Annotated in this window: 120 protein-coding genes, 1 tRNA gene and 2 pseudogenes (2 of these 123 only partly in view); 54 read left to right on the top strand and 69 right to left on the bottom strand. The window is 62.2% G+C overall.

Annotation, left to right across the window (positions count from 1 at the left end; all coding sequences use genetic code 11):
• Window positions 1–264: the start of an argininosuccinate lyase gene (gene argH / locus LVY71_RS21500; RefSeq protein ID WP_235101964.1), read on the bottom strand. 1134 nt of this gene lie to the left of the window's left edge; the window shows 264 of its 1398 coding nt (coding positions 1–264); its start codon is at window positions 262–264; the stop codon falls past the left edge of the window.
• A gap of 78 nt (window positions 265–342) precedes the next feature.
• Here argH and tlpA point away from each other — a divergent pair, with 78 nt between their 5' ends.
• The 6 genes and pseudogenes from tlpA to LVY71_RS21470 all read left to right on the top strand — a co-directional run bounded on the left by tlpA (window position 343) and on the right by LVY71_RS21470 (window position 3262).
• On the top strand, window positions 343–1017 hold the full coding sequence (gene tlpA, locus LVY71_RS21495) for a thiol:disulfide interchange protein TlpA (protein WP_235102201.1): 675 nt from the start codon (window positions 343–345) through the stop codon (window positions 1015–1017).
• A 61-nt stretch (window positions 1018–1078) separates the two neighbouring features.
• Window positions 1079–1270, top strand: a pseudogene (locus LVY71_RS21490) (ArsR/SmtB family transcription factor); the annotation flags it as partial.
• Between the two features lie 137 nt (window positions 1271–1407).
• A complete protein-coding gene (locus tag LVY71_RS21485) occupies window positions 1408–1842 on the top strand; it encodes an SRPBCC family protein (protein ID WP_235101963.1) in 435 nt (144 codons plus the stop codon).
• Between the two features lie 60 nt (window positions 1843–1902).
• A complete protein-coding gene (locus LVY71_RS21480; RefSeq protein ID WP_235101962.1) occupies window positions 1903–2262 on the top strand; it encodes a DUF1428 domain-containing protein in 360 nt (119 codons plus the stop codon).
• Between the two features lie 45 nt (window positions 2263–2307).
• On the top strand, window positions 2308–2784 hold the full coding sequence (locus tag LVY71_RS21475) for a VOC family protein (protein WP_235101961.1): 477 nt from the start codon (window positions 2308–2310) through the stop codon (window positions 2782–2784).
• The gene (locus LVY71_RS21470) at window positions 2768–3262 is read left to right on the top strand and encodes a VOC family protein (RefSeq protein ID WP_349629919.1); all 495 of its coding nucleotides are present in this window, start codon (window positions 2768–2770) and stop codon (window positions 3260–3262) included. Before LVY71_RS21475 ends, LVY71_RS21470 begins: the two co-directional genes overlap by 17 nt.
• Before the next feature lie 6 nt (window positions 3263–3268).
• Here the strand turns inward: LVY71_RS21470 and LVY71_RS21465 are convergent, their stop codons facing one another.
• From LVY71_RS21465 to LVY71_RS21440, 6 genes are all read right to left on the bottom strand, one after another.
• Window positions 3269–3454: a putative motility protein gene (locus tag LVY71_RS21465; protein ID WP_235101960.1), complete on the bottom strand. Its 186-nt coding sequence runs from the start codon at window positions 3452–3454 to the stop codon at window positions 3269–3271.
• Window positions 3455–3533: 79 nt separating this feature from the next.
• On the bottom strand, window positions 3534–4412 hold the full coding sequence (locus tag LVY71_RS21460; RefSeq protein WP_235101959.1) for a 3-hydroxybutyryl-CoA dehydrogenase: 879 nt from the start codon (window positions 4410–4412) through the stop codon (window positions 3534–3536).
• Between the two features lie 163 nt (window positions 4413–4575).
• Window positions 4576–5511: an electron transfer flavoprotein subunit alpha/FixB family protein gene (locus LVY71_RS21455; RefSeq protein ID WP_235101958.1), complete on the bottom strand. Its 936-nt coding sequence runs from the start codon at window positions 5509–5511 to the stop codon at window positions 4576–4578.
• Window positions 5511–6257 carry an electron transfer flavoprotein subunit beta/FixA family protein gene (locus LVY71_RS21450; protein ID WP_235101957.1) on the bottom strand — a complete coding sequence of 249 codons (747 nt, stop codon included), beginning with the start codon at window positions 6255–6257 and terminating at the stop codon, window positions 5511–5513. Before LVY71_RS21450 ends, LVY71_RS21455 begins: the two co-directional genes overlap by 1 nt.
• Window positions 6258–6388: 131 nt before the next feature.
• Window positions 6389–6961 carry a cob(I)yrinic acid a,c-diamide adenosyltransferase gene (locus LVY71_RS21445; RefSeq protein WP_235101956.1) on the bottom strand — a complete coding sequence of 191 codons (573 nt, stop codon included), beginning with the start codon at window positions 6959–6961 and terminating at the stop codon, window positions 6389–6391.
• A 55-nt stretch (window positions 6962–7016) separates the two neighbouring features.
• Window positions 7017–7214: a twin transmembrane helix small protein gene (locus LVY71_RS21440; RefSeq protein ID WP_235101955.1), complete on the bottom strand. Its 198-nt coding sequence runs from the start codon at window positions 7212–7214 to the stop codon at window positions 7017–7019.
• A 141-nt stretch (window positions 7215–7355) separates the two neighbouring features.
• Between LVY71_RS21440 and LVY71_RS21435 the strand changes: the two genes are divergently transcribed.
• Window positions 7356–8237: a YihY/virulence factor BrkB family protein gene (locus tag LVY71_RS21435; RefSeq protein WP_235101954.1), complete on the top strand. Its 882-nt coding sequence runs from the start codon at window positions 7356–7358 to the stop codon at window positions 8235–8237.
• Here the strand turns inward: LVY71_RS21435 and LVY71_RS21430 are convergent.
• Both LVY71_RS21430 and gluQRS read right to left on the bottom strand, forming a co-directional pair.
• Window positions 8176–9459: an ATP-binding protein gene (locus LVY71_RS21430; protein WP_235101953.1), complete on the bottom strand. Its 1284-nt coding sequence runs from the start codon at window positions 9457–9459 to the stop codon at window positions 8176–8178. The two genes, LVY71_RS21435 and LVY71_RS21430, sit on opposite strands and share 62 nt — an antisense overlap.
• 223 nt (window positions 9460–9682) lie before the next feature.
• The gene (gene gluQRS / locus LVY71_RS21425) at window positions 9683–10561 is read right to left on the bottom strand and encodes a tRNA glutamyl-Q(34) synthetase GluQRS (RefSeq protein WP_235101952.1); all 879 of its coding nucleotides are present in this window, start codon (window positions 10559–10561) and stop codon (window positions 9683–9685) included.
• A 72-nt stretch (window positions 10562–10633) separates the two neighbouring features.
• Between gluQRS and LVY71_RS21420 the strand changes: the two genes are divergently transcribed.
• The 3 genes from LVY71_RS21420 to LVY71_RS21410 all read left to right on the top strand — a co-directional run bounded on the left by LVY71_RS21420 (window position 10634) and on the right by LVY71_RS21410 (window position 13195).
• Window positions 10634–11431 carry a DNA-3-methyladenine glycosylase family protein gene (locus LVY71_RS21420; protein ID WP_235101951.1) on the top strand — a complete coding sequence of 266 codons (798 nt, stop codon included), beginning with the start codon at window positions 10634–10636 and terminating at the stop codon, window positions 11429–11431.
• Entirely contained in the window at window positions 11428–12519 is a 1092-nt protein-coding gene (locus LVY71_RS21415; protein WP_235101950.1) for a DUF2855 family protein, read from the top strand. The genes LVY71_RS21420 and LVY71_RS21415 overlap by 4 nt, the downstream gene beginning before the upstream one ends.
• Before the next feature lie 118 nt (window positions 12520–12637).
• On the top strand, window positions 12638–13195 hold the full coding sequence (locus tag LVY71_RS21410; protein WP_235101949.1) for an HNH endonuclease: 558 nt from the start codon (window positions 12638–12640) through the stop codon (window positions 13193–13195).
• On the opposite strand, the pseudogene LVY71_RS21405 reads toward LVY71_RS21410, so the two are convergent.
• From LVY71_RS21405 to LVY71_RS21380, 6 genes and pseudogenes are all read right to left on the bottom strand, one after another.
• Window positions 13168–13572: pseudogene (locus LVY71_RS21405) on the bottom strand (helix-turn-helix domain-containing protein); the annotation flags it as partial. The gene LVY71_RS21410 and the pseudogene LVY71_RS21405 sit on opposite strands and share 28 nt — an antisense overlap.
• Window positions 13573–13793: 221 nt before the next feature.
• Complete coding sequence (locus LVY71_RS21400; protein WP_235101948.1) at window positions 13794–14732, bottom strand: cyclase family protein; 939 nt, start codon at window positions 14730–14732, stop codon at window positions 13794–13796.
• Window positions 14733–14871: 139 nt separating this feature from the next.
• The gene (locus tag LVY71_RS21395; protein ID WP_235101947.1) at window positions 14872–15594 is read right to left on the bottom strand and encodes an LrgB family protein; all 723 of its coding nucleotides are present in this window, start codon (window positions 15592–15594) and stop codon (window positions 14872–14874) included.
• Window positions 15591–15977, bottom strand: a complete 387-nt coding sequence (locus tag LVY71_RS21390) for a CidA/LrgA family protein (protein ID WP_235101946.1) — start codon at window positions 15975–15977, stop codon at window positions 15591–15593. The genes LVY71_RS21395 and LVY71_RS21390 overlap by 4 nt, the downstream gene beginning before the upstream one ends.
• A gap of 105 nt (window positions 15978–16082) precedes the next feature.
• On the bottom strand, window positions 16083–16907 hold the full coding sequence (locus LVY71_RS21385) for an LssY C-terminal domain-containing protein (RefSeq protein ID WP_235101945.1): 825 nt from the start codon (window positions 16905–16907) through the stop codon (window positions 16083–16085).
• A 112-nt stretch (window positions 16908–17019) separates the two neighbouring features.
• Entirely contained in the window at window positions 17020–17496 is a 477-nt protein-coding gene (locus LVY71_RS21380; RefSeq protein ID WP_235101944.1) for a hypothetical protein, read from the bottom strand.
• Between the two features lie 189 nt (window positions 17497–17685).
• Between LVY71_RS21380 and LVY71_RS21375 the strand changes: the two genes are divergently transcribed.
• Together LVY71_RS21375 and LVY71_RS21370 are read left to right on the top strand one after the other, a co-directional pair.
• Window positions 17686–17946: a PsiF family protein gene (locus LVY71_RS21375; RefSeq protein ID WP_235101943.1), complete on the top strand. Its 261-nt coding sequence runs from the start codon at window positions 17686–17688 to the stop codon at window positions 17944–17946.
• A gap of 166 nt (window positions 17947–18112) precedes the next feature.
• Window positions 18113–19201 (top strand): AbrB family transcriptional regulator, encoded by a 1089-nt coding sequence (locus LVY71_RS21370; protein WP_235101942.1) that lies wholly within the window; start codon window positions 18113–18115, stop codon window positions 19199–19201.
• Here LVY71_RS21370 and LVY71_RS21365 read toward each other — a convergent pair.
• A complete protein-coding gene (locus LVY71_RS21365) occupies window positions 19198–19713 on the bottom strand; it encodes a disulfide bond formation protein B (RefSeq protein WP_235102199.1) in 516 nt (171 codons plus the stop codon). The two genes, LVY71_RS21370 and LVY71_RS21365, sit on opposite strands and share 4 nt — an antisense overlap.
• A 161-nt stretch (window positions 19714–19874) precedes the next feature.
• Between LVY71_RS21365 and LVY71_RS21360 the strand changes: the two genes are divergently transcribed.
• Together LVY71_RS21360 and LVY71_RS21355 are read left to right on the top strand one after the other, a co-directional pair.
• Window positions 19875–19959: transfer RNA gene (locus LVY71_RS21360), tRNA-Leu, on the top strand.
• A gap of 1016 nt (window positions 19960–20975) precedes the next feature.
• Complete coding sequence (locus LVY71_RS21355; protein WP_235101941.1) at window positions 20976–21302, top strand: hypothetical protein; 327 nt, start codon at window positions 20976–20978, stop codon at window positions 21300–21302.
• 97 nt (window positions 21303–21399) lie between these two features.
• Here LVY71_RS21355 and LVY71_RS21350 read toward each other — a convergent pair whose 3' ends face one another.
• The 7 genes from LVY71_RS21350 to LVY71_RS21320 form a co-directional block, all read right to left on the bottom strand.
• Window positions 21400–21837 (bottom strand): hypothetical protein, encoded by a 438-nt coding sequence (locus LVY71_RS21350; RefSeq protein ID WP_235101940.1) that lies wholly within the window; start codon window positions 21835–21837, stop codon window positions 21400–21402.
• Between the two features lie 34 nt (window positions 21838–21871).
• Window positions 21872–22645 (bottom strand): thioesterase family protein, encoded by a 774-nt coding sequence (locus LVY71_RS21345; protein WP_235101939.1) that lies wholly within the window; start codon window positions 22643–22645, stop codon window positions 21872–21874.
• A gap of 26 nt (window positions 22646–22671) precedes the next feature.
• Window positions 22672–23640, bottom strand: coding sequence for an NAD(P)H-dependent flavin oxidoreductase (locus tag LVY71_RS21340; protein ID WP_235101938.1), 969 nt, complete (start codon window positions 23638–23640; stop codon window positions 22672–22674).
• 105 nt (window positions 23641–23745) lie between these two features.
• A complete protein-coding gene (locus tag LVY71_RS21335; RefSeq protein WP_235101937.1) occupies window positions 23746–24300 on the bottom strand; it encodes a hypothetical protein in 555 nt (184 codons plus the stop codon).
• Window positions 24301–24345: 45 nt separating this feature from the next.
• Window positions 24346–24927 carry a YqaA family protein gene (locus tag LVY71_RS21330; RefSeq protein WP_235101936.1) on the bottom strand — a complete coding sequence of 194 codons (582 nt, stop codon included), beginning with the start codon at window positions 24925–24927 and terminating at the stop codon, window positions 24346–24348.
• Between the two features lie 63 nt (window positions 24928–24990).
• Complete coding sequence (gene hisE, locus LVY71_RS21325) at window positions 24991–25434, bottom strand: phosphoribosyl-ATP diphosphatase (RefSeq protein WP_235101935.1); 444 nt, start codon at window positions 25432–25434, stop codon at window positions 24991–24993.
• A 128-nt stretch (window positions 25435–25562) separates the two neighbouring features.
• Window positions 25563–25961: a hypothetical protein gene (locus LVY71_RS21320; protein WP_235101934.1), complete on the bottom strand. Its 399-nt coding sequence runs from the start codon at window positions 25959–25961 to the stop codon at window positions 25563–25565.
• A gap of 247 nt (window positions 25962–26208) precedes the next feature.
• On the opposite strand from LVY71_RS21320, the gene LVY71_RS21315 reads away from it, so the two are divergent.
• On the top strand, window positions 26209–27249 hold the full coding sequence (locus tag LVY71_RS21315; RefSeq protein WP_235101933.1) for an ABC transporter substrate-binding protein: 1041 nt from the start codon (window positions 26209–26211) through the stop codon (window positions 27247–27249).
• Between the two features lie 71 nt (window positions 27250–27320).
• Here the strand turns inward: LVY71_RS21315 and LVY71_RS21310 are convergent, their stop codons facing one another.
• Window positions 27321–28328 carry a quinone oxidoreductase family protein gene (locus LVY71_RS21310; protein WP_235101932.1) on the bottom strand — a complete coding sequence of 336 codons (1008 nt, stop codon included), beginning with the start codon at window positions 28326–28328 and terminating at the stop codon, window positions 27321–27323.
• Window positions 28329–28330: 2 nt separating this feature from the next.
• A complete protein-coding gene (locus tag LVY71_RS21305; RefSeq protein ID WP_235101931.1) occupies window positions 28331–29440 on the bottom strand; it encodes an alkene reductase in 1110 nt (369 codons plus the stop codon).
• Between the two features lie 156 nt (window positions 29441–29596).
• Between LVY71_RS21305 and LVY71_RS21300 the strand changes: the two genes are divergently transcribed.
• The 6 genes from LVY71_RS21300 to LVY71_RS21275 all read left to right on the top strand — a co-directional run bounded on the left by LVY71_RS21300 (window position 29597) and on the right by LVY71_RS21275 (window position 38112).
• Entirely contained in the window at window positions 29597–30082 is a 486-nt protein-coding gene (locus LVY71_RS21300) for a winged helix-turn-helix transcriptional regulator (RefSeq protein WP_235101930.1), read from the top strand.
• A gap of 200 nt (window positions 30083–30282) precedes the next feature.
• Window positions 30283–32076, top strand: a complete 1794-nt coding sequence (locus LVY71_RS21295) for a glucan ABC transporter ATP-binding protein/ permease (protein ID WP_235101929.1) — start codon at window positions 30283–30285, stop codon at window positions 32074–32076.
• Between the two features lie 576 nt (window positions 32077–32652).
• Window positions 32653–34128: a D-alanyl-D-alanine carboxypeptidase family protein gene (locus tag LVY71_RS21290; protein ID WP_235102198.1), complete on the top strand. Its 1476-nt coding sequence runs from the start codon at window positions 32653–32655 to the stop codon at window positions 34126–34128.
• Between the two features lie 195 nt (window positions 34129–34323).
• Window positions 34324–36021 (top strand): long-chain fatty acid--CoA ligase, encoded by a 1698-nt coding sequence (locus LVY71_RS21285; protein WP_235101928.1) that lies wholly within the window; start codon window positions 34324–34326, stop codon window positions 36019–36021.
• Between the two features lie 53 nt (window positions 36022–36074).
• A complete protein-coding gene (locus tag LVY71_RS21280) occupies window positions 36075–36626 on the top strand; it encodes a DUF924 family protein (RefSeq protein ID WP_235101927.1) in 552 nt (183 codons plus the stop codon).
• Window positions 36627–36738: 112 nt separating this feature from the next.
• Complete coding sequence (locus tag LVY71_RS21275; RefSeq protein WP_235102197.1) at window positions 36739–38112, top strand: flippase; 1374 nt, start codon at window positions 36739–36741, stop codon at window positions 38110–38112.
• A 118-nt stretch (window positions 38113–38230) separates the two neighbouring features.
• Here LVY71_RS21275 and LVY71_RS21270 read toward each other — a convergent pair whose 3' ends face one another.
• The 12 genes from LVY71_RS21270 to cysG all read right to left on the bottom strand — a co-directional run bounded on the left by LVY71_RS21270 (window position 38231) and on the right by cysG (window position 49668).
• Window positions 38231–39019 (bottom strand): 3-hydroxybutyrate dehydrogenase, encoded by a 789-nt coding sequence (locus tag LVY71_RS21270; RefSeq protein WP_235101926.1) that lies wholly within the window; start codon window positions 39017–39019, stop codon window positions 38231–38233.
• Window positions 39020–39032: 13 nt separating this feature from the next.
• Window positions 39033–40196 carry a DUF3734 domain-containing protein gene (locus LVY71_RS21265; RefSeq protein ID WP_235101925.1) on the bottom strand — a complete coding sequence of 388 codons (1164 nt, stop codon included), beginning with the start codon at window positions 40194–40196 and terminating at the stop codon, window positions 39033–39035.
• A gap of 115 nt (window positions 40197–40311) precedes the next feature.
• Window positions 40312–40821 carry a CAP domain-containing protein gene (locus LVY71_RS21260; RefSeq protein WP_235101924.1) on the bottom strand — a complete coding sequence of 170 codons (510 nt, stop codon included), beginning with the start codon at window positions 40819–40821 and terminating at the stop codon, window positions 40312–40314.
• Window positions 40822–41039: 218 nt separating this feature from the next.
• Window positions 41040–42089: a sulfate/molybdate ABC transporter ATP-binding protein gene (locus LVY71_RS21255; protein ID WP_235101923.1), complete on the bottom strand. Its 1050-nt coding sequence runs from the start codon at window positions 42087–42089 to the stop codon at window positions 41040–41042.
• Window positions 42079–42945 (bottom strand): sulfate ABC transporter permease subunit CysW, encoded by an 867-nt coding sequence (cysW, locus tag LVY71_RS21250; protein ID WP_235101922.1) that lies wholly within the window; start codon window positions 42943–42945, stop codon window positions 42079–42081. Before cysW (LVY71_RS21250) ends, LVY71_RS21255 begins: the two co-directional genes overlap by 11 nt.
• Before the next feature lie 9 nt (window positions 42946–42954).
• On the bottom strand, window positions 42955–43797 hold the full coding sequence (gene cysT, locus LVY71_RS21245) for a sulfate ABC transporter permease subunit CysT (protein ID WP_349629918.1): 843 nt from the start codon (window positions 43795–43797) through the stop codon (window positions 42955–42957).
• Window positions 43798–43823: 26 nt separating this feature from the next.
• The gene (locus LVY71_RS21240) at window positions 43824–44813 is read right to left on the bottom strand and encodes a sulfate ABC transporter substrate-binding protein (RefSeq protein ID WP_235101921.1); all 990 of its coding nucleotides are present in this window, start codon (window positions 44811–44813) and stop codon (window positions 43824–43826) included.
• A 166-nt stretch (window positions 44814–44979) separates the two neighbouring features.
• Entirely contained in the window at window positions 44980–45720 is a 741-nt protein-coding gene (locus LVY71_RS21235) for a phosphoadenylyl-sulfate reductase (RefSeq protein WP_235101920.1), read from the bottom strand.
• Complete coding sequence (locus LVY71_RS21230; RefSeq protein ID WP_235101919.1) at window positions 45717–46241, bottom strand: DUF934 domain-containing protein; 525 nt, start codon at window positions 46239–46241, stop codon at window positions 45717–45719. Before LVY71_RS21230 ends, LVY71_RS21235 begins: the two co-directional genes overlap by 4 nt.
• Complete coding sequence (locus LVY71_RS21225; protein ID WP_235101918.1) at window positions 46228–47883, bottom strand: nitrite/sulfite reductase; 1656 nt, start codon at window positions 47881–47883, stop codon at window positions 46228–46230. The genes LVY71_RS21230 and LVY71_RS21225 overlap by 14 nt, the downstream gene beginning before the upstream one ends.
• Window positions 47884–47923: 40 nt before the next feature.
• Entirely contained in the window at window positions 47924–48235 is a 312-nt protein-coding gene (locus LVY71_RS21220; RefSeq protein WP_235101917.1) for a DUF2849 domain-containing protein, read from the bottom strand.
• Window positions 48232–49668, bottom strand: coding sequence for a siroheme synthase CysG (gene cysG / locus LVY71_RS21215; protein ID WP_235101916.1), 1437 nt, complete (start codon window positions 49666–49668; stop codon window positions 48232–48234). The genes LVY71_RS21220 and cysG overlap by 4 nt, the downstream gene beginning before the upstream one ends.
• Window positions 49669–49929: 261 nt before the next feature.
• Here cysG and cysD point away from each other — a divergent pair, with 261 nt between their 5' ends.
• The 7 genes from cysD to LVY71_RS21180 all read left to right on the top strand — a co-directional run bounded on the left by cysD (window position 49930) and on the right by LVY71_RS21180 (window position 58441).
• On the top strand, window positions 49930–50784 hold the full coding sequence (gene cysD, locus LVY71_RS21210) for a sulfate adenylyltransferase subunit CysD (RefSeq protein ID WP_235101915.1): 855 nt from the start codon (window positions 49930–49932) through the stop codon (window positions 50782–50784).
• Window positions 50785–50816: 32 nt separating this feature from the next.
• The gene (gene cysC, locus LVY71_RS21205) at window positions 50817–52733 is read left to right on the top strand and encodes an adenylyl-sulfate kinase (RefSeq protein WP_235101914.1); all 1917 of its coding nucleotides are present in this window, start codon (window positions 50817–50819) and stop codon (window positions 52731–52733) included.
• Window positions 52734–52764: 31 nt separating this feature from the next.
• The gene (cysP, locus tag LVY71_RS21200) at window positions 52765–53769 is read left to right on the top strand and encodes a thiosulfate ABC transporter substrate-binding protein CysP (protein ID WP_235101913.1); all 1005 of its coding nucleotides are present in this window, start codon (window positions 52765–52767) and stop codon (window positions 53767–53769) included.
• Window positions 53770–54019: 250 nt separating this feature from the next.
• A complete protein-coding gene (gene cysT / locus LVY71_RS21195; protein WP_235102195.1) occupies window positions 54020–54847 on the top strand; it encodes a sulfate ABC transporter permease subunit CysT in 828 nt (275 codons plus the stop codon).
• Window positions 54847–55725, top strand: coding sequence for a sulfate ABC transporter permease subunit CysW (cysW, locus tag LVY71_RS21190; protein WP_235101912.1), 879 nt, complete (start codon window positions 54847–54849; stop codon window positions 55723–55725). Before cysT (LVY71_RS21195) ends, cysW (LVY71_RS21190) begins: the two co-directional genes overlap by 1 nt.
• 196 nt (window positions 55726–55921) lie before the next feature.
• The gene (locus LVY71_RS21185; RefSeq protein WP_235101911.1) at window positions 55922–58084 is read left to right on the top strand and encodes a malate synthase G; all 2163 of its coding nucleotides are present in this window, start codon (window positions 55922–55924) and stop codon (window positions 58082–58084) included.
• 156 nt (window positions 58085–58240) lie between these two features.
• The gene (locus LVY71_RS21180; RefSeq protein WP_235101910.1) at window positions 58241–58441 is read left to right on the top strand and encodes a CsbD family protein; all 201 of its coding nucleotides are present in this window, start codon (window positions 58241–58243) and stop codon (window positions 58439–58441) included.
• Between the two features lie 183 nt (window positions 58442–58624).
• Here the strand turns inward: LVY71_RS21180 and LVY71_RS21175 are convergent, their stop codons facing one another.
• From LVY71_RS21175 to LVY71_RS21165, 3 genes are all read right to left on the bottom strand, one after another.
• Window positions 58625–58786: a Thivi_2564 family membrane protein gene (locus LVY71_RS21175; RefSeq protein ID WP_002714461.1), complete on the bottom strand. Its 162-nt coding sequence runs from the start codon at window positions 58784–58786 to the stop codon at window positions 58625–58627.
• A gap of 101 nt (window positions 58787–58887) precedes the next feature.
• Entirely contained in the window at window positions 58888–59547 is a 660-nt protein-coding gene (locus LVY71_RS21170) for a DUF2865 domain-containing protein (RefSeq protein ID WP_235101909.1), read from the bottom strand.
• Window positions 59548–59594: 47 nt separating this feature from the next.
• On the bottom strand, window positions 59595–60401 hold the full coding sequence (locus LVY71_RS21165; RefSeq protein ID WP_235101908.1) for a L,D-transpeptidase: 807 nt from the start codon (window positions 60399–60401) through the stop codon (window positions 59595–59597).
• Between the two features lie 220 nt (window positions 60402–60621).
• Between LVY71_RS21165 and LVY71_RS21160 the strand changes: the two genes are divergently transcribed.
• From LVY71_RS21160 to LVY71_RS21145, 4 genes are all read left to right on the top strand, one after another.
• Window positions 60622–60780 carry a DUF3309 family protein gene (locus LVY71_RS21160; RefSeq protein ID WP_235101907.1) on the top strand — a complete coding sequence of 53 codons (159 nt, stop codon included), beginning with the start codon at window positions 60622–60624 and terminating at the stop codon, window positions 60778–60780.
• A 2-nt stretch (window positions 60781–60782) separates the two neighbouring features.
• On the top strand, window positions 60783–61904 hold the full coding sequence (locus LVY71_RS21155) for an AI-2E family transporter (protein ID WP_235101906.1): 1122 nt from the start codon (window positions 60783–60785) through the stop codon (window positions 61902–61904).
• A gap of 58 nt (window positions 61905–61962) precedes the next feature.
• The gene (locus LVY71_RS21150; protein WP_235101905.1) at window positions 61963–62334 is read left to right on the top strand and encodes an ElaB/YgaM/YqjD family protein; all 372 of its coding nucleotides are present in this window, start codon (window positions 61963–61965) and stop codon (window positions 62332–62334) included.
• Between the two features lie 87 nt (window positions 62335–62421).
• On the top strand, window positions 62422–62865 hold the full coding sequence (locus tag LVY71_RS21145; protein WP_235101904.1) for a hypothetical protein: 444 nt from the start codon (window positions 62422–62424) through the stop codon (window positions 62863–62865).
• A 91-nt stretch (window positions 62866–62956) separates the two neighbouring features.
• Here LVY71_RS21145 and LVY71_RS21140 read toward each other — a convergent pair whose 3' ends face one another.
• Together LVY71_RS21140 and LVY71_RS21135 are read right to left on the bottom strand one after the other, a co-directional pair.
• A complete protein-coding gene (locus tag LVY71_RS21140; protein ID WP_235101903.1) occupies window positions 62957–63391 on the bottom strand; it encodes a hypothetical protein in 435 nt (144 codons plus the stop codon).
• 318 nt (window positions 63392–63709) lie between these two features.
• Window positions 63710–64513 (bottom strand): response regulator, encoded by an 804-nt coding sequence (locus LVY71_RS21135; protein ID WP_235101902.1) that lies wholly within the window; start codon window positions 64511–64513, stop codon window positions 63710–63712.
• 241 nt (window positions 64514–64754) lie between these two features.
• On the opposite strand from LVY71_RS21135, the gene LVY71_RS21130 reads away from it, so the two are divergent.
• Window positions 64755–64964 (top strand): NepR family anti-sigma factor, encoded by a 210-nt coding sequence (locus LVY71_RS21130; protein ID WP_235101901.1) that lies wholly within the window; start codon window positions 64755–64757, stop codon window positions 64962–64964.
• Window positions 64964–65512: a sigma-70 family RNA polymerase sigma factor gene (locus LVY71_RS21125; protein WP_235101900.1), complete on the top strand. Its 549-nt coding sequence runs from the start codon at window positions 64964–64966 to the stop codon at window positions 65510–65512. The genes LVY71_RS21130 and LVY71_RS21125 overlap by 1 nt, the downstream gene beginning before the upstream one ends.
• Before the next feature lie 235 nt (window positions 65513–65747).
• Here the strand turns inward: LVY71_RS21125 and LVY71_RS21120 are convergent, their stop codons facing one another.
• The 15 genes from LVY71_RS21120 to urtA all read right to left on the bottom strand — a co-directional run bounded on the left by LVY71_RS21120 (window position 65748) and on the right by urtA (window position 79510).
• Window positions 65748–67400 carry a CHASE domain-containing protein gene (locus LVY71_RS21120; protein WP_235101899.1) on the bottom strand — a complete coding sequence of 551 codons (1653 nt, stop codon included), beginning with the start codon at window positions 67398–67400 and terminating at the stop codon, window positions 65748–65750.
• Between the two features lie 492 nt (window positions 67401–67892).
• Complete coding sequence (gene ureG, locus LVY71_RS21115; protein WP_235101898.1) at window positions 67893–68534, bottom strand: urease accessory protein UreG; 642 nt, start codon at window positions 68532–68534, stop codon at window positions 67893–67895.
• 27 nt (window positions 68535–68561) lie between these two features.
• Complete coding sequence (locus tag LVY71_RS21110) at window positions 68562–69320, bottom strand: urease accessory protein UreF (protein WP_235101897.1); 759 nt, start codon at window positions 69318–69320, stop codon at window positions 68562–68564.
• Window positions 69271–69891, bottom strand: coding sequence for an urease accessory protein UreE (ureE, locus tag LVY71_RS21105; protein WP_235101896.1), 621 nt, complete (start codon window positions 69889–69891; stop codon window positions 69271–69273). Before ureE ends, LVY71_RS21110 begins: the two co-directional genes overlap by 50 nt.
• A 10-nt stretch (window positions 69892–69901) precedes the next feature.
• Complete coding sequence (locus tag LVY71_RS21100) at window positions 69902–70201, bottom strand: putative quinol monooxygenase (protein WP_235101895.1); 300 nt, start codon at window positions 70199–70201, stop codon at window positions 69902–69904.
• On the bottom strand, window positions 70198–70497 hold the full coding sequence (locus LVY71_RS21095; protein ID WP_235101894.1) for a putative quinol monooxygenase: 300 nt from the start codon (window positions 70495–70497) through the stop codon (window positions 70198–70200). Before LVY71_RS21095 ends, LVY71_RS21100 begins: the two co-directional genes overlap by 4 nt.
• A gap of 34 nt (window positions 70498–70531) precedes the next feature.
• Window positions 70532–72247 (bottom strand): urease subunit alpha, encoded by a 1716-nt coding sequence (ureC, locus tag LVY71_RS21090; RefSeq protein ID WP_235101893.1) that lies wholly within the window; start codon window positions 72245–72247, stop codon window positions 70532–70534.
• Window positions 72248–72280: 33 nt separating this feature from the next.
• The gene (locus LVY71_RS21085; RefSeq protein ID WP_235101892.1) at window positions 72281–72586 is read right to left on the bottom strand and encodes an urease subunit beta; all 306 of its coding nucleotides are present in this window, start codon (window positions 72584–72586) and stop codon (window positions 72281–72283) included.
• Window positions 72587–72652: 66 nt separating this feature from the next.
• The gene (locus LVY71_RS21080) at window positions 72653–72955 is read right to left on the bottom strand and encodes an urease subunit gamma (protein WP_235101891.1); all 303 of its coding nucleotides are present in this window, start codon (window positions 72953–72955) and stop codon (window positions 72653–72655) included.
• A gap of 28 nt (window positions 72956–72983) precedes the next feature.
• A complete protein-coding gene (locus LVY71_RS21075) occupies window positions 72984–73820 on the bottom strand; it encodes an urease accessory protein UreD (RefSeq protein WP_235101890.1) in 837 nt (278 codons plus the stop codon).
• Window positions 73821–73850: 30 nt separating this feature from the next.
• Window positions 73851–74546, bottom strand: coding sequence for an urea ABC transporter ATP-binding subunit UrtE (urtE, locus tag LVY71_RS21070; RefSeq protein ID WP_235101889.1), 696 nt, complete (start codon window positions 74544–74546; stop codon window positions 73851–73853).
• Window positions 74547–74548: 2 nt separating this feature from the next.
• Window positions 74549–75310, bottom strand: coding sequence for an urea ABC transporter ATP-binding protein UrtD (gene urtD / locus LVY71_RS21065; RefSeq protein WP_235101888.1), 762 nt, complete (start codon window positions 75308–75310; stop codon window positions 74549–74551).
• 4 nt (window positions 75311–75314) lie between these two features.
• Window positions 75315–76496, bottom strand: coding sequence for an urea ABC transporter permease subunit UrtC (gene urtC, locus LVY71_RS21060; protein ID WP_235101887.1), 1182 nt, complete (start codon window positions 76494–76496; stop codon window positions 75315–75317).
• Window positions 76493–78058 carry an urea ABC transporter permease subunit UrtB gene (urtB, locus tag LVY71_RS21055; protein WP_235101886.1) on the bottom strand — a complete coding sequence of 522 codons (1566 nt, stop codon included), beginning with the start codon at window positions 78056–78058 and terminating at the stop codon, window positions 76493–76495. Before urtB ends, urtC begins: the two co-directional genes overlap by 4 nt.
• Window positions 78059–78181: 123 nt before the next feature.
• Entirely contained in the window at window positions 78182–79510 is a 1329-nt protein-coding gene (gene urtA / locus LVY71_RS21050; RefSeq protein WP_235101885.1) for an urea ABC transporter substrate-binding protein, read from the bottom strand.
• Between the two features lie 526 nt (window positions 79511–80036).
• Between urtA and LVY71_RS21045 the strand changes: the two genes are divergently transcribed.
• The 3 genes from LVY71_RS21045 to LVY71_RS21035 all read left to right on the top strand — a co-directional run bounded on the left by LVY71_RS21045 (window position 80037) and on the right by LVY71_RS21035 (window position 82306).
• A complete protein-coding gene (locus LVY71_RS21045) occupies window positions 80037–81497 on the top strand; it encodes a DEAD/DEAH box helicase (protein ID WP_235101884.1) in 1461 nt (486 codons plus the stop codon).
• 30 nt (window positions 81498–81527) lie between these two features.
• Window positions 81528–81815, top strand: a complete 288-nt coding sequence (gene infA, locus LVY71_RS21040) for a translation initiation factor IF-1 (protein WP_006022729.1) — start codon at window positions 81528–81530, stop codon at window positions 81813–81815.
• A gap of 278 nt (window positions 81816–82093) precedes the next feature.
• Window positions 82094–82306 (top strand): cold-shock protein, encoded by a 213-nt coding sequence (locus tag LVY71_RS21035; RefSeq protein ID WP_056299463.1) that lies wholly within the window; start codon window positions 82094–82096, stop codon window positions 82304–82306.
• 150 nt (window positions 82307–82456) lie between these two features.
• Here the strand turns inward: LVY71_RS21035 and LVY71_RS21030 are convergent, their stop codons facing one another.
• From LVY71_RS21030 to LVY71_RS21020, 3 genes are all read right to left on the bottom strand, one after another.
• Window positions 82457–83062, bottom strand: a complete 606-nt coding sequence (locus tag LVY71_RS21030) for a TadE/TadG family type IV pilus assembly protein (protein WP_235101883.1) — start codon at window positions 83060–83062, stop codon at window positions 82457–82459.
• Between the two features lies 1 nt (window position 83063).
• Window positions 83064–83648: a TadE family protein gene (locus LVY71_RS21025; RefSeq protein ID WP_235101882.1), complete on the bottom strand. Its 585-nt coding sequence runs from the start codon at window positions 83646–83648 to the stop codon at window positions 83064–83066.
• A 145-nt stretch (window positions 83649–83793) separates the two neighbouring features.
• A complete protein-coding gene (locus LVY71_RS21020) occupies window positions 83794–84288 on the bottom strand; it encodes a pilus assembly protein N-terminal domain-containing protein (RefSeq protein WP_502797610.1) in 495 nt (164 codons plus the stop codon).
• A 363-nt stretch (window positions 84289–84651) separates the two neighbouring features.
• Here LVY71_RS21020 and LVY71_RS21015 point away from each other — a divergent pair, with 363 nt between their 5' ends.
• From LVY71_RS21015 to LVY71_RS20965, 11 genes are all read left to right on the top strand, one after another.
• Complete coding sequence (locus tag LVY71_RS21015) at window positions 84652–84816, top strand: Flp family type IVb pilin (RefSeq protein WP_235101881.1); 165 nt, start codon at window positions 84652–84654, stop codon at window positions 84814–84816.
• A gap of 244 nt (window positions 84817–85060) precedes the next feature.
• On the top strand, window positions 85061–85225 hold the full coding sequence (locus LVY71_RS21010) for a Flp family type IVb pilin (RefSeq protein WP_235101880.1): 165 nt from the start codon (window positions 85061–85063) through the stop codon (window positions 85223–85225).
• A gap of 86 nt (window positions 85226–85311) precedes the next feature.
• The gene (locus LVY71_RS21005) at window positions 85312–85455 is read left to right on the top strand and encodes a hypothetical protein (RefSeq protein ID WP_235101879.1); all 144 of its coding nucleotides are present in this window, start codon (window positions 85312–85314) and stop codon (window positions 85453–85455) included.
• 101 nt (window positions 85456–85556) lie between these two features.
• On the top strand, window positions 85557–86081 hold the full coding sequence (locus LVY71_RS21000; protein ID WP_235101878.1) for an A24 family peptidase: 525 nt from the start codon (window positions 85557–85559) through the stop codon (window positions 86079–86081).
• A gap of 199 nt (window positions 86082–86280) precedes the next feature.
• Window positions 86281–87069 (top strand): Flp pilus assembly protein CpaB, encoded by a 789-nt coding sequence (gene cpaB, locus LVY71_RS20995; protein ID WP_235101877.1) that lies wholly within the window; start codon window positions 86281–86283, stop codon window positions 87067–87069.
• Between the two features lie 17 nt (window positions 87070–87086).
• Window positions 87087–88574, top strand: a complete 1488-nt coding sequence (locus LVY71_RS20990; protein ID WP_235101876.1) for a type II and III secretion system protein family protein — start codon at window positions 87087–87089, stop codon at window positions 88572–88574.
• Between the two features lie 21 nt (window positions 88575–88595).
• Entirely contained in the window at window positions 88596–89333 is a 738-nt protein-coding gene (locus LVY71_RS20985; RefSeq protein ID WP_235101875.1) for a CpaD family pilus assembly protein, read from the top strand.
• Window positions 89330–90592, top strand: coding sequence for a CpaE/TadZ family protein (locus LVY71_RS20980; protein WP_235101874.1), 1263 nt, complete (start codon window positions 89330–89332; stop codon window positions 90590–90592). Before LVY71_RS20985 ends, LVY71_RS20980 begins: the two co-directional genes overlap by 4 nt.
• A 21-nt stretch (window positions 90593–90613) precedes the next feature.
• Window positions 90614–92086 carry a TadA family conjugal transfer-associated ATPase gene (locus LVY71_RS20975; RefSeq protein WP_235101873.1) on the top strand — a complete coding sequence of 491 codons (1473 nt, stop codon included), beginning with the start codon at window positions 90614–90616 and terminating at the stop codon, window positions 92084–92086.
• 10 nt (window positions 92087–92096) lie between these two features.
• Window positions 92097–93074: a type II secretion system F family protein gene (locus tag LVY71_RS20970; protein WP_235101872.1), complete on the top strand. Its 978-nt coding sequence runs from the start codon at window positions 92097–92099 to the stop codon at window positions 93072–93074.
• A 9-nt stretch (window positions 93075–93083) separates the two neighbouring features.
• Window positions 93084–94061 carry a type II secretion system F family protein gene (locus tag LVY71_RS20965; protein WP_235101871.1) on the top strand — a complete coding sequence of 326 codons (978 nt, stop codon included), beginning with the start codon at window positions 93084–93086 and terminating at the stop codon, window positions 94059–94061.
• Between the two features lie 99 nt (window positions 94062–94160).
• Here the strand turns inward: LVY71_RS20965 and LVY71_RS20960 are convergent, their stop codons facing one another.
• Complete coding sequence (locus tag LVY71_RS20960; protein WP_235101870.1) at window positions 94161–94961, bottom strand: tetratricopeptide repeat protein; 801 nt, start codon at window positions 94959–94961, stop codon at window positions 94161–94163.
• 214 nt (window positions 94962–95175) lie between these two features.
• Between LVY71_RS20960 and LVY71_RS20955 the strand changes: the two genes are divergently transcribed.
• On the top strand, window positions 95176–96552 hold the full coding sequence (locus LVY71_RS20955) for a leucyl aminopeptidase family protein (RefSeq protein ID WP_235101869.1): 1377 nt from the start codon (window positions 95176–95178) through the stop codon (window positions 96550–96552).
• Window positions 96545–97399 (top strand): C40 family peptidase, encoded by an 855-nt coding sequence (locus tag LVY71_RS20950; RefSeq protein WP_235101868.1) that lies wholly within the window; start codon window positions 96545–96547, stop codon window positions 97397–97399. The genes LVY71_RS20955 and LVY71_RS20950 overlap by 8 nt, the downstream gene beginning before the upstream one ends.
• A 135-nt stretch (window positions 97400–97534) precedes the next feature.
• Here LVY71_RS20950 and LVY71_RS20945 read toward each other — a convergent pair whose 3' ends face one another.
• From LVY71_RS20945 to LVY71_RS20920, 6 genes are all read right to left on the bottom strand, one after another.
• The gene (locus LVY71_RS20945) at window positions 97535–99172 is read right to left on the bottom strand and encodes an ABC transporter ATP-binding protein (RefSeq protein WP_235102193.1); all 1638 of its coding nucleotides are present in this window, start codon (window positions 99170–99172) and stop codon (window positions 97535–97537) included.
• 11 nt (window positions 99173–99183) lie between these two features.
• Window positions 99184–100362: an ABC transporter permease gene (locus LVY71_RS20940; RefSeq protein ID WP_235101867.1), complete on the bottom strand. Its 1179-nt coding sequence runs from the start codon at window positions 100360–100362 to the stop codon at window positions 99184–99186.
• The gene (locus tag LVY71_RS20935) at window positions 100359–101468 is read right to left on the bottom strand and encodes a microcin C ABC transporter permease YejB (RefSeq protein WP_235101866.1); all 1110 of its coding nucleotides are present in this window, start codon (window positions 101466–101468) and stop codon (window positions 100359–100361) included. The genes LVY71_RS20940 and LVY71_RS20935 overlap by 4 nt, the downstream gene beginning before the upstream one ends.
• Window positions 101469–101471: 3 nt before the next feature.
• On the bottom strand, window positions 101472–103382 hold the full coding sequence (locus tag LVY71_RS20930) for an extracellular solute-binding protein (protein WP_235101865.1): 1911 nt from the start codon (window positions 103380–103382) through the stop codon (window positions 101472–101474).
• Window positions 103379–105205, bottom strand: a complete 1827-nt coding sequence (locus LVY71_RS20925) for an extracellular solute-binding protein (protein WP_502797614.1) — start codon at window positions 105203–105205, stop codon at window positions 103379–103381. Before LVY71_RS20925 ends, LVY71_RS20930 begins: the two co-directional genes overlap by 4 nt.
• 260 nt (window positions 105206–105465) lie before the next feature.
• Window positions 105466–106017, bottom strand: coding sequence for a c-type cytochrome (locus LVY71_RS20920; RefSeq protein ID WP_235101863.1), 552 nt, complete (start codon window positions 106015–106017; stop codon window positions 105466–105468).
• A 208-nt stretch (window positions 106018–106225) separates the two neighbouring features.
• On the opposite strand from LVY71_RS20920, the gene LVY71_RS20915 reads away from it, so the two are divergent.
• Window positions 106226–106972, top strand: coding sequence for a 3-deoxy-manno-octulosonate cytidylyltransferase (locus LVY71_RS20915; RefSeq protein ID WP_235101862.1), 747 nt, complete (start codon window positions 106226–106228; stop codon window positions 106970–106972).
• Window positions 106969–107829 carry a prephenate dehydratase gene (locus LVY71_RS20910; RefSeq protein ID WP_235101861.1) on the top strand — a complete coding sequence of 287 codons (861 nt, stop codon included), beginning with the start codon at window positions 106969–106971 and terminating at the stop codon, window positions 107827–107829. The genes LVY71_RS20915 and LVY71_RS20910 overlap by 4 nt, the downstream gene beginning before the upstream one ends.
• Before the next feature lie 33 nt (window positions 107830–107862).
• Here the strand turns inward: LVY71_RS20910 and LVY71_RS20905 are convergent, their stop codons facing one another.
• Window positions 107863–108558, bottom strand: a complete 696-nt coding sequence (locus tag LVY71_RS20905; RefSeq protein ID WP_235101860.1) for a VIT1/CCC1 transporter family protein — start codon at window positions 108556–108558, stop codon at window positions 107863–107865.
• 121 nt (window positions 108559–108679) lie between these two features.
• Here LVY71_RS20905 and LVY71_RS20900 point away from each other — a divergent pair, with 121 nt between their 5' ends.
• A complete protein-coding gene (locus LVY71_RS20900) occupies window positions 108680–109246 on the top strand; it encodes a cytochrome b (RefSeq protein ID WP_235101859.1) in 567 nt (188 codons plus the stop codon).
• Window positions 109247–109289: 43 nt separating this feature from the next.
• Here LVY71_RS20900 and LVY71_RS20895 read toward each other — a convergent pair whose 3' ends face one another.
• Window positions 109290–110309, bottom strand: a complete 1020-nt coding sequence (locus tag LVY71_RS20895; RefSeq protein WP_235101858.1) for an LLM class flavin-dependent oxidoreductase — start codon at window positions 110307–110309, stop codon at window positions 109290–109292.
• Between the two features lie 434 nt (window positions 110310–110743).
• Here LVY71_RS20895 and metF point away from each other — a divergent pair, with 434 nt between their 5' ends.
• Window positions 110744–111135, top strand: partial view of a methylenetetrahydrofolate reductase [NAD(P)H] gene (metF, locus tag LVY71_RS20890; RefSeq protein ID WP_235101857.1) — the 5' end (the start) only. The gene runs 496 nt beyond the window's last position; the window shows 392 of its 888 coding nt (coding positions 1–392); the start codon lies at window positions 110744–110746; its stop codon lies off the right edge, out of view.

The raw sequence follows: 111135 nt of genomic DNA, 5'->3' as shown, positions 1-111135 counted from the left end.
ATTCATGTGGATGTCTTCGAGCGCCCGCTTGAACGTGAAAGACCCCTTGCCAATCTCTGACAAAATCGTGTCTAGACCGCCCGCAATGTTTTTTGCATCGTTCGCCGTAATGATGCCTTGAGCGGCAAGCATGGCTGCATGGGCCTTGGACGCGGCAATGTCCTGGGCGTAAAGGTGCTGATCGACGTCGATGGAGACGTTGATCTCCTCCATGATCGCATCGGGGCTTTCACCGAAGCGGCCGCCCCACATCTTGTTACTCATCTTTGTCCCGCCAAACGTCTTCGCAAATTTTCACTCGCCATCATCGCAGCCGATCTGTCCCAGAGTATGACAAGCAAGATGCCTGACGCCGCCCAGCCACAAACCGGCCAGCCCCGAAAACCCTTCCGCCGCATTCCGATGGTGATCGCCGCCATCCTTATAGGCGCGGCGATCGGATATGTCGGGGTATACGGGATCGGTGGGTTAACAGGCAATCCGCCCGGCGACCCGGCGTGCCGTCCGGCAGTCGATCTGGCCAAAAAAATCGCCCCCTTGGCGCGCGGCGAGGTCGCGGCATTAACCATGGCGACCGGCCCCCTGCGCGTGCCGGACCTTGCCTTCGACGATGCCGGTGGCAAGCCGCGCAAACTGTCCGACTGGCGAGGCAAGACGGTGCTCGTCAATTTGTGGGCGACATGGTGTGTCCCGTGCCGAAAGGAAATGCCCGCGTTGGATGAGTTGCAGGCTAAACTCGGCGGGCCGAATTTCGAGGTCATCGCGATCAACATCGATACCCGCGACCTCGACAAGCCGAAGACCTTCCTGAAAGAGGCGACCCTCATCCGCCTCGGCTATTTCGCCGACCCCAAGGCCAAGGTGTTTCAGGAGTTGAAAGCGGTCGGCCGCGCGCTCGGCATGCCAACCTCGGTTCTGGTCGATGGCGCGGGCTGCGAGATCGCCACCATCGCCGGTCCCGCCGAATGGGCGAGCGATGACGCCGTGAAGCTCATCAAGGCCGCCTCGGGGCAATAAGCCGCGGTTCCATCAGACGCTCTCACTTGACGCAGAGCTGCGCACGTCTATACTTAACCAAATGGTTTACTATTCGACCGACAGCTTGAACCGCGTTTTCGCAGCCGTCGCAGATCCGACGCGGCGCGCGCTGCTGGCCGAATTGGAAGGGCGCGAAAGCGTCACGATCAGCGAACTGGCGAAGCCTTTCGCCATGTCGCTGCCCGCCGTCATGAAGCATCTCGATGTGCTCTCGGACGCCGGACTGATCACCAGGACAAAGGCAGGACGCACGGTGACGTGCCGCCTGAACGCGGCCCCGATGGAGCAGGCCATGGAATGGCTCAGCCGCTACCAGCGTTTCTGGACCGCGCAACTCGAGCGTCTCGCCGCCTTTGTGGAGAAAGACTCATGCTCACCCAGCCAAGCCTCACCCTCGCCCGACGACTCAACGCCCCCACAGAAAGAGTCTTCGAGGCGTGGACGGACCCCAAAAAAATCATCCAGTGGTTCGGACCCGGACACACCATAGCCGACAGCGTCAAGGCCGACATGGATGTGCGTGTCGGCGGACAGTATCGCATCAGCTTCAAGACCGACGACGGCGCGTATCACGAGGTCGGCGGCAAATATCTCGAAGTGGCGCCGCCGCAGCGGCTTGTCTTCAGTTGGGCGTGGCACTCGACGCCGGAACGTATCTCTCAGGTAACCGTCGTGCTGCGTGCCGAAGGCGATGTCACCCTGCTGACCCTCACCCACGACAAGTTCTTCAACGAGGAAGCCCGCGACGGTCACATCCGCGGCTGGACCGGAACTCTCGACAAGCTCGAAAAGTTCTTTGCCTAAGCCGGAGCCGCAGCCGTTGCCACCTGCAATGCACCGCGTTCGACAACGAAAGGAAACGAGATGCAGTACGTCGATGGATTTGTTTTACCGGTCCCGAAGAAGAAGCTGAAAGCCTACAAGGCCATGGCCAAAACAGCGTGCAAGGTCTGGCTCGACCACGGCGCGCTGGACTATCGCGAATGCGTCGCCGAGGACGTGAAGCCCGGCAAGCTGACATCGTTTCCACAGAGCGTGAAACTGAAGACCGGCGAGACCGTGGTGTTCTCATGGATCACCTACAAGTCGCGCAAGCATCGCGACGCCGTGATGGCCAAGGTGATGAAAGATCCGCGGATCGCAAAAATGATGGACCCGAAGAAGCTGCCGTTCGACGGCAAACGCATGTTCTTCGGCGGATTCGACACCATCGTTTCCGCCTGATGCTGCTTTCAATCAACATCACATCTCGAAAGTAAGGAGTCCGCCATGCAGACCATCGTCCCGTGCCTGTTCTTCGATGGCAAGGCTGAGGAAGCCGTCAATTTCTACAAATCCGTCTTCAAGAGCGCAAAGGTCGGACACATCTCCCGCTACGGCGACAACATGCCGATGCCGAAGGGGTCGGTGATGACGGCGGAACTGGAGATCGAGGGACAGAAATTTCTGGCGCTGAACGGTCCGCCGATGTTTACCTTCTCGCCCGCTATCTCATTCATGGTGAATTGTGAAACGCAGCAAGACATCGATCATTATTGGGACAAGCTCTCTGACGGCGGCGAGACTCAACAGTGCGGCTGGCTGAAGGACAAATTCGGCCTATCGTGGCAGGTGGTTCCGAATGAGATGCCCCACCTGATGGGACGTGCGACGCCGGCACAATCGCAGAAGATGATGGAAGCGGTCATGACGATGACCAAGCTCGACATCGCGACCCTGAAACAGGCCTATGAACGCGCTGCCTGAGATCACCTGTACTAGGCATGGCGCGGGCAATTTTTATGCCCGCGTCTTGGGTATCGCATGGCGCCATGCCGAGCAGATCACGCAAGCAATGGAGATCACCATGACGTCTCATGGCCATTTTCACTGGAATGAACTGGTGACGCCTGATCCGGAGCGCGCCAAGCAATTCTACCAAAACGCGATCGGATGGACATTTGCCGCCACGCCCATGAGTGATGGAGCGATCTACTGGACTGCCCATGCCGACAATAGGCCTGTTGCCGGAATCTTCCCGACCAACCGTCCGGCCTTTGAAGGCATAATCGAAAGCTGGATGCCATATCTGGCAGTGGACGATGTGGATGCGCGCGTGGAAAAAGCCGTCGCCAGCGGCGCGCAACTGATGCGGCCGCTATTCGATGTGCCAGGCGTTGGCCGCATTGCGATCCTCACCGAACCCGGCGGCGCCGGCATCGGCTGGATCACACCGGTTGGGTGACTAGCGTCACACTGAAATATCGAGATTGCCGCCGACGCCAGGTGCGTTGTTCGCCGCGGGTGACGGCTGGAGCAATTGCAGCACCGATTGTTCCGAATTGATATTCTGCTTCAGGACACTGGTCGCGATTTGCTGCTGGGTATTGGCCGCCTGCATGGCCATCATGCTGCTGACAATGCTCATCAAGTCCATGACAATCATACCCGTTTCAATCGACGTGGCAGGACGCTAGACGAAAACGGTTAACGAATCTTGGAGAGCGCGCGCCGGCCTAGCGCGTCGGCACTGGCTTGTCGCCACGGTAATCATAGAAACCGCGCTGCGACTTGCGGCCGAGCCAGCCGGCCTCGACATATTTCACCAGCAACGGACAAGGACGGTACTTCGAATCCGCCAGGCCTTCGTGCAGCACCTGCATGATGGACAGACAGGTGTCGAGGCCGATGAAGTCCGCCAGTTCAAGCGGTCCCATCGGATGATGTGCGCCGAGTTTCATCGCCGCGTCGATGGCCTCGACGTTGCCGACACCTTCGTACAATGTGTAGATCGCCTCATTAATCATCGGCAACAGAATGCGGTTAACGATGAAGGCCGGGAAATCCTCGGAGACAGCGATCTGCTTGCCGAGCTTGGTGACAAAATCACGCGCAGTGTCAAACGTCGCGTCGTCAGTGGCGATGCCGCGGATCAGTTCGACCAATTCCATGACCGGAACCGGATTCATGAAATGGATGCCGATGAAGCGCTCCGGCCGGTCGGTCGAGGCTGCAAGCCGGGTGATCGAGATCGACGAGGTATTGGACGCGATGATCGCCTCGGGCCGCAACACAGCGCAAACGTCGTGGAAAATCTTGCGCTTGATCTCTTCCTTCTCGACTGCGGTCTCGATCACGAGATCGCAGGCTGCCAGACCTTCGATGCTGTCCGATGGCGTGATCTTGTCGAGCGCGCGCTTGTGCGCGTCCTCGGTGATGGTCTTGCGTGCGACCTGACGCGACAGATTGCCATTGATGGTGGCCATCGCCGACTTGAGACGCTCGGCGGATACGTCATTAAGGATCACATCGAAGCCGGCCAGCGCGGCAACATGGGCGATGCCGTTGCCCATCTGACCCGACCCAATCACACCAACCGTCTTGATCGCTGCCATTTGCTTCCGGTCTCTGAGGCTTTTCGGTCTTGCAGGATGAAGCAATCGCGTTGCCGCATCCTTATCAATTACGCCAAACCCCGGCGGGCGTTTCAAAATTCCCGCCGGGTCCAGCGTGCAGCATAACACGATCCCGGCGCACGGCGCGCCGGGATGCCATCTGTTAAAGGGCGGCGGTCAGTTCCGGAACCGCCTGATAGAGGTCGGCTACCAGGCCGAAATCTGCGACCTGGAAGATCGGCGCATCTTCGTCCTTGTTGATCGCGACGATCACCTTGGAGTCCTTCATGCCGGCGAGATGCTGGATCGCGCCGGAGATACCGATGGCGATGTACAACTCGGGCGCTACCACCTTGCCGGTCTGGCCGACCTGCCAGTCGTTCGGCGCGTAACCCGCATCCACCGCGGCGCGCGAGGCGCCGACACCGGCACCGAGCTTGTCGGCCAGCGGCTCGATGTACTTGGTGAAGTTCTCCCGGCTCTGCATGGCGCGTCCACCGGACACGATGATCTTGGCCGAGGTCAGTTCCGGACGATCGCTCTTGGCGACTTCCTCGCCGACAAAGCTCGACAGCGCGGGATCGGCCGCGGCCGCAGCGTTTTCCACGGACGCGCTGCCGCCATCGCCCGCCGCGCCGAATGTGGAGGTGCGCACGGTGATGACCTTCTTGGCATCCTTCGACTTCACGGTCTGGATCGCGTTGCCCGCATAGATCGGCCGCTCGAACGTATCGGGCGAAACGACCTTGATGATCTCGGAGATCTGCATCACATCGAGCAGGGCTGCGACGCGCGGCATCACGTTCTTGAAGCGCGAGGTCGCAGGCGCGACGAAAGCATCATACGAACCGCCCAGCGAGACGATCAGTGCGGCCAACGGCTCGGCCAGATCGTGCTCATAGATCGCGTTTTCCGCAAGCAGCACCTTGGTGACGCCCTTGAGCTTGGCAGCCGCTTCCGCAGCGCCCTTGGTGCCCCCGCCTCCACCGGCGACGAGAACATGGACCTCGGCGCCGAGCGCGGCAGCCGCGGTCAGCGCCTTGTTGGTGGAATCCTTCAGGTTGGCGTGGTCGTGTTCAGCAATCAGCAACGTAGCCATCAGAGCGCCCCCGCTTCCTTAAGTTTCGACACCAGTTCGGCGACGTCCTTGACCTTGACGCCGGCCTTGCGGCCCGGCGGTTCGGATGTCTTGAGAACTTCGAGACGCGGCGTCAGATCGACGCCGAACGTGTCGGCGGTCTTCTCATCGATCGGCTTCTTCTTCGCCTTCATGATGTTGGGAAGGCTGGCGTAGCGCGGCTCGTTGAGACGCAGGTCGGTGGTAACGATCGCCGGTCCCTTGACCTTGACGGTCTGGAGACCGCCGTCGACTTCACGTGTGACCTTAAAGTCCGATCCTTCTACTTCGAGCTTGGAGGCGAAGGTCGCCTGCGACCAGCCGAGCAACGCCGCCAGCATCTGGCCAGTCTGGTTGCTGTCGTCGTCGATCGCCTGCTTGCCGAGGATAACCAGACCCGGCTTTTCCTCTTCAACGACGGCTTTCAGAATCTTGGCGACCGCGAGCGGCTCAACAGTACCCTCGGCCTTCACGAGGATGCCGCGGTCGGCACCCATGGCGAGGCCGGTGCGGATGGTCTCCGACGCCTGCGCAGGCCCGATCGACACCACCACGATCTCGGTCGCCTTGCCGGCCTCTTTCAGGCGCAGGGCTTCCTCGACGGCGATCTCGTCGAACGGATTCATCGACATCTTGACGTTGGCGAGCTCGACGCCCGTCCCGTCGCTCTTGACGCGAATTTTGACATTGTAGTCAACGACGCGCTTAACCGGCACCAGAACCTTCATCGGTTCCCTTTCGTCCTGAACTGGTTGATGACTTCCACTTAAAACAGCGGTTGGCGGCGGAACCTAATGGTCCCGCCAACCCGGGTCAACGCGCGAAAACTGGAAATCAAGGAAGGTATACCTAATATCTTTCACCGGTTCTGGCCGGGGACCCAGAGCACATCGCGGGCGCCATTGTCGTTAACCGCGCGGCTGGCGACGAACAGAAAATCCGACAGCCGGTTCAGATACTGGATGGCCGCATCGCTCACCGGCTCGTTCGGCTGGGATGCCAGTTCCACCACCATGCGTTCCGCCCGGCGGCAGATGGTGCGCGCCAGATGCAGGTGGGCGGCGGCCGGCGTTCCGCCAGGCAAAATGAACGAGTTCAGCGGCGCGAGATCAGCGTTGAGCGCGTCGATGTCCTGCTCGAGGCGCTCGACCTGCGTCGCCAGTACGCGCAGCCGCTCCGCCTTGCCCTCACGCTGCGGCACCGCCAGGTCGGCGCCGAGATCGAACAGGTCGTTCTGCACCCGCCCGAGCATGGCATCGATGGGCTGCGCCTCCCCCAGATGCAGACGGGCGACGCCGATGGCGGCGTTGGTCTCGTCCACGGTTCCATAGGCGCTGACGCGAAGATCGTATTTCGGGCGGCGCTCGCCGCTGCCCAGCGCCGTGGTGCCGTCGTCACCGGTGCGGGTATAAATCCGATTGAGAATGACCATCGCATCGATCCGTTTTGGCAGTGGGGTAACGGCTGAACCAGTCCGCCTTCGTCAATCAGCTCTTGCCGAGCAGCCAGACGGCAAGCATCGCGATGACGACGGCGATGAACTGAAACAACACACGCAGCCGCATCAGCTTCTGCGAGGTATTTGGAGAGCCGCCGCGCATCATGTTGAACAGACCGAGCAGAAGCACGATCGTGACCGCGGCGAGGGCAATGGGAAGGACGACAGTTGAGAGAAAGGATGACATGACGGGTACATAACACCGGCGGCGGCGTTGCGCCATTCCCTCCCAAAAAATCGACTGGAGAGAACCTTTTGCCTGCTCAACCGTACATGACTTTAAGCCTCCGGCGCGTTAAATCATGGCTGTGATGGATCAGGGTGGAATGTGAGGCAACTCCTCAAGGCCTTCAACGTCGCGCTCGATGCGTTTTACACGTTCCTGGCCGATGACGGCTGGGCGATCGCCAGTCACATTGCACTGTCAGCGCTGATGGCGCTGTTTCCCTTCCTGATCGTGATCACGTCGCTCGCCGGATTCTTCGGCTCCGAGGATCTTGCCGACCAGGCCGCCCAGCTCATGCTGGATACTTGGCCCTCGCAAGTCGCCAGCGCACTGTCCGGCGAAATTCACGATGTGCTGACCCAGTCACACGGCGGGACGCTGACCATAGGCCTCGTGCTTGCAATATATTTTGCCTCGAACGGCGTCGAGAGCCTTCGCGTCGGACTCAACCGGGCCTACAGCGTGGTCGAGCCGCGGCGCTGGTACTGGCTCCGCCTCGAGTCGATCGGCTACACCATGGTTGCGGCGGTGATGTCGCTGGCGATGGCGTTTCTCATCGTGCTCGGTCCGCTCATTCTGGCCTTCGCGCGACGCTATGTTCCGCTGCGCGTCGAGCCCAACGAAAATCTTTTCAATTTTTTGCGTTACGGTCTCACCATCGCCGCGATGATCGTCGCGCTGATTATCCTGCACAAGTGGCTGCCGGCGGGCACACGCAGAATGCGCGACATCATGCCGGGCATCGTCGTCACCATGATTGCATCGCTGATTTCCGGCATGGTGTTCGGCCAGTATCTCGCGCGCTTCGCGAGCAACTATGTCACGACCTATGCCGGCCTCGCGTCGGTGATGATCGCGCTGGTGTTCCTGTATTTCATCGCCGCGATTTTCGTTTACGGCGGCGAACTCAATGCCAGCATCGTCAAGGCGCGCGAGAACGCGCGGTCGCCTCAAGAAGCGCCGTCGCCAGCGCGCGCGGGCTGACCGGCTTGGTCAGGAAAGCATCGGCACCGGCAGCCTTTGAGGCTTGCTCGTCTTCGGCGCGGCCCGATACACCGATGATGGCGATGCGCCCCGGCATCCCTTCGAGTGCGCGGATGCGCCGGATCGCTTCAACGCCGTCGATACCCGGCAGCACCATATCCATCAGCACCGCATCGAAATCACCCTGCGCAATCCGCTCCGGCGCCGCCTCACCGCGCCCGATGAAATCCGCCTGATGGCCGAGCTCGGTCAGAATGGCATTGAGCACGACGCGGCCGAACGGATTGTCCTCGATACTCAGGATGCGAAGCCCCTGCGGAAATTCCAGCGCGTCCGACGCTGGCGCTTCGCTCTTCAGTTCCCTGGCGCGCTTGAGCGCAACGGTGAGCGTAAACGTCATTCCGCCACCGCGCTGCTGGGACGCGGTGACATCGCCACCCATCGCGCGCGCCAGTTGCTTGACCGAGGACAAACCGAGACCCGCGCCGCCGAAACGGGATGCGATGCTGACATTCGCTTGTGAGAACGGCTTGAACAGCCGCTTGATCTCCGCCAGCGACAACCCGATGCCGCTGTCGGACACCGCGAACACGACGCTGAACTTCCTGCCGGCGCCAGCCCGGGCGGACACGCTTAGCGCGACCTTGCCCTGCGGCGTGAACTTGACGGCGTTGTCGATCAGGTTTTCCAGCGCGGCCCGCAGACGAACCGGATCGCCGATCACGAAGCCCGGCAGTTTCGCAGCGATCTCGACCTGCGACTGCAAGCCCTTGGCGGCAGCACGGCCCGCCAGTGAATCTCCGATCGCCAGCGCCAGCGCCCGGAGATCGAAAAAATCCTGTCTCACAGCGAGCCCGGCGTTGCCGCTGCGCGCGGCATCAACGAACAGCGTGGCGAGCGCCGCCAGATGCTCCGCGCCGACCTTGATTGTATCCACCCAGCGCCGTTCCCGCTCGCCGAGTTCGGATGTCGCGAGCAGCGAACTGATCGCAAGAATGCCGGTCAGCGGGGTGCGGACCTCGTGGGCGAAAGCGGCCAGCGCCGCCTCGACGATGCGGGCTTCGAACGGCGCACGTTGCAGCCGGGATTTTTTTTCGGCTGGTTTAGGGGCCTTCTTGCTCGGTAGACGTTTTTTCGGCGCGCGTTTCTTCGGTGCAGCCGACTTCGCCGCACGCTGAGCGCGCGCCTTCAGGCTGCGTTTTGCGGGCAATTTCGCCGCCATGATTCCCCAACCCATCCAGTGTGGCGGTTCGCAAACCCGCATTGTTTCTGCAGCACGTTCTTTTGCGGACTTGAGAACCAACACCACACTGAAGTTATAAATTTCCAGTGTCCTGAATCCGAAGTTCGCCTCCTTTGCAGCACGTTCCGGAGCGAACTTCGGATTCAGGACACTGGCGGCCAACATGGCATGTCGGAGGCTGCCGAGTCACGCCGCCACAGGTTTAGAGCAGGTTAATACCGACAAGACGCCGCACGTCCGCCGGTGTCGCCCCGCCCGCCCGCAACTCCCGAAGCGCGGTGGATTGCGTCGATTTCGACAGTTTCCGCCCCGTCTCATCCAGCACCAAGGCATGATGACGATAGAGGGGCTGGGGAAGACCGAGCAAGGACTGAAGCAGGCGGTGCACGCCGGTCGCCCAGAACAGGTCATGTCCGCGCACCACATGGGTCACGCCCTGCAAGGCGTCATCAATCGCCACCGACAAATGATAGCTCGTCGGCGTATCCTTCCGCGCCAGGATCACGTCGCCCCACTGCTCGGGGCGCGCCGGCACCGTGCCCGTTTCTCCTTGTGGACCTGCGCCCAATTCCGTCCACGACAGGGGGCCAGCGCGCGCGATGGCCGCATCCATATCCAGTCGCAAGGCATAGGGCGTGGCTGCCTGTAGATTCCGGTCACGCTCATCGTCCGGCAACGTTCTGCCAGTCCCTGGATAGAGCGGCGCGCCATCGGGATCGCGCGGCCACGCGCCCGCCCGCTCCTTCTCCCCCACCAGCCGAGCGATCTCCCCACGGCTTTCGAATGCCGGATAGAGCAGACCGTCGCGCGTCAGGCGCTCGACCGCTTCACTGTAGAGCGGCAGATGCTCGGACTGCCGCCGTACCGGCTGTTCCCAAACGATATCGAGCCATGCGAGGTCGTCATAAATCGCCTGTTCGTATTCCGGCCGGCAGCGGGTCGCATCGATGTCCTCGATGCGCAGCAGCAATCGTCCGCCACTCTGCCGCGCCAGATCGAAATTCAGCAACGCCGAGCGCGCGTGACCGAGATGGAGAAATCCATTCGGGCTCGGAGCAAACCGGAAAACGGGTGGCGGCATGATTCAAACTTATCTGATGCAGTGCGGTGGCATTTGCACCCTCGCCTTTTTCCCTTCATGCTTGTTAATTCAATGACAGTCCACCTCGACACACAAGCCGACCTCGAAGACGCGATCAATGCGCTGGTCCGGTTCGATCCCCGGCTCGGGCCCGTGCTCGAGGTTGCGGGGATGCCGGCCCTGCGGCGGCGCGAACCCGGCTTCGCAGGTCTCGCGGCGATCGTCTGCGGGCAGCAACTATCGACCAAGGCCGCTGCGGCAATCTGGGGCCGCGTCAGCACATCGTTCAATCCATTTCATCACGATGCGCTGAAGACCGCGCGCGCGGACCGGCTCGGGCGTCTCGGCCTCTCGGCGGCGAAAATCAAGACGCTGAAATTCATCGCCCGTGAGCTGAGCGCGGAGCGAATCAATCTCGATGTGCTCGCGGAAGAAGATGCGGACGTGGCACACGCGACGCTGACCAAGCTGCATGGCATCGGACCTTGGACCGCCGACATCTATCTTCTGTTCTGCCTCGGCCACGGCGATGCATGGCCGGCGGGCGATCTCGCCGTGCAGGAGGCGATGCGGATCGGCCTCGGGCTGAAAGCGCGGCCGACGGTGAAAGAGATGCATCCCCTCGCCGAACCGTGGCGGCCATTCCGTGGCGCCGCAGCGCATCTGTGGTGGTCGTACTATCATGCCGTGAAAAAACGCGAGGGCGTGATCGCGGGAACTGACAAGAAGACAATCAAGCCAAGAAAGGCGAAATCAGTTTCAAACAGCAAAGGCGTTTTAAACAAATCCCGCGTCGCAAAAGCGTCAGCAAAGCCGGAGAAGACTGCACGCCGAAAGAAAGCAGCAACAAAGGCGGGAGCACGCAAATGACATCATCGACTCAATTTGTCGTGGAGCGCAACGATCTAGCGAAGTGCCGGCTGATCGAGACGCCGTTGCCGGGCGCGATGCAACTGCCGGAAGACGGCCTGCTGGTGAAGGTCGACCGCTTCGCATTCACCGCGAACAACATCACCTACGCCATGCTCGGCGATCAGTTGAAATACTGGGATCTGTTTCCCGCACCGGAAGGGTTCGGCAACATTCCGGTGTGGGGATTCGGCAAAGTTATGGAATCGCGCCATCCGGACATCGCCAGGGGCGAAGTATTGTTCGGCTATTTTCCCATGGCGACGCATCTTGTGATCGAAGCCGCCGACGTGAAGAGAACCGGTTTCCGCGACGCCGCCACTCACCGGCAAAATGTATCGCCGGTCTACAACACCTATGCGCGCGTCACCGGCGACCCGGCGTTCGAGGGCCACGAGGGCGACTATCAGGCGCTGCTGCGTCCGTTGTTCATGCTGTCATTCCTCGTGGACGACTTTCTCGCCGACAAGGATTTCTTCGGTGCCACCAGCGTGATCCTCTCCAGTGCATCGAGCAAGACGGCATTCGGACTGGCGTGGCTGCTGCATACCCATCGCAAGCCGGTGCGCGTGATTGGCCTGACCTCCGCAGCGAATGTCGACTTCGTCACATCGCTGGGCTGCTACGATGAGGTCGTGACCTACGACAAGGTCGAATCGATGCCGGTTCAGCCCACAGCCTTTGTCGACATGGCTGGCAATCCAGATCTGCGCACCCGGCTGCACCGGCGCTTCGGCGACCGCATGGTCTACAGCGGCCGGGTCGGCCTGACCCATCAGGATGCAGCCCCGGACGACGACAGCCTGCCCGGAGCCAGGCCGACGTGGTTCTTCGCGCCGGACCAGATCCGCAGGCGCGCCAAGGAATGGGGTCCGGGAGGGATCGACCAGCGATTCGGCGCGGTCTGGTCCGGCTTCACGGCGGCGCTGGGACCGAAGCTGGAGATTGTGGAAAGCCGGGGTTCCGATGCGGTCCAGCGAATCTATCTCGACACGCTCAAGGGCCGCGTAAAGCCGGCACAGGCGCACATGCTGTCGATGGCCGACTGAGCCGGCGCAGTCACCTGAGGGTGAGCGGAAACGCTCTTCACAATCCCGTCACGCTGCCTGTAGTATGTCATCCCAAGCTGCTTCGCAGCCAATTGGGGTTTGGGGCCAGGAGCGTTACTTGAACGCACATGTGTCACAAGGCGGTTGGCCGGTGCTGGTGTTGAACGCGGACTTCCGGCCGCTGAGTTACTATCCGTTGTCGCTCTGGTCCTGGCAGGATGCTGTCAAGGCCGTGTTCCTCGACCGCGTCAATATCGTTGCGAACTACGATCACGCGGTTCACAGCCCGACCTTCGAGATGCAGCTGCCGAGCGTGGTCTCGCTTAAGTCGTTCGTGAAGCCGACGACGCACCCCGCCTTCACCCGGTTCAACGTCTTCCTGCGTGACCGCTTCACCTGCCAGTACTGCACCTCGCAAGATGACCTGACCTTCGACCACATTATTCCACGCTCCCGCGGCGGCCAGACCACATGGGAAAATGTCGTCGCCGCATGCTCACCCTGCAACCTGCGCAAGGGCAACATGACGATGGAGCAGGCCCGGATGCATCCGCGCCAGATGCCGTTCGCGCCGACGGTGCACCAGCTTCATCGAAACGGCCGGCTGTTTCCACCGAACTACTTGCACGAGAGCTGGCTCGACTATCTCTACTGGGACACCGAACTCGATCCGTAAGCGCTGCACCGGATTACGCGGCCGCAGCCATCCGCGCAGCGCGCTTGATCGCCGGGGGCGAATGTCCGCAGAAACGCACGCCGCATCCGTTCCGGATCGGAAAACCCCGTCTCGCGCGCAATCACCCCAACGGGATGACGAGCCTCCTCGATCATCAGACGCACCGCCTCGACACGCAGGTTCTCCACCGCCTTGGCCGGTGACTGTCCGGTTTCGGCGCGAAACGCGCGGCTGAACTGGCGCGGGCTGAGCCGCGCCGCCTCCGCCAGAACTTCCACCGACAAATCCTTTTCCAGATTCTTCTTCACATAGGCGAGCGCATCCTGAATGCGGTCGGACTTCGGCTGCAGATCGAGCAGCGCCGAGAATTGGCTCTCGATCGGAAGGAACTGATTACGTTGCCATCGCTCCCGGATATTGCTGCCTGGACAAATTCGAAGCGGCACGAAAAGGGCTTGGCCCAGGATTGTTGCGAACCCGCGCCGCCAATCGCTACAAGACCAAAACCGCAGCCTAGCTTTCGGCCCGCAGCGCGCAAGACGGATCGCCGTAAATGCCCTCGGGCATCCCCGAGGGCATAGCTTCAACGCGAGCGCGGCTACCTGATCGCGACGGGATTGATCATGCTCTGAACACCGCCTTTGAAGCGCGGCTGGCCCAGCACGAACATGAACTCATACGCCTTGTCCTTCGCCAGTTCCGCCGTGTTCATGTTCTCGAGAATATATGTGCCGTTCATCGGCAGCAAAATCTGGTGCACCTCGAAGATATTCTTCGACTCGAAGGGAATGACCTCAAGCGCCCAAGTGTCGGCTCCGATAGCGACGACGCCCTTGCCGGTTAGATATTTTGCGCCTTCCACACCAAGACCCGGCTCGCCCGCATTGTAACGCTTGTCGTCGTTGCCGATCAGGCTGATCCAGCCGGTATGAAACAGCACGACATCGCCCTGCCTGATCTCCACCCCCTGCTTCCTGGCGACTTCCTCGATTTCCTTGACGTTGAAGGCGGTGCCCTCCTTCACGACATCGACACCGTAATGCGCCGCCATATCCAGCAGCACACCGCGCGCCACGATCGGCGGCACTTTCTCGATACCAAGCTTCTTGAGCCCGGTCGGGTCGGCGAAATCGGCCAACTTGTTGCCGTTGTAGTAGACGTGCTCGACACCGATGTGCCCCAGTCCGTCGATCTGACTGCCGACGCCGGCCCAGCCTTCGATGATGTCGTCGTTATAGGTCGTCTTGCTTGGTCCAAGACCCGAAATGCCGGCCTGTCCCGGCTGAACGATGGTCACCTTGAATCCGCGCGGCGGATAGGCCGGCGTTTTGGAATCCACTGGAATGCCGAGCGCATAAGTCTTGCCGGTCTTGACCAGTTGCGCTGCCTTCACCGCCAGTTCTGGCGTCATGTAATTGGCAGCGCCGATCTCATCGGCCGCACCCCACTTGGATTTTGTCCAGTCTTGCGCTTGTGCAGTTGTTGCAGCCGCCGCCAACAGCGCGGCGGACAGGGTCAGCGTCAGATATCCAGTCATTGTTTGCTCCCATGTGACCGGCTGATTGGGCTGCCGGTTATTGTCACATCGGAATGCTACATCGCGAATATCTCGAAATCATCACAGCGATCAATTGCGCAACGCAACAACGCTGTTGTTTAAAATAATAAATGACCGCTCATCGCAGCAGGACGGTGACCGCGATAGGTACCAGCAGAGACGTCACCAGCGCGTTCAGTCCCATGGCGATGCCTGCGAATACCCCCGCGACTTCATCGACCTGAAACGCCCGCGCCGTGCCGATGCCATGTGAGGCAAGACCGGCCGCGAAACCGCGCGCGCGGAAATCCGTGATCCCCAGCCGGTTCATCGCAGGCGTCACCACGATGGCCCCCATGACGCCGGTCAGCACCGTCGCAATGACGGTGATGGCCGGATTGGCGCCCAGCGTCTCAGAGATGCCCATGGCGACGCCGGCCGTCACCGACTTCGGCGCCAGCGCCAGCACAATGTCGCGCGGCAGGCCTGCGGCCTCGGCGAATAGCATCACCGACACGATCGCCGTCGCCGAACCGACCAGCAGCGCCGCCAGCATCGGCAGGATCGCGGCGGCGACGAGCTTGCGGTTCTCGTAGAGCGGCACAGCCAGCGCGACCGTCGCAGGGCCGAGCAGGAAATGCACGAACTGCGCGCCGCCGAAGTAGGTCGTGTAGCTGGTGCCGGTGAGATACAGAAACACGCCGATAACCCAGATCGAATGAAGCACCGGATTCATCAGCGGATTGCGATGGGTGGCCCGCGACACGGCATCCGCCGCCGCATAGACCGCCAGCGTGACCGTCAGCCACAGCAGCGGCGTTTGCGACAGATAGACCCACAACGAGAATGGATTGCTCGTCATGACGCCCGACGCCTCCGCATCAGGAGGCGATTGATGACCAGAAACGTGCCTGCGGTGACAAGCAGCGTCACCACCACCGATGCCGCAAGCACGAGAGCGATGGCGATGCCGCGTTGCGCCAGCAGGTCAAGATTCTGCACAACGCCAACGCCTGCGGGCACGAACAGCAGCGAGAGATGCGCCAGCATCCCTTTCGATGTTCTCTCCACCGCATTGTCACGCAGCGGACCGCGCGCCAGCGCCTTGAACCGGTCCCGCGCAATCAGCAGTGCAAACAGAAGCGCCATGCCGATCACCGGCCCCGGCAGCGGAAGACGCAAGCCGCGCACGATCACTTCGCCGATCAATTGGCAGATCAGGATGACGCTCAGGCTGGCGATCATGGACGACTCCGCAGGAGATTTCTCGAACAGGAGAGTTAGATGAGTGCGCCTTGCTTCCGCAAGTCAGCATTCAATCCAGTCAATAGCGGCGATGGGCGAACGATCTCACTTCGACGCATTTCGATAGAGTTCTGCGATGTTGTTCCAGATCATGTCCTTGAATTGCACGGCGGGCGGACTGGGGAGGACCACCGGAGGCACCGTTGTCTTTTTGCAGCCCTCGACAAGCCGCATCACCCACACCTCGCCGTCAGTAAAGTAACTGTCGCCGCCGCCATTTCTACCGAGCAGCGTCGAACCGATGCCCATGACCTGATAGCGCGCCGTGATCATGCCCGCTGCCTGCAGACTGGATTCGATCAGATTGCGGTCCAGATCGATGTCGGGCGCGATGTGGTGAGTGATCGCTCCGGTGTAGCGGCTGAAACCAACGCCGCGATCGAACGTGGCTGCGCCGAGCCAGACGGGCCGGCCTTCCTGGCCATCCTTCAACACCATCCACAGCCGAACATGATGGCGCTGGTCGGCGCTCTTCCCGACCGGTTTCTCGAACGCAAGATCCTCCGCGCGGCCGGCATAGAACAGCGGGCTGACCGGCGCGCGCGGATAAGGCTGGTCCAGCAGCACGCTGCCGGAAATCTCGATGCTCGATTTCCATGTGACCGGATCGGCGGCGTACCAGCCCGCCTCGCGCATGGCGCAGAGAATATCCTTTTGCGAACCAACCATTCCGACATTGATCGGATCGCCAGGAATGCCTTGCGCCGTGGTGGTCACCATCGGCAGACCGTCGAGTTTCTTCTGATGTTCGTAATGCCGCCAGAACGACGGCAGGATCAGATAGGCCAGCAACAGATAGCAAAGCAGGACCGGCAAAAAGATGCGGAGCAGAAAGGACCTCAGCCTCGCAGACCGTCCGTGAAGCGGCATCGATGTTGTCAGTCCGTTGCCGGCCGTGCAGCAATCATTGCTGCAACAAGAAAGGCATTGTCGGACGGCATCAGCCGCGTGACAATGCCCTGACGAGATCAGCCAGCCTGCGTCAGCCTTTCAGCTTCTTGGTGCATTCGCTGTAATAGCCGCCGCCCTTTTGAATCCATTTCAGACCGCCGTTGGCATTGGTCGCCTTGTTGGCGTTGTATTGATCGACGCAGGTGTGCATCCGCGCCTTGCCAGCGGTTTCCTTGGAATACTTCGGGGAGACCGCAGTCGGGAATACAGCCGGTCCTGCCGCTGCCGCGGGCGCCGCAGCCGGCTTCGGTGTTTCGGCGGCCTTTGGGACCGCTTTGGGCGCTTCCTTGGGAGCCGCAGTGGTTGCAGCCGCCGGGGTGGCGTCGGCGCCGCATTGCGCCTTGCGGAAGTCATTCCATTTCTGATCGCCGAGCGTGCCGGCAGTCTTGGCCGCCTGGTACTTGGCGCTGCATTCCTGCGCCGTCAGAGCCTGCGCCGGACTGAACGACGCCGCGAGAGCAAAACCCGACAGCGTGGCGGCAACCATCGCGAAATATTTAACCGTCATCGAAATCTCCTCACGTGGGCGATCAAGAGACCTTCATCCTAGCCGACCGCCACCGCGTTTCAACGGAGGGGCTCGCGCGGCAATCAAAAAATAATGATCGGCCGGATCAATGCTGCGCAGCACCGTTCATTTCCGGTTCAGGCTCACAATCCAACCGTGCGCCGGGCTGACACACAAGGTGATCCCATGATGACAATCTTCTCACGCACTGCCGCGGCGGCCATCGCATTCTCCCTGATCCTTGGCGGCTCGGCCTTCGCCCAAGGCACGGCGACGCCTGCGCCCGCCACCAAGACCGCGCCGGACAAGATGGCTCCGGCCAAGCCGAAGGCCGAGCGCACCGCCGCCTCGCTCGAATGTTCGAAACAGGCGGACGCCAAGGGTTTGCATGGCAAGGAGCGCAAGAAATTCCGCTCCGAATGCAAGAAGGGCGCAACCAAGGCCAACTGATTTCGCGACCCGAGGAAGGGCAAGCAACCGCAAGCCCTTCTTCCCTCCTTGCGAAGCAGCCTGCCGGGCACACGCATGGCCATCGCGTGACCCATGCCGGTTGCGCATTTGCGGCGCATGTCCCGATTTGTGATAACGAAATCCTCGTGCATCACATCCCACATCCATGACGCCCGTTCTTCAAACGCTGTCGCGCATTCGCCATGTGTCGCAGCGCGACATCCTGCATACGTCTGAAACGCTGCTGATCGGTTTGGCGGGAGGCCTGCTGTTCGAATGGCTGCAACTTCCGGGCGGCCTGATTTCCGGGGCCATGATCACGGTCGGCGCGGCCGCCATCGCGGGCCGGCCGATGGGCCTGCCGCCGCTGATGGCGCATATCATCCTGATGACGCTCGGACTGTCTCTGGGTTCGATGGTCACGCCGCAGATGCTGACCAACATGGCGGCCTATCCGGTCAGCATCGCCATTCTGGCCGTGTCCACCTCCTGCGCCACGATCGGCAGCAGCCTCTATCTCCAGCGCATTCACCACTGGGACCGGACTTCCGCCCTGCTGGCGGGCAGCCCCGGCGCGCTGTCCCAGATCATCATGCTCGCCAACGAACGGCACGCCGATGTCGCCGGCATCGCGGTGGTGCAGACCATGCGCGTCATCATCCTCACGGCGGCGCTGCCGCTGATCCTCGCCGCATCCGGACTGGCGCAGCACGGCGGCGCGCCGCTGCGCGCGGCTCCGGCAACGCCACTGGCGCTCGCTGTCCTTGTCGCGGTAAGCGTGGCGGCGGCACTGGTGCTGCGGGTATTGAAATTTCCCGCAAGCTGGATGTTCGGCGCAATGCTCGGCTCCAGCGCGCTGCACGGTTCAGGATCGATTGAGGGTGGATTGCCAACATGGGCCTATGCCGCGGCGCTGATCGGGATCGGTGCGCTGATCGGCACACGGTTTGCGCGGATTTCGGCCCGCACCCTGCTCAGCCATATGACGGCGGCCATCGGATCGTTCACAGTGGCCATCGTGGTCTCGGCCATCTTCGTCGGCCTCGTCACCCTGACGACCCATGCACGGCTCAGCGATATCGTGGTCGCATTCTCACCCGGCGCGATGGACGCCATGCTGGCGCTGGCCCTGACGCTACACATCGATCCGATTTTCGTCGGCGCACACCATCTGTCGCGCTTTTTCTTCGTATCGATCGCAACACCGGGCATCGTACATCTGTTCGGACGACCGCAGGTGGATGCGGATGACTAGCGCGCTGTCTTGCTCACGCCCCACACGGCCAGCGCCGCCATGGCCAGCGAGATCAGCACGTTGTAACCCGCCAGCGACAAGCCGAGAAATTTCCACTGCACCTCGTCGCAGCGGATCACCTTCACCTTGTTGAGGCCGTCCAGCAGGTTGCCGGTGTTGCCGAAATCGACGATCGGGCCGGTGCAATCCGTCGGACCCTGCCAGAAGCCCCACTCGACCCCGGCGTGATAAGCACCGAGCCCGGCATTGGCCAGCAGCGCCAAGACAAGAATGACGAGGCCGGCGGCGAGCAGACGCCGCGAGGCACCCTTCGCCGCACCCAGCGCGATCAGCGCGGCCAGCGGAATGGCAAGGTAATAGGCATAGCGCTGCTCAAGACAGAGGGGACAGGGCCGGATATCGAGGACAAGCTGGAAAAACCATGCCCCCGCGATGGTCGCGGCGGCAATAACGGCAATTGCCGCGGCTGCGATGAACACCGCGTCCCTTGAACCGGCCGCATGTCCCGTCATCGTGTCGCTTGCCACCTAGAGGTCTCCTGTCCCGATCGGACCACTAGCTTGCCTGCCCGTTCCTGTCGATGCTGGCGGCGATCACAGGCGGTTGACCGCGGCCGGGCGGGGGCTATATTCCGCCGGCTTCGTGACCCTTGCCCTCCGGTGGCGGTCCGTTGGCCCCTGTGGCGGAATTGGTAGACGCGCTCGACTCAAAATCGAGTTCCGCAAGGAGTGCTGGTTCGATTCCGGCCAGGGGCACCATTCTTTTTCCATCACTGTATCCCTTCGCTTCCCGACCGGACTCTACCGGTCCCGACAGCGGGACAGTTCCGTTCGCCATGAGTGCTTCCGCAATTTGGGTTCATGCCTCCGATGGATGTCGAGACTTTCGTCTGCTGTTCAGCCGCCAAAGATCTTCCGGAACATTGCATCTCTCGCCCTGTTGTCGCAGAGGTCCGCATAGTCGCTGAGGCGCTTATTCTCATGGCGGTCGTACTCGGTCTCGGTAGCGCAGCGCATGCAGGACCGTGCACCACGGGAAAATCTGCAGAAATGCGAGACGCGGGCTCAGGCCCGACGCCTGGCAACACCGGAGCAACGGTCGGAACAAGCTCGAGCGCCGCTCAGCATCCACCGACGGGCATCATGAACCAGCAAACCGGCGGTGGTCCGGCCTCATCAGAGGATGCCCAGAGGCAGATGCAGGGACAACCTACGGCCGCACAGCAGGCCGAAGGAGCGAAGTCATCGATGGGCAACTCGACCGGTAACGATTGTTGATCCTCGAGACCGGGCCGCTCACGGACGCTCCGAGCTGCATCAAGAGAGCGACGGCTGACACCAGAGCAACAGGACCCGACGCTATCCGATAACACGCGCCGGCTGGCGAACTCGACGTCGCGCACCGGTGCCGCCGTTCGGCGGGCACACACCGAAACCTGCGCCTTCTCCTTCACGCGAGTTCTTCATAATCGTCCGCAATTATTCTTCCGGACAGCGCTGTTCATCAGCTATCTCAACAAACGAACGCGTCACGTATCCAAATTTATGCATCGCAACAAATTCACTCAAACTGTCTGCATTGAATTTATAGATCGGATGCCAATCCGCATCCCGCACACATACGAACGTCTTACGCGCTTTAGTGGTGCAGGCCGAGCACTACAATGCTAAGATGTTCGATAGACGATCACGGCATTCGTTGACATATCCTACTGACAACAGCCGCCAAGGCGCCACAGTCATAGCGGTGAATACACCGGTACATCGGAATCGTCATGCTCAAAGGTCTTTACAAAGTCGAGTTTGAAACACCACGCGGGAAGGCTTGCGGTGTCGTGAACGCGGAGAATGGAAAAATCCGCGGCGGCAGTTCAGCGTTTGCCTATATCGGCTCCTACACCCAGAACGGTCATTCGATCACGGGCAAGGTTTCCAGCATCCGGCACACACCGGATCCCGACCATCCGTCAGTGTTCGGTTTCGACGAGGTCAAAATCGAGTTTCACGGAGCCGTCAAAGGTGACCTCGCGATCTGCGAAGGGACCGCAGCGGAGTTTCCCAGCATCGGATTCAAGGCCGTGCTGACGCGCGTCGCCGACTAACCGGCCTTGCCGGCGAACGCAGACCTCAGCAGTATTGGATACCGCCCAGCAGCTTTCGAACATCACTCAGAGCTGCAGGCCATCCGAGGTGCGCCCCTCAGCCGCACTTCATCCTGCCCTTGAAGACTTTTTCACCGCCCGCCTGATCGAGCGAAAGCACGTAGCGCCCGGCGTATGAATCGTCGGCGGACTTGTAGGCTCCGATCAGGATGAGGCTGCCGGTGGGTTCGTCTTTGGCGTCGGGAACGACGATCCGGAGCCGAAGCTCATTGCCGTAAATCCACTGGTGTTCGATATGTTTCTGCTCGATCGCGCGCCGGGATCGCAGAGCCTTATCATCGCCGGCCTTGATCTCGATTGATCCCTGGTTGACCTGGACAATGCCGCCGGTCCCGCCGGTCAATGCGAAAATCTCGAAGTTCAGTTGCTTGTCGTCGATTGAACAATCGAGATTGCCTGTCGCCCATGCATTCGGCGCAACAAGCGGCAGACAGAACAGAGTAAATCCCAAAGTCTGAATCGTTCGGAATGACATCAGCGTCCCTGTTTGTTGCTTGTCTCTCCAGCTCTCAGCGCGGCTCAACCACCAGGCACTGGATCGCGCGGCCGAAATATCCGTGAAGATCGCCGAGGTGCGAGACAGCAAGGCCCGCGCCATCGGGACCCAGCGTCATTTCGGAATTCAGCAGTATCCAGTCGCCAACCGGTTGCCGCGCGAACGTCACCGTCAGATCCGCATTGATGAAACTCCATTTGGCGAAATCGAGCACCGCTGAAACACCATTCGAACAATCGGCGGCAAGCGCGGCCCGCATTGCCTGCGATGTCGCCGCGCCTTCGACGATCGGGCGATCGGCGCGAAACCAGATGGCGCCGGGGCCAGGCTGAAGAAAGCCGCCGCGCACGGCACGAAGCGTCAGCCCCTGAATGAACTTGCTGGAGTTTCCCGCCTCGTCGGTCCTGCCGGTTTCCGGCCCGGGAACGTCAAGCGGCGCCCCCGTCGCTGTCCCATCCGGAAATATAACGGGCTGCGTCCTGGTCTTGAGAACGGTGGCGCGCGCGACCTCGACACCATCGGCAAACAGACGGACCGCGCAAAGCTGAATCTTGCGGCCCTCACGCACGACCTGGGTCTCGATGGTCAGCGGTGCCACCGGCACCGGACGCATCAGATCGACGGTAAGCCGCGCCACATGCATCGGCTGCGGCGTGGGAATGCGCTCGGCCGCCCAGACGATCAGCGACGACGGCGCGCCGCCATGCTGCATGCGCAGATCCCACGGACCCGCGGCATGCTCGCTGGTGAACGCACGATTTCCTTCGACGCGAAAAACGGCTTCCATGATTTCCTGCTTTTCGCCCCCGCGGTTCAGAGCGGCGGATCGATCGCGGCTTCGTATTCGGCCTTGAAACGCGCCACCAGATCGGCGACCGGCTGCACCTTGTCGACACTTCCGATGCCTTGCCCGCTTCCCCAGATTTCCTTCCAGGCCTTTGGCTTGTTACGTTCGCCGCTGGCGTCGGTGCCGAAGTTCATCTTCGACGGATCGGAAACCGGCAGATTGTCCGGGTCCATGCCCGCGGCCACGATCGACGGCTTGAGATAATTGCCGTGCACGCCGGTGAAAAGATTCGAATAGACGATATCTTCGGCCGCCGACGACGCGATCATGTCCTTGTAGTTCTCCGGCGCGTTGGCTTCGCTGGTGGCGATAAAGGCCGAGCCGATATAGGCGAAGTCCGCGCCGAGCACGCGGGCCGCGCGAATGGCGCGCCCGTTGCCCATTGCGCCGGACAGCGCGATGGGGCCGTCGAACCATTGCCGGGTCTCCGCCACGAACGCGAATGGTGAAATGGCGCCGGCATGACCGCCTGCACCGGCAGCCACCAGCACCAGACCGTCAGCGCCCTTCTCGATCGCCTTGTGCGCGAATTTCTGGTTGATCACGTCGTGAAAAGTGATGCCGCCCCAGCCATGCACCGCCTGATTCAACTCCTCACGCGCGCCGAGCGAGGTGATCACCATTGGCACCTTGTGCTTCTCACACACCGCCAGATCCTGATCGAGACGGTTGTTGGACTTGTGCACGATCTGGTTGACGGCGAACGGCGCGGACAGACGATCGGGATGCGCCTTGTCATGCGCCGCCAGCTCTTCCTTGATCCGGTGCAGCCATTCATCGAGCAGCGCAGCCGGACGCGCGTTCAACGCTGGAAACGAGCCGACGATTCCCGCCTTGCACTGGGCGATGACGAGATCCGGTCCCGACACAATGAACAGCGGCGACCCGATCACCGGAATCGAAAGGCGACCTTTGAACAAGGCAGGCATCGACATCAAGAAAATCCTCTTCCGCAGAATGAAACACGCGCGGGCGCTATTGCCGCAGCAATTGTGCCACGGTCATAGGGGCTACGCGCATTTCTTGAAAGAGGCTTGCGTCTACTGGCAAACGGCCCGTGTGACGAAATTTTCGGTCCGGCACGCGCCGTTGCCGGAAAAATACGCTTTTGCCGAGCATTTCTGGCTGGATTCGATGTCGACGCTGCGGCCTTCCGCGTAGCCCTTCGCCTTGCAGAGCTGGTCTGCCGCGAGCTTGCAGTCCGGCGCGCCATTGGCCGCGGCAGGACAAAGCGTGCGTCCCGTAGTCACCGTCTGGCCGGACAGCGGTGCAATCCGCTTCAGGCTGTCGGTCGCGTCCTTGGCGCTCGAGTTCAAACCATCGAGGGCCTGACCGGCGCTGGGCAGCGTCGAGCTGAGACCGGAGGCCGAATCCTTCAGCAGCTTGCCGAGTTCTTCCACCAGCCCCGGATTGTTGCGCTCCGGAGCAGGCGGAGACGCGGCCGGCGGCGGTGCGGCTTGCTGCGATGGCGCGACCTGAAGCTGCGGCTGCTGCGACCACGCCGCCGTCGCAGCCGTCAGCATGACCGAGAGGGCCGCCAGCAGAACTATGCGTGCCCGCACGTCCACGAACAGTTCGCTGATGTGATTGGACATGCCCTTACGTTATCCCGCCGCCCCCGCCGGGAAAAGAGCTGTCAGCTAGAACAACCGGAAAGCGATAACGAAACCGATCACCAGCGTGCCGGCTGCAATGGCGACCCACAGCCCGAGGCGCTTCTCGATGACTTCGCGAATCCATGTGCCGTAGCGGTTCAGCACGACCGCGACGATGAAAAACCGCCCGCCACGCGCGATGATCGAAAAAACCACGAACAGCAGCAAATTATAGTTGGCGAATCCGGATGTGATGGTGACGAGCTTGTACGGGATCGGCGTGAGGCCTTTCAGCAGAATAATCCACGCACCGTATTCGGCGTAAGACGCTCGAAACGCCTCAACCTTGTCGCCGTAGCCATAGAGGTTGATCAGCCACTGCCCGACGGAGTCGTAGAGCAGCGCGCCGATGCCATAGCCGACAACGCCACCCGCGACCGAAGTCACCGTACAGACCAGCGCATAAAGCCAAGCCTTCTGCGGCCGCGCCAGCGACATCGGGATCAGCATGACGTCGGGAGGGATCGGAAAGAACGAGCTTTCCGCGAACGACACCGCCCCCATCAGCCAGAGGGCATAGGGCTTGTCGGCGGCGGCAATGCACCAGTCATACATACGTCTCAGCATGGCGCGATGAACCACCGTCCGGCGGATTTGTCCATGTTCGGAAAAAGGAAAAGTCGCGACAGATCAGCGCCGCTTTTTCAGGCGACTACCCTGTAACGCGACAATTGGTCGCCGGGCGACGGCATCGACGGCCTTGGGTGGGGCGACTGCAGCCTTGGGCAGTGATGATTTGGGGAGCGCAGACCTAGATACCGACGACTTGGGCAGCTTTTCGGCAATGCCCTGGACCCGTTCGCGGCGGTCCATTTCAGCCCACACATCCTGCGGACTGACACCGGCTGCGACCCACAGAACCGACAGATTGTAGAGCAGATCGGCGCTTTCCCGGACCACAGCATCCGGGTCGCCGTTGACTGCGTCGATGACGACTTCGATGGCTTCTTCGGCAAGCTTCTTGGCCATTTTGGCCGGCCCGCGCTGGAACAGCCGGGCGGTACGCGACGTCGAAGGATCGAGATCCTTGGCCGCGACCACTGCGTGATAAAGCCGTTCTAGCGAATCACTCATCCTTCAAGCCTAGATTAAATCCCTCGCCAGCGAGTTAACAAACCATCCAACAGTCTGAAAATGCTTAAAAAAAGCATTCGCCGGGATTTCTCCCGGCGACGCAGCTCAAATTGGCGATCGTTCAGACATCAGTAACCGTAGTAGCCGCCGCCGTAGTAGGCCGGGCCGCCGTAATAGTGGCCGCCGTAGTACGGATTGCCACCGTAATAGTAGTTATCGCGATAGTAATCGCGGCGGCGCTGTTCGGCCACGACGGCACCGATGGTCCCCAGCGCAAGGCCCATGAAGGCCAGGCCGGCTGCGTTGTTGTTGCGATAGTGACGGCGCGCGACGCGACGGCGCGAACTGAAATCGGTTATCTCTCCCGCAGTCACAGGCGCCGTTGAAACGGCCTTTGCAGCCGGTGCGGCGGTTGCCCCCTGAGCGACGACCGGCAGCGGAACGGTCACGGTCAAGACCAGCGCAGCAGCCGTTGCCAGAACCACAGCTCGGCTGAAGGGCGAAGGCAAAGTCTTCCGAATGAACATTTTAAAGTCCTCACAGGATCATCCTGGCCTGAACAGGCCGGGGAGGGATAACCCCAGCTATTACACTAGGTTCCCGAACCCGAATGCAAGCTGAACGGTAAAAGGCGAAATGGTGGCAATCTGCGGCGCAAAGGGCCAAAAGGTGACGAGCGCGCACTGCGGCGGTTGTCATCATACCAACACAGCGCATGCTCAAAAGCCGCCCTCACGCCATCTCACCATTACCTCGCCAGACCAAGTGCCGCGCATGCTGAAACGCCCGGATCGGATTCTCCGCAAGACCCTGCTGTCGCTCATGCTGCTGATGTGCGCCGTTTGTATTCGCGCGACGCCCGGTCTCGCCGCGACGGCGCTGCACTTCTCGCTCGACCGGCCCGCCGATGGCGCGGCGGCGCCCTTTATCCTGGCCGCGAACCGCGGTCTCTATCGCGCGGAGGGCCTCACCGTCACGACGGCCTCGGCGACCAATTCGCCGGACGCGATCGCGCGCGTTGCATCCGGCAGCAGCGACATCGCGCTGGCCGACATCAATGCGCTCATTCGTTTCCGCGACAAGGACGGATCGCCGCCGGTCAAGGCGGTGTTCGTGCTCTACAACAAGGCACCCTACGCGATCATCGCGCGCAAGAGCCGCGATATCTCGACGATGTCAGACATCGAAGGCAAGACGCTTGGCATCGCCGACGGCGATCTCGCCGCGCGGCTGTGGCCCGCGATCGCGCGGCACAACAACGTTCGGCTCGGCAAGGTGAAAACCGAAAAGATCAGCGCTGCGGTGCGCGAGCCGCTGCTCTCGGCCGGTCAGGTCGATGCTGTGACGGGGTTTTCGTTTCTCTCCGCGATCAACCTGCGCGACCGCGGCATTCCCGCCAACGATCTCGCGGTGTTGCGCTTTTCCGAATTCGGCAGCGAGGTCTACGGCCATGCGCTGATCGTCAATCCGAAGTTCGCCGCCGACAATCCGGATGAGGTGAAGGCATTCGTGCGTGCCACGATCGCGGGCATTCGTCTCGCCATCAAGGATCCCGCGCACGCCATCGACGATGTCGTCGCGCAAGTCAGCGGCGCATCGCGCGACATCGAACTGGAACGGCTGCGCGCCAGCATCGCCGACAATATCGTCACCGACGAAGTCAGGACGAACGGCCTCGGCGGCATCGACGACAACCGTTTCGTCGCGGGCGTTAGCCAGATCGCGGAAAACTACGAATTCCGCAAGCGGCCTCTTCCGTCGGACATTTTCGACGACACGTTTCTGCCGCCGCTGAACATGCGCAAGGTCGACTAGCCGCACAACCGATACGACTTTCGCCGGGGCGGGCACTTTCCAGCCCCGGCGAATTCCCCGTCGCTGAATCGCTATGCGGTCTCTGCCCACGGCTTCAGGATGATCTTGCCCGCGCTGGCGCGCGCCGCGAGGATGCGATGCGCTTCGGCCGCCTTGCTCAGCGGCAGAACGTGCCCGATCTGGACATTGATTTTGCCGGACTTGATGAAGCCGATCAGCTTCAGCAAAGCAGCAACCGCCTGTTGCGGTCGAAATTGAAACCAGCCGCCAACGTAATACGTGATCAGCGACTGGTTCATGCCCAGCATGGTGTAGGGATTCACCGGCTTGCGCTCGCGGGATGCCGCGCCGAACACGACGATACGTCCGAACGGCCCCATGGCCTGAATGCTCTGGGTCAGAACGTCACCGCCGGTTGCTTCGAGCACCACGTCGACGCCCTTGCCGCCGGTGAGTTCGCGCACCTCCTTGACCCAGTCGGACCGGGTGTAGTCGATCGCAGCATCGGCGCCCAGCTTCAAAGCGAGTTCACGCTTGGCCGGTGTACTGGCGGCAGCGATCACCTTGCCGGCGCCGAGCAGCTTGGCGATCTGCACCGCGTAGGTGCCGACACCGCCGCCTGCCGCCTGAACCAGAACGGTTTCGCCCGGCTGCAGTTGCGCGCAGTCGGTGAGCGTTTGCAGCGCCGTCATGCCGGCGACGACCAGCGAGCAGGCCTGGTCCGGTGTGAGACCCTCCGGCAGCGGAATCACCTTCGCGACTTTGGCGACGGCGTACTGGGCATAGCCGCCGGCCCCGCCATTCTCGAGCGAGGCGAAAACCAGCGTTCCAACCGGGATGGTCGTCACGCCCTCGCCCAGCGCTTCCACCACGCCCGCGATCTCGCTGCCCGGAATAAAGGGCAGCGGCGACGGAAACGGATACGGATCGTTGTTCCGTCTCACGACATCGGCGAAGTTGACGCTCGCCGATTCAACCTTGATCAGGACTTCGCCTGCGGCCGGCGTGGGCTTCGGCACGTCCTCGTAAATGAGCACGTCCGGACCGCCATATTCATGCAGTTGCGCGACTTTCATCATTTCTACTCCGCTGCTTCTGCCGGTTCGAGCGCGGGATAGTCGACATAACCGGCCGCATCTCCGCCATAGAAGGTCGCGCGATTGTAGGGATTGAGCGGCGCGCCAAGCTGAAAGCGCCGAGGCAGATCCGGATTGGCGATGAAGTGGCGGCCGAAGGCGACCGCGTCGCCCTGACCGGCGCGGATCGCCGCATCGGCCGACGCACCGACAAAGCCGCCGGCGAGTATCAAGGTCCCGGACCAGAACGGACGCAGGTCGTTGATCGCAAGCGGCGCGCCGGCTTCACCGGCATCGGTGTTGCGGGATTCGATCAGGTGAACATAGGCGATGTTGAGAGGCGCAAGCCGGGTCAGGACGTGGCTGTAGAGTCCGATCGGGTCCGCCTCGCCTGCGTCGTTGACCACGCCGAACGGAGACAGCCGGACGCCGACGCGATCGGCGCCCCAGATATCGACCAGCGCGGTCATCACTTCGATCAGCAGACGGGTGCGATTTTCGACCGAACCGCCATAGGCATCGGTGCGATGATTGGTCTTGCTGTGCAGGAATTGCTCGATCAGATAGCCGTTCGCGCCGTGCAGTTCGACGCCATCGAAACCGGCGGCCAGCGCGTTGCGCGCGCCTTCACGATAGGCCTCGACGATTCCCGGAATCTCTCCGATCTCAAGCGCGCGAGGCGTCTCGAACGGAACCATCTGGAATGAAGGCGTGAATGATTTCCCCGCAGGGGTGATCGCCGATGGCGCGACGGGTTGCACGCCGCCGGGCTGAAAGCTCGGATGGGAAATGCGGCCGGTGTGCCAGAGCTGCATAAAGATGATGCCGCCCTTGGCATGGACCGCATCCGTGATCTTCTTCCATCCGGCGATCTGTTCAGCGGAATGAATGCCCGGCGTTGCCGGGTAGCCCTGACCGTACGGCGTCACCTGCGACGCCTCGGACACAATGAAGCCGCCGGACGACGCGCGCTGCGAATAATACTCGACCCCGAGATCGGTCGGCACATTGCCGGGGACCGCCGCGCGCATGCGCGTGAGAGGGGCCATCACCACGCGATGGGAGAGCGTGTAGCGGCCGAGTTTGAGAGGGGCGAAGAGGTGCGCTGTACTCATGGATTGTCCTTGGGTTGCGAACGGGCCGGAACGCACCGGGTGCGGCCACCTCATTCTGGTTTAATTTTGAAACCACATGGACAAGATGGGGCAGATGGTTTAAATTTGCAACCAGTATTTGGCGGCCCCCCGGAGCCGCAGACGAGGAATGCATCAGTGAAAGGCAAGCGGACCGACCTTGACCTCAAGGCCTGCGCCATTGCGCGATCGCTCGGCGCGATCGGCGACTGGTGGTCGCTGCTGATCATCCGCGACGCGCTGGCGGGAAAGCGGCGTTTCGGCGAGTTTCAAAAGAATCTTGGGATGGCGAAAAACATTCTGTCCGCCCGGCTGCAAAAGCTGGTCGAGCGCGGCATCCTCGCCACCGCTCCGGCTTCGGACGGCACCGCCTACAAGGAATATGTGCTCACTCCCAAAGGCGAGAAACTTTACCTCGTCCTCGTGGCTCTGTGGCAATGGGGCGAAGAGTTCTGCTTCGCGCCCGGCGAACTGACCTACGACATGGTCGACAAGGACACGCACAAGCCGTTTCAGCCGCTCGAACTCAAGGCTCGAAACGGGCGCGTGCTTGGACCGAGGGATATGCGGCCGTGGTCGCGGCCGGCTTCGAAGGTGAAACGCAAGGCTGCAGCAAGCCGATAGAAGCACGTCGTGCGCCTGAGCGGCGCGTGCAGGCGGACGCACCGGGGAACTCTCGACAACTCGTTGCTGCCGCGCTCGATTTTCCTAAAATCAATTGGGTGCATAACGCATCCGGACATCTCTTGGCAGCTCTGTATTCCGCGGCGATCCCCGGTTAGGATGACCGTCCTTTCGTTGAAGCACACTTGCAAGGCCATCCTTTGATCCGTCTTTACATCCGCGTTCTCCAACTGCTCGGCAAGGAGGCACGGCTCGGCTGGTTTCTCGCCGGCGCCAATCTCATGCTGGCCGTCGCGCAGTTCGCCGAGCCGGTGCTTTTCGGCCGCATCATCGACGTGCTGTCGGGCACGACGAACCCGGCCGCGGCGGCGGTCGCAACCGCCATCGGCGCGGCGCCGAATTCGCCGTGGCCGCTGCTCGGCGCGTGGGTGGCGTTCGGCCTGTTCACGATCGTTTTCAGTGCCATCGTCGCGCTGCATGCGGACCGCCTCGCCCACCGCCAGCGTCAGGCCGTGCTCACCGATTACTTCGAACACATCATGCAGCTGCCGCTGACATTCCACACCGGCACGCATTCCGGGCGGCTGATGAAGGTGATGCTGCAAGGCACCGACGCGTTGTGGCGGCTGTGGCTGAGTTTCTTCCGCGAGCATTTTGCCTCGATCGTCTCGCTGATCGTGCTGCTGCCGCTGTCGCTCTACATCAACTGGCGGCTGGCGAGCCTGCTGTTCGTCCTGTGCGTGATCTTCACGGTGCTGACCACGCTGGTGGTGCGCAAGACCTACGGCCTTCAGGAACAGGTCGAGAATTTCTACGGCGATCTCGCCGCCCGCGCCTCCGACGCGCTCGGCAACGTGGCGCTGGTGCAGAGCTTCGTGCGCGTCGACGCCGAGGTGCAGGGCCTGCGCGGCGTCGCCAACCAGTTGCTGTCGGCGCAGCTCCCGGTGCTGTCATGGTGGGCGCTCGTGGTGGTGATGACCCGCGCCTCCACCACCATCACCATTCTGGCGATCTTCGTGGTCGGCATCATCCTGCATGGCCGGGGCCAGGCCACCGTCGGCGAGATCGTGATGTTCGTCTCCTTCGCCACCATGCTGATCCAGAAGCTCGAACAGGTCGTGAGCTTCATCAACAGCGTCTTCATGGAAGCGCCGCGGCTGCGTGAATTCTTCAACGTGCTCGACGCAGTGCCGGCGGTGCGCGACATGCCGAACGCGATCGATCCGGGCCGCCTGCAGGGCCTCGTGGAATTTCAGGACGTCTCGTTCTCCTATGACGGCAAGCGGCCCGCGGTAGAGGACGTCTCGTTCACGGCGCTGCCGGGACAGACCTTTGCGCTGGTCGGTGAGACCGGCGCGGGCAAGTCCACCGCCATCGCGCTCTTGCATCGCGCGTTCGATCCGCAATCCGGCATCATCAAGATCGACGGCATGGACATCCGCGGCATGACGCTGGCGGCGCTGCGCCGGAATATCGGCGTGGTGTTTCAGGAAGCGCTGCTGTTCAACCGCTCCATCGCCGAGAACCTGCGCGTCGGCAAGCCGGACGCCACCGACGAGGAGTTGCGCGCGGCGGCTGCGGGCGCGCAGGCGCTCGACTTCATCGAGCGCAGCGACCTGAAATTCGACACCAATGCCGGCGAGCGCGGCCGCATGCTGTCCGGCGGCGAGCGCCAGCGCCTCTCGATCGCGCGTGCACTTTTGAAAAATCCGCCGATCCTGATTCTGGACGAGGCGACCAGCGCGCTCGATGCAGTCACCGAGGCGAAGGTGAATGCCGCGCTCGATACCGTGATGCAGGGCCGCACCACCTTCGTGATCGCGCATCGCCTCTCCACCATCCGCAATGCGACAAGGATTCTGGTATTCGCCCAGGGCAAGGTGATCGAAAGCGGAACGTTCGACGAACTGGTGGCGCGCGGCGGCTATTTTGCCGGTCTGGCGCGGGCGCAGTTCATGGTGCAGGAAAATGCGCGGGCGCAATCGGCATTGTGACGTCGCCTCTCGCTCGGAAGGCCGTTCCGGCGCGGGCAAACAAACAATGCCTTTCTTCTTGTCCCGGGCGGGATGCGGCGCGTCAGCGACGCATCGCAGAACCGGGACCGTCGCGGGCGCGATGCACGCGTCGTTCCGTTATGGCCCCGGCTCAGCGGCGCACCACAAGAGTGCTGCGCCGCGTCCGGGGCACGCAAGCTCATGGCTTGCTTCCACATTCTCATGATCCCGGTTTGGCGCTGTTGCGATCCTGTTCCACCCCCCAAGAAGTGTGGGCATCGCCGAACTTTGGCCCATTTCGTGCTTGAATGAGCGCCGAGACCCCTGTTCCGCAGCCCGCGCTCCGGTGTAAGGTTTCACCCTGCCGCCGCACCGATCCGGCGGCTCCGATGCGGCGCTTGATTGCTCCTGACGACCCGCATGCAACACGCCCGAGGAGGCCAGGATTTTGGAGGCCAGGATTTTGTCAGCCTTTTTAGTCGCCGCCTGCATGCAGTCAGACACCGGAAACGGATAGTGCCCTTGCTCCCTGCCCCGCTCCGGTCTATCGCGTTGCGCCCGCTGCTTGTCGCGGTGATGGCGCTTGCGACGCTCGCCGCGCCGCGCGTCGCGCAGGCCGAGGCGCTACTGGTGATCGAGGCCGACACCGGCAAGGTGCTGCAGGCGGAGAACGCGACCTATCCGTGGTATCCGGCGTCGGTCACCAAGATCATGACGGCCTATGTCGCGCTCAAGGCGGTGAAGGACGGCCGCATGACGCTCGACACGCTGCTCACGGTGTCGCCGACCGCCGCCGCGCAATCGCCGTCGAAGATGGGATTCCGGCCCGGCACCCAGCTCACCCTCGATAACGCGCTCAAGATGATGATGGTGAAGTCCGCCAACGACATGGCGGTGGTGATCGCCGAGGGCGTCGGCGGATCGATCGACGGCTTCTCCGCCGAAATGAACAAGACCGCGCAGCGGCTCGGCATGACGCAGACCAGCTACGTCAATCCGAACGGCCTGCCCGCCGAGGGCCAGATCACCTCGGCGCGCGACCTCGGCATCCTCGCCCGCGCCGTGATCCGCGATCTGCCCGAGTACGAATATTTCATGCACATCCCGGCCATCAAGTTCGGCCGCCGCGTCACCGCAAACTTCAACAAGCTGATCGGCCGCTATCCCGGCGCGGACGGCATGAAGACCGGCTTCATCTGCGCCTCGGGCTTCAACCTCGTCGCCACCGCGACGCGCAACAACAAGCGCCTGATCGCCGTCGTGCTCGGCGCGCAGTCCTCCGCGCAGCGCGCGGCCAAGGCGGCGCAACTGCTGGAACGCGGCTTCGGCGGCAACAAGCTGTCCTGGCTCAAGCCGTCGCTCGGCAGCGTCGACGCCCTGGCGCCGATCGACGCCTCGCCGCCGAATTTGCGCGACGAGATGTGCGGACCGAAGCGCAAGCGCCCCGCCGCCGAGAACGAGGAAGACGATCCGGATATCGCCACCGACAACAACACCGATTCCGGCGTCTCGATGTTCACCGCCGGTCTCCAGACCCCGACCATGAAGGTATCCGACCTGCTGGCGATGCCGGCCGCCGCCACGACGCCGGTGATCGTCTATACCGGCCCGGCCCGCACCGGCGCCGCCGTTCTCGAAGCCGATGCGGCGGAGTCCGCCGCGCAGGCCGCGTCCGTCGCCAAACGGAAGAAGGGCGCTAAGCCGAAGGTCGCCGCCGCCAAGCCGGCCGCGGACGACGCCAAATCGGACAAGAAGCCGGAGGCGAAATCCGCCGCGGCGAAGCCTGACGCCAAGCCGGCGGCGGCCAAGCCCAAAACGGCGGATCAAAAGCCCGTGGTGTCTGCGGCCAAACCCGCCCCGAAGGCCGACAAGAAGCAGGAAGCAGCGGCCAAACCCGATGCTGCAAAACCCGCCGCAGCCAAGCCTGCTGCTGTAACGCCTGCCGCTGCCAAGCCCGCTGCCGCCAAACCGGCCACCGCGCCCGCAAAAGATGCAGCCAAAAGCGGCAAACCTGCGGCCCAGCAAAAGCCCGACGCCGCGCCGCGCGGTTAACCTCTCCGCCTGATTGTGCTTTGCGGAATCCGCGCATTTGAGCTGGCGCAAGGAAGCGCCGAATATGCGTCGTTACCACGCACAGGCTTGCTATGGCCTGCGGCTTCGCTCAATACTTATTTCAATAAATCAGAACAGCCCGCGCACCCCGCCACAAGACGGGGGCCGTCAGGAAACAAGCCGAGGGGAATGAACATGGAACGTATCTGGCTCAAGCAATATCCTGCCGGCGTGCCCGCCGACATCGACGTCAATCAGTATCCGTCGCTGGTCGAACTGCTCGAAGAGAGCTTCAAGAAATTCGCCGACCGCAAATCGTTCATCTGCATGGACAAGTCGATCACCTATAGCGAGCTCGACGAAATGTCGGCGGCGATCGGCGCTTACCTGCAGAGCAAGGGCCTGCCGAAGGGCGCACGCGTCGCCATCATGATGCCGAACGTGCTGCAGAACCCGGTCGCCTCCGCCGCCATCCTGCGCGCCGGCTACACCGTGGTGAACGTCAATCCGCTCTACACGCCGCGCGAGCTCGAGCATCAGCTCAACGATTCCGGCGCTGAGGCCATCATCATCCTGGAGAACTTCGCCAGCACGCTGGAGAAGGTGATCGCCAAGACCCGCGTCAAGCACGTGATCATCGGCACCATGGGCGACCTGCTCGGCTTCAAGGGCGTGATCGTCAATTTCGTCGTGCGCAAGGTCAAGAAGATGGTGCCGGCGTTCTCGATTCCGAACACGGTGGCCTTCAACGATGCGCTCGCGGCGGGTCGCAAGCTGAAACTGAACAAGCCGAAGCTGACCGGCGACGACGTCGCCTTCTTGCAATATACCGGCGGCACCACCGGCGTGTCGAAGGGCGCGACGCTGCTCCATCGCAACATCCTCGCCAACGTGCTGCAGAACGACGCCTGGCTGCAGCCCGCGCTGAACAAGCCGCCGCACGTCGACCAGCTCTTCATCGTCTGCGCGCTGCCGCTCTATCACATCTTCGCGCTGACCGCGTGCTTCCTGCTCGCGGTGCGCGCCGGCGGCGTCAATCTGCTGATCCCCAACCCGCGCGACATGGCGGGATTCGTCAAGGAGCTGTCGAAGTATCAGGTCAACTCGTTCCCGGCGGTCAACACGCTCTACAACGGCCTGCTCAACACGCCGGGCTTCGACAAGCTCGACTTCTCCAAGCTGAAGAGCTGCTTCGGCGGCGGCATGGCGGTGCAGAAGCCGGTGGCCGACCGATGGACGCAGGTGACCGGCGTGGCGCTGTCGGAAGGTTACGGCCTGTCCGAGACCTCGCCGACCCTGACCTGCAACCCGGCCGATACCGACAAGTTCTCCGGCTCGATCGGCATTCCGGTGCCATCGACCTACATCTCGATCCGCGACGACGACGGCAACGAAGTGCCGCTCGGCACGCCCGGCGAAATCTGCGCCAAGGGTCCGCAGGTGATGGCGGGCTACTGGAACCGGCCGGATGAAACCGCGAAGGTGATGACTGCCGACGGCTTCTTCCGCACCGGCGATATCGGCATCATGTCGCCCGACGGCTATACCAAGATCGTGGACCGCAAGAAGGACATGATCCTGGTTTCCGGCTTCAACGTCTATCCGAACGAAGTCGAGGAAGTGATCGCGAGCCATCCCGGCGTGTTGGAATGCGCCGTGATCGGCATTCCCGACACGAAGTCCACCGAAGCGGTGAAGGCCTTCGTGGTGAAGAAGGACCCCAGCCTCACCGCGCAGGACATCATCAAGTTCGCCGCAACAGAGCTCACCGGCTATAAGGTGCCGAAGCACATCGAGTTCAGGACCGAGCTGCCGAAAACCAATGTCGGCAAGATCCTGCGCCGCGAACTGCGCGACGAGAAGCCGAAGGCTGCGGCTGCGGCGGCAAGCTGAGCCTGACGCCCTTCACCTCTCCCTGCAAGCGGGGAGAGGGAACCACGAGAACCATGACCAGTTCCCCTCTTGTCTCCCCCTCCGACATTCTCGCCTTCTGGCGCGAGGCCGGATATGAGCGCTGGTACGGCAAGGACGACGGCTTCGATGATCTCTGCCGGCGTTTCATGCCGGTGTGGGAAACAGCACGCGACGGCAGGCTGACGGCGTGGCAGGACAGCGACGACGGCGCGCTGGCGCTTGTCATCGTGCTCGACCAGTTTCCCCGCAACATGTTCCGCAATGACCCGCGCGCATTCGCGACCGATGCTCTGGCGCGCGCCGTGGCCACACGCGCCATCGACGAGGGACGCGATGCACTCCTCGATCCGGTGCTGCGCGCATTTCTTTATCTGCCGTTCGAGCATTCCGAGGCCATGGCGGATCAGGAGCGGAGCCTCGCGCTGTTCAAGCAGCTTGGCGACGACAACAACATGAAATACGCCGTGCTGCATGCGGACATCATCCGCAAGTTCGGCCGCTTCCCGCACCGGAACGCCGTGCTCGGCCGCGCGACGACGCCGGAGGAAGCCGCGTTCCTGGAGAGTGGCGGGTTCAAGGGGTGACTCTCCCTCTCCCCGCAAGCGGGGCGAGGTGACACCCAACCAAATCTTAACGAATCCTTGCTAAGCGCATCCTGCCGCCGCACGGCGAATTGGATCGATCATCGTGGCCATCATGCAAGCTGACAGCGCGCCTGACGCGAAACCCGCAGGGTTGGTGGCGCGGCTGCGCGGCGTCCTCACCGGCACCTCCGAAGCCTCGCTGACCAAGCGGCTCGCCGGCACCGTGTTCATCATCCGCTTGCTGAGCGCCGGCCTCGCCTATTTTTCTCAGGTGCTGCTGGCGCGCTGGATGGGCGGATCGGACTACGGCATCTACGTCTATGTCTGGACCTGGATGCTGCTGATCGGCAGCATGCTGGATTTCGGCATTGCCGTATCCGCGCAAAAGATCATTCCCGAATATCGCGCCGGCGGCGAATTCGCCATGCTGCGCGGCTTCCTGTCCGGCAGCCGATGGGCCACGCTGGCCGCCTCGACCACCGTCGCGCTGCTGCTCGCGGGCCTCGTCAAAATCCTGTCGCCGTGGATCGATGCACCTACCATCGTGCCGCTCTATATCGCCTGCCTCACCCTGCCCGCCTTCGTGGTCGCCAACACCCAGGACGGCCTCGCCCGCGCCCACGACTGGATGCAGCTCGGCCTGATGCCGCAATTCATCGTGCGGCAGACGCTCATCATCGGCTTCACCGCCGGCGCTGTGGTGCTCGGCATGAATCTCGGCGCGACGGCGGCGATGATCGCCAGCGCCGCCGCGGTATGGATCGCGATGATCGGCCAGATGATCGTGCTCAACCGCCGCCTGCGCGCCCATGTCGAACCCGGTCCGAAGACTTACGATTTCCGTGCCTGGCTGAAGGTGTCGCTGCCGATCATGATGGTCGAAGGCTTCTACCTGCTGCTGTCCTACACCGACGTGCTGGTGCTGCAGCAGTACCGTTCCTCCGAGGAGGTCGGCGTCTACTTCGCCGTGGTGAAGACGCTGGCGCTGGTGTCGTTCATCCACTACGCGATGTCGGCGACCACCGCGCACCGTTTCAGCGAGTATCACGCCTCCGGTGACAAGGAGCGCCTCTCGGCCTATATCGCCCACGCCATCAAGTGGACGTTCTGGCCCTCGGTGGCGGCGACCGCCGTGCTGCTGGCGCTGGGCGAGCCGCTGCTGTGGCTGTTCGGCCCGCAGTTCACCTCCGGCTACGGCATCATGTTCGTGGCCGCGATCGGCCTGATCGTGCGCTCGGCGATCGGCCCGGTGGAACGGCTGCTCAACATGCTGGGCCACCAGAACATGTGCGCGCTGGCCTATGCGCTGGCCTTCGTGCTCAATCTCGTGCTGTGCATCATTCTGGTACCGCGCTTCGGCGGCTACGGTGCCGCGGCGGCAACGTCCGTCGCGCTGACCTTCGAGACGGTGCTGCTGTTCTGGATCACCCGCACGCGCCTCGGCTTCCACGTGCTGGTGTTCGGGAAGAAGACATCCTCAACATAACCCGTCATTCCGGGCCGCGCTCTTCGCTCGGACCCAGAATCCAGACCGGATTTGCATCGCTTTCATAACTGGATTCCGGGCTCGCTCGCTGCGCTCGCGCCCCGGAATGACGGCGGGATTATTCCGCCGTCCAGCCGCCGTCGATGGACAGGTTCGCACCGGTGATTTGGGCTGCATCATCGCCACAGAGGAACAGCGCCAGTGCAGCCACCTGCTCCGAGGTCACGAACTCCTTGGTCGGCTGCGCTTCGAGCAGCACGTCCTTGATGACCTGTTCCTTGGTCAGGCCGCGCGCCTTCATGGTGTCGGGAATCTGCTTCTCCACCAGCGGCGTCCAGACATAACCCGGCGAAATGCAGTTCACGGTGATCTTGTGGGTGGCGAGTTCCAGCGCCGCCGTCTTGGTGAGACCGGCGATGCCGTGCTTGGCTGCCACGTAAGCCGACTTGAACGGCGAGGCGACCAGCGAGTGCGCCGATGCGGTGTTGATGATGCGGCCCCAGCCGCGCTTCTTCATGCCGGGAATGGCAGCGTGCATGGCGTGAAACGCCGATGACAGGTTGATCGCGATGATCATGTCCCATTTCTCGGTCGGGAACTCCTCGATCGGCGAGACGAACTGAATGCCCGCATTGTTGACCAGCACGTCCACCGAGCCGAAGGTCTTTTCACCGAGCGCGACCATCTCGGCGATCTCCGCCGGCTTGGTCATGTCGGCGGGCGAATGCACCGCCTTGACGCCGAAATCCTTCTCGATGGCCGAGCGCTCTTTCTCGATGTCGGCCGGCGTGCCGAAGCCGTTGATCACAATGTTCGCGCCCGCGCTGGCGAAGGCCCGTGCATAAGCAAGGCCGATACCGCTGGTCGAACCCGTCACCACCGCCGTCTTGCCGGAAAGAGTACCCATTCGTCGCTCCTGTTTACTGCTTGATGTATTGCAACCCGTTTTCGCAAAGATCGTAGGTCACCATGGTCTCGTCGGACTGCGGCCGGTTCAGCCACTCCGGATGACTCATGGAGGTATAGACGTCGCGCTCGCCCGCGGCCCAGTGCTCGACCATACCGATCCGCGAGAAATCGTAGTCCTTCGACGAGGCCTCGTGGACCTTGCTGCGATAGATCAGGTGAACCACCGTGACGGTGTTCTCCTTCGAGGCTTCATTGAGCTGCGCCACCAGCGGATCGTCTTTGAAGGTTGGCGGCAGCTTGGCAATCAGCTCGCGCACCGCCTTCTTGGCGTCGTGGATCTTCTTGTTCATGTCGGTGTTCATGCGGGTGCGGCTGGAATAGCGGATATCCTTTTCCCGCTCCGCCGCTTCCAGCACAGTCAAGGGCACCTCGCCGCGCGCGCTGAACAGATCGACCTGGAAAATCAGCAGGTCATTGTCGCGCTCCTGCTCCAGCACATAATCCAGCGGCGTGTTGGAAACGATGCCGCCGTCCCAGTAGAATTCGCCGGCGATCTCGACCGGCGGGAAGCCCGGCGGCAGCGCGCCTGACGCCATGATATGTTCAGGTCCGATCTTCTGGCGGGTGTTGTCGAAATACTCGAAATTCCCGGTCCTGATATTGACCGCGCCGATGCTGAGGCGAATGCCGTCGTTGTTGATGCGGTGGAAGTCCACCAGCCGCTCCAGCGTCGCGCGCAGCGGCGAAGTGTCGTAATAGCTCTGCGATTGCGGGCTGCCCGCGGGCCAGACCGGCGCCGGCGGAAAGCGCGGCTTGAAAAAACCGGGCACGCCGAAGGTCGCGATCAATGCGGCGCTGGTCTCGTTGAAGGCCGAGCGCACATGGTCGTTCTGCACCAGCGGGGCCCATGGCATCGGCGAGCCCGACGACACCAGCTCCCAGAATTCCTTGAGCTTGGCGATCCGCTGCTCGCGCGGATTGCCGGCGATGATCGCGGCATTGATCGCGCCGATCGAAATGCCCGCCACCCACTTCGGCTCGAAGTCATGATGGCAGAGCGCCTGATAGGCCCCGGCCTGGTAGGAACCGAGCGCACCGCCGCCTTGCAGCACCAGCACGCGCTGCGCCTGTGCCGGTGTCGATGCGGAGTGTCTGCCGGGGGAAAGCTGATCCATAGGCCATCGCTGAACTGCATCGGCGGGGAGCCAATGTTGCAGTACGGTGGCCCCAGTTCACAGCCGCGTCAATCGGTGAAAAAGCGGGAGCCGTCACAGAAGGTTTATCGGACGCCTATCGGGCGTCGGGCGCGGCGAGGATCAGCGTCCAGAACACCTTGTATTTGGTATTCGGCGCATAGGTCGCGGCGATGCCTATTTTTGTGACGCCCGTGGCCAGCATGTTGGCCTTGTGGGGCGGCGAATCCCGCCAGCCCGAGAAGGCTTCTGCGAGGGTGTGGTAACCGGCCGAGACATTTTCCACGGCCTTGGTGGCGTCGAAACCGGAAGCCTTGATGCGCTTGTCGAGCGCGCCGGCGACATTGTGGTCGAGCTTGTTGCGGCTCGCCATGGCGTTGGACTGCGCCTCGGCCGCCTTCATCAGCAACGGGTCGACCGCGACCGCGCCGAGGCCATTGTTCTGCCGGTAGCCGGAGATCATCGAAGCGGCGACGTTCGGATCGAGCTTGGCGCTCGCATTCGCCATGCTGACATAGAATGCCGGCTGCTCGGTGGACGTGTCGCCACCCGTCCCACAGCCACTCAACATCGTCAGCGCCAGAATGGCCCCCGCCATGCGTCTCATATCAGGTCCCCAAGAATCGCCCGTGGTTGTTGCACACCAACAATGGCTGAAAGGTGAACGGGTGGTGTATTCGGAGGGGAACCCCATGTGGGGCAATAACGCATCAACAATATCACGTCGTCATTGCCGGGCTTGACCCGGCAATCCATCACCTTGGAAAGACTCAATTTCTTTGATGGATGGCCGGGTCAAGCCCGGCCATGACGTTCAATGTTATCCTACGACTGCGCCGGAAACAGCCGGTAACGGCGGGGCTGCAGGGAGACCACATCGCCGGGCTTGAGGTCGCGGTCGCGCGGCGCGTCGATTTCCACCAGGGTCTCGGTTGCGCCATTGTGCAGCACCACGTCGGCGCGCTGGGTCGGACCGAACGCCCGCACATGCTTGACGTCACCCTCGAACACGCCGCTGCCGTTCGGCACAATCGACACGTCATGACGTCGGATAAAGAGATTCGATGGGCCCGACACCGCGTCGCGCGGCTCGAGGTTCAGCACCCGGTCGCCGAGCCGGACCTTGCCGTCGGATACCTGCACCGGCAGCACGATGGATTCGCCGATGAAGCCGTGCACGAACGCGGTCGCCGGATTGTCGTAAACGTCACCCGGCGTACCGATCTGCTCGATCTTGCCCTTGTCCATCACCACCACGCGGTTGGCGACTTCGAGCGCCTCTTCCTGATCGTGGGTGACGAAGATCGAGGTGACATGAATCTCGTCGTGCAACTGGCGCAGCCAGCGGCGCAACTCCTTGCGCACCTTGGCGTCGAGCGCGCCGAACGGCTCGTCCAGCAACAGGATGCGCGGCTCGATGGCAAGCGCGCGGGCAAGCGCGATGCGCTGGCGCTGGCCGCCGGACAACTGGCTCGGATAGCGATCCGCCAGCCAGTCGAGCTGCACCAGATCGAGCAATTCCTTCACGCGCTTCCTGATATGCGCCTCGTCCTTGCGGATGGCGCGCGGCTGCACCCGCAGCCCGAACGCGACGTTCTCGAATACGCTCATGTGGCGGAACAGCGCGTAATGCTGGAACACGAAGCCGACGTGACGCTCGCCCGCGCCGCGTTCCAGCGCGTTCTCGCCATCGAAGATCACCGAGCCTTCGTCGGGCCAGTCGAGACCGGCGATGATGCGCAGCAGCGAGGTCTTGCCCGATCCCGATGGGCCGAGCAGCGCGACCAGCTCGCCGGTCGCCACCTTGAGATCGACATGGTCCAGCGCGGCAAACGTGCCGAACTTCTTCACGATGTTGCGGACTTCAATCGTCACTTTCAGACTGTCCTTCTTCGAGATGGCTTTCGAGAATCGTTTTCACGATCAGCGTCACGAGCGCCAGGAATGCGAGCAGCGACGCGATCGCGAACGAAGCCACAAACTGATACTCATTATAAAGGATTTCCACCAGCAGCGGCATGGTGTTGGTTTCGCCGCGGATGTGGCCGGAGACCACCGAGACCGCGCCGAATTCGCCCATGGCGCGGGCATTACACAGCAGAACCCCGTACAGAATGCCCCATTTGATGTTGGGAATGGTCACCCGCAGGAAGGTGCGTAGCCCCGAAGCGCCGAGCGAAATCGCGGCCTCCTCCTCCTGGGTTCCCTGCTCCTGCATCAGCGGGATCAGTTCGCGCGCCACGAACGGGAAGGTCACGAAGGTGGTCGCCAGCGCAATGCCCGGCACCGCGAACAGGATCTGGATGTTGTGCGACATCAGCCAGGTGCCGAAATAGCCCTGCGCGCCGAACAGCAGCACGAACACCAGGCCCGAGATCACCGGTGAGACCGAGAACGGCAGGTCGATCAGCGTGATCAGGAATACCTTGCCGGGAAATTCGAACTTGGCGATTGCCCACGCCGCGATGACGCCGAACACCAGATTGAGCCCGACCGAGATCGCCGCGATCGTCAGCGTCAGCCGGATCGCCGACAGCGCTTCCGGCTCGGACAGCGCCGCAAGATACGCGCTGATGCCGCGCGAGAACGCCTCAGTGAACACCACCACCAGCGGCAGCACCACAAAGATGGTGAGGAACAGAATCGCGATGGTGATGAGGGTCCACCGCACCAGAAACGGCTCGGTGCGAATCTCATGCGCGGACGCGGATTTGGGCCGATTGATCACCATGACAGCCGCTCAGACCTGAACCGCGACGCCGCGCGTCTGCGCCCAGCGTTGAATGCGGTTGATGGTGAAGATGATCAGGAACGACACCACCAGCATGATGACGGCAATCGCGGTGGCGTCCGCATAACGGAACTCGGACAGCCGGATCACGATCAGGAGCGGCGCGATCTCGGAAACGTTCGGCAGATTGCCGGCGATGAAGATCACCGAACCGTATTCGCCGACGGCGCGGGCAAAGGCGAGCGCGAAACCGGTGAGGATCGCGGGCGTGAGGCTGGGCAGGATCACGCGGCGGATGATGTCGAAGCGCGACGCGCCGAGGCTGGCGGCGGCCTCTTCCACCTCGATTTCGAGATCGATCAGCACCGGCTGCACCGTGCGCACCACGAACGGAAATCCGATGAAGATCATCGCCACGAAAATGCCGATCGGCGTGAACGCGACCTTGATGCCCATTTCGGCCAGCGGCGCGCCGAGCCAGCCCTTCTGCGCAAAAAGCGCGGTCAGCGCGACGCCGGCGACGGCGGTCGGCAGCGCGAAGGGAATATCGACGATGGCGTCGAAGATGCGGCGGCCGGGAAATCTGTAGCGCACCAGCACCCAGACGATCACCATGCCCATCACGAGATTGACGAGCGCGGCCAGGAACGCGAGGCCGAAGGAAATCTTCAGCGCGTTGAGCGTGCGGCGGGCGGTGAGAATGTCCCAGAACTGGACAAGCGACAGTTCCGTGGTCTTGAGGAAGAGGCCCGCGAGCGGGATCAGGACGATGATCGACAGCCATGTCAGCGTCAGTCCCATGGTGAGACCGAAACCCGGCAGTGCCCGTCGTCGTCCTGTTCCTCCGCTCACGATGCCCCCATCATTCCGCGTTCAGATCAGTTCTTGTAGATCTGATCGAAAACGCCGCCTTCGCCGAAGTGTTCCTTCTGCGCCTTGGTCCAGCCGCCGAACACCTCGTCGATGGTGAACAGGTCGACCTTGGCGAACGACGCTTCATATTTCTTGGCCACTTCCGGATCGCGCGGACGATACGAGTTGCGCGCCGCGATGTCCTGGCCTTCCTTGGTGTACCAGTATTTCAGATAGGCCTCGGCGGCGGCGCGGGTGCCCTTCTTGTCGGCAACGGTGTCGACAATCGCGAGCGGCGGCTCGGCGAGGATCGACAGCGGCGGCGCCACGATCTCGAACTTGTCCTTGCCGAATTCCTTGACCGCGAGGAAGGCTTCGTTTTCCCATGCCAGCAGCACGTCGCCGACGCCGCGCTCGACGAAGGTGACGGTGGAGCCGCGCGCGCCGGTATCCAGCACCGGCACGTTCTTGAAGATGTCGCCGACAAACTTCTTCGCCTTGTCCTCGGAGCCGTACTTCTTCAGCCCGTAGCCCCACGCCGCGAGATAATTCCAGCGCGCGCCGCCCGAGGTCTTCGGGTTCGGCGTAATCACCTGGACGCCGCTCTTCACCAGATCGTCCCAGTCCTTGATGCCCTTGGGGTTGCCCTTGCGCACCAGGAACACGATGGTCGAGGTATAAGGCGCGGAATTCTGCGGCAGCTTGGCCTGCCAGTCCTTTGCCAGCAGACCCTTGTTGGCGATGGCGTCGATGTCGTAGGCCAGCGCCAGCGTCACCACGTCGGCCTGCAAGCCGTCGATCACCGAGCGCGCCTGCGAGCCCGAGCCGCCATGCGACTGCTTGATCTCGATGCTCTTGCCGGTTTCCTTCTGGTAGGCGGCAGAGAATGCCTTGTTGAAATCCACATACAGCTCGCGCGTCGGGTCGTACGACACGTTGAGCAGCGACACGTCCGCGGCAAGCGCCGAGCCTGCCCAGAGCAAACTTCCGATCACGAGAAGACTACGCCGAACCATCTCAATCTCCATTCAAACCGACGACATCATCGCCGTCAGGGAAGGCGTGAACCTCTGGAACTCGCATGGTTCTGTCAACGAAACCGGATTTCATTCTTCGCAATGTTACAGAACGAACGTTCTATGAAAGCCGGATTTTCAAGAAGGCAAAATTTACAACGTCATTTCATGAAGACTTGGTGACGTGGATGCCGCATTCGGTCTTGCCGCGGTCGCGCCAGCGGCCGGCGCGCGGATCTTCGCCGGGCTGCGTGCGGCTGGTGCAAGGCATACACCCGATCGAAGTGAAGCCGGATGCGACCAATGGATGCGGCGGAAGATTCATCGCGGCGTACAGCGCCTTCAACTCGTCCTGCGCGACATTCGCCAGCGGATTGAACTTCAGTCGCGCGCCGTCCGCTTCCACCACCGGAATCGCGGCGCGGTCGCCGCCCTGAAAGCGCTTGCGGCCGTTGATCCAGGCGTCGAACGGCTTGAGCGCGCGCGCCAGCGGCTCGACCTTGCGGATGAAGCAGCACTGATCGGGATTGGAGAACCAGAGATCGCGGTCCTTGTCCTCACGCTCCAGCGTCTCCTGCAACGGATGAATCGTGCGCACGTCGGTCAGGCCGAGCAGGCCGGTCAGCGTGTCGCGATAGGCCAGCGTCTCCTCGAACAGCCAGCCGGTGTCGAGAAACACCACCGGAATGGCGGGATCGACATCGGCGGCGATCTTCAGCAACGCCGCGGACTCGGTGCCGAACGACGACACCATGGCGAGTTTGTCGCGGCCGACCTGGCGCACGGCAGCCGCGATGATCTCCGCAGGCGATGCATTGGCCAGCGCGCGGTCCAGCTCCGCCGCGACAGGCGAGGACGACGGCGTTGCGGGAGCCTGCGAGAGAAACGATGGGGCGGCCGTGCTCATGACTTGACGCTTTCGGGAAGGTGCATCAGCCGCCGGTGAAACGCGGTGACGCGGCCGTCACCGGTCGGCTGGTAGAACACCGAGAAGCGGTGCGCGACATCTGCAAACACCTGCGCGTCCTTGTCCTTCTTGACCTCGAAGGCGTCGAAGCCCGCGCGCAGCATGAACATGAACTGGTCGCGCAGCACCTGACCGGTGGCGCGCAACTCGCCCTTGAAGGCGTGACGCTCGCGCAAGAGGCGCGCCTGCGAATAGGCGCGGCCGTCGCGGAAGATCGGAAACACCAGCGCGATCACCGCGAGCCGGTCGAGATACGGCAGCAGATCGTCGACGTCGCGGTTGTTTGGCCAGATCACGCCGGTCTTGACGTTCTCCTTGCCGTTGCGCGCCAGCGCGGCCTCGGGATCTTTCAGAAAGCGTTCAGCCGACAACAGCACCGCGCCATCGGCGGGCAGCGGCGCGTCTTCGGCCAGATGGACGAATTCGTCGGCGACGACGGTGTTGCCCTTAACGAGTGGCATAGACCCGCTCCTTGAAAGGCTCCACGCCAAGCCGCTTCACGGCATCGACGAACAATTCCTGCGGCCGCTGGCGCAACGCCAGATAGGCCTCGACAATATCCTCGATCACATCCGCCACCTGATCGTAGGGCACCGCTGGGCCAACCAGATGGCCGAGAGCGGCGTTCTCGTCGGCACGGCCGCCGATGGTGATCTGATAGAATTCCTCGCCGTTCTTCTCGACGCCGAGAATGCCGATATGGCCGACATGATGATGGCCGCAGGCATTGATGCAGCCTGAGATATTGATGTGCAACCGGCCGATCAGGTTCGCGGTATCCGGGTTGGCGAAGCGGCGCGTCAGTTCCTGCGCGATCGGGATCGAGCGCGCGTTGGCGAGCGAGCAATAATCGAGGCCGGGGCAGGCGATGATGTCCGACACCAGATTGACGTTCGGCGTCGCCACGCCGATTTTGTCGAGCGCGCGCCACAGCGCCGGCAGATCGCGCTTCGCGACATGCGGCAGCGCCAGATTCTGTTCGTGGCCGACACGGATTTCACCGAACGAATACTTTTCGGCGAGATCGGCGATTTCATCCATCTGCTCGGCGGTGGCGTCGCCCGGAGGGCCGCCCACCGGCTTCAGCGACAGCGTGACGATAGCGTAGCCGGGCTGCTTGTGGGGCGCGATGGAGTTCTTGTACCACGCCTCGAAATTCGGATTCTGCAATGCCTTCTTCAACTCGTCCGGCGTGTCGGAGAGATTGTCGTATTTCGGATAGAAGAAGCGCGACCGGATGTCCTCGATCTCGGCATCCTGAAGCGCCAGCGCGCCGTCGCGCATTTGCGCCCACTCCTCCTCGACCTCCTGCTTGAACTTCTCGATGCCGAGCTCGTGGACGAGGATCTTGATGCGGGCCTTGTAGATATTGTCGCGGCGGCCGTACTGGTTGTAGACGCGCAGGATCGCCTCGACATAGCTCAGGATGTCCCGTTGGCCGACGAATTCATTGATGGTCTTGCCGATGAACGGCGTGCGGCCGAGCCCGCCGCCGACCAGCACCTCGAAACCGGTTTCGCCCTGCGCGTTCTTGTGAATGCGCAGGCCGATGTCGTGCACCTTGATGGCGGCGCGGTCGTGCTCCGATGCGGTGATCGCGAACTTGAACTTGCGCGGCAGGAACGAGAATTCCGGATGCAGCGTCGAATACTGCCGCAGGATTTCCGCCCAGATGCGCGGGTCTTCCACTTCGCCGGGCGCGACGCCGGCCCACTGGTCCGCCGTAACGTTGCGGATGCAATTGCCCGAGGTCTGCATGCCGTGGATGCCGACCTCGGCGAGATCGGACAGCGCGTCGGGCAGTTCGGCAAGCTTGATCCAGTTATACTGAATGTTCTGCCGGGTGGTGAAATGGCCGTAGCCGCGGTCATACTTGCGCGCGACATGGGCCAGCGCGCGCATCTGCTTCGACGACAGCGTGCCGTAGGGTATAGCGATCCGCAGCATGTAGGCATGCAATTGCAGATAGACGCCGTTCATCAGGCGCAGCGACTTGAATTCGTCTTCGGTCAGTTCGCCGGACAGACGGCGCGCGACCTGATCGCGGAACTCGGAAACGCGTTCGTTGACGATGGTGCGGTCGAGTTCATCGTAAGCATACATAGTGGAGTGCCTTGGCTAACTTTGGCTCAGGCCGGAAGGGTCAGGCCGAAACGAGCAGATCGATGGTGACGCCCTGGTTGCGGATTTTCTCGCGCAGGTTGCCGGGGGCGATGCCCTGATCTGTGACTTCGACCGGCGCAATGTAAGGTCCGACCGCGCCGATGTCGTCGGCGACGGATTCGGCCAGCAGCGCGCGGGCGTCATCGGCGGTGCGCACGATGGCAGCGTCCGACAGTTTGACCGACCAGCCGTGCGCGGCCGTGCGGTAGATCACCGCACCGTCGCGCGTGCGATTGGCGGTGACGATGGAGGGACCGGTGATCTTGATTTTCTGTTGCAGAGGAGAGGTCATTCGGCAGCTCGCAAAAGTTCGGACACGATGTCTTCAGGATTCATCTGGGGGTTGGAATTCCGCCAGGGCGCGGAGCGGGCGACGACGTCGCCGATGATGAGGATTGCGGGTCCGGTCTCGACCTGTGCGGCCAGCGCCGGCAGATCGTCCAGCACGCCGACCACGGACTTGGCGTCGCGCCGCGTGGCGCGCGCGAACACGCCGACCGGCGTCTGCGGTGAGCGGCCCGCTTTGAGGAGGCCCTCGCGGATCGTCTGCGCGGCGGTGATGCCCATGTAGACGACCACGGTCATCTTGGTATCAGTCAGCGCGGACCAATCGACATTGCCCGCATCTGTCGCCTTGTGGGCGGTGAGGAAGGTGATGCGCAGCGCTTCCTGCCGATAGGTCAGCGGCACTTCGGATTCCGCCGCAGCCCCAAGTCCGGCGGTGATGCCGGGGATCACCGAGTAAGCCACGCCCGCCGCGCGCAGCGCCGCGATCTCCTCGCCGCCGCGTCCGAAGATGAAAGGATCGCCGCCCTTGAGCCGCACCGCACGCTTGCCGGACTGCGCCGCGTCAATCAGCAGGCGATGGATCGCGTCCTGACCAATGCCGGGCTTGCCGACACGGCGGCCGACCGGCACCCGCGCCGCATCGCGCCGCGCGCGGTCGAGAATTTCGGGCGATACGAGATCGTCGTAAAAAACCACGTCGGCATCCTGCAACGCGCGCAGCGCCTTCACGGTGAGCAAATCCGGATCGCCCGGTCCCGCGCCAACCAGCGTGACGAAGCCGCTGCCGATGTTGCGCGCGAAAGACGCGGGATTGGAAATGCTGGCGAGCGCCTGATCGGCCTGCGCGGTGCGGCCGGCGAGAACGTCGGCGCCGATCGGCCCATCAATGACGCGCTCCCAGAACAGACGGCGCAGCGGCATGTCGGGAAGCCGGGTCTTGATGGTGTCGCGCCAGCGTCCAACGAAGCCGGCCAGATCGCCGATCCGCGCTGGCAGCATCGCCTCGATGCGTTCGCGCACGCGGCGCGCCACCACCGGCGAAGCGCCGCCGGTGCCGACAGCCACAACTACATCGCCGCGATCGACGATCGCCGGGAAAATGAAAGTCGAATGCGCGACTTCGTCCATCACATTAACGGGGATGCCGAGGCTGCGCGCCCGCGCAGCGACCGCATGACCGGTTTCGCCGGCGCCCGCGCAGAGAATTGCAATGACATTGGAGAGATCGGCGGTGAGCGGATCGCCCGACGCACGCTCGATGCGCGCAACCGACGCTGCGTCGAAGCCCGACACATCATAACGGCCGTCGGTCGCAAACCACCGCACGTGCGCATCCGCCGCCATCAGCAGGCGCAATTTCGCCTGCGCAAGCTCGCCCTGCCCGACCAGAACTATCGGGCCGGTTTGCAGATCAAGGAATACCGGCAGAAACCGCATGCGAAACTCCGATGCCCCATTTGCGGGGTTGACTGAAATTATTTTCTATTTATGTATCTTGCAAGCCGCGTAAAGAGAAAATTATTTCTTCTACGCTGCGCCGCAAAATTAGAAATTCGTACCACAAACCGCGCGGAAAAGAGATGCATCTTCTCAGGCTCCCTCAGAGTGGCCCTGGCCCTCGTCCGGTAGCCTTTGCATCCCGCGAAACCAACGGCCTGCGGGCGCCGCGGTTTCCTGCGCTCCGGACAGAGTGACGCCATGGCGAACGCACCGGTATCCATCCCTTCCTCGGCACCGTCGAGATCATCTGCGCCGTCGATGGATCATCTCGACGAGCTCGAAGCACAGAGCATCTATATTTTCCGCGAGGCCTTCGCGCGGCTGAAGAAGCTCGCGCTGCTGTGGTCGCTCGGCAAAGACTCCAATGTGATGATCTGGCTGGCGCGCAAGGCGTTCTTCGGCAAGGTGCCGTTCCCCGCGCTGCATGTGGACACGCAGAAGAAGTTTCCCGAGATGTACGCCTTCCGCGACCAGTACGCGAAGGAATGGGGTCTCGATCTCAAGGTCGATTACTGCCCGCCGATCGAGGAGATCGATCCGACATTGCCGCCGGCCGCGCGCTCCGCCGCGCGCAAGACCGAAGGGTTGAAACTCGCGCTCGCCAAATATGGCTTCGACGGCCTGATTGCCGGCATCCGCCGCGACGAGGAAGCCACCCGCGCGAAAGAGCGTGTGTTCTCGCCGCGCGGGCTGGAAGGCGGATGGGACGTGCGCGACCAGCCGCCGGAATTCTGGGATCATTTCAACGCCTCGGTGCCGCAGGGCGCGCATCTTCGCGTGCATCCGATCCTGCACTGGACCGAGGAAGATATCTGGGCCTACACCCAGCGCGAAAACATTCCGATCATCCCGCTGTATCTGTCGAAGAACGGCAAGCGCTACCGCTCGCTGGGCGATCAGGACATCACCAATCCCGTCGTGTCGAATGCCTCGAACATCGAGGAAATCCTGATCGAGCTGAAAGGCACGAAAGTGCCGGAGCGCGCCGGGCGCGCGCTCGACCACGAAACCGAGGATGCCTTCGAGCGGCTTCGCGTCGCCGGCTATCTCTGACGCTGCAAGTCTGACGCTGAATGGACGCCGCCATGAACATCGCAGTTTCGAAAGTCTCGCTCGCCGCACCGAACGGCACCACGCGCCCGCAGGTCCGCATCGTCATCGTCGGGCATGTCGATCACGGCAAGTCCACGCTGGTCGGCCGCCTGCTGCATGAGACCGGTAGTCTCCCTGACGGCAAGCTGGAGATGCTGAAAGCCGTCAGCGCACGGCGCGGCATGCCGTTCGAATGGTCGTTCCTGCTCGATGCTTTGCAGACCGAACGCGATCAGGGCATCACCATCGACACCACCCAGATCCGCTTCCGCACGCCGTCGCGCGACGTGATCCTGATCGATGCGCCGGGCCACGCGGAATTCCTGCGCAACATGATCACCGGCGCCTCGCAGGCCGACGGCGCGGTGCTGATCATCGACGCGCTGGAAGGCGTGCGCGACCAGACACGGCGTCACGGTTATCTGCTGCATCTGCTCGGCGTGAAGCAGGTCGCGGTCGTGGTCAACAAGATGGACCGCGTCGATTACAGCGCGGCGCGCTTTGCGGAGATCAGCGACGAGATTTCGGCGCATCTCACAAGCCTTGGCGTGACGCCAACCGCGATCATTCCCATTTCCGCCCGCGACGGCGACGGCGTCGCCGAGCGCACCGAAAATATCAAGTGGTACAGCGGCCCGACCGTGGTCGAGGCCATCGATCACCTGACGCCCGCCCGCGCGCTGGATGAACTGGCACTGCGCCTTCCGGTGCAGGCGATCTACAAGTTCGACGACCGCCGCATTGTCGCGGGCCGCGTCGAGGCAGGCACCATCGGCGCCGGCGACGAGATCGTCATCATGCCCGCCGGCAAGATCGCCAAGGTGAAGTCGGTCGAAAGCTGGCCGCAGACCCCGCTGATCGGACGGCAGGGCGCGGGGCGTTCGGTCGGCATCACGCTGGACCGCGAACTGTTTCTGGAACGCGGCGACATCATCGGCCACATCGCCGCTGCGCCGCGCGATACCCGCCGCCTGCGCGCCCGCATCTTCTGGCTGCACGACGCGCCGCTGAAGGCCGGGGCCTCGGTTCTGGTGAGGCTCGGCACCATGGAAACCCGCGCCACCATCGTCGCCATCGAAAAGGCGGTCGATCCCGGCGACCTCGCCAGCATCGAGACATCGGCGATCGCGCGCAACCATGTCGGCGAGATCGACATTTCATTGGCCAAACCTGTCGCCGCCGATCCCTACAGCGACAATCCGCGCACCGGACGTCTTGTCATCGAGGTCAACGGCCGCATAGCCGGCGGCGGCCTCGTGCTAAGCGTCGATTCCGGTCAGCGCGCCGTTCCCATCGACATCGTGCCGGTGGAATCCGCGCTGCGCCCCGAAGAACGTTCCGCGCGCTTCGGCCACGGCGGCGCAGTGGTCTGGCTGACCGGCCTGCCCGGTTCCGGCAAATCCACGCTGGCGCGCGCGCTCGAGCGCAAGCTGTTCACCCGAGGCGGCTCCCCGATCCTGCTCGACGGCGACACCGTGCGCGCCGGGCTCAACAGCGATCTCGGTTTCTCGCCGGAAAGCCGCGCCGAAAACATCCGCCGCCTCGCGGAAGTTGCGACCCATCTGGCGCGCAACGGCCATATCGCCATCGTTGCCGCTGTCTCGCCCGCCAGCGACGACCGCGCCAATGCGCGGCGCATCGCCGGCGAGCTGTTCCGCGAAGTCTATGTCGCAACCCCCGCCGAGGTCTGCGAAAGCCGCGACCCCAAGGGCCATTACGCCAAGGCGCGCGCCGGAAATCTTCCGAGCTTCACCGGCATCGCCAACGACTATCAGCCGCCGGCCAGCGCCGAACTCACCATCGACACCTCGGCGCGCTCCGTCACGGACGGAACCGAGGCCATCGAGCGGCTGCTGGCAAACACCGGCGTGCTGTTCGGCGAACTCGACGATGTCGCCGCCAACATCTGAACCTGAGCCACGAACTCACAGGAGATAGACTTTGCGTAAACTTCTCATCGCTTTCGCAACAAGCGTCAGCCTCGTCACCGCCGCGCAGGCGCAGACCCCGAACACGCTGCTGAACGTGTCCTACGACATTTCGCGCGAGCTCTATGCCGCGATCAATGTCGCATTCGCCAAGCAGTGGAAGGCCAAGACCGGCCAGGACGTCACCATCAACCAGTCGCACAACGGCTCGTCGCGTCAGGCGCGCTCGATTCTTGAGGGACTCGAGGCCGACGTCGTGACCTTCAATCAGGTTACCGACGTGCAGGTGCTGGCCGACAAGGGCAAGCTGATCCCAGCCGACTGGCAGAAGCGGCTGCCGAACAGCTCCTCGCCGTATTACTCGCTGCCGGCGTTTCTGGTGCGCGCGGGCAATCCGAAGAACATCAAGGACTGGGACGATCTGGTCCGTCCGGATGTGAAGGTGATCTTCCCGAACCCGAAGACCTCGGGCAACGCGCGCTACACCTATCTGGCAGCCTATGCCTACGCCAAGAGCAAGTATGACAGCGACGAGAAGGCCGGCGAGTTCATCAAGAAGCTGTTCGCCAACGTGCCGGTGTTCGACACCGGCGGCCGCGCCGCGACCACGACCTTCGTCGAGCGCCAGACCGGCGACGTGCTGATTACCTTCGAGGCCGAGACCAACGGCATCCGCGACATCGCCGGCGCCGACAAGTATCAGGTGGTGGTGCCGTCGCAGAGCCTGCTGGCCGAATTCCCGGTGGCCGTGGTCGACAAGTATGCCGAGAAACACGGCACCCAGGCCCTGGCGAAAGCCTATCTCGAATATCTCTACACGCCCGAAGGCCAGACCATTCTCGCTCAGCAGTACAACCGCGTGAACGACAAGGCCGTGACCGAGAAGTTCAAGGACAAGTTCCCGGCGGTGAAGCTCGTCACCATCGAGAAGGAATTCGGCGGCTGGGACAAGGTCAACGCAGACCATCTTAATCCCGGCGCGAAGCTGGACCAGCTGTTCGGCGGGGCGAACAAGTAAGGGGACCAGCCGCGTCATTGCGGGGAGCACTTGAGACGAAGCAATCCAGCTCTTTACGAAGCTCTGGATTGCTTCGCTTCGCTCGCGATGACGGAAGATAGTTCCAAGATGTGTCATGCGCGGGCTTGACCCGCGCATCCATCTTTTAGAGAGAATGTTTTTGAAGATGGATTGCCGGGTCAAGGCCGGCAATGACGCCGCAGAGCGGTTCGGATCGTCCCCGTCTCATTTCATGAACTGGACTTTCAATTTGCGACGCCGGGTCATCCCAGGTTTCGGACTGGCGCTGGGAACGACCGTCCTCTATCTCGGGGCGATCGTGCTGCTGCCGCTGTGCGCGCTGCTGCTGAAAGCCTCCGGTATCGGCCTCGCGGAGTTCTGGGAGATCCTGTCGTCGCCGCGCACGCTGTCGGCCATTCGCGTCACCGTGACCATGGCCTTCGCCGCCACCATCTTCAACGCGATTTATGGTCTGCTGCTGGCTTGGGTGCTGGCGCGTTATAGGTTTCCCGGCAAGCGCCTGCTCGACGCGCTGGTCGACGTGCCGTTCGCGCTGCCGACCGCGGTGGCCGGTCTCGCGCTCACCGCACTGTTCGCCAAGAACGGCTGGTTCGGCGCGCCGCTCGATAAAATCGGCATTGCGGTGGCGTATACGCCGCTCGGCATCGCCATCGCGATGGCCTTCACCAGCATTCCCTTCGTGGTGCGGACGGTGCAGCCCGTGATCGAAGACCTCGGCTCCGAGGTGGAGGAAGCCGGACGCTCGCTCGGCGCGAACGATTTCCAGATTTTGTGGAAGATCATTTTCCCTGCGATCTTTCCGGCGTTCCTCGCCGGTTGCTCGCTGTCGTTCGCGCGCAGCCTCGGCGAATTCGGCGCGGTGATCTTCATCGCGGGCAACCAGCCGATGAAAACCGAGATCGTGGCACTACTGACCTACATCAGGCTTGAGGAATACAATTATCAGGCGGCTGCTGCGATCTCCACCATCATGCTGCTGATGGCGTTCGCGATGCTGATCGTCACCAATGCCGTGCAGGCCTGGCACCTGCGCTATGTCGGGCGGGGAGAAGTCTGATGTCCCTTGCCTCCGAGCGCGATAGCGAACAGGCCGAATGGATGCAGCACCCCGTCGGGGGCGGCAAGGTCACACGGCGGGTCGTGCTGTGGAGCGTGCTGGTGCTGACCGCGCTGTTTCTGGTCGCGCCCCTGGTGCTGATCGTGACGTCGGGGCTGTCGCTGGGCGTCGGCGCGTTCGTACGCAACCTCTCCGAGCCGACGACGCTGCATGCGATCCTGCTGACGCTGCTGACGGCGGTGGTGGTGGTGCCGATCAACATCCTGTTCGGCCTTGCCGCCGCATGGACGGTGACGAAGTTCGACTTCAGGGGCAAGACGCTGCTGATCGCGCTGATCGAGCTGCCCTACTCGATCTCGCCGATCGTCGCCGGCGTCGCCTATCTGTTCGTCTACGGCTCGCAGGGCCTGTTCGGTCCGCTGCTGGAAGCGCTCGGCCTCAAGGTGATGTTCGCGCTGCCCGCGATCTTTCTGGCCAGCCTGTTCGTCACCGCGCCGTTCGTCGCCCGCGAGTTGATTCCGCTGATGCAGGTGCAGGGCACCGATGAGGAAGAAGCCGCGGTGACACTCGGTGCCGGCGGCTTCACCACGTTCTGGCGCGTCACGCTGCCGAACGTGAAATGGGCGGTGGTCTACGGCGCGATCCTCTGCAACGCGCGGGTGATGGGCGAGTTCGGCGCGGTTTCGGTGGTCTCCGGCAACATTCGCGGCCAGACCACCACGCTGCCGTTGCAGATCGAACTGCTCTATCAGGACTACAATGTCGCCGGCGCCTTCGCCGCCGCCACCGTGCTGACTGCCGTGGCGCTGGTCACCATCCTGATCAAGGTAACGCTGGAGCGCACTGGCAAGACCTCCTCGGCCGGACCGGGGCACTAAGTCCAAGCCCCTGAAAGACGCGTCGCCCAGCCATCTGCGGGACCGTGGTATTCGCCATTCTGACCGGGGAAGGGCCTTCTCTTTTGCCCGACTTTCACGTTAAAACGGCCCCCTAGGCCGCTTCTCAGCGGCGATCACCACCTCATCCTGAAGCCCCAGAGCGGCGTGTTTTCCGCCGTTTTCCGTGAGATTTATCATGAAACGTATCGATGCAAGCGGCCTCAAGATCGCTCCCGTCCTGTTCGACTTCATCGCCAAGGAAGCGACCCCCGATACCGGCATTGCGCCCGACGCCTTCTGGTCCGGTCTGGCCGCCATCGTCAACGATCTCGCGCCCCGCACCCGGCAACTGCTCGCCACCCGCGACACGCTTCAGACCAAGATCGACGGCTGGCACAAGGCGAACAAGGGCAAGCCGTTCGACATGGACGCCTATACCGCCTTCCTCAAGGAGATCGGCTACCTGCTGCCGGAGCCGCCGGCGAAGGACGTGCAGACCGCGAACGTCGATGAAGAACTCGCCACCATGTTCGGGCCGCAGCTCGTGGTGCCGCTGACCAATGCGCGCTACGCGCTGAACGCGGCGAATGCGCGCTGGGGCAGCCTCTACGATGCATTCTATGGCACCGACGCCATTCCGCACGATCCCTCCGAGACCGGCAAGGGCTACAACAAGGCGCGCGGCGACAAGGTGATCGCCAAGGCCAAGGCGTTCCTCGATCAGGCCGTGCCGCTCGCCACCGGCAACCACAGCGACGTCACCGCCTATATGATCGAGCACGGCCAGCTCGCCGCCAAGCTCAAGAGCGGCAACGCCACCGCGCTGAAGAACAAGGCGCAGTTCGCGGGCTATCAGGGCGACGCGGCGTCGCCGACCTCGATCCTGCTGGTCAACAACGGCATGCACATCGACGTGCTGATCAACCGCAGCAACACCATCGGCAAGGACGATCCTGCCGGCGTTGCGGACATGATCCTGGAATCGGCGGTCTCGACCATTCTCGACATGGAAGACTCGGTCGCCGCCGTCGATGCCGACGACAAGGTGCTGGTCTACCGCAACGTGCTCGGCCTGATGAACGGCACGCTGGCGGCGGATTTCGAGAAGGGCGGCAAGACGCTGACCCGCGCGCTCAATGCCGACCGCGTCTACACATCGCCCGACGGCAAGGGCAAGGTGACGCTGCACGGCCGCAGCATGATGCTGGTGCGCAACGTCGGCCATCACATGTTCACCGACGCCGTGCTCGACGCCAAGGGCGAGGAAATTCCGGAAGGCATTCTCGACGCCGCCGTCACCGGCCTGCTTGCACTGCATGACCTGAAGGGCAAGACCAAGCTCAAGAACAGCCGCAAGGGCTCGGTCTACATCGTCAAGCCGAAGATGCACGGCCCGGATGAAGTGGCACTCACCGTCGAGATTTTCGGCCGCGTCGAGAAGATGCTGTCGATGGCTGCCAACACCATGAAGGTCGGCATCATGGACGAGGAGCGCCGCACCACGGTGAACCTGCAGGCCTGCATCCAGAACGCCGCGCAGCGTATCTGTTTCATCAACACCGGCTTCCTCGACCGCACCGGCGACGAAATCCATACCTCGATGGAAGCGGGTCCGATGATCCGCAAGAACGACATGAAGGCGCAGCCGTGGATCAAGGCCTACGAGGACTGGAACGTCGACATCGGTCTCGCCAACGGCCTGCCCGGCCACGCGCAGGTTGGTAAGGGTATGTGGGCCGCGCCAGACAAGATGGCCGACATGCTGGCGCAGAAGATCGCGCATCCGCAGGCCGGTGCATCCACCGCATGGGTCCCCTCGCCGACCGCGGCGACGCTGCACGCGCTGCACTATCATCAGATCGATGTCGGCGCGCGGCAGAAGGAACTGAAGAGCCGCGCCAAGGCGAAGCTGTCGGACATCCTCACCATTCCGGTGTCCCAGTCGAACTGGGCGCCGGACGACGTCAAGCAGGAGATCGACAACAATTGCCAGGGCATTCTCGGCTACGTGGTGCGCTGGATCGATCAGGGCGTCGGCTGCTCCAAGGTGCCGGACATTCACGACGTCGGCCTGATGGAAGACCGCGCCACGCTGCGCATCTCCGCGCAGCATCTCGCCAACTGGCTTCATCAGGGTGTCGTCTCCAAAGATCAGGTGATGGAATCGCTGAAGCGCATGGCGACGATCGTTGACAAGCAGAACGCGGGCGATGCGCTGTATCGGCCGATGGCGCCGAAGTTCGACGGCGTAGCGTTCCAGGCGGCCTGCGACCTGATCTTCAAGGGCCGCGAGCAGCCAAACGGCTACACCGAATTCATCCTGCACGCCCGCCGCAAGGAAGCGAAAGCCGCCGGTTAAAACGAAAACTGTGATCGCGACGAAAACCCCGGTCCTCGCGCCGGGGTTTTTGATTCAGATATTGTCACTTCCGACGCATGACGCGTTGTCGCAGTTCCTTCAGGAACGATTGCTACAGCGCACCGTTATCCGTCTTTCCAACACTGGAGGATGATGATGGATTGGAACCGCGTTGAAGGTAACTGGAAGCAGTTCAAGGGCACCGCGAAGGAGAAGTGGGGCAAGCTCACCGATGACGATCTCGATGTCATCGAGGGCCGCCGCGAACAGCTCGAAGGCAAGCTGCAGCAGCGCTACGGCTACGCCAAGGATCAGGTCAAAAAAGACGTTGATGACTGGTTCAGCACGCTGAAGTAAGCGGCGCTCGTCGCCAGAAGAAAGCCCCGGCAAACTGCCGGGGCTTTCTTGTTCGATCTCGGCGATTAAGCCACCGCCGTCACCCTGAGGCGCCTAAGCGAAGCGGAGGCCCCGAAGGGCGACGGCATTCGCAGTCCGCCCTTCTTCGAGGCTCGCAAGAGCTCGCCCCTCAGGATGACGGGCCTAGAACACCGCGAGATATTTCAGGATCGAGATGATGCCAATGATGATAACGATGGCACGGACGATCTGCTTGGCGCGGCCGTCGATCGGCAGCAGATTGACCAGATACAGAACGAGAATGACGACAAGAAATGTAATCAGAACGCTGATAAGCAAAGACATGATGACCCCTCATGACATCGTTTCGAAAGGGTCACGAGAATGTCCCGTATCCCCGTAGAGCAACGATTGCCTGAGGGGTTGGTTCCGTTTCCGGAACAACGTTATTGCGCGGCGACCACCGGCAGTTTGTCGAACTGAGCCCGCGCCGATCTCGATATTGGCGAGAAGTTCACCGACGCGCCGCGACGTTCAGCGGTTTTATTGGCGACGACCAAGCCGTTCGCGCCGGCGACCAGATCGCCCTTGCGCAGGGTCGGATCGTTCTCGACATTAACCTTGGCGAGGCCGCCCGGATCCTTGCCATTGCAGGTGCAGCCGGTAACAAGCTCCGTACGATACTTGAAGGCGTTCGGCAAATCCGAATAAGACTTGCCGGTCTCCGTGGCAGCGTTGTCGATATTGCTGCCGTAGACGACCTTGGTCTCGCTCGCGGGACAGAAGCTCTTGCAGGCTTCGGCGCGGCTCTGGTCGCCGGTCACCGCCAGCGGGAAATAACGTCCGTCGCAGGTGCGCACGCAATAGGCCGCGCCGCCGCCTCTCGCCACCCGCGGCTGGGCCGGTTGACCAGAACCATCTCCGAATTCCGAAGCGAATGGCAGCGGCATCGACGGCGCGGAAGGAGCCGGCGCACGGCCGCCGAACAATCCGCCGAGGAAGGACGAGAAGAAATCACGAGCGTCCGCCTTCGGCGCCAGCATGGATCCTGCGGTAACGACCAGCGCGATGGCTGCGGCGCGACGCATGAACGAGACTTGACTCATGACCGACCTCTTTTTGCCCCACCAACCACCCACACGCTATTTTTTGCTCAATACAATCCGGACAATTTGACTCGTTGCATCACAGGATGCGCCACAGGCGAGCGCAGGCTCGCCGGCGTTACATTGTTGTCCCGCGAGCGGTTGGCCTGAAGCGGTGCATTCTTCGGCAGCACCACAACCCTGGTGCCGACACCTACCCGGCTCGCGAGATCCTGCACGTCTTCATTGGTCAGCCGGATGCAGCCGCTGGAAACGAACTTGCCGATGGTGGACGGATCATTGGTGCCGTGAATGCGATAGGTGCTGGAGCCGAGATACATCGCGGCTGCACCCAATGGATTGCCAGGACCGCCGGCAACGAAGCGCGGCAGATAAGGCTGTCTCGTGATCATCTCGGCGGGCGGAATCCAGTCCGGCCACGATGCCTTACGCGAGACGGTCTGCACGCCGGACCAGGTGAAGCCCTCGCGGCCCACCCCAACGCCGTAGCGAATGGCACGGCCCTGCCCGAGCACATAGTAGAGCGTGGTGTTGCCGGTATCGATCACGATGGTGCCCGGCGCTTCGCGGCTGTCGAAAGAAACCACCTTGCGCTGAAGCCGCTCTGGCAGAACAGCCGAACCGTCGCCTTCGTCTTCAAGCGCGCTCGGCGCCGGCAGTGCCTGCCGGTCAGACCAGAAATTCTGCGACGGCTCGGCATAACCGAGCGATTGTGCCGATGCGGGGACGGCCAGGGCGACAGGCAGCACCGCAGCAGCAGCAACGGCGAGCATGCGCGCCGAGCGAAGGGACGCTGCAACAGCCTGAACCGGGAAATAACGCAAGACCGTGGTCGCCTGCACTGAATGGGTCATGACCGTTTACCGTTCTGCGGAGACATCGTGGATGCCGATGTCAAGCCAACGCGGGGTCGCAGGCTTGGTTCCATGGCACGGCCCGCCTCAGCAATTTGTCCCCGCCGCGCAGTGGCGGGTTCAAAACCGCTCGCGGAACCTTGTGACAGCGAGACGGTTAGGGGTGCCGGAAGCCGGCGCATGACAGCGATCGGCGGGGATTATTGAGAGGCGATTTGCCATGTCACTCGGGACCATACTTGTCATCATTCTGATCCTGATCCTGCTCGGCGTTATTCCGAGCTGGGGCTATAGCGGCAACTGGGGTTACGGGCCTTCCGGCATCGTCGGCACCATACTTGTCATCGTGGTGATCCTGCTGCTGCTCGGCAGAATCTGACGATGTCCGGCGTGCGCCGAGAGGTGCGCGACACACATAGCCGGGCGATCAGCCCCTCGCCCGGCGACAGCGACGACAAACGGCCTCCGATGATGCGACGCGCGGAGGTCGTTTCGTTTGCGGTGGTGGCCCTGCTCATCATCAGCGTGGTCGCGGTGCTATATTTTGCACGAGCCTTTTTCCTGCCGACGGTCACAGCGCTGGTGATCGGCACGATGCTGTCGCCCGCCGCCCGGTTCTTAGAACGCTACGGCATTCCTCGCTCCGTTTCAGCGGTTCTCATCGTCACAGCGACATGCGCCGGCCTCGCCTTCATGGTGGCGCTGATCTCCGCGCCGGTGATGGAATGGACCACGCGGCTGCCGGAGATCGGCCCACGGCTGAAGGACAAGTTTCACGTCTTCGACCGGCCGATCGCGCTATGGCACCAGTTGCAGGGCCTGTTCGGCGCGACGGCTTCTCCTGGCGAAACCAGCTTTCCCTTGCCGAAGATCGAATGGGTCCAGCCGACGCTGGAATTCCTCTCTCCGACCTTCACCGAGATACTGCTGTTCTTCGCAGTGCTGGTGCTGTTCATCGCAAGCTGGCCAGATCTGCGCCGCGCGCTGGTGCTGAATTTCGCCGACCACGATTCGCGGCTGCGCGCCCTGCGCATCCTCAATGCGATCGAGAGCAATCTCGGCGGCTATCTGCTAACCGTGACGCTGATCAATATGGGGCTCGGCGCGGCCACCGGCCTGATCTGCGCCGCCACCGGAATGCCGAACCCGGCAGGGCTGGGCGCCCTCGCGGCGACGCTGAATTTCATCCCCATCATCGGCCCCATCGTCACCTTCGCCGTGCTGGCCGCTGTCGGCATCATCACATCATCGACACTCGCCGCAGGGCTCGTCGCCGCAGGCATCTTCGCCGTGGTGGCGTTCATCGAAGGGCATTTCGTGACGCCCATGATCATCGGCCGGCGGTTGCAGCTCAACGCGCTGGCCGTTTTCGTCGCGCTGGCGTTCTGGACCTGGCTATGGGGTCCGATGGGCGCATTCCTGTCGTCGCCGATCCTGATCGTCGGCCTCGTCCTCAAGGAGCACCTGATGCCGGTCAAGGACTCGTCGTTTCCCGAGTTTTAGGCCGATGGAACCTTCGTCACGACCACGCGTTTCCGCAGCACATAACGAGGAGCTTCCGATGTCGAGTACCGACGGCGAAGACACGATGCGAAACATGACCGACAAAGCCACCTATGACCGCCTTCAGAAGGATGTAGACGCCGTGAAAAACGATATTTCAGCACTGGCCGACCAGATTTCGGACGTACTCGAAGCGTTCAAGGGCGATGCCCGCAAGCAGGCTCGCCGCGCTTATAAGCAGGCCCGCACCAACGTCGATTCGGTGATGTCCGACGTCAGCCAGCGCGGCAGCGAGGCGATCGACGCGGCGCAGGACTACGCCGGCACCCTCGAGGAATCGCTGGAAGACGCAATCACGCAACGCCCGCTGGCTGCCGTCGGCCTGGCGGTGGGCTTGGGCTTCCTGATCGGCGTGACCTGGCGCCGCTGATTCCGGAGCTTGTGCCGCTGGCGGCCAATCCGGCCGACAGCGGCGACGTCTTGCGGTGCGTGAACGCATATTGAGATCGGATTTTCGATGTTTCAGAAATTCATGGATGATTTCCGGGAAAGCGCCGGCAGCGCCTTGCGGCTGACGTCGCTCGCCATCGCGGTGGCGGTGTCGCTGTTCATCACGACGGGTTTTCTCTGCGCCGCCGCCTTCGTGTTCGTGCTGCAGAAATATGGGCTGCTGCAAGCCTGCTTCGCGGGCGCGGGCGTGTTCTTCGTCGCGACGCTGCTGGCAGCAATGTCCTATTCCGTCCGCAAGCGGCAGATCCAGGAAAAGCCGGTCGAAGCCGTGAAGTCCACCATGCAGTCGGCGCTGAGCGATCCGATGGTGCTGGCCGCGGGTCTGCAGATCGTCCAGATCATCGGGGTGAAACGCATCATCATTCCGCTGGTGGCAGTGGGCGGCATCGCGCTCGGGCTGATGGCAACCCGCCGGACCGCTGCGGCGGCGGAAGAGGATCCAGCGGAATAGAATAATTATGGAAAAGCATCTCCCGCAAGGCAAAAAGAAAGAGCGCCGACCGGCGCTCTTTTCATTTGGATATTTAAATCTCTTCTGCCTATCATGTGATGCATCGGCCCGGCGCAAGCTGCCTCGCTACCGCAGTAAGAACGCTCACCACCGGCTCGCAGGCGACGGGACGCTGACCCGCGGAAGAGCGATCCGAACCCTTACCGGCACCCGTAGTGGCCGGCGTCTTACGCCCTGCGTCTGCGGCCTCGTCAGCAGGGACGCGCATCATGACCGACGTATCGGGAAGGCTGGGCAGCTTGAAGGACAGCGTCAGTCCTCCTGCCGGCCGCACCGACGTATCACGGTCGCCCTTCGCAGAACGATCCACATTCGTGACAACGGTCTCGTCGCCATTGTGGACAGGCATCGTCACACTGGCGCCGCGCTGCGCCGGTCCTCGGCCATCATTTCCTGCTGCGACGTCGATATGAACGGCACCCAGCGCCAGAATGGCTGCCACCGCGCCGAGAGTTCCAGAAGCCATGTAAGCCATCTGCCCGCCTCACACGTTGCAAATGCCGCGTCATTGCGACTGCGAAAACAACGTGACGGGCCGGGCTTTCGTTCCAGGCTGGCCGGGGACCCAGCGCGAGAATAAATATCACTTATCCGGGAACGCTTGGGCGAGCTGGGCGTCTTTCTCAAAGCCGGTCAAATCCCCCTGCCCCTAATCGACCGGCTTAGCGGGGGTGTGGCCGTGGTGATGCCGGCTGCACCCCTTTTTATTTTCGCTGGCTGACAGCAAAAAGCCGGAGCAGGCTTTCCCGATCCGGCTTTTGTTGGTTTGGATGGCGCAGCTTTTTTAGGACGCCGCGGCTTTCGAAGACCGGCCCCGCGAGTTGCGCTGGAAGAACAGCGCCTGGCTCGCCACCGCCGACACCATCGCCGGCTGAAACGGCTTCGAGATCAGGAAAGCCGGTTCCGGCCGCTCGCCGGTGAGAAAACGCTCGGGGTAAGCGGTGATGAACACCACCGGCACCTCGAAGGTCTTGAGCAACTCGTTGACGGCATCGAGACCCGAACTGCCGTCCGCCAACTGAATGTCGGCGAGGATCAGGCCGGGCTGCTTGGATTTCGCCAGCGAAATGGCATCGGTATGGGTCCGCGCCACACCGATGACGTTGTGGCCGAGATTCTTCACCAGGCTTTCGAGGTCCATCGCGATGAAGGTCTCGTCCTCGATAATCAGAACGTCGGTGGCGATCTCCGCCGCCAGTTCGCGACCGGCGCTGTCGGCGAGTTCACGCACCTTCGCAACATCGGTGTCGAGAATATAGGCCACCTCGTCTTCCGCGAAGCCTTCCAGCGACAGCAGCAGGAACGCCTGACGCGCGGGCGGCGTGAGGCTCGAGAGCCGCTGCTCGCTGGCCTGGGCCGGCCCCTTATCGACCGCCTCGTTCAGGGAAATCGAATTCCAGATCTTTGTGAACAGCCGGAACAGTCCCGCGCGAGGTCCAAGCTTTTCTTCCAGCAGTGAGGGGTCTTGCAGCAACGCCTCCAGCATGGCTGCCACATAGGCATCGCCGGACGCCTGATTTCCCGTCAGCGCGCGAGCGTAGCGCCGCAGTAGTGGCAGATGTTCAGCTACGAGCTGAGAACGAGACATACCCCCTCCAATCGGTGATGATTTCAGTTTGGACCGGAAACACAGTATCAGCCACCAGTTCCCCGCTTCGAACTACCTACGTTTGATCCGAAGAAAAGTTCCTTCGATATCTGGAACTTTTTGGTGCGGGCCCCGTTAGCTGTTCATGTGGAGACGGGGCTGAGCGGCCAGAAGCATCACCCTCAAAAAGAAAAAACGCTGCGTTTCTAGATAGTTAGCCAAGGGGAAAACGGATCAGCACATGACAGATGCAAAGCCTCCGAAACCAGCAACCAAAGGGGGTCTGAATACCGAGATTCAATCCCGGATCGGACACCAGTTACGCGCCATGTATGACGACGTCGTTCGTCAGGGGGTGCCAGACCGTTTTGCAGAATTGATCCGCCAGCTCGATTCTCAGGACGCTGCCGCTCGCGTTGCTGAAGGTTCGAAAAAAGACGGGAGGGACTAATGCCTCTCACGGATTCGCTTCGAGACGACATTCTCGCGACGGTGCCAAGTTTGCGCGCTTTCGCCATTTCGCTCAGTGGCAACGCCGACCGTGCCGATGATCTCGTGCAGGAAACGCTGTTGCGGGCACTCGCCCATATCGACTCGTTCCAGCCGGGTTCCAATCTTCCGGCCTGGCTGTTTACGATTCTGCGCAACCTGTTCCGCTCGGATTATCGCAAGCGGCGGCGCGAAGTCGAGGATGCCGACGGCAGCTACGCCAAGACGCTGAAGACACAGCCCGCGCAAAGCGCACACCTCGAGTTCGAGGAGTTTCGCGTGGCGCTCGACAAGCTACCGCAGGATCAGCGCGAGGCGCTCATTCTGGTCGGTGCGTCGGGGTTCTCCTATGAGGACGCGGCAGCGATCTGTGGATGCGCGGTCGGCACCATCAAGAGCCGCGTCAACCGCGCGCGTTCGAAATTGAGCGCCCTGCTCTACGTCGATGGGGCCGAGGATTTCGGACCGGACAACACGGTGCGCGCCGTAATCGGCGGAGGCGGCGGCTAGAGGCGTCTCCTCTCAACTCAACAAAGAAAAGCGGCCACCCGCAGGTGGCCGCTTTTTTGCTGGATCAGTTGAGGCCGCCAAAGGCCCAGATCAGAATCAAAACGGGAATGGGAATCCCGAGAAACCACAGCAACAGATATCGTCCCATATTTTTCTCCGCCTGAATCAGCGTCGCCGATGACGCATGTTGCCGGCTCAATTCAGTGCGGGAAAGTTTGTTCCGGGTCAGAGAAGCTCAACGCTTCCGGACCGGTGCGCCGATGCGCTCGGTGCGGTCCATCTCGGTCTCGTCCACCACGGTCGCCATCGGCGCCGTGAGTTCATAGACGTAACTGACGTCCGTGAAATAGCGTTTCGACGTGCCGCCCAGCGCTTCGGGTGCGACCCGGTCCAGCAGCACGAGCCCGAACTCGCTGTCGGCGCGGCGGGTGGCGGCGCTGGTGTTGAACTCCTCCCAGCGGAAATGGAACATCGGCTCGACCTCGTCGGTGACATTCCATCCCGCCACCACATGCGGATGCTTGCCGACCAGCGAGAGGCCTTCGTCGGCATGAGAGGCGAGTTCGAAGAACAACAGCGACAGGCTCTGCGCCGCTCGTGCGCTGACGATAATGTCGGGCCCGCTCAGCGCGATACGGTCGGCGTGCGGGATCGCGCGCGGCTCGAACAGGCCCTTCAGCTTGACGCCCTGCCATTGGCTCTCGCTGAGCAGCGAGACGACATGCGACATGGCGTGAATGCGGCCGATCAGAAGCTCGCGGGCGATGTCGATGTCCGCGCCATGCCGCAGCGTCCGGGTGACAATCGACTGGATCACGGCGAGAATGTTCTTCACGCGATGATTGAGTTCGTCGATGACGGCAGTCAGGCGGCGCTCGAAGCCGATGCGGGTCTGGATCTCACGGCTGAGCCGCAGGTTGTTGTAGGACACATAGCCGAACAGGCCGCACAGAACGACGGTCAGCGCCAGACCGATCAGCATGATGATGGCGGCGAGTTCCTGCGCTCGCGTCGCAGGATTGGTCTTGGCGTAATAGATCAGGGTCCAGTCCCGCGCGCCGAAGGACACCACGCGCACCAGCGGCGGATTGTCGGCGTCGAGTTGCAGCGGCACCGTGGCAACATTTCCGTCCGCATCGGCGGTGAGATTGTTCGAAGCATTGCGCGGATCGCGCAGCGCCACCGAGAACAGCGACAGTTCGTCATTCGCCAGCATCAGCGGCGCCAGCCGGTAGGAAATGGTGAGAAAGCCAACGACGCTGCCGGCACCGTCCGCCTTCACCGGAGACGCCAGCACGATGCCGACCGGGCCACCATTGCGGAGCAGAACGAAGGGATCGGACGATACCGGCTTGCTCTCTTCCGCTGCGCGCGCCAGCATCGGACCGACCACCGGGTGGGCATCGAGAATCCGTCCCACGAATGACCTGTTCTCGTCATTCAGCGGCTCGACATCCATCAGCACGCTGGCGGGATCGCGCAGCGTCGCGGGATTCAGCGTGTTGTCATCGGCGTTGCGCAACGTCGGGTTGGGGAAACCGGCCGCCTTGATATCGTTCTGGACCCGGCCGAGATCGGCGCGCGGCACACGCGCAACCCAGCTCGCCACCACGAAATCCGTCCGGAACGCGTAGATCGACGCGCGCAGCGGCTGCAGGGCATTGGCCGAAGCGATTGACGGAGAACGGAACAGTCCCACCGCGACGCGCGCAAGCAGTTCGCGCTCGCTCAGGCGTTCCTGCACAAGACCGGCATGGGTATCAACTGCGCGGGCCAGCGCGATCCGGCCGATGGACAACTCCTGATCGTAGACCTTCATGGCCGCGAGACCGGAGATGATCGCTCCGATGATGGCCATCAGTCCGATGATGAGACCGAGACGGACCACGCGCTTACTCTGGGAAAGACATGAGGAATGAAACAGGTGGCCGGCAGGAAATGCGGACCAGGCGGAAATAGCGATCAGATACAGCGGCCGAATTGATACTCATGATTACTCTGATGGCGCCTGGCGTTGAAAACGAGTCGGCACGCGCCGAATGTACAGTGAATGGACCAATTTAGAGGTATCGAATTGGTTCCCGCCACGAGAAAATATGCTTTTGCATGGTAAATTCGCTGGTCAAGAGGCCACCTCTCGCCACCTGCAAGGATTGCGCGAAATGAGAGTCGTCAATGGACCGCGGCCATGGTGAGGCCGACCACCACCGCGACGATCCCGAACAAAATGACAGCAAGAAAAATGCTGCTGTAGTCTCTGGCTGGAGCTGCTGAACGTACCTGTCTCATGAAGAGCTAACACCAGCGGCGGCATCGCGTTCCGGAAACACCCGCCGGGCGGACAACGCCGGGATGAACAGTCACCGTTCCCGCTGCGAGATCAGCTCGCCCTGGCAGGAACCTGCGCCTGAAGGCCGCCCTTGGCTTCAATGAAGCGGATGATGCGGTCGAGGCCTTCGCTTTTTTTCAGGTTGGTCATGACGAAGGGCCGTTCACCGCGCATTCTCTTTGCATCCGCGTCCATCTTCTCAAGCGACGCGCCGACATAAGGAGCCAGATCGATCTTGTTGATGACCAGCAGGTCGGAGCGCGTGATGCCCGGACCGCCCTTGGAGGGAATCTTGTCACCGGCCGCAACGTCGATGACGTAGATGGTGATGTCCGCCAGTTCCGGCGAAAAGGTCGCCGCGAGATTGTCGCCGCCGGATTCGATCAGCACCAGATCGAGATCGGGAAATTTCAGGCGCATGTCCGCCACCGCCGCGAGATTCATCGAGGCATCTTCGCGGATCGCGGTATGCGGACAGCCGCCGGTCTCGACCCCCGCGATGCGATCCGCGGTCAGCGACCCCGAACGCACCAGATACTCCGCATCCCATTTGGTGTAGATGTCGTTGGTGATGGCGGCGATGTCGTAACGCTCCCGCATGCTCTTGCAGAGCAGATCCATCAGCGCCGTCTTGCCCGACCCGACCGGGCCGCCGATACCGACGCGGAGCGGGCCGTTCGTGCTGCTACCCATGCGATCAATCCCTCTGTTCGCGGTTGGTCATGACCTGAACAACCTCGTATACTGCGTCTCGTGGCGCATGCCGGCCAGATCGGCGCGAAACGTTGCGCTGCCGAGATCGTCGAGCGAGCCGTTGAACGATTTTTCCGCTGTGGCGGCGATCACGCCTTCAAGCGCCGCCAGCGCATGCTGACTGTCGGTCTGCCCCAGCGGAATGAGCCGCACACCCGCCGAGATCCAGTTCGATGTCGTGGCATGAAGAAACGCATGCAGCGTCAGCGGCAACGAAATGCGGTGTCCGGCCGCGAGCACGCCGACAGCTATCGGATAAGCGATCGGGGTAGATACGTGCGACGCCAGCAAATCCAGCGCATCGCAGGTCCATGCCGATCGCGCGATCTCGACAAAGGCGCGGCCCTGCGAAGTGGTTTCCAGATGGCGTTCGCGCGACGGCGTGAAGGCAGCGGCGAGTTCGGCGATCTCACCGAGCTTCGCACCATCGCCTGCGTCAACCGCGCGCCAGGCGTGACACAGCAACAGACCGTCGCAGAAACCCGCGCCGTTCAGCAGCATGGCCGTCAGCCAATCCTGCAACGTCTTCCTGTCGATGACGTCGCCGGCTTCGACCGCCCATTCGATGCCGCTGGAATAGGAAAACGACCCGACCGGGAACGACGGCGACAGCCACGTCATCAGCCGGAACAGCGCAGCCGATTCCTCAGCCTCGGGGGAAAGGCTCTGACCACGATCATTTGCGATCATGAGCATGGGAATGGCCGTGATGATGGTCATGGTCATGCTTAGCCTGACCATAATCGTGGTGCGCATGATCGTGATGCTTGTGGTCGTGATCGTGGCCGGCGTGCTTGTGACCGGCATGATCTTTGTGATCGTGACCATGATGGCCGTGATCGTCGTGACCGTGGGCCGCATGGCTACCGCCGGAATAGGCGCCGCCTTCCGGATCGAACGGCGCTTCGATGGCGATCACACGTGCGCCGAGACCGCGCACCATCTCCTCGATGACGTGATCGCGCCGGATGCGCAGCCCCTTGCCGACGATCTGCGTCGGCAGATGACGATTGCCGAGGTGCCACGCGACCCGCACCAGATGCTGCGGATCGGCGCCGCGGATTTCCACCAGCGGCTCGGGTGCTGCGACTACCTCGACCAGCCGGCCGTCTTCCAGCACCAGCGCATCGCCGCCGCGCAACGCCACCGCTTCCGCAAGGTCGAGCAGGAATTCCAGCCCGCGCGTGCCGGTCATTGCCATGCGCCGCCGGTGCCGATCGTCGAAATCGAGCACCACCGTATCGGCAGCGGCCGCGGTCCAACTGCCGGGCGGATGAACCTGCGTTGCGCGGATCATGATAGCCGCCTCATAGCTTCTGCACTTCCCCGCCGCTGATGATCTCGATCTCCGTCGGCGACGCCTTCAGCGGCGCGGACAGTTCACGCCACGCCTTCAGATGCGGTGCGCGGCTGTGGGCGGTGAGATCGTCGCGGGTTTCCCAGCGCTCGACAAAAACGAACACGTCCGGATCATTCACACTGGCGTGGAGTTCGTAGGACACGCAGCCTTTTTCCTTGTGGGTCTCGGCCATGCAGGCCTTCGCGCCAGCGATATAAGCGGCGCGGCCTTCCGGCTTCACCTTGGTGGTGGCGACAACGTAGATCATCGGACCTCCACATTGGCCGCCGTGATGACTTCGATCTTCGGCGGCGCGGCGAGACAATTCACCACAACGCGACCGAAGGTCTTCATATGCTCCGCCTTGCGGTGCGGCACCAGCGCCTCGGCATTATCCCATTGCTCGACGAACACCAGCTTGGTGGGATCGGTGACGCTCTCGTGCAGGTCGTAGGCGATGTTTCCGGCTTCCTTGCGGGTGTCCGCGATGCAGGCTTTCGCCGCTTCTATCAGTTCCGCACGCGTCTCAGGCTTGATGGTCAAGGTCGCAACAACGTAAATCAAGGGATCCTCCCGGCTTCTTATTGGAGCCGGGACCCTAATACATGAAGTAACGCTGCGCCATGGGCAGCACCTCGGCCGGCGCGCAGGTCAGCAATTCACCGTCGGCACGCACTTCATAGGTCTCGGGATCGACCTCGATGTTCGGCGTTGCGCCGTTGTGAATCATGCTCGCTTTCGAGATGCGGCCACGGGTGTTTGAAACAGGATACAGCGTCTTGGCGATGCCGAGTTTCTTCGCCAGCCCCGAGGCCACCGCGGCCTTGGAGGAAAATACCACGGACGACGCCGTCAGCGACTTGCCGAAAGCCGCGAACATCGGCTGGTAGTGCACCGGCTGCGGCGTTGGGATCGACGCGTTGGGGTCGCCCATCGGGGCTGCGACGATCGAGCCTGCCTTGACGATAAGATCCGGCTTTACGCCGAAGAAGGCCGGCGACCACAGCACCAGATCGGCCATCTTGCCCTTTTCGACGGAGCCCACCAGCTTCGAGACACCATGCGCGATGGCGGGATTGATGGTGTATTTCGCGATGTAACGCTTGACGCGGAAATTGTCGTTGTCCTTGCCCTTGTCCTCCGGCAGTGAGCCGCGCTGCTTCTTCATCTTGTCCGCGGTCTGCCAAGTGCGGATGATGACCTCGCCGAGACGGCCCATCGCCTGCGAATCCGACGAGATCATCGACAGCGCGCCAAGATCGTGAAGAATGTCTTCCGCCGCAATGGTTTCCTTGCGGATTCGGCTTTCGGCGAACGCCAGATCTTCGGCAATCGACGGGTCGAGATGGTGGCAGACCATCAGCATGTCGAGATGCTCGTCGATGGTGTTGCGGGTGAACGGCCGCGTCGGATTGGTCGACGACGGCAGCACGTTCTTCAGGCCCGCGACCTTGATGATGTCCGGGGCGTGGCCGCCGCCCGCGCCTTCGGTGTGGAAGGCATGGATGGTGCGCCCCTTGAAGGCTTTCACCGTGTCCTCGACGAATCCCGACTCGTTCAGCGTGTCGGTATGGATCATCACCTGAATATCGTGATCGTCGGCCACGCTCAGGCAGTTGTCGATGGCGGCAGGCGTGGTGCCCCAGTCTTCGTGCAGCTTGAGCGCGCAGGCGCCAGCCTTGATCATTTCGACCAGCGCCGCAGGGCGCGACGCGTTGCCCTTGCCGGAAATGCCGAGATTGACCGGGAATGCATCGAAGGACTGGATCATCCGCGCGATGTGCCACGGCCCCGGCGTGCAGGTGGTCGCGAACGTGCCGTGCGACGGACCGGTGCCGCCGCCCAGCATCGACGTGACGCCGCTCATCAGCGCGTGTTCGATCTGCTGCGGACAGATGAAATGGATGTGGCTGTCGAAGCCGCCGGCGGTGAGGATCTTGCCCTCGCCCGCGATGATATCGGTGCCGGGACCGATCACGATGGTGACGCCGGGCTGAATATCGGGATTGCCCGCCTTGCCAATGGCTGAGATGTAGCCTTCCTTGATCGCGACGTCGGCCTTCACGATGCCCCAGTGATCCACGATCAGCGCGTTGGTGATCACGGTGTCCGCCGCGCCCTGCTTGTTGGTCATCTGCGACTGGCCCATGCCGTCGCGGATCACCTTGCCGCCGCCGAATTTCACCTCCTCGCCGTAGACGGTGAAGTCCTTCTCGACCTCAATGATGAGGTCGGTGTCCGCCAGCCGCACGCGGTCGCCGGTGGTGGGGCCGAACATGTCCGCATAGACGGAACGGGAGATTCTGGTGGCCATTCTGCGCCCCTGTCCTGAAATTGCCTGTGTCGCTTACAGCTTGCCGCTCACGTCGCCGCGGAAGCCGTAGACCACGCGCTTGCCGGCCAGCGCCACGAGATTGACATCACGCGTCTGCCCCGGCTCGAAGCGCACGGCAGTACCCGCCGCAATATCGAGCCGCATGCCGCGCGCTTTTTTGCGGTCGAACTTCAGCGCCGGATTGGTCTCGAAGAAATGATAGTGCGAACCGACCTGAATGGGGCGGTCGCCGGTGTTGGCTACCGTCAGCGTCACGGTCTTGCGCTTGACGTTCAGTTCGATATCGCCGTCCTTGATGAAGAGTTCACCGGGGATCATTTTTGTTACCTTTAATTCTGGGCATGATCTGTCCGAAATCCGCTGCCCGCTTTTCGGGATCAGGCCCTAACGAATGGGTTCGTGAACAGTGACGAGCTTCGTTCCGTCCGGAAACGTCGCCTCGACCTGAATGTCGTGGATCATTTCCGGAATCCCGTCCATGCATTGCGCGCGGGTGATGACCTCGGCGCCGGCCTTCATCAGTTCGGCGACGCTGCGGCCGTCGCGCGCGCCTTCGACGATGAAGTCCGAGATGATCGCAATGGCTTCGGGATGATTGAGCTTGACGCCGCGCTCGAGGCGCCGCCGGGCGACGATCGCCGCCATGGAAATCAGCAGCTTGTCTTTTTCACGGGGAGACAAATTCATGCGTAACGTACCCGAATTGGAATTGAGCCTAGTTGAGCCAGAGCCGCGGCAAGCCCGAAGGACTCACACGTTCCAGCACTTTCATCATATCGGCGCGGAGCCGCGCCGCATCTTGTGCGCAGAAACGCGCCATTGCAAACCCGTTCCATGCCGAGACGCCGACCTCGGCGCCGAACGCATCGGAGACTTCGCGAATACGTTCAACGATGGACTCATCGCCCGGCACGATCAGCGCCGTGCCGATGGCGACACCGCCATTGGCGACCGCGCGGCTGGCAAGCTTGGCGGCGATGTCGCCGTGGAGCCGCACCGTCTCGGCGAATACCAGCTTGCCGCCGATCCGCATCCGCCAACGATCGGTGAAACTACCCCGCGCCATGACCTCGCCCATGGCCGCGCGGCCGAACACCACGATCTCGCACAACAGCAGCGAAGCGTTCTGTGCCAGATCGATGTCGAATCGCCGCGCCACGCGGGCCTGATCGAACAAAATGGTTTCCTGCGGCAGCCATGCGAGCCGGGCATCAGCCCCGGCGCGCAGCGCGATATTCACCTGAGCCTCTGGCCCGTGGGAGCGGTAAATCTTCTCGGCGGCAGCGGTGGTGACGGTCAGGTGCGCGCCGTCGGCGGCCGCGATGCCGATGTCGAAACGGTCGCCGCCCGCGATGCCGCCCGCGGTATTGACGAACACGGCGGAAAGACCCTGCTGCTCCGGCGACGGAAAGCGCACGCGCAAGGAGCCCGATTCATGCAGTTCGCGGCGGCGCGTCGCGCCGTCCTTCACATGCACGTCGAACCTTACCGCGCCCACCGCACGGTTGGCGGCGAAGGTGTCCGATGATAACGATATGATCCCGCTCTGCATCCACCCCGGCCAGTTCAGGTTATGTCCGACTCAGAGCGCCATCTGGCGACTGATCTCGGCGGGATCGAGGTTGCTGCGGTCGCAGGTGAACTTGACCGCACCGCGATCCATGACCGCGAAATTGTCGCCGAGCTCACAGGCAAAGTCGAGATATTGTTCAACCAGCACGATGGCCATGGTGCCGAGGCTGCGCAGGTAGGAAATGGCGCGGCCGATGTCCTTGATGATCGAGGGCTGAATGCCCTCAGTCGGCTCGTCGAGCAGGAGCAGCTTCGGCCGCATCACCAGCGCGCGGCCGATGGCCAGTTGCTGCTGCTGGCCGCCGGAGAGGTCGCCGCCGCGTCGGCCGAGCATGGTCTGCAACACCGGAAACAATGAGAACACGTCGTCCGGAATGGTGCGATCCTCCCGCTTCAGCGGCGCGAAGCCGGTCCTGAGATTTTCCTCCACCGTGAGCAGCGGAAAGATCTCCCGCCCCTGCGGCACGAAGGACATCCCCTTGCGCGCGCGCTCATAAGGCTTCAACCCGCGAATATCCGCGCCATCGAACGTGATTGAGCCGTCCTTGATCGGATACTGTCCGACCAGCGCGCGCAGCAGGCTGGTCTTGCCGACGCCGTTGCGGCCAAGCACACAGGTTACCTTACCCGGCTCCGCAGCCAGAGAGACTCCGCGAAGCGCCTGCGCCGCGCCGTAGTAGAGAGTGATGTTGTCGACGTTCAGCATTATCAGCGCCCCAGATACACTTCGATGACGCGTTCGTTCGACGAGACCTGATCGAGCGAACCTTCCGCAAGCACCGATCCTTCATGCAAGCAGGTGACGCGCACGCCGAGTTCGCGCACAAACGTCATGTCGTGTTCGACCACCACCACGGTCTTATCCTTGTTGATCTCTTTCAACAGTTCGGCGGTCTGGTGCGTCTCCACATCGGTCATGCCCGCCACCGGCTCGTCGACCAGAAGCAACTTGGGATCCTGCGCCAGCAGCATGCCGATCTCCAGCCACTGCTTCTGGCCGTGCGACAGCGCGCCGGCGAGGCGATCGCGGGAATCCTTCAGGCGGATGGTCTCCAGCACACGATCGATCCGTTCGGATTCATCGCGCGACTCGCGCCAGAACAGCGTGCCGCGCACACGATGATCGACGTTCAGCGCCAGCAGCAGATTATCCTCGATGGTCTGGCTTTCGAACACCGTCGGTTTCTGAAATTTGCGGCCGATACCGAGTTCGGCGATCTGGGTTTCGTCGAGTCGTGTCAGATCGACCCTGCCGTCGAACAGCACGTCGCCCTCGTCAGGTTTGGTCTTGCCGGTGATGATATCCATCATCGTGGTCTTGCCGGCGCCGTTGGGACCAATGATGGCGCGCATCTCGCCCGGCGCAATGGTCAGCGACAGGTTGTTGATGGCGTGGAAGCCGTCGAACGAGACGTGCACGCCGTCCAGATAGAGCATGGCGGAGGTGGCGCGGGTGTCCATGACATTCATGCGCCTACTCCGCCAAACTTGTTTTAGACAGACCTGGTTTGGTGACGCCGTCTTCCGCCGCGGCGCTTGCCGCGTTGGGGTCGAGCTGGTCCTGCCGCTTGCCCCACCATTCCTTGACGGAGCCGACGATGCCCTTCGGCAGCAGCAGCGTCACCAGGATGAACAGCGCGCCGAGCATGAACAGCCAGTACGGCGCGAGCGGTCCGGAGGTGAACACGGTTTTCGCATAGTTGACCACGATGGCACCCAGCGCCGCGCCGGTCAGGGTGCCGCGGCCGCCGACTGCCACCCAGATCACGGCCTCAATCGAGTTGCCCGGCGCGAATTCACCGGGATTGATGATGCCGACTTGCGGCACATACAGCGCGCCGGCGACGCCGGCCATGCAGGCCGACAGCGTGAACACGAACAGCTTGTAGTTCTCGACGCGGTAGCCCAAGAATCTTGTGCGGGATTCGGCATCGCGGATCGCGATCAGCACCTTGCCGAGCTTCGAGGTGACGATGGCGCGGCAGATCAGGAACGCGATCGCAAGCGCCAGACAGGACAATACAAACAGCACAGCGCGCGTGCCCTGCGCCTGCACATTGAAACCGAGGATGTCCTTGAAATCGGTCAGGCCGTTATTGCCGCCGAAGCCGAAATCGTTACGAAAGAACGCCAGCAGCAAGGCGTAGGTCATGGCCTGCGTGATGATCGACAGATACACGCCGGTGACGCGTGACCGGAACGCGAGCCAGCCGAAGCAGAAAGCGAGCAGGCCGGGGACCAGCAGCACCATCAGCGCCGCGAACCAGAACATGTCGAAGCCATACCAGTACCACGGCAGCTTCGCGTAATTCAGGAACACCATGAAATCCGGCAGCACCGGATTACCGTAGACACCGCGTGAGCCTATCTGCCGCATCAGATACATGCCCATCGCATAACCGCCGAGCGCGAAAAACGCGCCGTGGCCGAGCGAGAGAATGCCGCAGTAGCCCCAGATCAGGTCGATGGAAAGCGCGAGGATCGCGTAGCAGAGATATTTTCCGAACAGCGCCATCACATAGGTCGGAACCTGCAGCGGCGAATTCTCGGGCAGCAGCAGATTCGACAGCGGCACGAGAATGCCGACGGCAGCCACGATCAACAGGAAGACGGTCGCGCTTTTGTTGAGCGAGCGGGTGAGCAGGTACGGCGTCATGCTTCCACCGACCGGCCCTTGAGCGCGAACAGGCCGCGCGGCCGTTTCTGAATGAACAGGATGATGAGCACCAGAATGGCGATCTTGGCGAGCACTGCGCCGGCCACCGGCTCCAGGAACTTGTTGGCCATGCCAAGCGTCAGCGCGCCGACCAGCGTGCCCCACAGATTGCCGACGCCGCCGAACACCACGACCATGAAGCTATCGATGATGTAGCTCTGGCCGAGATTCGGACTGACATTGTCGATCTGCGACAGCGCCACACCCGCGATGCCGGCGATGCCGGAGCCGAGGCCGAAGGTCAGCGCATCGACCCGCGAGGTCGGGATGCCCATCGACGCCGCCATGCGCCTGTTCTGTGTGACCGCACGCATTTCAAGGCCGAGCGCCGTGAAGCGCAGCATGGCCTGAAGAATGAAGAACACCGCAATGGTGAAGACCACGATCCAGAGACGGTTATAGGTAATGGTCAGTTGTCCGATCTCGAACGCGCCGCTCATCCATGACGGATTGCCGACCTCCCGATTGGTGGGGCCGAACATGGTGCGTACCGCTTGCTGGATCACCAGCGAGAGGCCCCAGGTCGCCAGCAGCGTTTCCAGCGGGCGGCCGTAGAGAAAGCGGATGATGATGCGCTCGATCAGCACGCCGATCAGGCCGGCGATCAGAAATGCCAGCGGCAACGCGATCAGCAGGGAATAGTCGAACAGCGCCGGATAGCTGGTGCGTATGACATCCTGCACCACGAAGGTCACATAGGCGCCGATCATCACCATCTCGCCGTGCGCCATGTTGATGATGCCCATCACGCCGAAGGTGATCGCCAGACCTATGGCGGCAAGCAGCAGCACCGAGCCGAGCGACAATCCGTACCAGGCGTTCTGCGCCACCGCCCACATCGCAAGGCTGCTGTTGATCGAAGTGATGGCCGCCGCTGCGGCGCGCGCAACCGCGGGCGGCTGATCCGCAGGCAGGCCGGTGAGCATGGCCAGCGCGTCCTGATCGCCGCGAGCGCGGATCACGGCAATGGCGTCGATCTTGTCGGCTTCGCTGGCGTCCTCCTTGGACAGGATGATCGCCGCTTTCGCCTCGGCGAAAGCCCGCTTGGTGTTGCGGCTGGTTTCCTTCTTCAGCGCATCCTCGATCACCGGCAGGAACGCCTCGTCGGGCGCCTTGAAAACCGATTGCGCGGCCTGCAGGCGCGCGGCGGGGTCCGGCGACAAAAGTGTCAGGCCGCCAAGGGCCGCGGACACCACGCCGCGCAGGCGGTTGTTGAGGCGCACAGCGCTGGCATCGGCCGGCATCTCGGCGACGGGCGCGCCGGTGACGGCGTCCAGAATCTTGTCGTCCGCCGTCTTGATGAAAACCTTCTTGCTTTCGGCGTCCGCGAACAGGCGACCGTCCTGAAGCGCGCTAATGATGGCGAAAGCCTGCGGATTGCCGCTGGTCGCAACCGCGCCGACGCCAGCCTGCGTGTCGGAGAAATCGTCATTGGCAAACTGGGCAACTGCATCCTCGAAAGGTCCGGCCCAAGCCGACAAACCCGAGACAGCAATCAACATGAGTGCGAGAAAAAGCGCACGACTGCAATTCAAAATGTTTGAAAACACGAGACGACCCCGGCGGAGGAAAGGAAGGCGGCGACTGTCGCCGCCTTCCGATGTCGTTGCGTCAGATCGAACCGGTCAGGAGCCCTGACCGCCGCACTTGTTGGTCTTGGTGTTGAAGTTGCCGCACTTCTTGCCGACCCAGTCGCCGATCAAGTCCTTGGAGCCTTCCAGTTCCTTCGACCATGCATCGCCAGCCACGAGGCCCGGGGTCTTCCACACCACGTCGAACTGGCCATCCGGCTTGATCTCGCCGATCAGCACCGGCTTGGTGATGTGGTGGTTCGGCAGCATCTTGGAGGTGCCGCCGGTCAGGTTGGCTGCTTCGATGCCGGGAAGCGCATCGATGACCTTGTCGGCATCGACGGACTTCACCTTCTCGACCGCCTTCACCCACATGTTGAAGCCGATCACAGTGGCTTCCATCGGGTCGTTGGTCGTGCGCTTCGGGTTCTTGGTGTAGGCCTGCCAGTCCTTGATGAACTTCGTGTTGGCCGGAGTCTTCACCGACTGGAAGTAGTTCCAGGCGGCGAGATGGCCGACCAGCGGCTTGGTGTCGATGCCGGCGAGTTCTTCTTCACCCACCGAGAACGCCACGACCGGAATGTCGGTCGCCTTGATGCCTTGGTTGCCGAGTTCCTTGTAGAACGGAACGTTGGCGTCGCCGTTGATGGTCGAAACCACCGCAGTCTTTTTGCCGGCCGAGCCAAACTTCTTGATGTCCGACACGATCGTCTGCCAGTCCGAGTGACCGAACGGCGTGTAGTTGATCATGATGTCTTCCTGCTTGACGCCCTTCGACTTCAAGTAGGCTTCGAGGATCTTGTTGGTGGTGCGCGGATAGACATAGTCGGTGCCCGCGAGCACCCAGCGCTTCACCGAACCGCCATCCTTGCTCATCAGGTAGTCGACAGCGGGGATCGCCTGCTGGTTTGGCGCGGCGCCGGTGTAGAACACGTTGCGCTCGGACTCTTCGCCCTCATACTGCACCGGGTAGAACAGGATGTTGTTCAATTCCTTGAACACCGGCAGCACCGACTTGCGGGACACCGAGGTCCAGCAGCCGAACACGACGGCGACCTTGTTCTTGGTGATCAGTTCGCGAGCCTTTTCGGCGAACAGCGGCCAGTTCGAAGCCGGGTCGACAACGACGGCCTCGAGCTTCTTGCCGAGAACGCCGCCCTTCTTGTTCTGCTCGTCGATCATGAACAGAACGGTGTCCTTCAGCGTGGTTTCGCTGATGGCCATGGTGCCGGAAAGAGAATGAAGAACGCCGACCTTGATGGTGTCGTCGGCGGCCTTTGCCCCGCCAACCGTGGCGAGACCTAGAAAAAGACCCGCTGTTGCGGCCAACCACTTTCGGCGGCTGAACGGCGCAACTGAGGCGGTGTTAAAATACGTAATCATGCGATGTCATCTCCCTGACGCAGACCGTGAAACGCTATGCGACGGCCCAACGGCCGTCGGCGTTAAGGGAATCGCAAGAACTATGCCATGGCGCGATTCTGCATAACCAATTGATATAAAATAAGAATATTTGTTTTTGCCTCCACGTTAATTTTCTTTGCCTTATCTATAGGCAGTAATGCTGACGTTGTTTTTGGCATTTGCATATATTATATGCATAATAAACCACCTGTCTAAATTTGGAGCAGCCACTGCAAGAGCGCGCGACCAGCTCGTCTCCAGGGCGGTAACAGGTGGTTTCCCGGGGATTCACCTTGAAAGCGCCGCGTTCCTGTTCCATATGAATGCCACGACCTTGAGAATCATCAGGTCTCTGCGAGCCGCGTGTTCTGATCCCGTGCAACGGTTTCTGGCTTGCCCCTTCAGCTAACCGAAACCGACGCCCCAGACACGCGGGTGTCTCCGACACCCGCCCGCACCCGGCATTCCGCCGGGCGCGCGTTGCGACTCATAGAAAGATATCCTTTTGACCTCCTTTCAGGATTTCGGCCTCGCCGATCCAATCTCGCGTGCACTTAAAGAAGAAAATTACGTCACGCCGACCCCCATCCAAGCCCAGACCATTCCCATCGCACTGACCGGACGAGATGTCGTCGGCATTGCGCAGACCGGCACGGGCAAGACCGCGTCCTTCGCGCTGCCGATCCTGCATCGTCTTCTCGAAAACCGCATCAAGCCGCAGCCCAAGACCTGCCGCGTGCTGGTGCTCAGCCCGACCCGCGAACTGTCGGGCCAGATCCTCGAAAGCTTCAATGCTTACGGCCGCCACATCCGGCTGACCTCGGCGCTGACGATCGGCGGCGTCCCCATGGGACGTCAGGTCCGCTCGCTCATGCAGGGCGTTGAGGTCCTCGTCGCCACGCCGGGCCGCCTGCTTGACATGGTCCAGGGCAACGCCCTCAAGCTCAATCAGGTCGAGTTTCTGGTGCTCGATGAAGCCGACCGCATGCTCGACATGGGTTTCATCAACGACATCCGCAAAATCGTCGCCAAGCTGCCGATCAAGCGCCAGACCCTGTTCTTCTCGGCCACCATGCCGAAGGACATCGCCGATCTTGCCGAGCAGATGCTGAACAATCCGGCCCGCGTCGCCGTGACGCCGGTGTCATCGACCGTCGAGCGCATCACGCAAAAGGTGCTTCAGGTCGATCATTCCGCAAAGCCCGCCATTCTGGCGCAACTCCTCAAGTCGGAAGCGGTCAACCGCGCGCTGGTGTTCACCCGCACCAAGCACGGCGCCGACAAGGTCGTGAAGAGCCTGGTGAAAGCCGGGATTCCCGCTGAAGCCATTCATGGCAACAAGTCGCAGAACCACCGCGAGCGCGTGCTGGCTGCGTTCCGCACCGGCGATATCCGCACGCTGGTCGCCACCGACATCGCCGCCCGCGGCATCGACGTCGACGGCATCAGCCATGTCATCAACTTCGACCTTACCAACATTCCGGAAACCTACGTCCACCGCATCGGCCGCACCGCGCGCGCCGGCGCGGACGGCATCGCGATCTCGCTGGTGGCAGGGGCTGAGGAACTCGGCTACCTGCGGGACATCGAGCGGCTGATCAAGATTTCACTGCCGAAGGAAGACCGCCGCACCCCCGGCGGTCAGCAGCGCCCGGCTCCGGCCCCCGCGCAGCATCGGCCTGGACGCTCGGGTCATGGTCATGGCAACGGCCCCTCGCCGCGCACCGCCGACGGTGCCCCGTCATCGCAGGGTCCGCGCCGCAGGCGCCGTCCCGGCGGCGGCAACGGCATAGTTCAGACCAACCGCCATGAAAGCGGACGCCACGAAAATGGCCGCCATGAGCAGCCGCGCACTTCTCATGGCAATAGCGGCGATGGTATTCAAGGCGTCGCATTTCTTCACCGGGAAAGCCGGCCTGCGCAGCCGCAAGGCCAGAAGCGCAACCAGCGCCCGCATCGTTCGTAATCAACTCATCTAGAGGACCTGAAAACCCCTATGGCTAAAGAAGAGCTGATCCAATTCGAAGGACTGGTGACGGAAATCCTGCCGGACGCGCGCTATCGCGTCCAGCTGGATGCCGGACATGAAATCGTCGCCTACACGGCGGGGAAAATGAAGAAGAACCGCATCAAGACCCTGGCGGGCGACCGGGTGACCATCGAGATGTCGCCGTACGACCTCGAGAAGGGCCGCTTGATTTTCCGCCACAAGGACGAGCGCCCCGGCGGCGCCGGCGGCCCGCCCCGCGGCACTCCACCGCGCGGACAGTTTCGCCGCAGATAACGGCAACGGCCTGCATGGCTATTCGGATCGCGCATGACGCACGTTATGCGCGATCCTTTGTTTTCTGCGCCGGGAGGCGTGGCCATCAAAAATCCGTGCGCGTCAGGATTGTTTTGGGGGTCTTTTTCGCCTAATATTAAGAGATCGATCTTCGGCCGGACGACAAAGCTATCCACCGGTACAGCCGGTTTAGACGCTGACGACCTCATCCAAATTTCGATCTCACCGGCCCATTAGACGTGGGCTTGACTATATCTATCTTGAGAAGGACTACCTGCGTGAGCATGGGAACTGTGAAGTGGTTCAACGCGACTAAGGGCTACGGTTTCATTCAGCCGGACGATGGCGGTAACGACGTGTTCGTTCACATCAGCGCCGTCGAGCGTGCTGGTCTCGGAACGTTGCGCGAAGGCCAGAAGGTCAGCTACGAAATCGTCGCCGACCGCCGTTCGGGCAAATCGTCGGCCGACAATCTTCGCGCCGCCGGCTAAGTCGCATTCCGCAGGCCTCGGCTGCGGAATTTCCGACCACCCAATCACCTACGAAAGGCCGTGCGGTTCGCACGGCCTTTTTCGTTGAAGACTTTTTGCAGACGCCTTCGGCTTCTTCCAGACCGGCTTTCTTCAGCCGGCTACCCGCGATCAGGTTGCCGAATATGGCACCGTATCGGACTGGCGCGGCCGCGTGAAACACTCGTCGGTCAGATCCTTCGATATCATGAAGAAACCCGAGACCGGCTCGTAAGTGTATTTGACTTCGCTCCAGATCAACTGCGTGTTCGGAACGAGAAGACCGGGCGGAATCGACGTGGTGACGACTGTCCCCGGGGGATGATCCGTAGAGACGGTAGGAGTGGATGCAGCGCCGCCGCTGACCTTGCCGGAGTAGCTCCAGACCACCGTTGCCTTCTTCGATGCATCGATGCTGACTGCGGAGATTTGCTGTGTCAGCGTCGTCGGCGTGACGGGATAGGGCGTCATGATCGCGCCGCCCAGCCCGAAGAAATTCTTGAGGTCGGCCTGCTTCACCTGGGTCCCTTGCGAGACAAGATCTGACAACGCGCGCGCGGTGAGCGTCACCTTGCGGTCGATCGCCACGGCGCTCGACACCTCGATCGTGCCGAACGTCAGCGTCAGCATCAGCGGTACGATGAAGGCGAATTCCACCGCAGCGAGGCCGCGCGTGTCCCGAGCGAAGCGCGCGACAAGCCGCCGGCCGCGATACACGATCTTTGATGCACTGGTCATGTCAGGAGCCGTTCGGTTCGACACGGAACACGGCCGTGGACGCCAGCAAACGCTGGGGGCTCGCCGTGTTGCGTCCGAGATTTGCAAGGTTGTAGCCGAGCTGGGTGACGAACAGCGGCCACTTATAGAACGTGCGGATCAAGACGGTGCTGCCCGGTGTCGGCAGCACATATGACGACGCGCCGGTGAAGACGCCTGAGGTGATTGGATCAACAAGATCAGCGGCGGGGATATCGGTCCCGGCAGGATACGATTTCACCATGACCGTGATCCCGTTGGCGCCGGATGAAGGACCGCAGTTGAACATCAACTTGACCCGGTCACACAGATTCGTTTCGAAATCCGACTGCAACATACTCGCATTTTGTGCCTGGTTGGTCAGCATCAGGCGCGACGAATCCTGAGTGCCGGTTTCCAGAACCTGCGCCGCGAAAAACATCAGCGCCGTTTCCATGATCGCGAACAGCATGACGAAGAAAAGCGGAGCGACCAGCGCAAACTCGACGACGGCTGAACCGCGACGCTCGCGGCGAAAGCGGCGCAAGGCCTTATTGAGTGCAATAGGGGATGTCGCAGAGGCGCGCATCGCGGGCTGTCCTTGATATGCAGCGGAAACAACTGCCGCCGACAGTAAAGGACAGAGATTGTCGAATGCTTGCGCCCGATCTGGACAACATCCGGCGCCGAGTTAACCGGTTGTTAACGGAAAGAGGCGGCGCGCCTGCGTGACGTCAAGGTTTTCCGGCGACGGCACTTGCCTGTCCGTTGAGGGAGCCGGTCTGGCCGAGCGTCTGTGTAAAATAGTTCTGCCCATCGCCCAGCGTCACACGCCGCTGGCAGGCAGGCGTGCAGCTGTAAGATTCGCGCTCGAGTCCGCGAAAAACCGTAACCAGCTTGTCGTTGGGGCCTTCGACCTGGATCGAACGATCGGCGAGAATGCCGCCGGCGCGATCCATCGCGATCATGTTCGTCGACCCGTAGCCCTTACCGGTCACGACCACCATGCCGCCGGGCTGAAGTGTAACATCCGCGATCAGCGGATTCCCGACCACGATCGTTGCAACCTTCTCCGGAAGTTTGATGATCTTTGCCTGATCGACAATGACCTCGACCGGCTCATCACCGGTGCCGGCCAAAGTCATCACGGGACACATCAGAAAGCCGGCCACCAGAAGGCGCAACGCCACGGATCCGGGCGCGCCACGACGCAATACACTGATCGACATACTCTACTCCGGGACACTACAAAGCCGGCAAAAAACAATACGCAACGGTGCCGGCGCCCGACATGGCAAATCTGACGTTAATTGATGAATGAACTGCAAACACGGGAGCCTTCATTGTCAGCGGCCGCGGCAAGCACGATGGCCAAAGCACTCGCTTGCAAGCAGTACAGCCGATCATCGGCATTTGAACGATGTCATTAAACGCGCATTTACCGTCTGCAAGAAGAGCCAGATACCCCGGTCTTTCGGCAATCGAATTAACTGCGCTGCAATTCCTCCCGCTTAGGTTGACCCTATGGTCACGGTGGTTTCCGCCCCGCAACGACCAGAGTTCTCAAGCCACGTGTACAAACGGAGTTAGACATGACCAAGCTCGTTGCTCGTTTCGTCAAGGACGAATCCGGCGCCACTGCGATCGAATACGGCCTGATCGCTTCCGGCATCGCTCTTGCCATCATCGCAGCCGTCACCGGCACCGGCTCCAAGCTGTCCGGCACCTTCCAGAACATCACCAATTCGCTCAAGTAAGCGATCGCATCCTCGCGAAGAACAAGGGCTTCGGGAAACCGGAGCCTTTTTCGTGTTCAGCCGGCAACGCACGCATATAGCTGCCCCGCGTTGAAAGTGCAGTTCTTCAGATACACCCGTTTTTCGCAGATCGAATTAACTGTGCCGCAATTCCTGGTTCCCTAGCGTCGCGGCACGGTCACGGCGGTTCGCGCTCCGCCAACGGCCTGAGTTTTTAAGCCATTATGTACAAACGGAGTTACCCATGACCAAGCTCGTTGCTCGTTTCGTCAAGGACGAATCCGGCGCCACCGCGATCGAATACGGCCTGATCGCTTCCGGCATCGCTCTTGCCATCATCGCAGCCGTTACCGGCACCGGCTCCAAGCTGTCCGGCACCTTCCAGAACATCACCGATTCGCTCAAGTAAGCGATCGCGTCTTCGCCAGGAACGAGGCTCCGGGAAACCGGAGCCTCGTTCGCGCACGCCCTTCAGTGACCACCCGCAAAGCACGCATGAAACAGCCGACCGCCGAAAAACGCATGCATTCCGCGAGCATGTTTGTCTCGCTGTCCGGCGGCGATGCTGTCCGGACCGTGTGCGCGGCTCTGATCCTGGCATCGCTTGCCGCGTTGTTCCGGATCGCCAGCATCTGGTAGAATTCCGTTTTACGATTGTTCATTTCTGCCGGTTAGCCTGCCCGCGTCCTTCGATCGGACCGAGTTTCCGCGGCTCAGTCTCGTCAGCCCCCGGTAGATCCATGATCCTCGACCTCGCCCGCATCTTTCTGTTCCCGGCATTGATGGCTTTTGCCGCGGCGAGCGACCTGTTCACGATGACGATCCCCAATCGCGTGTCGCTGCTGCTGATCGCAGGCTTCTTCGCGCTGGCCGGATTCAGCGGCATGCCACTCTCGGAGATCGGCATGCATGTGGGCGCGGGCCTGACCGTGCTCGTCGTGGCCTTCGCCTGCTTCGCCTTCGGATGGATGGGCGGCGGCGACGCCAAGGTCGCAGCTGCCGCCGGCTTATGGTTCGGTTTCCCGCCGCTGGCGGGCTTCCTCATCTATGCGTCCCTGTTCGGCGGCGCGCTGACGCTGCTGATGCTTCAGTTCCGGCAATGGCCGCTGCCTTACGCGCTGGGTTCCCAGGAATGGGTGCAACGCCTCCACAGCAAGGATAGCGGCATTCCTTACGGCATCGCGCTCGCCCTCGGCGCGCTGATGATCTATCCCGAAACGGAATGGATCAAGGCCGTCGACCTGACCCGCTTCATCGGCCACTGAACATTTTCCGGATACGGAATCCATTCTCTCCGATGCTTCCGTTCGCGACCGCGTCGGCGGCAGAAATGCTGCCGGATCAACACGCAACTTTTCATTAACTCGATTTAGATACGCCCCATTAACCATGCTTTGACCTTTAGCTGGTCAAATCCCGCCACAGCGACGGCTCCGTCGCGGCGTAATGTGGAAAGTGAAGCGTATGAATACCGCGCGGATTGTCGTTCTCGCTGTTGCTATCTGTGCCGGCGGCGCGGCCGCCTATCTTGCGAGCGGTTCAGATCCGGTGCCGGTCGCGGAAGCCCCACGCCTGGAAACCACGGATGTGCTCGTCGCCCGTACCGACATCCCGATGGGCCAAACGGTCTCGCCGGGGGATATTCAGTGGCAGTCATGGCCCTCTTCCACCGCCAGTTCCAGTTTCATCCGCCGTACCGATCGCGCCGAAGCGATGAGCCAGATCGTCGGCTCGATCGCTCGCTCGCCGTTTCTCGCCGGCGAACCGATCCGCGAGACCAAGCTGGTGAAAGGCGCCGGCTCCGGCTTCATGGCAGCGATACTGCCGACCGGCATGCGCGCGATCTCGACGGAAATCTCGCCGGAAACCGGCGCGGGTGGCTTCATCCTGCCCAACGACAAGGTCGATGTCATCCTGACCAAGCGCGAGAAAGTCCCCGACCAGTCGGCCGGCACGGCAGACGTGATTAATTCCGAAATTATCCTGAGCAACATCCGCGTTCTCGCCATCGACCAGACGGTCGGAGAGAAGGACGGACAGAAGGTCGTGGTCGGCAAGACCGCGACACTGGAACTGAAACCCGAACAGGCGGAGTCACTGGCGCGCGCACGGCAGAGCGGAACGTTGTCTCTCGCGCTGCGCAGCCTCGTCGACGCCAATCAGCCGGATACATCCGACGAGGGCCGCGGCAAGCGCGGCAGCGTCGACATCGTTCGCTACGGTGTTCCCACGACAATGACGACACGAAAGTGATCGAGAGGACCGGCAATATGAGGCGAGAGGGACATCAGGCACCTGTGCGGACCTTCATGGTGCGCGCCCTGTCGTTTGCCGCGGCTTCCGCGCTGACGCTGAACCCCGTTTTGTCGCCTGTCATCGCGAGCGATTACCGCGCGCCTGTCGCGGCGGCGGCCGCGTCCGGCGGCCAGATGAACGCGCGCTTCCTGCCGCTCGGCATCGGAAAGTCCGTCGTCATCGATCTTCCGCGTGACATCAAGGATGTTCTGGTCGCGGACCCCAAGATCGCTAACGCTGTGGTGCGGTCGGCGCAGCGCGCCTATATCATCGGCGCCGCGGTCGGCCAGACCAACATCATCTTTTTCGATACGGCGGGCCAGCAGATCGCAGCTTACGACATCGCGGTCACGCGTGACCTCAATGGCGTCCGCGCCGCGCTGAAGCAGACCTTTCCGCAAGCCGACATCCGAATCGAAGGCGTCGGCGACGGCGTCATGCTGTCGGGCTCGGTGTCCAATCCGATGGAAGCGCAGCAGGCCCAGGAAATCGCAGCACGTCTCGCCGGCGGTCCGGACAAGGTCGTCAACAGCATCGCGGTTCGGGGCCGCGATCAGGTGATGCTGAAGGTCACCGTTGCCGAAGTGCAGCGTGACATCATCAAGCAGCTCGGCATCGACCTTAGCGCGACCATGAACTACGGCACCGCCGTCGTGAACTTCAACAACACAAATCCGTTCACGGCCTATGGACGCCCGCTGGTCGCCAGCAATAGTGCGATTGGCTCGTTCGGCCAGACGATCACATCGGCCGGCGCCGTTCCGTCGGTAACCGCGACCATGCGGGCGATGGAAAGCGCCGGTGTCGTCCGCACCCTCGCAGAGCCGAATCTCACCGCGATCTCCGGAGAATCCGCGACCTTCGTCGCGGGCGGCGAATTTCCGCTACCCAAGGGTTACACCTGCGATCCGATCTCGCGCGCATGTACCACCCAGATCGATTTCAAGAAGTTCGGCATCTCGCTGAATTTCACGCCGCTGGTGCTCGCGGAAGGCCGCATCAGCCTGCGCGTGATGACCGAAGTTTCCGAACTGTCGCCCGATAACTCGATCACGCTGGATCAGAACGGCAGCACCCTCACCATTCCGTCCGTCAAGACCCGCCGCGCCGAGACCACCCTCGAGATCCCGTCGGGCGGTTCGATGGCGATGGCCGGCCTGATTCAGGAACAGACCAAGCAGGCCATCAACGGCCTGCCCGGCTTGTCGCAGGTCCCGGTGCTGGGAACGCTGTTCCGCAGCCGCGACTTCGTCAACCGCAACACCGAACTCATGGTGCTGGTGACGCCGTATATCGTCCGCGCGGTGGCGCAGAAGGATCTGTCGCGGCCTGATGACGGCTTCGCCGACGCCTCCGATCCGCAGTCGGATCTGCTCGGCAACATCAACCGCATCTACGGCGCTCCCGGGCGCACCGAGCCGAACCGCAAGTATCGCGGCACTTACGGCTTCATCACCGACTGAGATGGGACGAGGACAGTAGCGATGACGATGCGAGTACCCAATCTCAAGCGCAGCCTGCGGGTCGCGGTCGCCCTTCTCGGGGCGTCTGCCGCGTTGGGAGCCTGCACGCACACGGATCAGGACACGGTGACGGGCAGCATTCCGAACGACTATCGACAGCGCCATCCAATTGTGATTCAGGAAGGCATCCGCACGACGGAAGTTTTCGTCGGACGGGCACGGGGCGGCCTTACCTCCGCGCAGCGATCGGATATGGCCGGCCTTGCTGAAACCTGGCTGCGGGAAGGCACCGGCGGCATCACCATCGACATGCCGGTCAACACGCCGAACGCTCGTGTCGCGACCGATTCACTGCGCGAGATTCAGGCCATCCTCAGCGCGGGCGGCGTACCGCCCCGCGGCATCACGGTCCGTAACTACACCCCCGCCGATCCCCGGCTGTTCGCGACCATCCGCGTGAGCTATCCGCGCGTGATGGCGGACGCCGGCCCCTGCGGCACTTGGCCGGAGGACCTCGGCCCCTCGATCAAGAACAAGGGCTATCTGGAAAACCGGCCGTACTACAATCTCGGCTGCGCGTCGCAGCGGAACCTTGCCGCGATGGTCGACAATCCGTCCGATCTCGTTCAGCCGCGCAGCGAAGTGCCGGCTCTGACCTCACGGCGCAATATCGCATTCGACAAGTATCGCAAGGGCAATCCGACCGGGACTGTCTATCCTGAAGCCGACAAGGCCAAACTCAGTGATTTGGGCAAATGATTAGCTACGCGCGTCAAGATCAGGAAGACGGAACGGCCGGACCCGCCGCCGAGGAGCATATTGCGCCGGCACCGCGGGTCTCCGTCCAAGCCTTCTGCGAAACCATCGAGACCGCGGCGTCCGTACAGGCCGCCGGCGAAGACCGGCGGCTGGACAAAGCCCATCTTAAAATCCAGATGGGCGGCATGGCCGCGGCCGTCGAAGCTTATCGCACTGCCCCGACGCCGAACGTGATCCTGCTCGAAACCGATGACCGCAGCGATATCCTGTCCGGTCTCGACCAACTCGCAACGGTGTGCGACGCCGGCACCCGCGTCATCGTGGTCGGCCGCGTCAACGACGTCACGCTGTACCGCGAACTCGTGCGGCGCGGCATCAGCGACTACATGATCGCGCCCGTCACGCCGCTCGATGTCGTGCGTTCGATCTGTGGGCTTTTCTCGGTTCCCGAAGCCAAGGCTGTCGGACGGATCATCGCCGTTGTCGGCGCCAAAGGCGGCGTCGGCGCATCCACCGTCGCGCATAACGTGGCCTGGGCGATCGCGCGTGATCTCGCGCTGGACTCGGTGGTCGCCGATCTCGATCTGGCGTTCGGAACCGCGGGCCTCGACTACAATCAGGACCCTCCGCAGGGCATTGCCGACGCGGTTTTCTCTCCCGACCGCATCGATACCGCCTTCGTCGACCGTCTGCTGTCGAAATGCACCGATCATCTCAGCCTGCTCGCGGCACCCGCGACGCTGGACAAGGTTTACGATTTCGGCGCCGAGGCCTTCGATTCGATTTTCGATACGCTGCGCACGACGATGCCCTGCATCGTCCTTGACGTGCCGCATCAGTGGTCGGGCTGGACCAGGCGCGCCCTTGTCAACGCCGACGACATCCTGATCGTCGCGACCCCGGACCTCGCCAATCTGCGCAACACCAAGAACATGTTCGATACGCTGAAGGCTGCGCGGCCCAACGACAGGCCGCCGCTGTACTGCCTGAACCAGGCGGGCGTGCCGAAACGGCCCGAGATCAGCACCGGCGAATTCGCCAAGGCCATCGAAAGCCAGCCGATCGTGACCATTCCGTTCGAGCCGCAGATCTTCGGCGCGGCCGCTAACAACGGACAGATGATCGCGGAGATCGCGGCCAACCACCGCACATCCGAGATGTTCCTGCAGATTGCGCAGCGCCTGACCGGCCGTGGCGAAGCCAAGAAGCCGCGTAGTTCCTTTCTTTCGCCTTTGCTCGAGAAACTTCGGGCCAAATAGACTCTCGCGTGGGGTATCGTCGTGTTTGGTAAGCGTAGCGGAACAGAGGCCGATGTCCGGGCGCCACAGGCCTCGGACCGAGGGCACGATGTCGTCGCGCCCGCCGCCGCGAGGCCGGGTGCTCCCGCCGTGGCGTCGCCGCCGCTCGCTCCCGCGCGGCCGTCCGCGCCCGCGCCTGCACCACCCGTCGCCGAAGCACGGCGCTCGGACACCTATTATCAGGTCAAGGCGACGATTTTCGGAGCGCTGATCGAGGCGATCGATCTGGCGCAGCTCGCAAAGCTCGATGTCGAATCCGCGCGCGAGGAAATCCGCGACATCGTCAACGAGATCATCGCGATCAAGAACATCGTGATGTCGATTGCCGAGCAGGAAGAACTGCTCGACGACATCTGCAACGACGTGCTGGGCTATGGACCGCTCGAACCGCTGCTGGCGCGGGATGACATCGCCGACATCATGGTCAACGGCGCCGGCACCGTCTTCATCGAAGTCGGCGGCAAGATCCAGAAGACCGGCATCCGGTTCCGCGACAACCAGCAGCTTCTCAATATCTGCCAACGCATCGTCAGCCAGGTTGGACGCCGTGTCGATGAATCTTCGCCGATCTGCGACGCGCGCCTCGCCGACGGTTCGCGCGTCAACGCCATCGTGCCACCGCTGGCCATCGATGGCCCTGCGCTCACCATCCGCAAGTTCAAGAAGGACAAGCTGACGCTCGACCAGCTCGTCAAATTCGGCGCGATCACGCCCGAGGGCGCGCAGATCCTGCAAGTCATCGGAAGGGTACGCTGCAACGTCCTGATCTCCGGCGGTACCGGCTCCGGCAAGACCACCCTGCTGAACTGCCTGACCAACTACATTGACGAAGACGAGCGCATCATTACCTGCGAGGACGCAGCGGAACTGCAACTCCAGCAGCCGCATGTGGTCCGCCTCGAAACGCGCCCGCCCAATATCGAGGGCGAGGGTCAGATCACCATGCGCGATCTGGTAAAGAACTGCCTGCGCATGCGGCCGGAACGCATCATCGTCGGTGAAGTCCGCGGCCCGGAGGCGTTCGACCTCTTGCAGGCCATGAACACCGGCCACGACGGCTCGATGGGCACGCTGCACGCCAACAATCCGCGCGAAGCCCTGTCACGCTGCGAATCCATGATCACGATGGGCGGCTACTCGCTGCCCTCACGCACCATTCGCGAAATGATCTGCGCTTCGATCGACGTCATCATTCAGGCCGCGCGCCTACGCGACGGCTCCCGCCGCATCACGCACGTCACGGAGGTGATGGGCATGGAAGGCGATACCATCATCACCCAGGACATCTTCATCTATGACCTGATGGGCGAAGACATCAACGGCAACATCATCGGACGCCACCGTTCGACGGGCATCGGCCGTCCGCGGTTCTGGGAACGCGCACGTTACTACGGTGAAGAAAAGCGGCTGGCCGCGGCGCTCGACGCGGCCGAAGTCGCCGCGCCCGGCTTGTAGGGACCGCCCCATGAACATGCAGGCGCTGGCAATGGCCTTCCTCTCCGCCCTTACGGTTGGCGGCCTGGCATGGGTTTTCATATATCCGCTGCTCTCCGGCGAGAAGCAGGCAGAGAAACGCCGCGCTTCCTTTACCGCCGCAGGACCAGCTCTGCGCGTCGGCGGCGACGACCGGATGCGCCTGCGCCGCGTGCAGGTCGAAGACTCCATGAAAGAGATGGAGCAGCGGCTCGCCGAATCGAAAAAAGTATCGCTCCAGACCCGGATCGCTCAGGCCGGACTAAGCTGGACGAAACAGCAATTCATCATCGGCTCATGCGTGCTGGGCGGGGCCGTGCTCATCGCGGCGATTATCGGGGGCATGGCGCTGCTGCCCGCGATAGGATTCGGCCTCGCCACGGGTTTCGGACTACCGCGCTGGGTGCTCGGCTTTCTCAAGAAACGCCGCGAAAAGAAATTTCTCGACGCCCTGCCGGATGCGGTCGACATCATCGTGCGCGGCATCAAGGCAGGTCTGCCGCTGTTCGATTCACTCAAGGTCGTCGTGGCCGACTCGCCGGAACCGCTGCGCAGTGAATTCGCCTCCATCGTCGAGACCCAGGCTATCGGCATGCCGCTGGGTGAAGCATGTCAGCGGCTATACGAAAGAATGCCGCTGCCCGAAGCCAACTTCTTCGGAATCGTGATTTCGATTCAAACCAAATCGGGCGGCAACCTGTCGGAAGCACTCGGAAACCTGTCCAAGGTGCTGCGCGACCGCCGCAAGATGGCGGCGAAAATTCAGGCGATGTCGATGGAAGCCAAGGCCTCGGCCGGCATCATCGGCGCGTTGCCGCCGCTCGTGATGATCATGGTTTACATCATGACGCCGGAATACATCTCCCTGCTGTGGACCCATCCGACCGGACGGCTGATGCTCGCCGGATGCGTCCTTTGGATGAGCGCCGGCATCTTCGTGATGAAAAAAATGATCAACTTCGACTTCTGACGAGGGAATATGATCGATCTTCTCATCGAGAAATTCCACGACATCCGGTTCATGACGATGCTGCTGGCGGCCATCGCAGCGAGCGCTACGGCCTATACGCTCATCACGCCGATGTTCGCAGGAGAGGGTCTGGCCAAGCGCATGAAGGCGGTCGCCAGCGAACGTGAGCGGCTGCGCCAGCGCGAGCGCGAGCGGCTCAACCGCAACGAGAAGGTTTCGCTGCGCCAGACGCCGAAGCAACTGGTGCAAAGGGTCGTTGGCCGACTCAATCTCGGAAAATGGCTGGCGCAGGAAGAAGCCCGCGACAAGCTGGTGATGGCCGGCTATCGCGGCCAAGCGCCCTACGTGACGTTTCTGTTCTTTCGCCTTGTCATGCCGATCGTCTTCCTGATCGGCGCGATCCTTTACGTGTTCGTCATTTCCAACATGCAGCAGAGCACGCTGATGAAAATCGGCATGTGCATCGGCGCAACATGGGCCGGCATGCAGGCGCCGATGCTGTTCCTGACCAACGCCATCTCGAAGCGCCAGTTGTCGATCAAGCGCGCCTTTCCAGACGCACTCGACCTGCTCCTGATCTGCATCGAATCCGGCATGTCGATCGAAGCCGCTTTCCGCAAGGTCAGCAGCGAAATCGGCAGCCAGTCGATCGCACTGGCCGAGGAATTCTCGCTGACGACGGCAGAACTGTCCTATCTCCAGGACCGCAAGGTGGCTTACGAAAACCTCGCCAAACGGACTGGTCTCGAAGGCGTGAAGTCCGTCTGTCTGGCTCTCCAGCAGTCGGAGCGCTACGGCACGCCACTCGGACAGACACTGCGCGTGATGGCGCAGGAAAACCGCGACATGCGCATGAACGAAGCCGAGAAGAAGGCCGCGGCGTTGCCGCCGAAACTAACCGTGCCGATGATCGTATTCTTCCTCCCCGTGCTGTTCGTGGTCATTCTCGGACCGACCGGCATCAAGGTGACGGAATACATGAGGTGATCCGCTGCTGCGGATCACGCCGCTCAATCAGTTTCTCATTGCTCGTCCCCGCCTTCGCGGGAATGAGCGGAGCGGGTTCAACTCAAATTGCCTGCGACTCTAGGACCGGCCGGACTCCGCTGCTGCCGTCGTCTTCGGCCCGCGGCCGTCGCCAAGCATTTGCTTCAGATAGGCAACATTGGCTTCGGCCTGATCGGGCGGCAGATCCGCCTTCACAATAGCCTCGGCCTCGGCGAAACGGCCTTGCAGCCCGATGGCCAACGCCAGATTCTGACGAACACGGGCATCGGACGCGCCGCGCTGGTAAGCCCTGCGCAAAACCTGTTCGGCCTTGGGCAGATCCTTGGACAGGACATAGGACATGCCGAGATTGGACAACACCGATGGCTCTTCGGGAGCGATCTTCAGCGCACTGGCGTAATAGCGCCTCGCATCCTCATGCTTGCCCTGCTGATCGAGCGTGGTGCCCTGGACCGACAGGATGCGCCAGTCCGGATTCGCGGGAGAATGGGCGCGTGAGAGGATATCGAAGGCCTGCTGAAAGTTTCCGTTGTCTGCTAGCGCGCGGCCATAAGCCGCCAGCAATTGCTTGTTGCCGGCATTGACGATGGTCGCCTGCTCCAGTACCGCGACAGCCTGCTGGCGCTGTCCGTTCTGCCGCAGTGATTGACCGTATTGAAGGGCGACGGCAGCGTCGCGCGGGTTGGCGCGATAGCGCTCGCCCAGAGCGTCTATGTCGGCCCGCGAGCGTCCGTTCGGATCAGCCTCGGCCCGCGCATTGACCGATCCGGTCACGTCCGGCGAACTCGCGACAGTCTGGCATCCTGCAAGGCCGACGGCCAGAATGGCCGCGTAGGCGACGGATCCCAGATAACGGGAGAAAGCGGACGAATGACGCATGGCACTAGGACTCGCTAATCGAGGTTTGGCGAAGCCGGAGGCCTTCAGCAATAGACTGTTAACCCTAATGGCTGGTTAACCGCCCGGCCGCCGACGGCTCCGGACCGGCCCAAATTGCAATCAAAAGACGCGTAAAAACATTGTCTTGAAGCTGCTGCCGGGCGCTGCGGCGCTGCTATAGTGGCCACCTGTCACGCACCCGTCCGGGAAATCCATGCATCCAGCCTTCCAGAATTCCGCCGCCGCCATTCCCATCACCTTCGCCACCAAGTCGACTTGGGAGGACCTTAGCGCGACGCTTCCGGCCGCAGCCCGGCAGTTCGCCAAGGCGAACGCCTTCACCGCGAAGCCCGGCCAGTATCTCGCGCTGCCGGCGCAGGACGGATCGCTCGCCCATGTCGTGTTCGGCATCGAGGATCAGGCCAGCGAGTGGCGCGACATGTTCCGGCCCGGACAATTGCCCGGCCTGTTGCCTGCTGGCACTTACAATTTCGCCAACGCGCCCCACGACGCGCGTCTCGCGGTGCTGGCCTTCGCGCTCGGCACTTACCGCTTCGGCCGCTACAAAAAGAACGATGCGCCCGGAGCAAAGCTGGTTCCGCCCGATGGCGTCGACATGGCGGAGATCACGCGCATGGCGGATGCCGCCACCCTGGCGCGCGACCTGATCAACACACCGTCGAACGACATGGGACCGGAGGAACTCGAACAGGCTGCGCGTGCGCTGGCGGAAAGATATGGCGCCAGTTTCATCTCCATCGTCGGCGACGAACTGCTGGCCGGAAATTTTCCGCTGATCCACGCCGTCGGCATGGCGTCCACTCGTGCACCGCGCCTGATCGAATTCACATGGGGCGATCCGAAGCATCCTAAGGTCGCGCTGGTCGGCAAGGGCGTGTGCTTCGACACCGGCGGCCTCGATCTGAAGCCATCAAGCGGCATGCTGATCATGAAGAAGGATATGGGCGGCGCGGCCAATGTACTGGCGCTGGCGCAGATGATCATGGATGCGAAGCTGAAAGTTCGTCTGCGCGTTCTCATTCCTGCCGTCGAGAATGCAGTGGCGGGAAATGCTTTCCGCCCGCTCGATATTTTCAAATCACGCAAAGGCGTAAGCGTCGAGATCGGCAACACAGATGCCGAAGGACGCCTTGTTCTGGCCGATGCGCTCGCGCTCGCCGATGAAGAAAAGCCCGACCTGCTGATCGATCTCGGCACACTGACGGGAGCGGCACGCGTGGCGCTGGGGCCGGACCTGCCGCCGTTCTATACCGATGATGAGGCACTCGCGGCCGATGTCGCCCGCCATGCCCGCGCCGAGAACGATCCGCTGTGGCGGATGCCGCTGTGGATGCCTTACGACAAGTGGCTCGACTCCAAGACCGCCGACCTCAACAACGCCCCCGGCGGCGCATTCGCAGGATCGATCACCTGTGCGCTGTTCCTGAAACGCTTCGTCGAACACGCGAAGAGCTGGCTGCATGTCGATATTTATGGCTGGACGCCGACAGCAAAGCCAGCGCGGCCCGAAGGCGGCGAATGCCAGGCCGCGCGCGCGATCTACAAGCTCCTGAGCGAGCGTTATGGCTGATCGGAAATTCGATCCAAGGCTGACGCCCGCTCGCCCGGACCTCGCCGCGAGACATCTCGTAGGCCAGGTGAACGCGGCGCAGTTTGTCGAAGGTATCGAGTTCGAGGTGTTCGACCCGATCGCACCGGTGCGGCGCGATCCGTCGCATGATGCAGCACTTGAGACCGAAGCGCTTAAGGGGGAGCGCGTCACGATCTACGATCGCGACGCGGAAGGCTGGGCGTGGGGCCAGTTACAATCCGACGGTTATGTCGGCTGGCTGCCGGACCATGCGCTGGTGCAGCCGCGCAGCACGCTCACTCATAAAGTGACCGCGCTGCGTACCTTCGCTTTCCCCGGACCGTCGATCAAACTGCCGCCGGCCGAGAGTCTGCCGCTCGGCGCGCGCGTCGAGATCATCAAGATCGATAACGGTTTCGCCATGACCCGCCAGCGGCATTATCTGCCCGCGCAGCATGTGGCTCCGCTCGATATGGTAGAGACGGATTTCGTCGCGGTTGCGGAACGCTTCATTGGGACGCCCTATCTGTGGGGCGGCAAGTCCGGACTCGGCATCGATTGTTCAGGACTGGTGCAGGTCTCGCTCGCCGCCGCCGGGATCAAGGCGCCGCGCGACAGTGACATGCAGGAAGCCGCATTGGGAACGGCGCTGCCGTCCGCGCAATGGCATGACCTCAAGCGCGGCGACCTGATGTTCTGGAAAGGCCATGTGGCGATCGTGCGCGATAGCGACAGCATCGTTCACGCCAATGCGCATCACATGGCGACGGCGATCGAACCGACACAGCCCGCTATTGAAAGGATCAAGGCTGCGGGGAGCGACGTCAGCAGCATCAGGCGGTTCTAGATGTCGGCGTCTTCCCTAGCACGCGCCATTCACACCGTCATTGCGAGCGAAGCGAAGCAATCCGGTCTTGGTCCAGAGGGTTGAATTGCTTCGTCGCAAGCGCTCCTCGCAATGACGAGGAGAGAAACATGGCAATCACATCTCCGGCACGATGTTCGGCGCGGCCTCAATGTTGAACGCCGCCGCGAACAGGGCGCGGGTGTAATCGGTCTTCGGATTCCTGAACAGTTCCGCCGCTGCGCCCTGCTCCACCACTTTGCCATGCCGCATGACGATCAGGTTGCTCGCCAACGAGGCCACGACGCGCAGGTCGTGCGAGATGAACATATAGGTCAGGTCGCGCTTGCGTTGCAGGTCGCGTAGCAGATCCACCATCTGCGCCTGGAACAGCATGTCGAGCGCGCTGGTCGGCTCGTCCAGCACCACGAAATTCGGCTCCAGCACCACGGCGCGTGCGATCGAGATACGCTGGCGCTGGCCGCCGGAGAATTCATGCGGATAGCGGAAGCGCGTCGCCGGATCGAGGCCGACCTCCTTCAGCGCCTTGACGACACGCGCCTCGCGCTCCTCCTCGTTCAGCGACGGCTGATGCACGCCCAGCCCCTCGGCGACGATGTCGCCCACCGACATGCGCGGGCTAAGCGCGCCAAACGGATCCTGAAACACGATCTGCATGTCGCGGCGGATCGGCCGCATTTGCTTGAAGTTCAACCCCTGAATGTCATTGCCGAGAAACACGATCGGCCCATTCGAGGAAATCAGCCGCAGCAGCGCCAGCCCCAGCGTGGTCTTGCCCGAGCCGGATTCGCCGACGACGCCGAGCGTTTCACCCTGACGCACCGACACGCTGACGCCGTCCACCGCCTTGATGTGCCCAACGGTCTTGCGCAGCAGGCCGCGCTTGATCGGAAACCAGACCTTGAGATCATCCGACGAGATCACCACGGGCGCATCGGGACGCGGCGGCGCGGGATCCGGTTTCGGCTCCGCCGCCAGCAGCGCTTTCGTGTAGGGATGCTGCGCGGCGGTGAACACCTGCTCGACCGGTCCCTGCTCGACGATCTTGCCGTTGTTCATGACGCAGACCTTGTCGGCGATGCGCCGCACGATGCCGAGATCGTGGGTGATGAACAGCATGCTCATGCCGAGCCGCTCGCGAATTTCGCCGAGCAGTTTCAGGATCTGCGCCTGCACCGTGACGTCGAGCGCGGTGGTCGGCTCGTCGGCGATCAGGAGGTCCGGCTCGTTGGCAAGCGCCATCGCAATCATCACCCGCTGCCGCTGGCCGCCGGACAACTGGTGCGGATAGCTGGCGAGCCGCGTTTCGGGCTCGGGAATGCCGACCTGCGTCAGCAGTTCGAGAATCCGCGCACGCGCCATCGCCCCGCGCACGCCGCTGTGCAGATGGATCACCTCGCCGATCTGCGCCTCGATCGTGTGCAGCGGATTGAGCGAGGTCATCGGCTCCTGAAAGATGATCGAGATGTCGTTGCCGCGAATGCCGCGCATCTCGTTCTCGCTCATGCCGAGCAGTTCCTGCCCCTTGAAGCGGATGCCGCCTGAAGGATGAAACGCCGTGGGATATGGCAGCAGCTTCAGCACAGACAGCGCGCTGACCGATTTTCCGGAGCCGGATTCGCCGACCAGCGCTACGCACTGCCCGCGATCGATCGAGAAAGAAACATGATCGACGGCCAGGCTCTCACTACCGGCTTGGCGGAAAGCTACCGACAGATCGCGCACATCGAGCAAGGGCTGGTTGATTGCATCCAACATGCTCACCCTCACCTGAACGTCTTGCGCGGATCGAAGGCGTCGCGCACGCCCTCGCCGATGAAGATCAGAAGCGACAGCATGATCGCCACCGAGAAGAAGCCGGTGAATCCGAGCCACGGCGCCTGCACATTGGACTTGCCCTGCGACAGCAACTCACCGAGTGACGGCGAACCGGGCGGCAGACCGAAGCCGAGAAAATCCAGAGCGGTCAGCGTCATCACCGAAGACGACACGATGAACGGCAGGAAGGTCATGGTCGCCACCATCGCATTGGGCAGCAGATGGCGGAACATGATGGTGCCGTTGGAGACGCCGAGCGCGCGCGCGGCCTGAATGTATTCGAAATTGCGCCCGCGCAGGAATTCCGCGCGCACCAGGCCGACCAGCGACACCCACGAGAACAACAGCAGGATTCCGAGCAGTACGAAGAAGCCCGGCACCAGCACCGACGACAGGATCAGCAGCAGATAGAGCGACGGAATCGCGGTCCAGACCTCGATAAAGCGCTGGAACAGGAGATCGACCCAGCCGCCGAAATAACCCTGGATGCCGCCGGCGGCGATGCCGACCACCGATGAAATGATCGTCAGCGCGAGGCCGAACAGCACCGAGATGCGGAAGCCGTAGATCAGCCGCGCGACCACGTCGCGGCCCTGATCATCGGTGCCAAGCCAGTTGTATTCGAGATCACGGCAACTCTTGAGGCCCTTCTTCTCGACCACCGGCTTGCATTGCGCTTCCGTCAGCATCCATGTCGGCTTCGAGGGCGCGGGCGTCGGCAGGTCGAGATTATGCGTATCGTAAGAGTAGCGGATCAGCGGCCAAACAATGGTGCCGTTCTTCTCGGCGATCAGCTTTTGCAGGTAGGGATCGCGGTAGTCCGCGGAGGTCTCGAAATCGCCGCCGAATGTCGTCTCCGAGTAATTGATGAAAGCCGGGAAATACAACTTGCCGTCGAACTTGATCAGAAACGGGCGATCATTGGCAATCAATTCCGCAAAAAGCGAGATAAGAAACAGAAACGAGAAAATCCAGAACGACCAGTAGCCCCGGCGGTTGGATTTGAAATTGCGCCAGCGCCGCTGGTTAAGCGGCGACAGGCGCAGCGGATGTCGCGACGGCGGCACCGCCTCGCCCAGCGGCGTCTGCGACGTAGCTTCGACCGGCGGAATAGGTGCGATCGTCATACTTCGCGCGCCTCGAAATCGATCCGCGGATCGATCCACATATAGGCGAGATCCGAGATCAGATTGACCACAAGACCGACCAGCGAGAAGATAAACAGCGTGCCGAACACCACCGGATAATCGCGATTCAGCACGCTTTCAAATCCAAGAAGACCGAGACCGTCGAGCGAGAAGATGGTTTCGATCAGCAGCGAGCCGGAGAAGAACGCGTGAATAAACGCACTCGGGAATCCGGCGATCACAATCAGCATCGCGTTGCGAAAGATGTGGCCATACAGCACCTGCGTCTCGCTGCAGCCCTTGGCGCGCGCGGTCATCACGTATTGCTTGCGAATTTCGTCGAGGAACGAGTTCTTAGTCAGCAGCGTCATGGTGGCGAACGCGCCGAGCGCCATCGAGATCAGCGGCAGCGTGATATGCCAGAAATAGTCGATGATCTTCCAATACCATGGAAACGTCGACCAGCCGTCGGACGTCAGTCCCCTCAGCGGGAAGATGTCGAAGAACGATCCGCCCGCGAACAGGATGATGAGCAAGATTGCGAACAGGAAACCTGGAATTGCAAAGCCGATGATGATGATGCCAGAGGTCCAGACGTCGAACTTAGAGCCGTCATGCATGGCCTTGCGGATGCCGAGCGGAATCGAGATCAGATACGTCAGAAGCGTCATCCAGATGCCGAGCGACATCGAGACTGGCAGCTTCTCCTTGATGAGCTGGATCACGCTGACATCGCGGAAATAGCTCTTGCCGAAATCGAACTGCGCGAAATTCCACAGCATCAGCGCGAAGCGCTCGGGCGCGGGCTTGTCGAAGCCGAACTGCTTTTCAAGGCTCTTCACGAAATCTGGATCGAGACCCTGCGCGCCGCGATATTTCGAACTGACGGCATCGGCCGACGCGCCGGCCTGCGGGCGCGAAGCAAAATCGCCGCCGGACGATCCCGAGATGCGCGAGCTGGCGCCGGTATCCGAGCCGGACAATTGCGCAATCACCCGTTCCACCGGCCCGCCGGGTGCAAACTGCACCACCACGAAGGACACGAACAGAATGCCCAGCAGCGTGGGAATCATCAAAAGGATGCGGCGGGCGATATACGCGCTCATGATTTACTTCGCCTGTCCGGGCTTGGTTTGTTCAGGCTTGGCCTGCTCAGGCTTCTTCGCCTTGGCCTCGTCGATCCACCAGAGATCCGGCACGCCGACGCTGCCCGCATAGCGCGGGATGGTCGGAGGATGGGCGAAGACATCCCAATAGGCAATGCGGTGGCTGGCCGAATACCATTGCGGCACCCAATAGCGGCCCGCGCGGAACACGCGGTCGAAAGCCCGGCAGGCAATGCGCAACTCGTCGCGGTCATTCGCGGCGATGATGCGCTCGATCAGCGCATCGAGCGCCGGGCTCTTGATACCCGACAGGTTCTGCGAGCCCTTGATGTCGGCAACCTGCGACGAAAAGAACGTCCGCATCGCATCGCCCGGCGTGGACGACATGCTGAAGCGCTGGATCGCGAGATCGAAATCGAAATCATCGAGGCGCGCGCGATACTGCACCGGATCGACCAGCCGCACGCTGGCATCGATGCCGAGCACGCCAAGGTTCTTGATATAGGGCGCGTGATGGGCCTGAAACGCCGGCTCATCGAGCAGGAATTCGATTCTGAAAGGATCGCCATTGGGCAGCCGGCGCTTGCCGTCCTTGATCAGACATCCCGCATCGAGCAGCAGTTGCGACGCCTTGCGCAGCAGCGTGCGGTCCTGCCCCGAACCGTCGGACACCGGCGGCAGGAACGGCGCACCGAACACTTCGTCCGGCACCTGACCGCGGAACGGCTCAAGCAGCTTGAGTTCCTCCGGTGACGGCGCGCCGGTCGCCATCAGATCGGAGTTCTGGAATGGCGAGACCGTGCGCGCATAGGCGCCGTACATGATGGTCTTGTTGGTCCATTCGAAATCAAACGCCTGGATCAGCGCCTCGCGCACGCGCGGGTCCTTGAACTGCGCCCGCCGCATGTTGAGAAACCAGCCCTGCGCGCCCGACGGCGTGTCGTCGGGCAAAATCTCCTGTTTAACCCGGCCGTCCTTGATGGCGGGGAAATCGTAGCGCGTGTTCCAGATGCGCGCCGTGAACTCCTCGCGATAGAGATAGTTGCGACCAGTGAAGCCTTCAAACGCGACGTCACGGTCGCGATAGAACTCGTAGCGCACGGCGTCGAAGTTGAATGCGCCGCGCGACACCGGCAGATCCTTCGCCCACCAGTCCTTGACGCGATCATACTCGATATAACGCCCAGCCTCGAAGCGCCCCACCTTGTAAGGCCCGGAGCCGAGCGGAATCTCGAGGGTGGATTCGTCGAACGGCTTCTTGTCATAATAGGCCTTGGAGAAGATCGGCAATCCGGCGGCATAGAGCGGCACATCGCGGCCGCGCTTTTCCGCAAACGTCACCGTCAGCGTCGCGTCGTCGTTGGCTTCGGCCTTCACCATGTCGCGCAATTGCTGCTGAATGATGGGATGGCCCTTCGCTTTCAGGATATTCAGGGAAAACGCAGCATCCTGTGCTGTCAGCCTGCTGCCGTCGTGGAATTTCGCTTCCGGCCGCAAGGTAAATCGATACGTCAGCTTGTCCGGTGAGACCTTCACGGAGCGCGCGACAAGACCGTACATTGCGTCCGGCTCGTCGGCGGCCCGGACCATCAGCGACGCAAACGTTTGGTCCATCCCGGCAGCACCATCGCCCCGGAGGATGAAACTGTTGAGCGAATTGAAGGTCTGGAATGAGGTGTTGTAGGCGCGCACCGACGGGATCGTCGAGAACACGCCGCCCTTCGGCGCGGCGGCATTGACATAGTCGAACTGACGAAAATCCGCCGGATATTTCAGGTCACCGAACGCGGACATGCCGTGTGAATCGGGAACGCCATCAACGCCTTCGCCTGCGGCCAGCACCGGCTGCGCCCACGCCGCCGCCATCGCGCTGCCGCCAAGAACAAGAACCCGTCGCCGCGAAAGCCCGGTCAAGAACGCCTGCCGATCTTGTCGGCCTTGTCCTTGTCGAACCACCACAACGAGGGCAGACCGGACCGGGCATATTTCGGCAGCGGCGCGTGGCTGAAGCGATCCCAGCGTGCGTATCGCATGAAGCCGTAGGTGAATTGCGGCACCACGTAATAGTGCCACAGCAAGACGCGATCGAGCGCCTTGGTCGCCGCTACCAGCGTCTCGCGGTTGTCGGCAAAAATGATCTTGTCGATCAGCTTGTCCACCACCGGATTCTTGATGCCGATGCTGTTGCGCGATCCTGGTACGTCGGCGGACTGCGAGCCCCAGAAATCGCGCTGCTCGTTGCCGGGTGACAGCGACTGGCCCCAGACATCAGTGATGATGTCGTAGTCGAAGTTGCGCAGGCGGTTCTGGTATTGCGCGTCGTCGACGGTACGGACCGTCACATTGATGCCGAGGCGTTCGAGCGAGGGTTTGTAGAACAGAACGATGCGCTCGGCGGGCGGGTTCGAGACCAGAAACTCCACCGAGACCTGCTTGCCCTCCTTGTCCACCAGCTTCTGGTCGCGGACCTCGTAACCGGCCTCTTTCAGCAAGCGGGTCGACTGACGCCGGTTCTCGCGCACCTTCTCGGGATCACCGCCGACCGGATTTTCATAGGGTTTGGCGATCACCTCCGGCGGAATCTCGCCGTAGACTTCTTTCAGAATCTCGAACTCCCTGCCTTGAGGGATGCCCGAGCTCGCCAGTTCAGTGCCTTCGAAGTAGCTATTGATGCGCTTGTACTGGCCATAGAACAATTGCTTGTTCATTTCCTCGAAGTCGAATGCATAGTTGAAGGCCCGGCGCACGCGCTTGTCCGCGAACAGCGGGCGACGGATGTTGAAGGCGAAGCCCTGCATCCGTCCGGAATCGTTGATCGGGAATTCCTCGAGCACCACGCGCTTCTCGGTGACCGCCGGGAAATCGTAGGCCGTCGCCCAGTTCTTCGCGGAGGACTCGATGATCCAGTCGGCCTGGTCGGCCTTGAAGGCCTCGAGCGACACCGTGGTGTCGCGGAAGAATTCGTAACGCAGTTCGTCGAAATTGTTCTGGCCGATCCGCGTCGGAGTTTTCTCGCCCCAATAGTTCTTCACCCGCTCCAGGGTAACGGAGCGACCGGCGACGAATTCCTTGATAGCGTAGGGACCGGAGCCGAGCGGTTTCTCCAGCGTGGTCGCGCCGATGTCGCGCTTGCGGCCTTCACTGTCGGTACCTTCCCACCAGTGCTTCGGCAGCACCGTCAGTTCGCCGACAATGGTCGGCAATTCGCGATTGCCCGGCGCGTCGAAGGTGAACTTGATATCGTGCGGACCGACTTTCTCCGCCTTCACCACATGCTTGTAGTAAGACGAATACATCGGGCTGTATTTCTTCAGCGACTCCATCGAGAACAACACATCTTCCGGCGTCACCGGCTTGCCGTCATTCCAGCGCGCCTCCTTGCGCAGGCGATAGATCACCCACGAATGATCGTCCGGATGCGACACCGACTCGGCCAGAAGACCGTACTGAGTCGTCGCCTCGTCCTGCGACCGCGCCATCAACGTCTCGTAGAGCAGACCCACCGCAGGCGCGATGTTGCCCTTCACACCGGCGACCGCGATGTTGAAGTTGTCGAACGTGCCGATGGAAATCTGCCGCGCCAGTCCGCCTTTCGGTGCATCTGGATTGACGTAATCGAAACGCTTGAAATCGGCGGGATACTTGATGTCGCCGAATAGCGACAGCGCATGACGCCATGCCGGCGCCGGCTGGGCCTGCGCAGATCCGACGGCATCGAGGCCCGCGGCCTTCAGCATCGGGGCCGCTGCAACAAAAGCTCCGCTCTGGAGAATACGGCGGCGGGAAATGCTCAATTGAAAGTCCCTGTTGCAGATCGAAAAAGGGGCGTCGAGGCAACGTCCCGACCGATTATGTCGGTTTTTGGATGTGATGCCAGCCTGTTGCCGCGACTTCTTTGCGGCCAAACGTCCCGACCGAAAACGACAGCAATTGCAACGCAAAACGGCCAGGCGAACCTGGCCGTTTGGGATTAAATTTCTGTCACGCGCAGGACGCGTTACTTGCTCGCCGTCGGCAGCGGCACCGGCGTATCCGCGAGGGTGCGCAGATAGGCGATCAGGTCAGCGCGCTCGCTGTCCTTCTGGATGCCGGCAAAGCCCATCGCCGTGCCGGGGACGGCGCCCTTCGGGTTGGTGATGAACTTGTTGAGGTCATCATAAGTCCACTTGCCGCCCTTGGCCTTCATGGCAGCGGAGAAGTTGAACCCGCCGCGGCCATGGCCGACCTCGTCGCCGACGATGCCGTAAAGGTTCGGACCGACCTTGTTCGGGCCGCTCTTCTCGAACGTATGGCAGGAGGCGCACTTCTTGGCGGCGGCAGCGCCCTTTTCGACCGAAGCGGTCTGAAGCAGCTTTTCGATCGGCTCGGCAGGCGCTGCAGCAGCGGCAGCCCCACCGGTGCCTTCCGCTTCCTTCACCGCAATTTCAAAACCCGGCTTTTCCGGCGTCTTCGGCGAGAAAATCGCACTGGCAGCCATGTTGGTCGCAAGCAGAACGAGGCAGGTGCCGAGCACTGCGCCCATGATCTTGTTGAGTTCGAAGGAGTCCATTTTCGATCAGGCCCCGAGCCGGAAAGTCGAGATGTTGGACCGCGCCAGGCGGCCATGGATTTGCTACCGGGAACAGGCGTGCAACGCAATACAGGCAGCGGGATCGAGATAACGGTTTGCCTGCCTTCTGGCAACCCGTATAAACGCGCGACCCCTTGAAAAGTCCCGTCATTCCTCATCCTTCCGGCTGTCCGAGCCCTTGCCATCCATGACCGAAAAACGCGCTCTGGTGCTGATTCCCGCCCGCATGGCCGCCACCCGCCTGCCGGGAAAGCCGCTGCTGGACATCGCCGGCCTGCCGATGATCGTCCATGTGCTGCGCCGCGCGGAATCCGCACGCATCGGCCGGGTGATCGTCGCCACCGATGCGCCGGAAATCGCCCGCGCCGTGACCGATCACGGCGGCGAGGCCGTCATGACCCGTGCTGATCACCCTTCCGGCTCCGACCGGATCTTCGAAGCGCTTCAGGCGCTCGACCCGTCAGGCCAGATCGACACTGTCATCAACGTGCAGGGTGACCTGCCCACCATCGCGCCCGGCGATATTCGCGCGGTTCTAGCTCCTCTCGATGACGCGAGCGTCGACATCGCCACGCTGGCCGCCGTGATCGCCAGAGACGAGGAACACACCAATCCTAACGTGGTGAAAATTGTCGGATCGCAGCTGAGCGCCACCCGTCTGCGGGCACTGTATTTCACCCGGGTGACCGCCCCTTACGGCGACGGCCCGCGCTATCATCACATCGGGCTTTATGCCTATCGCCGGTCCGCGCTGGCGCGATTCGTGGCACTGCCACCCTCCCCGCTGGAGACGCGCGAGAAGCTCGAACAGTTGCGGGCGCTGGAAGCCGGCATGCGGATCGATGTTACGGTGGTTGACACCGTCCCGCTGGGCGTCGATACGCCTCACGATCTCGAGACCGCTCAGCAGATGCTGGCAGGCAAGGCACCATGACCACACCGATCAAGATCGCCTTTCAGGGCGAACCCGGAGCGAACTCGCATATCGCGATCGCGGAAGCGTTTCCCGATGCGACGCCGTTGCCCTGCGCCACCTTCGAGGACGCGCTTGCGGCGATCTCGTCGGGAGAAGCCGCGTTGGGCATGATCCCGATCGAGAATTCGGTGGCCGGCCGCGTCGCCGACATTCATCACCTGCTGCCGCAGTCGAACCTGTTCATCGTCGGTGAGTGGTTCCTGCCGATCCGCCATCAACTGATGGGACCGCGCGGCGCCAAGCTCGACGACATCAAGACCGTCGAGAGCCACGTTCACGCCATCGGACAGTGCCGCCGCATCATCCGCAAGCTCGGCATCAGGCCAATTGTCGCCGGCGACACCGCGGGCGCGGCGCGCATCGTCGCCGACCGCGGCGACAAGAGTTGCGCGGCGATTGCCTCGCGGCTCGCCGCCGACATCTACGGCCTCGATATTCTGGCCGAGGACATCGAGGACGAGAGCCACAATACTACGCGCTTCGTTATCCTGGCGCGCGAACAGCTCTGGGCCGCACAGGGCTCCGGCCCGCTGGTGACGACGTTTGTGTTTCGCGTGCGCAACCTGCCGGCGGCGCTCTACAAGGCGCTGGGCGGCTTCGCCACCAACGGCGTCAACATGACCAAGCTGGAAAGCTACATGGTGGAAGGCAACTTCTTCGCCACGCAGTTCTATGCCGATGTCGACGGCCATCCCGACGACCGCAACCTCGCCTTCGCGCTGGAGGAATTACAGTTCTTCTCGAAAGAACTGCGGATCGTCGGCGTCTATCCGGCGCACCCGTTCCGCGTGGCGTTCAGCGAAAAGGCCGAGTGAGACGATCTGGTCTTCGCCTGTATCGTACCAATCCTACACGGCATGGCCGACAAGACGGCCAATGGCGGCTGTCGCGCCCATGGCGACCGCGCCCCAGAACACGACCCGCAGCATCGGCCTGAAAATTCCCGCGCCTCCCGTCCGGGCGCCGATCGCACCGAGAAGCGCGAGCGCGATGAGTGAGCCGCCGGATACGATCCACGGAATCCGCGATGGTGGCGACACCACCGCCATGACCAGCGGCAGTGCAGCCCCGGCGGCAAATGTAGCAGCCGAGGTGAGCGCGGCCTGCACAGGACGGGCAACAACATGGGCGGAGAGGCCGAGTTCGTCGCGCGCATGAGTGGCAAACACATCCTTCGCGGTCAGTTGTACTGCGACCTCTCGCGCCAACGAAGGCGTGAGACCTCTGTCGACATAAATATTCGTCAACTCGTCCAGCTCCGACTCAGGCTGTTCCGCGAGTTCACGGCGTTCCTTTGCCAAGTCCGCCGATTCCGTGTCGGCTTGCGAACTGACCGAAACGTATTCGCCCGCCGCCATCGACGTGGCGCCCGCGACCAGAGCAGCCACGCCCGCCACCATCACTTCGCTTGACGAATTGGATGCAGCGGCGACACCAACGACGAGGCTCGCCGTTGAAATAATGCCGTCATTTGCGCCCAGCACCGCTGCGCGGAGCCAGCCGATGCGTGCGATGAAATGCGATTCACGATGGAGCGGGCGCATTCTTGTATCCGGCACTATTGCGTATCAGTTGCAAAGATAGCGCAGAGAAACAAGCCACGCTTGACGCACATCAAGCATTAATTCTTTGCGAAGCGTAGCATCACACTAAAGGATGTTGCTCATGCCGCAGGACAGATTGGCTTACCGATATAGTCCGACAGCACAGGTGCTGCACTGGCTCACGGTGCTGCTGGTCGCAATCGCGTGGGCCCTCGGCACATTCGATGACGTCTTGCCCAAGGGCGCTGGGCAGGCGGCTGGACTGTTCGTCCATATTTCGGTGGGCCTTGCGATCCTTGTCATTTCGATTGTGCGCGTGCCATGGCGCATGACCCACACGCCGGCGCCAGAACCGACGAAGTTCAGCACATGGATGGGGCGCTGGTCCGATCCAGCGGCGCGAATTGCACACTACGCATTGTATGCGCTGCTTGTCGCCGTTCCGATTACCGGCATTGCGCTCCAGTTTGCGAGGGGAGACAGTCTGCCATTGTTCGGCCTGGGTGAAATCGCTTCCCCCTGGGTCGCGGACCGTGCATTCGCCCGTTCAGTGAAAGAGGTTCACGAAGTCACGGCGAACGCGCTGGTCATTCTCGCATGCTTCCATGCGCTCGCGGCACTGCTCCATCATTTCGTCTTTCGTGATCGCACGCTGGTGCGCATGCTTCCGCCGCGCGATACTCCCTAGTCTGGAGCGATAATATCAACCAAACGCGTGTCGCAGTGCCTGCTCAGGCCGCCGCCTGCCGGTCGATTCCGAAGGCCTCCGCGAGCAGACTGTAGGAACGCTTGCGCGCCTCGTGGTCGTAGGTTGCCGTGATCACCATCACCTCGTCGGCCTTGCAGTCCGCAATCAGCGGCGTGATCTTTTCCATCACCGTCTGCTCCGACCCGACGAACAGCCGCGAGCGGTTGCGCGCGATGCTGGCGCGCTCGGCGTCGGTGTAAGGATAAGCTTGCGCTTCGTCGATGCTCGGAAGCGGCTTGTACTGGCCGCGGTCGCGCAGCAGCCGATTCAAATCCGCCGACGACGCCAGCCGGTCGGCCTCCTCGTCGGTCTCGGCCATGATCACGGCAATGGCCAGAATGGCATATGGCGTCTCACGCCATCGCGACGGCTTGAAATGCGCGCGATAATGAATCATCGCATCCGCCGCGTCATGCGAGGCAAAATGATGCGCGAATGCGAAGCCCATGCCGATCTGCGCGGACAGTTGCGCGCTGTAGTCGCTCGATCCCAGCAGCCAGATCGGCGGCAATACGGTATCGTTCGGCATCGCGAAGACGTTGTGATAGGGATGGTTCGGCGGAAACTCGCGCGTCTCCCACAGCGTCAGTTCGATCAGCCGCTCGATGAAATCGTCGCCGCCGCGCTGATCGAAACGCTGACGCAGCGCATGCATCGTAGTCTGATCGGTGCCCGGCGCGCGGCCGAGGCCGAGATCGATGCGGCCGGGAAACAGCGCCTCCAGCATCTTGAACCGTTCGGCGACCATCAGCGGCGCATGGTTCGGCAGCATCACGCCGCCGGAGCCGACGCGAATCCGCTGCGTCGCCGCGGCGATCCGGCCGATCATGATCTCGGGCGCGGGAGACGCGACCGACGCGAGGCTGTGGTGCTCGGCCAGCCAGTAGCGGGTGTAGCCGAGTTGATCGGCATGCTTCGCCAGATCGATGCTGTTGCGCAGCGACTGAGCAGGCGGCGTGCCGGTGGTGACGACCGAAAGGTCGAGGACGGAAAGCGGGATCATTTGGCCAAGCTAGTGGCTCGCACCCGCCTGACAAAGTGTCGGCGCACATACCTCCCCGCCAATGGCTGCGGTGGTCAGTGGGCAGATAAACCACATACTTGGTCCGACGCGGATAGTTTGCCCACACTCGCGCGGGCGAATCTATACTAAATCATCGGATTACTGCCAGTTATGGGCTTTTCTCTGCGGCTGCTCCTAACACAAGTCCCATACGTCAAACTATAATCTGCTGATTACTCAGAATAAATGGGCAATTTCCCACGGCAAATCCGGCCATGATGGGCTGTTGGAAGGCGGGGTTTTCCCTTATTTTGAGCGGCAATGGCGAAATGGTGTCGAACTCTGACCGAAAAGGCAAAAGGGAGGCGCGCCGGATCGCGAAGCCGCTGCCGATCCGGCCTGCGCATCGCCGCCAAAATGTGGAGTTGAGAAGCGTGACGAGCGAAGCACACAAACCTCCGGCGATTTCCTTCGAGTTCTTTCCGCCCAAGACCGAGGAGATGGAGCGCAACCTGTGGGAGGTCGTCAACCGGCTCGCCCCGCTGGCGCCGAACTTCGTTTCGGTGACCTATGGCGCGGGCGGCTCGACCCGCGAGCGCACCCATTCGACCATCGCGCGCATTCTCTCTGAAACAAAACTCACGCCCGCCGCCCATCTCACCTGCGTCGCTGCGACGAAAGCCGACATCGACGAGGTGGTCGCGCGCTATCATGAGGTCGGCGTCCGCCATATCGTGGCGTTGCGCGGCGACCCGACCAGCGGCATCGGCACCAAGTACGCGGCGCATCCGGACGGCTATCATCAATCCTCCGATCTCGTCGCCAG

The organism is Bradyrhizobium sp. G127, assembly GCF_021502575.1.
Taxonomy (GTDB): domain Bacteria; phylum Pseudomonadota; class Alphaproteobacteria; order Rhizobiales; family Xanthobacteraceae; genus Afipia.
This window is presented reverse-complemented; position numbering and strand designations above follow the sequence as displayed.

Excerpts from the sequence above, each read along its gene's own strand:
- LVY71_RS21445 (WP_235101956.1), bottom strand. The coding sequence starts at position 6,961 with ATGGTCATTCTCAATCGGATTTATACCCGCACCGGTGACGACGGCACC.
- hisE (WP_235101935.1), bottom strand. The coding sequence starts at position 25,434 with ATGAGTGATTCGCTAGAACGGCTTTATCACGCAGTGGTCGCGGCCAAG.
- LVY71_RS21290 (WP_235102198.1), top strand. The coding sequence starts at position 32,653 with ATGGCGCTTGCGACGCTCGCCGCGCCGCGCGTCGCGCAGGCCGAGGCG.
- LVY71_RS21485 (WP_235101963.1), top strand. The coding sequence starts at position 1,408 with ATGCTCACCCAGCCAAGCCTCACCCTCGCCCGACGACTCAACGCCCCC.
- LVY71_RS21455 (WP_235101958.1), bottom strand. The coding sequence starts at position 5,511 with ATGGCTACGTTGCTGATTGCTGAACACGACCACGCCAACCTGAAGGAT.
- LVY71_RS21100 (WP_235101895.1), bottom strand. The coding sequence starts at position 70,201 with ATGATCTACGTTGTCGCCACCACCAAGGTGAAGCCGGAAGGCCGCGCC.
- LVY71_RS21125 (WP_235101900.1), top strand. The coding sequence starts at position 64,964 with ATGCCTCTCACGGATTCGCTTCGAGACGACATTCTCGCGACGGTGCCA.
- LVY71_RS21220 (WP_235101917.1), bottom strand. The coding sequence starts at position 48,235 with ATGACCTCTCCTCTGCAACAGAAAATCAAGATCACCGGTCCCTCCATC.
- LVY71_RS21385 (WP_235101945.1), bottom strand. The coding sequence starts at position 16,907 with ATGCCGCTTCACGGACGGTCTGCGAGGCTGAGGTCCTTTCTGCTCCGC.
- LVY71_RS20970 (WP_235101872.1), top strand. The coding sequence starts at position 92,097 with ATGAACATGCAGGCGCTGGCAATGGCCTTCCTCTCCGCCCTTACGGTT.
- LVY71_RS20920 (WP_235101863.1), bottom strand. The coding sequence starts at position 106,017 with ATGGACTCCTTCGAACTCAACAAGATCATGGGCGCAGTGCTCGGCACC.
- LVY71_RS21075 (WP_235101890.1), bottom strand. The coding sequence starts at position 73,820 with ATGCAGAGCGGGATCATATCGTTATCATCGGACACCTTCGCCGCCAAC.
- LVY71_RS21335 (WP_235101937.1), bottom strand. The coding sequence starts at position 24,300 with ATGTCCAATCACATCAGCGAACTGTTCGTGGACGTGCGGGCACGCATA.
- LVY71_RS21470 (WP_349629919.1), top strand. The coding sequence starts at position 2,768 with ATGAACGCGCTGCCTGAGATCACCTGTACTAGGCATGGCGCGGGCAAT.
- LVY71_RS21000 (WP_235101878.1), top strand. The coding sequence starts at position 85,557 with ATGATCCTCGACCTCGCCCGCATCTTTCTGTTCCCGGCATTGATGGCT.
- LVY71_RS21380 (WP_235101944.1), bottom strand. The coding sequence starts at position 17,496 with ATGACGGTTAAATATTTCGCGATGGTTGCCGCCACGCTGTCGGGTTTT.
- cysC (WP_235101914.1), top strand. The coding sequence starts at position 50,817 with ATGAACATCGCAGTTTCGAAAGTCTCGCTCGCCGCACCGAACGGCACC.
- LVY71_RS21265 (WP_235101925.1), bottom strand. The coding sequence starts at position 40,196 with ATGGATCAGCTTTCCCCCGGCAGACACTCCGCATCGACACCGGCACAG.
- LVY71_RS21020 (WP_502797610.1), bottom strand. The coding sequence starts at position 84,288 with ATGTCGATCAGTGTATTGCGTCGTGGCGCGCCCGGATCCGTGGCGTTG.
- LVY71_RS21400 (WP_235101948.1), bottom strand. The coding sequence starts at position 14,732 with ATGACTGGATATCTGACGCTGACCCTGTCCGCCGCGCTGTTGGCGGCG.
- LVY71_RS21005 (WP_235101879.1), top strand. The coding sequence starts at position 85,312 with ATGAAACAGCCGACCGCCGAAAAACGCATGCATTCCGCGAGCATGTTT.
- LVY71_RS21145 (WP_235101904.1), top strand. The coding sequence starts at position 62,422 with ATGTTTCAGAAATTCATGGATGATTTCCGGGAAAGCGCCGGCAGCGCC.
- LVY71_RS21440 (WP_235101955.1), bottom strand. The coding sequence starts at position 7,214 with ATGTCATCCTTTCTCTCAACTGTCGTCCTTCCCATTGCCCTCGCCGCG.
- LVY71_RS21135 (WP_235101902.1), bottom strand. The coding sequence starts at position 64,513 with ATGTCTCGTTCTCAGCTCGTAGCTGAACATCTGCCACTACTGCGGCGC.
- LVY71_RS20895 (WP_235101858.1), bottom strand. The coding sequence starts at position 110,309 with ATGATCCCGCTTTCCGTCCTCGACCTTTCGGTCGTCACCACCGGCACG.
- LVY71_RS21180 (WP_235101910.1), top strand. The coding sequence starts at position 58,241 with ATGGATTGGAACCGCGTTGAAGGTAACTGGAAGCAGTTCAAGGGCACC.
- LVY71_RS21430 (WP_235101953.1), bottom strand. The coding sequence starts at position 9,459 with ATGGCGGCGAAATTGCCCGCAAAACGCAGCCTGAAGGCGCGCGCTCAG.
- LVY71_RS21160 (WP_235101907.1), top strand. The coding sequence starts at position 60,622 with ATGTCACTCGGGACCATACTTGTCATCATTCTGATCCTGATCCTGCTC.
- cpaB (WP_235101877.1), top strand. The coding sequence starts at position 86,281 with ATGAATACCGCGCGGATTGTCGTTCTCGCTGTTGCTATCTGTGCCGGC.
- LVY71_RS21475 (WP_235101961.1), top strand. The coding sequence starts at position 2,308 with ATGCAGACCATCGTCCCGTGCCTGTTCTTCGATGGCAAGGCTGAGGAA.
- urtA (WP_235101885.1), bottom strand. The coding sequence starts at position 79,510 with ATGATTACGTATTTTAACACCGCCTCAGTTGCGCCGTTCAGCCGCCGA.
- LVY71_RS20925 (WP_502797614.1), bottom strand. The coding sequence starts at position 105,205 with ATGCTGAAGGCCGCGGGCCTCGATGCCGTCGGATCTGCGCAGGCCCAG.
- gluQRS (WP_235101952.1), bottom strand. The coding sequence starts at position 10,561 with ATGCCGCCACCCGTTTTCCGGTTTGCTCCGAGCCCGAATGGATTTCTC.
- LVY71_RS20940 (WP_235101867.1), bottom strand. The coding sequence starts at position 100,362 with ATGACGATCGCACCTATTCCGCCGGTCGAAGCTACGTCGCAGACGCCG.
- LVY71_RS21260 (WP_235101924.1), bottom strand. The coding sequence starts at position 40,821 with ATGAGACGCATGGCGGGGGCCATTCTGGCGCTGACGATGTTGAGTGGC.
- LVY71_RS21165 (WP_235101908.1), bottom strand. The coding sequence starts at position 60,401 with ATGACCCATTCAGTGCAGGCGACCACGGTCTTGCGTTATTTCCCGGTT.
- LVY71_RS21395 (WP_235101947.1), bottom strand. The coding sequence starts at position 15,594 with ATGACGAGCAATCCATTCTCGTTGTGGGTCTATCTGTCGCAAACGCCG.
- LVY71_RS21355 (WP_235101941.1), top strand. The coding sequence starts at position 20,976 with ATGCTCAAAGGTCTTTACAAAGTCGAGTTTGAAACACCACGCGGGAAG.
- ureE (WP_235101896.1), bottom strand. The coding sequence starts at position 69,891 with ATGATCCGCGCAACGCAGGTTCATCCGCCCGGCAGTTGGACCGCGGCC.
- LVY71_RS21080 (WP_235101891.1), bottom strand. The coding sequence starts at position 72,955 with ATGAATTTGTCTCCCCGTGAAAAAGACAAGCTGCTGATTTCCATGGCG.
- LVY71_RS21225 (WP_235101918.1), bottom strand. The coding sequence starts at position 47,883 with ATGTATGCTTACGATGAACTCGACCGCACCATCGTCAACGAACGCGTT.
- LVY71_RS20955 (WP_235101869.1), top strand. The coding sequence starts at position 95,176 with ATGCATCCAGCCTTCCAGAATTCCGCCGCCGCCATTCCCATCACCTTC.
- LVY71_RS21010 (WP_235101880.1), top strand. The coding sequence starts at position 85,061 with ATGACCAAGCTCGTTGCTCGTTTCGTCAAGGACGAATCCGGCGCCACC.
- LVY71_RS21235 (WP_235101920.1), bottom strand. The coding sequence starts at position 45,720 with ATGAGCACGGCCGCCCCATCGTTTCTCTCGCAGGCTCCCGCAACGCCG.
- LVY71_RS21280 (WP_235101927.1), top strand. The coding sequence starts at position 36,075 with ATGACCAGTTCCCCTCTTGTCTCCCCCTCCGACATTCTCGCCTTCTGG.
- LVY71_RS21370 (WP_235101942.1), top strand. The coding sequence starts at position 18,113 with ATGACGCCCGTTCTTCAAACGCTGTCGCGCATTCGCCATGTGTCGCAG.
- LVY71_RS21465 (WP_235101960.1), bottom strand. The coding sequence starts at position 3,454 with ATGGACTTGATGAGCATTGTCAGCAGCATGATGGCCATGCAGGCGGCC.
- LVY71_RS21130 (WP_235101901.1), top strand. The coding sequence starts at position 64,755 with ATGACAGATGCAAAGCCTCCGAAACCAGCAACCAAAGGGGGTCTGAAT.
- LVY71_RS21155 (WP_235101906.1), top strand. The coding sequence starts at position 60,783 with ATGTCCGGCGTGCGCCGAGAGGTGCGCGACACACATAGCCGGGCGATC.
- LVY71_RS21140 (WP_235101903.1), bottom strand. The coding sequence starts at position 63,391 with ATGGCTTCTGGAACTCTCGGCGCGGTGGCAGCCATTCTGGCGCTGGGT.
- LVY71_RS21110 (WP_235101897.1), bottom strand. The coding sequence starts at position 69,320 with ATGACCATGACCATCATCACGGCCATTCCCATGCTCATGATCGCAAAT.
- LVY71_RS21415 (WP_235101950.1), top strand. The coding sequence starts at position 11,428 with ATGACATCATCGACTCAATTTGTCGTGGAGCGCAACGATCTAGCGAAG.
- ureC (WP_235101893.1), bottom strand. The coding sequence starts at position 72,247 with ATGGCCACCAGAATCTCCCGTTCCGTCTATGCGGACATGTTCGGCCCC.
- LVY71_RS21270 (WP_235101926.1), bottom strand. The coding sequence starts at position 39,019 with ATGGGTACTCTTTCCGGCAAGACGGCGGTGGTGACGGGTTCGACCAGC.
- LVY71_RS20905 (WP_235101860.1), bottom strand. The coding sequence starts at position 108,558 with ATGCGCCCGCTCCATCGTGAATCGCATTTCATCGCACGCATCGGCTGG.
- urtC (WP_235101887.1), bottom strand. The coding sequence starts at position 76,496 with ATGACGCCGTACCTGCTCACCCGCTCGCTCAACAAAAGCGCGACCGTC.
- LVY71_RS21305 (WP_235101931.1), bottom strand. The coding sequence starts at position 29,440 with ATGAGTACAGCGCACCTCTTCGCCCCTCTCAAACTCGGCCGCTACACG.
- LVY71_RS21030 (WP_235101883.1), bottom strand. The coding sequence starts at position 83,062 with ATGACCAGTGCATCAAAGATCGTGTATCGCGGCCGGCGGCTTGTCGCG.
- cysW (WP_235101912.1), top strand. The coding sequence starts at position 54,847 with ATGTCCCTTGCCTCCGAGCGCGATAGCGAACAGGCCGAATGGATGCAG.
- LVY71_RS20965 (WP_235101871.1), top strand. The coding sequence starts at position 93,084 with ATGATCGATCTTCTCATCGAGAAATTCCACGACATCCGGTTCATGACG.
- LVY71_RS21170 (WP_235101909.1), bottom strand. The coding sequence starts at position 59,547 with ATGAGTCAAGTCTCGTTCATGCGTCGCGCCGCAGCCATCGCGCTGGTC.
- LVY71_RS21285 (WP_235101928.1), top strand. The coding sequence starts at position 34,324 with ATGGAACGTATCTGGCTCAAGCAATATCCTGCCGGCGTGCCCGCCGAC.
- LVY71_RS21340 (WP_235101938.1), bottom strand. The coding sequence starts at position 23,640 with ATGTCGATGCCTGCCTTGTTCAAAGGTCGCCTTTCGATTCCGGTGATC.
- LVY71_RS20900 (WP_235101859.1), top strand. The coding sequence starts at position 108,680 with ATGCCGCAGGACAGATTGGCTTACCGATATAGTCCGACAGCACAGGTG.
- LVY71_RS21345 (WP_235101939.1), bottom strand. The coding sequence starts at position 22,645 with ATGGAAGCCGTTTTTCGCGTCGAAGGAAATCGTGCGTTCACCAGCGAG.
- LVY71_RS20990 (WP_235101876.1), top strand. The coding sequence starts at position 87,087 with ATGAGGCGAGAGGGACATCAGGCACCTGTGCGGACCTTCATGGTGCGC.
- urtB (WP_235101886.1), bottom strand. The coding sequence starts at position 78,058 with ATGTTGATTGCTGTCTCGGGTTTGTCGGCTTGGGCCGGACCTTTCGAG.
- urtD (WP_235101888.1), bottom strand. The coding sequence starts at position 75,310 with ATGAATGTCATGGACACCCGCGCCACCTCCGCCATGCTCTATCTGGAC.
- LVY71_RS21230 (WP_235101919.1), bottom strand. The coding sequence starts at position 46,241 with ATGCCACTCGTTAAGGGCAACACCGTCGTCGCCGACGAATTCGTCCAT.
- LVY71_RS21390 (WP_235101946.1), bottom strand. The coding sequence starts at position 15,977 with ATGATCGCCAGCCTGAGCGTCATCCTGATCTGCCAATTGATCGGCGAA.
- LVY71_RS21315 (WP_235101933.1), top strand. The coding sequence starts at position 26,209 with ATGCTGAAACGCCCGGATCGGATTCTCCGCAAGACCCTGCTGTCGCTC.
- LVY71_RS21240 (WP_235101921.1), bottom strand. The coding sequence starts at position 44,813 with ATGGTTCGGCGTAGTCTTCTCGTGATCGGAAGTTTGCTCTGGGCAGGC.
- urtE (WP_235101889.1), bottom strand. The coding sequence starts at position 74,546 with ATGCTGAACGTCGACAACATCACTCTCTACTACGGCGCGGCGCAGGCG.
- LVY71_RS20960 (WP_235101870.1), bottom strand. The coding sequence starts at position 94,961 with ATGCGTCATTCGTCCGCTTTCTCCCGTTATCTGGGATCCGTCGCCTAC.
- LVY71_RS20910 (WP_235101861.1), top strand. The coding sequence starts at position 106,969 with ATGACCACACCGATCAAGATCGCCTTTCAGGGCGAACCCGGAGCGAAC.
- LVY71_RS21015 (WP_235101881.1), top strand. The coding sequence starts at position 84,652 with ATGACCAAGCTCGTTGCTCGTTTCGTCAAGGACGAATCCGGCGCCACT.
- cysG (WP_235101916.1), bottom strand. The coding sequence starts at position 49,668 with ATGCGGTTTCTGCCGGTATTCCTTGATCTGCAAACCGGCCCGATAGTT.
- LVY71_RS21450 (WP_235101957.1), bottom strand. The coding sequence starts at position 6,257 with ATGAAGGTTCTGGTGCCGGTTAAGCGCGTCGTTGACTACAATGTCAAA.
- LVY71_RS20935 (WP_235101866.1), bottom strand. The coding sequence starts at position 101,468 with ATGAGCGCGTATATCGCCCGCCGCATCCTTTTGATGATTCCCACGCTG.
- cysW (WP_235101922.1), bottom strand. The coding sequence starts at position 42,945 with ATGGTGATCAATCGGCCCAAATCCGCGTCCGCGCATGAGATTCGCACC.
- tlpA (WP_235102201.1), top strand. The coding sequence starts at position 343 with ATGCCTGACGCCGCCCAGCCACAAACCGGCCAGCCCCGAAAACCCTTC.
- LVY71_RS21185 (WP_235101911.1), top strand. The coding sequence starts at position 55,922 with ATGAAACGTATCGATGCAAGCGGCCTCAAGATCGCTCCCGTCCTGTTC.
- LVY71_RS21460 (WP_235101959.1), bottom strand. The coding sequence starts at position 4,412 with ATGGCAGCGATCAAGACGGTTGGTGTGATTGGGTCGGGTCAGATGGGC.
- LVY71_RS21320 (WP_235101934.1), bottom strand. The coding sequence starts at position 25,961 with ATGTTCATTCGGAAGACTTTGCCTTCGCCCTTCAGCCGAGCTGTGGTT.
- LVY71_RS21085 (WP_235101892.1), bottom strand. The coding sequence starts at position 72,586 with ATGATCCCCGGTGAACTCTTCATCAAGGACGGCGATATCGAACTGAAC.
- LVY71_RS21175 (WP_002714461.1), bottom strand. The coding sequence starts at position 58,786 with ATGTCTTTGCTTATCAGCGTTCTGATTACATTTCTTGTCGTCATTCTC.
- LVY71_RS21420 (WP_235101951.1), top strand. The coding sequence starts at position 10,634 with ATGACAGTCCACCTCGACACACAAGCCGACCTCGAAGACGCGATCAAT.
- LVY71_RS20915 (WP_235101862.1), top strand. The coding sequence starts at position 106,226 with ATGACCGAAAAACGCGCTCTGGTGCTGATTCCCGCCCGCATGGCCGCC.
- LVY71_RS21480 (WP_235101962.1), top strand. The coding sequence starts at position 1,903 with ATGCAGTACGTCGATGGATTTGTTTTACCGGTCCCGAAGAAGAAGCTG.
- LVY71_RS20980 (WP_235101874.1), top strand. The coding sequence starts at position 89,330 with ATGATTAGCTACGCGCGTCAAGATCAGGAAGACGGAACGGCCGGACCC.
- infA (WP_006022729.1), top strand. The coding sequence starts at position 81,528 with ATGGCTAAAGAAGAGCTGATCCAATTCGAAGGACTGGTGACGGAAATC.
- LVY71_RS21350 (WP_235101940.1), bottom strand. The coding sequence starts at position 21,837 with ATGTCATTCCGAACGATTCAGACTTTGGGATTTACTCTGTTCTGTCTG.
- LVY71_RS21310 (WP_235101932.1), bottom strand. The coding sequence starts at position 28,328 with ATGATGAAAGTCGCGCAACTGCATGAATATGGCGGTCCGGACGTGCTC.
- LVY71_RS21375 (WP_235101943.1), top strand. The coding sequence starts at position 17,686 with ATGACAATCTTCTCACGCACTGCCGCGGCGGCCATCGCATTCTCCCTG.
- LVY71_RS20950 (WP_235101868.1), top strand. The coding sequence starts at position 96,545 with ATGGCTGATCGGAAATTCGATCCAAGGCTGACGCCCGCTCGCCCGGAC.
- LVY71_RS21365 (WP_235102199.1), bottom strand. The coding sequence starts at position 19,713 with ATGACGGGACATGCGGCCGGTTCAAGGGACGCGGTGTTCATCGCAGCC.
- LVY71_RS21025 (WP_235101882.1), bottom strand. The coding sequence starts at position 83,648 with ATGCGCGCCTCTGCGACATCCCCTATTGCACTCAATAAGGCCTTGCGC.
- LVY71_RS21275 (WP_235102197.1), top strand. The coding sequence starts at position 36,739 with ATGCAAGCTGACAGCGCGCCTGACGCGAAACCCGCAGGGTTGGTGGCG.
- LVY71_RS20985 (WP_235101875.1), top strand. The coding sequence starts at position 88,596 with ATGACGATGCGAGTACCCAATCTCAAGCGCAGCCTGCGGGTCGCGGTC.
- LVY71_RS21150 (WP_235101905.1), top strand. The coding sequence starts at position 61,963 with ATGTCGAGTACCGACGGCGAAGACACGATGCGAAACATGACCGACAAA.
- LVY71_RS21330 (WP_235101936.1), bottom strand. The coding sequence starts at position 24,927 with ATGCTGAGACGTATGTATGACTGGTGCATTGCCGCCGCCGACAAGCCC.
- cysD (WP_235101915.1), top strand. The coding sequence starts at position 49,930 with ATGGCGAACGCACCGGTATCCATCCCTTCCTCGGCACCGTCGAGATCA.
- ureG (WP_235101898.1), bottom strand. The coding sequence starts at position 68,534 with ATGGGTAGCAGCACGAACGGCCCGCTCCGCGTCGGTATCGGCGGCCCG.